65 protein-coding genes and 1 riboswitch are annotated in these 84,832 nt (G+C 73.5%); of the genes, 34 read left to right on the forward strand and 31 right to left on the reverse strand.

All coding sequences use genetic code 11. From position 1 onward, the window contains the following. Positions 1 to 194 precede the first annotated feature (194 nt). Positions 195 to 854, reverse strand: a complete 660-nt coding sequence (gene nucS, locus ACIQVD_RS07170) for an endonuclease NucS (protein WP_100836332.1) — start codon at positions 852 to 854, stop codon at positions 195 to 197. Between the two features lie 552 nt (positions 855 to 1,406). Between nucS and ACIQVD_RS07175 the strand changes: the two genes are divergently transcribed. Next, positions 1,407 to 1,799: an SCO5389 family protein gene (locus tag ACIQVD_RS07175; protein ID WP_400681768.1), complete on the forward strand. Its 393-nt coding sequence runs from the start codon at positions 1,407 to 1,409 to the stop codon at positions 1,797 to 1,799. Between the two features lie 163 nt (positions 1,800 to 1,962). On the opposite strand, the gene ACIQVD_RS07180 is transcribed toward ACIQVD_RS07175, so the two are convergent. After that, positions 1,963 to 3,189 carry an LLM class flavin-dependent oxidoreductase gene (locus ACIQVD_RS07180; RefSeq protein ID WP_402286577.1) on the reverse strand — a complete coding sequence of 409 codons (1,227 nt, stop codon included), beginning with the start codon at positions 3,187 to 3,189 and terminating at the stop codon, positions 1,963 to 1,965. 306 nt (positions 3,190 to 3,495) lie between these two features. Here ACIQVD_RS07180 and ACIQVD_RS07185 point away from each other — a divergent pair, with 306 nt between their 5' ends. Then, complete coding sequence (locus tag ACIQVD_RS07185) at positions 3,496 to 3,807, forward strand: ATP/GTP-binding protein (protein ID WP_400681764.1); 312 nt, start codon at positions 3,496 to 3,498, stop codon at positions 3,805 to 3,807. A gap of 7 nt (positions 3,808 to 3,814) precedes the next feature. Here the strand turns inward: ACIQVD_RS07185 and ACIQVD_RS07190 are convergent, their stop codons facing one another. Further along, positions 3,815 to 4,582, reverse strand: coding sequence for an ABC transporter permease subunit (locus tag ACIQVD_RS07190; protein WP_400681761.1), 768 nt, complete (start codon positions 4,580 to 4,582; stop codon positions 3,815 to 3,817). Between the two features lies 1 nt (position 4,583). Continuing rightward, on the reverse strand, positions 4,584 to 5,594 hold the full coding sequence (locus tag ACIQVD_RS07195) for an ABC transporter ATP-binding protein (RefSeq protein WP_402286581.1): 1,011 nt from the start codon (positions 5,592 to 5,594) through the stop codon (positions 4,584 to 4,586). A 96-nt stretch (positions 5,595 to 5,690) separates the two neighbouring features. Between ACIQVD_RS07195 and ACIQVD_RS07200 the strand changes: the two genes are divergently transcribed. Continuing rightward, positions 5,691 to 6,482, forward strand: a complete 792-nt coding sequence (locus ACIQVD_RS07200; RefSeq protein WP_402286584.1) for an alpha/beta fold hydrolase — start codon at positions 5,691 to 5,693, stop codon at positions 6,480 to 6,482. A 102-nt stretch (positions 6,483 to 6,584) separates the two neighbouring features. Here ACIQVD_RS07200 and ACIQVD_RS07205 read toward each other — a convergent pair whose 3' ends face one another. The 3 genes from ACIQVD_RS07205 to mce all read right to left on the reverse strand — a co-directional run bounded on the left by ACIQVD_RS07205 (position 6,585) and on the right by mce (position 12,865). Further along, the gene (locus tag ACIQVD_RS07205) at positions 6,585 to 7,514 is read right to left on the reverse strand and encodes a cellulose-binding protein (protein ID WP_111554268.1); all 930 of its coding nucleotides are present in this window, start codon (positions 7,512 to 7,514) and stop codon (positions 6,585 to 6,587) included. 108 nt (positions 7,515 to 7,622) lie between these two features. Continuing rightward, the gene (locus tag ACIQVD_RS07210) at positions 7,623 to 12,092 is read right to left on the reverse strand and encodes a hypothetical protein (protein ID WP_402286588.1); all 4,470 of its coding nucleotides are present in this window, start codon (positions 12,090 to 12,092) and stop codon (positions 7,623 to 7,625) included. Positions 12,093 to 12,430: 338 nt separating this feature from the next. Continuing rightward, on the reverse strand, positions 12,431 to 12,865 hold the full coding sequence (gene mce, locus ACIQVD_RS07215; protein ID WP_400681754.1) for a methylmalonyl-CoA epimerase: 435 nt from the start codon (positions 12,863 to 12,865) through the stop codon (positions 12,431 to 12,433). Between the two features lie 244 nt (positions 12,866 to 13,109). Here mce and ACIQVD_RS07220 point away from each other — a divergent pair, with 244 nt between their 5' ends. After that, a complete protein-coding gene (locus tag ACIQVD_RS07220; RefSeq protein WP_400681753.1) occupies positions 13,110 to 14,300 on the forward strand; it encodes an acetyl-CoA C-acetyltransferase in 1,191 nt (396 codons plus the stop codon). Positions 14,301 to 14,394: 94 nt separating this feature from the next. Next, positions 14,395 to 15,348: a methylmalonyl Co-A mutase-associated GTPase MeaB gene (gene meaB / locus ACIQVD_RS07225; protein WP_400681751.1), complete on the forward strand. Its 954-nt coding sequence runs from the start codon at positions 14,395 to 14,397 to the stop codon at positions 15,346 to 15,348. A gap of 20 nt (positions 15,349 to 15,368) precedes the next feature. On the opposite strand, the gene ACIQVD_RS07230 is transcribed toward meaB, so the two are convergent. Further along, positions 15,369 to 15,887 carry a MarR family winged helix-turn-helix transcriptional regulator gene (locus ACIQVD_RS07230; RefSeq protein ID WP_199846981.1) on the reverse strand — a complete coding sequence of 173 codons (519 nt, stop codon included), beginning with the start codon at positions 15,885 to 15,887 and terminating at the stop codon, positions 15,369 to 15,371. Positions 15,888 to 16,077: 190 nt separating this feature from the next. On the opposite strand from ACIQVD_RS07230, the gene ACIQVD_RS07235 reads away from it, so the two are divergent. The 6 genes from ACIQVD_RS07235 to ACIQVD_RS07260 are packed head-to-tail and all read left to right on the forward strand — an operon-like array spanning position 16,078 to position 21,113. Next, complete coding sequence (locus ACIQVD_RS07235; protein ID WP_400681750.1) at positions 16,078 to 17,055, forward strand: MBL fold metallo-hydrolase; 978 nt, start codon at positions 16,078 to 16,080, stop codon at positions 17,053 to 17,055. 43 nt (positions 17,056 to 17,098) lie between these two features. Then, the gene (locus ACIQVD_RS07240) at positions 17,099 to 18,496 is read left to right on the forward strand and encodes an ATP-binding protein (RefSeq protein ID WP_400681749.1); all 1,398 of its coding nucleotides are present in this window, start codon (positions 17,099 to 17,101) and stop codon (positions 18,494 to 18,496) included. Continuing rightward, complete coding sequence (locus tag ACIQVD_RS07245; RefSeq protein ID WP_100836320.1) at positions 18,493 to 18,912, forward strand: roadblock/LC7 domain-containing protein; 420 nt, start codon at positions 18,493 to 18,495, stop codon at positions 18,910 to 18,912. The genes ACIQVD_RS07240 and ACIQVD_RS07245 overlap by 4 nt, the downstream gene beginning before the upstream one ends. Next, entirely contained in the window at positions 18,909 to 19,319 is a 411-nt protein-coding gene (locus ACIQVD_RS07250) for a DUF742 domain-containing protein (RefSeq protein ID WP_402286594.1), read from the forward strand. The genes ACIQVD_RS07245 and ACIQVD_RS07250 overlap by 4 nt, the downstream gene beginning before the upstream one ends. Continuing rightward, entirely contained in the window at positions 19,297 to 19,938 is a 642-nt protein-coding gene (locus ACIQVD_RS07255) for a GTP-binding protein (protein WP_402286596.1), read from the forward strand. Before ACIQVD_RS07250 ends, ACIQVD_RS07255 begins: the two co-directional genes overlap by 23 nt. Then, positions 19,935 to 21,113 carry a cytochrome P450 gene (locus ACIQVD_RS07260; protein ID WP_400681742.1) on the forward strand — a complete coding sequence of 393 codons (1,179 nt, stop codon included), beginning with the start codon at positions 19,935 to 19,937 and terminating at the stop codon, positions 21,111 to 21,113. Before ACIQVD_RS07255 ends, ACIQVD_RS07260 begins: the two co-directional genes overlap by 4 nt. Before the next feature lie 67 nt (positions 21,114 to 21,180). Here ACIQVD_RS07260 and ACIQVD_RS07265 read toward each other — a convergent pair whose 3' ends face one another. The 4 genes from ACIQVD_RS07265 to ACIQVD_RS07280 form a co-directional block, all read right to left on the reverse strand. Beyond that, positions 21,181 to 21,981: an AIM24 family protein gene (locus ACIQVD_RS07265; protein ID WP_400682641.1), complete on the reverse strand. Its 801-nt coding sequence runs from the start codon at positions 21,979 to 21,981 to the stop codon at positions 21,181 to 21,183. A 227-nt stretch (positions 21,982 to 22,208) separates the two neighbouring features. After that, entirely contained in the window at positions 22,209 to 22,859 is a 651-nt protein-coding gene (locus ACIQVD_RS07270) for an AIM24 family protein (protein ID WP_400681740.1), read from the reverse strand. Further along, positions 22,859 to 23,497 (reverse strand): AIM24 family protein, encoded by a 639-nt coding sequence (locus ACIQVD_RS07275; protein WP_400681739.1) that lies wholly within the window; start codon positions 23,495 to 23,497, stop codon positions 22,859 to 22,861. The genes ACIQVD_RS07270 and ACIQVD_RS07275 overlap by 1 nt, the downstream gene beginning before the upstream one ends. Before the next feature lie 135 nt (positions 23,498 to 23,632). Next, positions 23,633 to 24,406: a DUF2127 domain-containing protein gene (locus tag ACIQVD_RS07280; protein ID WP_400682638.1), complete on the reverse strand. Its 774-nt coding sequence runs from the start codon at positions 24,404 to 24,406 to the stop codon at positions 23,633 to 23,635. A 168-nt stretch (positions 24,407 to 24,574) separates the two neighbouring features. Between ACIQVD_RS07280 and ACIQVD_RS07285 the strand changes: the two genes are divergently transcribed. Continuing rightward, complete coding sequence (locus ACIQVD_RS07285; protein ID WP_400682636.1) at positions 24,575 to 24,904, forward strand: DUF3817 domain-containing protein; 330 nt, start codon at positions 24,575 to 24,577, stop codon at positions 24,902 to 24,904. 88 nt (positions 24,905 to 24,992) lie between these two features. Here the strand turns inward: ACIQVD_RS07285 and ACIQVD_RS07290 are convergent, their stop codons facing one another. Beyond that, positions 24,993 to 26,627 carry a M4 family metallopeptidase gene (locus tag ACIQVD_RS07290; protein ID WP_400681737.1) on the reverse strand — a complete coding sequence of 545 codons (1,635 nt, stop codon included), beginning with the start codon at positions 26,625 to 26,627 and terminating at the stop codon, positions 24,993 to 24,995. Between the two features lie 461 nt (positions 26,628 to 27,088). On the opposite strand from ACIQVD_RS07290, the gene ACIQVD_RS07295 reads away from it, so the two are divergent. The 4 genes from ACIQVD_RS07295 to ACIQVD_RS07310 all read left to right on the forward strand — a co-directional run bounded on the left by ACIQVD_RS07295 (position 27,089) and on the right by ACIQVD_RS07310 (position 30,848). After that, positions 27,089 to 27,628 carry a MarR family winged helix-turn-helix transcriptional regulator gene (locus ACIQVD_RS07295; protein ID WP_402286600.1) on the forward strand — a complete coding sequence of 180 codons (540 nt, stop codon included), beginning with the start codon at positions 27,089 to 27,091 and terminating at the stop codon, positions 27,626 to 27,628. A 20-nt stretch (positions 27,629 to 27,648) separates the two neighbouring features. Next, on the forward strand, positions 27,649 to 27,981 hold the full coding sequence (locus ACIQVD_RS07300; protein ID WP_100836311.1) for a DUF3817 domain-containing protein: 333 nt from the start codon (positions 27,649 to 27,651) through the stop codon (positions 27,979 to 27,981). 176 nt (positions 27,982 to 28,157) lie between these two features. Beyond that, complete coding sequence (locus ACIQVD_RS07305) at positions 28,158 to 29,858, forward strand: methylmalonyl-CoA mutase (RefSeq protein ID WP_100836310.1); 1,701 nt, start codon at positions 28,158 to 28,160, stop codon at positions 29,856 to 29,858. A 99-nt stretch (positions 29,859 to 29,957) separates the two neighbouring features. Further along, positions 29,958 to 30,848 (forward strand): sigma-70 family RNA polymerase sigma factor, encoded by an 891-nt coding sequence (locus tag ACIQVD_RS07310; RefSeq protein WP_402286603.1) that lies wholly within the window; start codon positions 29,958 to 29,960, stop codon positions 30,846 to 30,848. Positions 30,849 to 30,855: 7 nt separating this feature from the next. Here the strand turns inward: ACIQVD_RS07310 and ACIQVD_RS07315 are convergent, their stop codons facing one another. Next, positions 30,856 to 31,551, reverse strand: coding sequence for a TetR/AcrR family transcriptional regulator (locus tag ACIQVD_RS07315; RefSeq protein WP_199846979.1), 696 nt, complete (start codon positions 31,549 to 31,551; stop codon positions 30,856 to 30,858). 336 nt (positions 31,552 to 31,887) lie between these two features. On the opposite strand from ACIQVD_RS07315, the gene trxA reads away from it, so the two are divergent. The 4 genes from trxA (at position 31,888) to ACIQVD_RS07335 (ending at position 36,097) form a co-directional block, all read left to right on the forward strand. Beyond that, positions 31,888 to 32,868 carry a thioredoxin gene (gene trxA, locus ACIQVD_RS07320; protein ID WP_400681731.1) on the forward strand — a complete coding sequence of 327 codons (981 nt, stop codon included), beginning with the start codon at positions 31,888 to 31,890 and terminating at the stop codon, positions 32,866 to 32,868. Positions 32,869 to 33,493: 625 nt separating this feature from the next. Continuing rightward, positions 33,494 to 34,141: a DUF6230 family protein gene (locus ACIQVD_RS07325; RefSeq protein WP_100836306.1), complete on the forward strand. Its 648-nt coding sequence runs from the start codon at positions 33,494 to 33,496 to the stop codon at positions 34,139 to 34,141. Between the two features lie 142 nt (positions 34,142 to 34,283). After that, entirely contained in the window at positions 34,284 to 34,859 is a 576-nt protein-coding gene (locus ACIQVD_RS07330) for a DUF6114 domain-containing protein (RefSeq protein ID WP_402286606.1), read from the forward strand. Next, complete coding sequence (locus ACIQVD_RS07335; RefSeq protein ID WP_402286609.1) at positions 34,856 to 36,097, forward strand: hypothetical protein; 1,242 nt, start codon at positions 34,856 to 34,858, stop codon at positions 36,095 to 36,097. Before ACIQVD_RS07330 ends, ACIQVD_RS07335 begins: the two co-directional genes overlap by 4 nt. A 74-nt stretch (positions 36,098 to 36,171) precedes the next feature. Here the strand turns inward: ACIQVD_RS07335 and pyk are convergent, their stop codons facing one another. The 7 genes from pyk to ACIQVD_RS07370 all read right to left on the reverse strand — a co-directional run bounded on the left by pyk (position 36,172) and on the right by ACIQVD_RS07370 (position 49,296). Next, the gene (pyk, locus tag ACIQVD_RS07340; protein WP_100836303.1) at positions 36,172 to 37,602 is read right to left on the reverse strand and encodes a pyruvate kinase; all 1,431 of its coding nucleotides are present in this window, start codon (positions 37,600 to 37,602) and stop codon (positions 36,172 to 36,174) included. 112 nt (positions 37,603 to 37,714) lie between these two features. Then, a complete protein-coding gene (locus ACIQVD_RS07345) occupies positions 37,715 to 38,920 on the reverse strand; it encodes an acetate kinase (RefSeq protein ID WP_400681724.1) in 1,206 nt (401 codons plus the stop codon). After that, the gene (pta, locus tag ACIQVD_RS07350; RefSeq protein ID WP_400682633.1) at positions 38,917 to 41,127 is read right to left on the reverse strand and encodes a phosphate acetyltransferase; all 2,211 of its coding nucleotides are present in this window, start codon (positions 41,125 to 41,127) and stop codon (positions 38,917 to 38,919) included. The genes ACIQVD_RS07345 and pta overlap by 4 nt, the downstream gene beginning before the upstream one ends. A 132-nt stretch (positions 41,128 to 41,259) precedes the next feature. Beyond that, entirely contained in the window at positions 41,260 to 43,701 is a 2,442-nt protein-coding gene (gene glgB / locus ACIQVD_RS07355; protein WP_400681722.1) for a 1,4-alpha-glucan branching protein GlgB, read from the reverse strand. Positions 43,702 to 43,865: 164 nt separating this feature from the next. Continuing rightward, positions 43,866 to 45,299: a maltokinase gene (locus ACIQVD_RS07360; RefSeq protein ID WP_400682631.1), complete on the reverse strand. Its 1,434-nt coding sequence runs from the start codon at positions 45,297 to 45,299 to the stop codon at positions 43,866 to 43,868. Between the two features lie 326 nt (positions 45,300 to 45,625). Next, positions 45,626 to 47,344 (reverse strand): maltose alpha-D-glucosyltransferase, encoded by a 1,719-nt coding sequence (gene treS / locus ACIQVD_RS07365; RefSeq protein ID WP_400681721.1) that lies wholly within the window; start codon positions 47,342 to 47,344, stop codon positions 45,626 to 45,628. Next, complete coding sequence (locus ACIQVD_RS07370; protein WP_400682629.1) at positions 47,341 to 49,296, reverse strand: alpha-1,4-glucan--maltose-1-phosphate maltosyltransferase; 1,956 nt, start codon at positions 49,294 to 49,296, stop codon at positions 47,341 to 47,343. Before ACIQVD_RS07370 ends, treS begins: the two co-directional genes overlap by 4 nt. 1,053 nt (positions 49,297 to 50,349) lie before the next feature. Here ACIQVD_RS07370 and glgP point away from each other — a divergent pair. Further along, entirely contained in the window at positions 50,350 to 53,034 is a 2,685-nt protein-coding gene (gene glgP, locus ACIQVD_RS07375) for an alpha-glucan family phosphorylase (protein WP_400681719.1), read from the forward strand. Between the two features lie 72 nt (positions 53,035 to 53,106). Here glgP and ACIQVD_RS07380 read toward each other — a convergent pair whose 3' ends face one another. The 3 genes from ACIQVD_RS07380 to ACIQVD_RS07390 form a co-directional block, all read right to left on the reverse strand. Beyond that, complete coding sequence (locus ACIQVD_RS07380) at positions 53,107 to 54,873, reverse strand: ABC transporter ATP-binding protein (protein ID WP_402286613.1); 1,767 nt, start codon at positions 54,871 to 54,873, stop codon at positions 53,107 to 53,109. After that, positions 54,870 to 56,657, reverse strand: a complete 1,788-nt coding sequence (locus tag ACIQVD_RS07385) for an ABC transporter transmembrane domain-containing protein (protein WP_402286615.1) — start codon at positions 56,655 to 56,657, stop codon at positions 54,870 to 54,872. Before ACIQVD_RS07385 ends, ACIQVD_RS07380 begins: the two co-directional genes overlap by 4 nt. A gap of 157 nt (positions 56,658 to 56,814) precedes the next feature. Next, complete coding sequence (locus ACIQVD_RS07390; RefSeq protein ID WP_402286618.1) at positions 56,815 to 58,764, reverse strand: discoidin domain-containing protein; 1,950 nt, start codon at positions 58,762 to 58,764, stop codon at positions 56,815 to 56,817. Between the two features lie 225 nt (positions 58,765 to 58,989). Between ACIQVD_RS07390 and ACIQVD_RS07395 the strand changes: the two genes are divergently transcribed. Both ACIQVD_RS07395 and ACIQVD_RS07400 read left to right on the forward strand, forming a co-directional pair. Beyond that, positions 58,990 to 59,454 (forward strand): hypothetical protein, encoded by a 465-nt coding sequence (locus tag ACIQVD_RS07395; protein WP_400681710.1) that lies wholly within the window; start codon positions 58,990 to 58,992, stop codon positions 59,452 to 59,454. 50 nt (positions 59,455 to 59,504) lie between these two features. Continuing rightward, a complete protein-coding gene (locus ACIQVD_RS07400) occupies positions 59,505 to 60,263 on the forward strand; it encodes a hypothetical protein (protein ID WP_400681708.1) in 759 nt (252 codons plus the stop codon). Positions 60,264 to 60,299: 36 nt separating this feature from the next. Here the strand turns inward: ACIQVD_RS07400 and ACIQVD_RS07405 are convergent, their stop codons facing one another. From ACIQVD_RS07405 to glgX, 3 genes are all read right to left on the reverse strand, one after another. Beyond that, a complete protein-coding gene (locus ACIQVD_RS07405) occupies positions 60,300 to 62,132 on the reverse strand; it encodes an ABC transporter ATP-binding protein (RefSeq protein WP_402286620.1) in 1,833 nt (610 codons plus the stop codon). Next, a complete protein-coding gene (locus tag ACIQVD_RS07410; RefSeq protein WP_400681703.1) occupies positions 62,129 to 63,973 on the reverse strand; it encodes an ABC transporter ATP-binding protein in 1,845 nt (614 codons plus the stop codon). The genes ACIQVD_RS07405 and ACIQVD_RS07410 overlap by 4 nt, the downstream gene beginning before the upstream one ends. 91 nt (positions 63,974 to 64,064) lie before the next feature. Next, positions 64,065 to 66,266, reverse strand: a complete 2,202-nt coding sequence (gene glgX, locus ACIQVD_RS07415; RefSeq protein WP_402286623.1) for a glycogen debranching protein GlgX — start codon at positions 66,264 to 66,266, stop codon at positions 64,065 to 64,067. A 245-nt stretch (positions 66,267 to 66,511) separates the two neighbouring features. Between glgX and ACIQVD_RS07420 the strand changes: the two genes are divergently transcribed. The 4 genes from ACIQVD_RS07420 to ACIQVD_RS07435 all read left to right on the forward strand — a co-directional run bounded on the left by ACIQVD_RS07420 (position 66,512) and on the right by ACIQVD_RS07435 (position 71,220). Beyond that, positions 66,512 to 67,726, forward strand: coding sequence for an Ig-like domain-containing protein (locus tag ACIQVD_RS07420; RefSeq protein ID WP_402286625.1), 1,215 nt, complete (start codon positions 66,512 to 66,514; stop codon positions 67,724 to 67,726). 193 nt (positions 67,727 to 67,919) lie between these two features. Continuing rightward, on the forward strand, positions 67,920 to 69,146 hold the full coding sequence (locus tag ACIQVD_RS07425; protein WP_402286628.1) for an Ig-like domain-containing protein: 1,227 nt from the start codon (positions 67,920 to 67,922) through the stop codon (positions 69,144 to 69,146). Positions 69,147 to 69,353: 207 nt separating this feature from the next. Beyond that, on the forward strand, positions 69,354 to 70,547 hold the full coding sequence (locus ACIQVD_RS07430; protein WP_400681695.1) for an Ig-like domain-containing protein: 1,194 nt from the start codon (positions 69,354 to 69,356) through the stop codon (positions 70,545 to 70,547). Positions 70,548 to 70,689: 142 nt separating this feature from the next. Further along, positions 70,690 to 71,220 (forward strand): ATP-binding protein, encoded by a 531-nt coding sequence (locus ACIQVD_RS07435; RefSeq protein ID WP_400681693.1) that lies wholly within the window; start codon positions 70,690 to 70,692, stop codon positions 71,218 to 71,220. Positions 71,221 to 71,439: 219 nt separating this feature from the next. Here ACIQVD_RS07435 and ACIQVD_RS07440 read toward each other — a convergent pair whose 3' ends face one another. The 4 genes from ACIQVD_RS07440 to gcvT all read right to left on the reverse strand — a co-directional run bounded on the left by ACIQVD_RS07440 (position 71,440) and on the right by gcvT (position 75,865). After that, positions 71,440 to 72,825, reverse strand: a complete 1,386-nt coding sequence (locus ACIQVD_RS07440) for an L-serine ammonia-lyase (RefSeq protein ID WP_100836286.1) — start codon at positions 72,823 to 72,825, stop codon at positions 71,440 to 71,442. A gap of 159 nt (positions 72,826 to 72,984) precedes the next feature. Then, positions 72,985 to 74,253 (reverse strand): serine hydroxymethyltransferase, encoded by a 1,269-nt coding sequence (gene glyA / locus ACIQVD_RS07445; RefSeq protein ID WP_400681691.1) that lies wholly within the window; start codon positions 74,251 to 74,253, stop codon positions 72,985 to 72,987. A 16-nt stretch (positions 74,254 to 74,269) separates the two neighbouring features. Continuing rightward, positions 74,270 to 74,644, reverse strand: a complete 375-nt coding sequence (gene gcvH / locus ACIQVD_RS07450) for a glycine cleavage system protein GcvH (RefSeq protein WP_100836284.1) — start codon at positions 74,642 to 74,644, stop codon at positions 74,270 to 74,272. Between the two features lie 102 nt (positions 74,645 to 74,746). Next, a complete protein-coding gene (gene gcvT / locus ACIQVD_RS07455; RefSeq protein WP_402286632.1) occupies positions 74,747 to 75,865 on the reverse strand; it encodes a glycine cleavage system aminomethyltransferase GcvT in 1,119 nt (372 codons plus the stop codon). A gap of 151 nt (positions 75,866 to 76,016) precedes the next feature. Then, positions 76,017 to 76,122, reverse strand: a riboswitch (glycine riboswitch). Positions 76,123 to 76,343: 221 nt separating this feature from the next. Between gcvT and ACIQVD_RS07460 the strand changes: the two genes are divergently transcribed. The 7 genes from ACIQVD_RS07460 to ACIQVD_RS07490 all read left to right on the forward strand — a co-directional run bounded on the left by ACIQVD_RS07460 (position 76,344) and on the right by ACIQVD_RS07490 (position 84,675). Then, positions 76,344 to 77,111, forward strand: coding sequence for an enhanced serine sensitivity protein SseB (locus tag ACIQVD_RS07460; RefSeq protein ID WP_402286634.1), 768 nt, complete (start codon positions 76,344 to 76,346; stop codon positions 77,109 to 77,111). 116 nt (positions 77,112 to 77,227) lie between these two features. Beyond that, the gene (locus ACIQVD_RS07465) at positions 77,228 to 78,052 is read left to right on the forward strand and encodes an enhanced serine sensitivity protein SseB C-terminal domain-containing protein (protein ID WP_402286637.1); all 825 of its coding nucleotides are present in this window, start codon (positions 77,228 to 77,230) and stop codon (positions 78,050 to 78,052) included. Between the two features lie 588 nt (positions 78,053 to 78,640). Then, complete coding sequence (locus ACIQVD_RS07470) at positions 78,641 to 79,639, forward strand: ABC transporter permease (protein ID WP_402286640.1); 999 nt, start codon at positions 78,641 to 78,643, stop codon at positions 79,637 to 79,639. Positions 79,640 to 79,667: 28 nt separating this feature from the next. Beyond that, a complete protein-coding gene (locus ACIQVD_RS07475) occupies positions 79,668 to 81,437 on the forward strand; it encodes an ABC transporter substrate-binding protein (protein ID WP_402286643.1) in 1,770 nt (589 codons plus the stop codon). Between the two features lie 118 nt (positions 81,438 to 81,555). Then, entirely contained in the window at positions 81,556 to 82,554 is a 999-nt protein-coding gene (locus ACIQVD_RS07480) for an ABC transporter permease (RefSeq protein WP_402286645.1), read from the forward strand. Next, the gene (locus ACIQVD_RS07485; protein ID WP_100836277.1) at positions 82,551 to 83,597 is read left to right on the forward strand and encodes an ABC transporter ATP-binding protein; all 1,047 of its coding nucleotides are present in this window, start codon (positions 82,551 to 82,553) and stop codon (positions 83,595 to 83,597) included. Before ACIQVD_RS07480 ends, ACIQVD_RS07485 begins: the two co-directional genes overlap by 4 nt. A 28-nt stretch (positions 83,598 to 83,625) precedes the next feature. Further along, positions 83,626 to 84,675, forward strand: coding sequence for an ABC transporter ATP-binding protein (locus ACIQVD_RS07490; protein ID WP_400681675.1), 1,050 nt, complete (start codon positions 83,626 to 83,628; stop codon positions 84,673 to 84,675). Positions 84,676 to 84,832 lie beyond the last annotated feature (157 nt).

Raw genomic sequence — 84,832 nt, forward strand, 5'->3', positions numbered from 1 at the left:
GCGGCGCAGCAGGCGGCGGGCCAGGCCCAGCGGGGCGCCGCGTTCGCACAGCCGGGCCTCGGCGGCGTCCAGGCCCCCGGCGGCGTGCGCCTCCCGCAGCGGGGCCGCCCAGCCCGCCGGCGCCCGGCCTCGGCCGGGTCCGGCGTCAGGTGCGTCTCGTACGGGGCGGACCGCCCCGGAGCCCCGGGGGAGGGCTAGAAGAGCTTGAGCTTGTCGTCGTCGATGCCGCGCAGCTCGTCGTAGTCGAGGACGACGCAGCCGATGCCCCGGTCGGTGGCCAGCACCCGGGCCTGCGGCTTGATCTCCTGGGCGGCGAAGACGCCCTTGACCGGGGCCAGCAGCGGGTCGCGGTTGAGGAGTTCGAGGTAGCGGGTGAGCTGCTCGACGCCGTCGATCTCGCCGCGGCGCTTGATCTCGATGGCGACGGTGGCGCCGTCGGAGTCGCGGCAGAGGAGGTCGACCGGGCCGATCGGGGTCGGGTACTCGCGGCGGATCAGCTGCCAGCCGGAGCCGAGCACCTCCATCCGGTCGGCGAGCAGCTCCTGGAGGTGGGCCTCCACGCCGTCCTTGATCAGGCCGGGGTCGACGCCGAGTTCGTGCGAGGAGTCGTGGTGGACGTCCTCCAGCGTGATGATCAGCTTCTCGCCGGCCTTGTTGGTGACCGTCCACACGCCGTCGCCCTCCTTGAGGGAGCACGGCGGCGACATCCAGTTCAGCGGCTTGTAGGCCCGGTCGTCGGCGTGGATGCTGACGCTCCCGTCGGCCTTCACGATCACCAGGCGCACGGCGGAGGGCAGATGTGCAGCGAGGCGGCCCGCGTAGTCCACGGTGCATTTGGCGATGACAAGACGCATGGGGACAAGCCTAAGGCCCGCCGGGAGTGCCCCGGTCCGTGTTCGATTCCGGAGGGCGGGCCACCGGTGGCCGGGCCGGTGGGGCCGAGGCGGCGCAATCCCGAGACAGCCGGTCCGGGCGGGCCGGGCCCGGGAGCCGTTTGAAGCGAGTGCGCGCACGGCGGGTGTCGGCCGGGCGGGAGCGGCGAAACATGGTGACCGCACGAGTACGTGCGGTGAGGGGCCGCAGCTCGGCGCGCTGGGTTGGGACACGGCTGATTCCGGCCAATCTCGCCCCGGGAGGGGCGTTCCGGGCGGCAATCCGCCGATTCACCAACCCGGGTGAGGGGGGTCCTGCCAGGCTGGTCTGACCCCCCAGGACCGAACCCCGACGCGCGGCGTCCACCGGGCTGTCGCACCGTCGACGCTCGAACGGCGCGCGCGGTCCACCGCACGTCCGTCCCACCGTTCCCCGGCGCCGCACATCCGGTGCCACCCCTACCGCACCACCCTCAGCACACCGGCACCACCGCCCCGGCGACCACGTCGGAGCGGACCGCGAGAGGAGAACCCATGTCGCTCGACGTCTCACCGGCCCTGCTGGAGAAGGCCGAACGAGGCGAGGTCGACGAGCGGGAGTTCGTCGACTGTGTCCGCACCTCGCTGCCCTACGCCTGGGACATGATCAGCTCACTGGTCGCCCAACTCAAGGTCGACGGGACCGACTTCGCCGACAACGAGGTCCCCCCGCCGAGCGAGCAGGAGCGCGGGCAGCTGCTCCGCGCGCTGGCCAGCGACGCGATCCGGGGCGCCCTGCAGCGGCACTTCGGCGTCCAGTTGGCGTTCCAGAACTGTCACCGCGTCGCGGTCTTCGCCCCCGGCCCCGACACCGAGACGCGGCTGGCCCGCTTCACCTCGGTCCGGGCCCAGCTGCTCAACCAGTCGCCGGAGCTGCGCGACTGCTGACCCGACGTCAGCTCCCGGCGCCGCACATGCGCTGACGGCCCGTCAGCGCCCCTGTGCCGCCGCCGCACGCGGGCCCCCCGGTCAGGACACCCGGGGCGGCCCGCGGGCGCGCGACGGGCCGTCAGCGCGCCCGCACCGGCCCCCCGCGCGCCCGCGCGGGCGCTCAGGACAGCTGCGGCAGCACCTCCGCGCCCAGCCGGGCCAGGTTGTGCAGCGTCGCCGCGGTGTCGCCCGAGCCCTCCGCGAGCAGCGCGAAGCGCCGGATGCCGGTGCGCTCCGCGGTGGCCAGCAGCCGGTCCGCGCACTGCCGGGGGGTGCCGACCGCGTGCAGGTCGCAGAGCAGCTCGGTGTACGCCCGCGGGTCGCGCATCGAGCGCTCCCGGCCGTCCACCGTGCGGTGCGCGCCCAGGCCGTGCGCGAAGAAGTCCGGCATCGCCCGCAGCAGGCTGGCCCGGGCCGCCCCCGCCCGGTCGTCGACCTGCGCCACGCCCGCCGCCACGTGCTCCCGCTCCACCCGGGCCAGCTGCTCCTCGCCGCGCCCCGCCGCCCGCCAGGCCGCCCGGTACGCGGCCACCATCTCCCGCTTGTCCTCGTCGCCCGAGTGCATGCCCAGCAGCATCGGCAGGCCCCGCTCGGCGGCCGTCCGGACCCCGCCCGGCGAGGTGCAGGCCACCACCACCGGCGGGCCCGACCGCCCCGGCCCCGCCTCGTCCTGGCGCTGGCGCGGGATCACCGCGCCCTCCAGGCCCAGCCAGCCCGCCAGGTCCGCCCGCCGGGCCGGCTCGGCGGCCCGCGGCACCACCGCCACCTCCGGGAACGCGAACTGCGGCCCCGCCGCGCCCACCCGGGCCCCGCGCAGCCAGCGCAGCAGCAGGTCCAGCCGCTCCGGGAAGCCCCGCTCGTACGCCTCCAGGCCGCTGCCGAACACCGCCAGGTCGATCCACGGCCCGCCGCGCCCCACCCCCAGGGTGAACCGGCCGCCCGAGGTCAGGTGCAGCAGCGCCGCCTGCTCGCCCAGCGCCACCGGGTGACGGGTGCTCAGCACGCTCACCGCCGTCCCCACCCCGATCCGCCGGGTGCGGCCCAGCAGCAGCGCGGCCAGCGTCGCCGCGTCCGGGCAGACCCCGTACGGCACGAAGTGGTGCTCGGCCAGCCAGACCGCGTCCAGGCCGGCCCGCTCGGCGGCCAGCGCGGCCGAGACGGTCCGCTCCAGCGCCTCGCCGTGGCCCTGGCCCGGGAACTGCGCGGACAGCAGGAAGGCGCCGACCCGGAGCGCGTCCGTGCCGGCGCCCGGCGACTGCTCGGGGGCGGGCCGCTCGGCCGGCAGCACGCCGCCCGCCGCCCGCGGGGCGGCGGAACGGGCCTCGGGCCGGGCGGTGGTCTTCGTCATCGGGTGCCTCCTCGGTGCCGCGCAGGGTCTGCGGGCCCCGCCGTGTCACCACGTGAGTAACCCATGTCATGTGCCAATGGCACGCCGAACCCCCGATTTGCTCGAGGAAAGGGTGGATTACCCCGGAAACCCCGGCACCCGCCCCCCGCTCCGTGCTATTGGGGCGGACGGGACCGGCGGGACGCCCGGGAACCCCGGGGCGCCACCGGGTACAACGCGGCGCGCGACCCTCCGGTCACCGGCTGGGAACGGCCCCCGGGCGGCCCTTACCCTGGAGGCACAGCGCGCCGATGGAGAGGTAGTCACGTGTCACCCCGCCGCAACCGGATCGAGAAGCCCGACGACCGCGGCAGCGCCGCACCGACGGGCGGTTCGCTGCGCCGGGTGGAGGCGTACCGGGGCGAGGACTGGGTGGTGCAGACCGTGGCCGGCACCGCCGGCCGGTACTACCGCTGTCCCGGCTGCGACCAGGAGATCCCGCCCGGCGTCGGCCACGTGGTGGCCTGGCCCGACCACGGCGGCGTGGACGACCGGCGGCACTGGCACCGGGCCTGCTGGGGAGCGCGGGAGCGCCGCGGCTCCAACGTCCTGCGGGGCCGCGGCGCTCCGAAGTACTGACGGCGGGTCAGGCGTCGCGCCGCTTCAGCACCAGGTAGCCGCAGAGCAGCGCGGCGGCCGTCCACAGCGCGCAGATCAGCAGGCCGGTCCACGGGCCGTACGGCTGGCTGGCGGGCTGGTAGACCTGGAGCGACCGGGAGCCGGCCCAGTCCGGGAAGTAGTGGGCGACGTTCTTCACCTTCGGCACCACCGAGAGGATCGGGGAGAGCAGGAAGAAGAACGGCACCAGGATGCCCAGCGCCAGGGTCTGGTTGCGCAGCAGCACCGTCACGCCGGCCGAGAACAGGCAGAGCAGGGTCAGGTAGAGGGCGGCGCTGAACACCGCCCGCAGCACGCCCGGCTCGCCCAGCGTGGTGCGGTGCTCGCCCAGCATCGCCTGGCCGGCGAAGAAGGTGACGAACGCCGTCACCAGCGAGACCGCCAGGGCCAGCGCGCCGACCACCGCCGCCTTGGCGGCCAGCAGGGTGCCGCGCTGCGGGACGGCGGCCAGCGAGACCCGGATCATGCCGCTGCTGTACTCGTTGCCGACCGCGAGCACGCCGAACACCACGATCGCCAGCTCGCCGAGCATGATCCCGGCGAAGGCCGTCCCGGTGGCGTCGAACGGGGTGGTGGAGTCCTCGGTGACGTCGGCGAAGTTGTTCTTGGTCACCAGCGACAGCAGGGCGCCGACGACCAGGGTGACCAGGAAGGCCGCGGCGAGCGTCCAGACGGTGGAGCGGACGCTGCGGATCTTGGTCCACTCGGACTGCGCGACGGCGGGGAACGCGGCCATCTCAGCTCTCCTTCCCGGACGGGCGGTCGTTCCAGCCCGCGCCCCAGACCGGGGCGGAGGCGGGGGCGGGGGCGCCGGGGGTGCCGGGTGCGGCGGGGGCGCCGGGGTGCCCGCCGGTGCGGTACTCCACCGACTCGGCGGTCATCTGCATGAACGCCTCCTCCAGCGAGGCCTGCTGCGGGCTCAGTTCGTGCAGGGTGACGCCGTGCGCGGCGGCCAGCTCGCCGAGGGCCGCCGGGTCGCCGTCGACGACCTCCCAGGAGCCGTCCGGGCCGGGCTCGGCGGCCAGGCCGGCGCCGTGCAGGACGTCCAGCAGCCGCTCCGGCTGCGGGGAGCGCAGGCGGACCGCGGAGCGGGAGTTGCGCTTGATGAACTCGGCCATCGGCAGGTCGGCGAGCAGCCGGCCGCGGCCGATCACCACCAGGTGGTCGGCGGTCAGCGCCATCTCGCTCATCAGGTGCGAGGAGACGAACACCGTGCGGCCCTCGGAGGCCAGGCGCTTCATCAGGTTCCGGATCCACAGGATGCCCTCGGGGTCGAGGCCGTTCACCGGCTCGTCGAACATCAGGGTCTGCGGGTCGGCCAGCAGGGCGGAGGCGATGCCCAGCCGCTGGCCCATGCCGAGCGAGAAGCCGCGGGCGCGCTTCTTCGCCACCGCGCTCAGGCCGACCAGGTCGAGCACCTCGTCGACCCGGGCGCGCGGCACCCGGTTGGACTGGGCCAGCCAGAGCAGGTGGTCGTAGGCGGTGCGGCCGGGGTGCACGGCCTTCGCCTCCAGCAGGGCGCCGATCTGCCGCAGCGGGTCCTGGATCTCGGCGTAGCGCTTGCCGTCGATGGTGACCTCGCCGCCGGTCGGGTGGTCGAGGTCGAGGATCATGCGCATGGTGGTGGACTTCCCGGCGCCGTTCGGGCCGAGGAAGCCGGTCACCACGCCCTCCGGGATCCGGAAGCTCAGATCGTCCACGGCCAACTTGTCACCATAACGCTTCGTCAGGTGATGCAACTCGATCATGTGCCTCTCCTTGGTCTGCGGCCAGGTTATGGCAAAAAGCGGATCAACCGGACAACCTGCGTCCGGCGCGTGCCCCCCGGGCCCTACGGTGGAACCATGACCTCGCCCAGCGCGCCGGCCGTCCGCGAGAACGGCACCGGTACCCCGCTCGTCCTGCTGCACGCCTTCCCGCTCTCCGCGCGGATGTGGGAGGTCCAACTGGAGCGCGTACCCGGTCCGGCCGGGGACGACGCCCGGGTCGTCGCACCGGATCAGCGCGGCTTCGGCACCGCCCCGCTCGGCGAGGGACCGCCGTCGCTGGACACCGCCGCCGACGACCTCGCCGACCTGCTGGACGCGCTCGGCGTCGAACAGGCCGTCCTGGGCGGCCTGTCGATGGGCGGCTACGTGGCGATGGCCTTCGCCCGCCGCCACCCCGAGCGGCTGGCCGGACTCGTCCTCGCCGACACCAAGGCCACCACCGACACCGACGCCGCCCGCGCCAACCGGGAGCGGATCGCCGCCGCCGTCCTCGAACGCGGCAGCGTCGACCTGCTGATCGAGGAGCGGACGGCGGAGAACCTGCTCGCCCCCGGCACCGACCCCGAACTCATCGACGCGGTGCGCCGGATGATCGCCGAGGCCAGCCCGGCCGCGGTCGCCTGGGCGCAGCGCGCGATGGCCGCCCGCCCCGACTCGCTGGACGAACTGGCCGCCCTGGAGGTGCCCGCCGCGGTCATCGTCGGCGAGCTCGACACCGTCACCCCGCTCAGCGAGGCCCGGATGATGGCCGAGGCCCTCTCCGACGCCGAGCTGACCGTCATCCCCGCGGTCGGCCACCTCTCCTCGCTGGAGGCCCCCGAGACCTTCAACGCCGCCGTCCGGGCCCTGCTCAAGCGCGTCAAGTAGCCGCCGGCCCGCCGGGAACGCCGGAGGGGCCCGGAGCGAGAGCTCCGGGCCCCTCCGGGCACTTCAGGACTTCAGCGGTGTCCCGACACGGGCGACGGGGCGTCAGCGCGACTGCTGCGCCGGCACGCCCATCGAGTCGTCGTTCGGCAGCGAGGCCGCGGCGACCGCGGCGCCCGTCAGCGTGGCCAGCATCTCGCGGACGTTGGTCAGCTGGGCGTTGATCGAGTCGCGGCGGTTGGTGAGCGCCGCCAGCTCGCGCTCCGACTCGCTGCGGACCCGGTCGGCCTTCGCGTTGGCGTCGGCCACGATGTCCTCGGCCTGCCGCTGCGCGGTCTCGATGGTCTGCCGGGAACGGCGCTCCGCGTCGGTGCGCAGCTTCTCCGCCTCCAGGCGGAGCTGCTCGGCGCGGTGCTCGATCTCGGCCAGCCGCTTCTCCGCCTTGGCCTGACGGGCCGCCAGGTCGCGCTCCGACTGCTCCCGGCGCTTGGCCAGGTTGGTCTCGAACTCCAGGGCGGCCTGGGCGGCCTTGGTGCGGGTCTCCTCGAAGAGGGCGTCCGCCTCCTCGCGCTTGTTCTGCGCGTCCTTGTTGGCCTCGGCCCGCAGCTGCGCCGCGTCCGACTTGGCCTTGTCGACGATCCGCAGACCCTCGTCCTCCGCCTTGGCCTTGCGGTCCTTGGCGTAGTTCTCGGCCTCGGTGCGGACCTGCTGCGCGGCGGCCTCGGCCAGCTCGCGGTGCTGCTCGGCGGCGCGGTGCGCCTCGTCGCGCAGGTCCTTGGCCTCCTCCTCGGCGAGGCGGAGGATCTTCTCGACGCGGGCACCGAGACCGGCGTACGAGGGCTCCGCGTCGGTGACCGCGGCCTGGGCCGTCTGGGTCTCCAGGTGGAGTTCCTCGATGCGCTTCTCCAGCGCGCTGATCCGGGAGAGCGCGCTGTCTCGGTCGGCCACCAGCTTGGCGATCCGCTCGTCGACCTGGGCGCGCTCGTACCCACGGCGTACCAGGTCGAAGCCGTGCGGGGAGTGACTGTCGCTCATGGGATTTCTGGGCTTCCTGTCGTCAAACCGCTGAGATGGTTGAGGGAATCCTGACACGGTACCGGAGTGTCAACGGCGAAACGCCGTCGGTTCGCGGACAATGTCCGCTCAATCGGGTGGCGCGCCCCCGGAGCGATTGCCCGACGACCGCGGAGAGCCCACTCCGGCACCTGCCTTGGGCCCTCCGTCCTTCTTGCTTCCCCCGTTGCCGTGCACCGCCGGAGCGGGCGCCTCGAACGCCTCCAACGCCGACAGCACGTCCTGGACCCGAGAGATCTCGGTGTTGATGTCCTTGCGCCGACGGACCAGTTCGTCCAACTCCCGCTGGCCCTCGTCGGTCACGCGCTTGGCCTCGGACTTCGCCTCGGCGAGCATCCGCTCCGCCTCCTCGGCCGCCAGCCGCACCTGCTCCTCGGCGTCCGAACCGGCCCGGCGGACGCGCTTCTCGGCCTCCTCGTCGGCGCGCTTGAGCCGCGACGCGGCCTCGTCGGCCGCCGCCTCCAGCTGCTCCTCCGACTCCATCTCGGCGGCCTTGAGCTTCGCCTCCGCCTTGATGATCAGCGCCTCGGCGCGGGTGGTGGAGTCCGCCAGCTTGTTCTCGGCCTCCTTGAGCAGCGTCTCCGCCTTGCGCACCGCGGAGATCCGCACCCGGCCCGCCTCCGCGGACGCCTCCGAGGTCAGCTCGGACGCCCGCGCCTCGGCCGCCGCGATCAGCTCCGCCGCCCGCTCCTCGGCCTCCGCGACCTGCGCCTGCGCCTGCTCCTCGGCCTCGGTCAGCTGCTCCTGGGCCGCCGTCACCAGCGCGTCCACCCGCTCGCCGGCCGACTTCATCGCCTGCGCGTTCTCCTTGCGGGCCCGCTCGTGCAGCGCCTCGATCTCAGCGTCGGTGCGCTCGCGCAGCTCCTCGGCCCGCTCGCGGATCGCCGTGGAGTCCCGCCGGGCCTCCGACAGCAGCGCGTCCGCGTCCGAACGGGCCTTCTCCACCCGGGCCTTGCCCTGCGCCTCGGCCTCGGCGCGCAGCCGCTCCGCCTCCTGGCGGGCCGCCGACACCATCGCGTCGGACTGCTCCTCGGCCGCCGCGGCCACCGCCAGCGCCTCCGCCTGAGCCTGCTCGCCGAGCTGCTCGGCGTCCGCGAACGCCCTCTCCAGCACCGACTTCGCCTGCTCGCGGGTCGCCCTGTCGTACGACTCGGCGGCCTCCCGGGTCTCCCGGTCGAAGGACTCGGCCCGGCGGCGGATGTCCGCGTCGAACTCCTCCGCCAGCGTCCGGGTCGCCAGCGCGTACTCCTCGGCGTCCGACCGCAGCGCGGCCGACCGCTCCTCGGCGTCCGCCAGCGCGGACGCCGCGAGCTCCTCCGCCTCGGCCAGCACCCGCTGCGCGGCGGCCTCCGCCTCGGCGCGCTGCTGCTGCACGAACTCGGCCACCGCGGCCCGCAGTTCGGCGCTCTCGCGCTCGGCGGCGGCCCGCAGCTCGCGGTCGTACGCCTCGGCGGCCGCCCGCAGTTCGGCGCTCTCGCGCTCCGCGGCGGCCCGCAGCTCGGCGATCTGCCCGGTGGCCTTCTCGTGCATGCCCGCCACCGACTGGCGGACCTCGGCGGCCTCCTGCTCGGCCGCCGCGACCAGCTCGGCGGCCCGCGCCTCGCCGTTCGCCCGCAGCTGCTCGGCGGCGTGCTCGGCCCGCTCGCGCAGCTCCGCGGTCTCCCGCTCGGCGGTGGCCCGCAGTTCGCGGTCGTACGCCTCCGCGCTCTCGCGCAGCTCGGCGCTCTCCCGCTCGGCGGCGGCCCGCAGTTCGGCGCTCTCGCGCTCCGCGACGGCGCGCAGCTCCGCGGTCTCCCGGTCGGCGGCGGCCCGCAGCTCGCGGTCGTACGCCTCGGCGGCCTCGCGCTGCTCGGTGGTCTCGCGGTCGGCGGCGGCGCGCAGTTCGGCGGTCTCCTGCTCGGCGACGGCCCGCAGTTCGCGGTCGTACGCCTCGGCGCTCTCGCGCAGCTCGGTGGTCTCCTGCTCGGCGACCGCCCGCAGTTCGGTGGTCTCCTGTTCCGCGGCGGCCCGCAGCTCGCGGTCGTACGCGTCGGCCTCCTCGCGCAGCCGGGCCGCCTCGGCCCGGTCGGCGGCGGCCTCGGTGTCCAGCGCCGCGGCGTCCGTGCGGGCGGCGGCCAGGGCCTGTTCGGCCTCGGCGCGCAGCCGCCGGGCGTCCTGCTCGGCGTCGGCGCGGGCCCGGGCGGCGTCGGTGGCGGCGCTCTCGCGCAGCGCCGCGGCCTCGGTGCGGGCGGCCTCGCGGACCTGCTCGGCCTCGCCGTCGGCGGCCTCCCGGATGGCGGTGGCCTCGGCCAGCTTCCCGGCGGTCAGCGCCTGGTCGCGCTCCAGGTCGGCACGGGCGGCCTCGCGGGCGGCGGCGGCCTCCTCGCGCAGGGCCAGGGCGTCGGCCTCGGCCCGTTCGGCGACCGCGCGGGCCGCCTGCTCGGCCTCGGCGCGCGCGGCCCGGCCGGCCTCCTCGGCCTCGGCGCGGTGGCGCTCGGCCCACTGGGCGGTGTCGGCACGCAGTGCCTCGGCGGCGGCGTCGGCCTCGGCGCGGACGGTGTCGGCCGCGGCGGCGGCCCGCTCGCGCAGTTCGGCGCCGTCCCGTTCGGCGGCGGCCCGGGTCTCCTCGGCGACGGCCTCGGCCGCGGCCAGCTTCTCGGCGCGGGCCCGCTCGGCGGCGGCGGTGATCTTCTCGCCCTCGGCGCGGGCCCGGGCCAGGGTCTGCTCGGCCCGGCCCTGGACGGCGGCGGCCTGCTCGCGGGCCTCGGCGCGCAGCCGCTCGACCTCCTCGCCGGCGCCGGAGCGCAGCGCGTCCGCGTCGGACTTGGCGCTGGTCAGCAGCTCCTCGGCCTGCTTGGCGGACTCCTCGATCTGCACCGCGGCCTGTCGGCGGGCCTCGGCCCGGACCCGTTCGGCCTCGGCCTCGGCGGCGGAGCGCTGCTCCTCGGCCTGTTCGCGGGCCAGGGCGGCCTCGGCCTGCATCCGCTCCAGCTGCTCGCGGATCGAGGCGGCGTCCTCCATGGCGGCGTTCTGGGCCTGCTCGACGGCCTCGCGGGCCTGCTCCAGCAGGGTGCCGGCCTCGGACTTGGCGTGCTCAACCAGCCGGTCGGCCTCGGCGGCGGCCTCGCCGCGGGTGGCCTCGGCGTCGGTGCTCGCCCGGGCGAGCACCTCCTCGGCCTGCTTGGCGGCGCGGGCCAGCCGCAGCGCCGCGTCCTTGGCGCCCTCGGCGCGGCCGGCGTCCTCGGCCTCGGCGCGGATCCGTTCGGCCTCGGCGGCGGCCTGCTCGCGCAGGCGGGCGGCCTCGGCCTCGGCGGCGGCCCGGCGTTCGGCGATCTCCGCCTCGGCCTCGGCGCGCAGCTGGGTGGCGACCGACTCGGCGGCGCCGCGCAGGCGCTCGCTCTCCTCGCGGGCCGCGGCCTTGGCGGCGTCCGCCTCGGCCTGCACGGTGGCGGCGGCGGAGCGGATCAGGTCGGCCTCGCGGGTGGCGGCGGCCACCATCTTGGCGATCTCGGCGCGGGCGGTGGCGGAGCGCTGCTCGCTGGCGGCGGCGCCGTCGGCGACCTTGCGCTCGGCCTCGCTGGTGGCCTCGGCCTGCAGGCGCCGGGCGGCGGCGGTGGCCTCCTCGCGCATCCGGGCGGCCTCGGCGCGGGCCCGCTCGGTCTCGGCCACGGCCTCGGCGCGCAGCCGCTCTATCTCGGCCTGGGCGCTGGCCAGGGCGGCCTCGGCGCGCTCCTGGTCGGCGAGGGCCTGCCGCTTGAGGGCGGTGATCTCGGCCTCGGCGGCGGCGAGCTTCTGCTGGGCGGCGGCGTGCGCGCCGGCCAGCTCCTGCTGGGCGGCGGTGAGGGCGGCGGCGCGGTGCTCCTCGGCCTGGGCGCCGGTCTGCTGGGCCTGCTCGGAGGCGGCGCGCAGCAGGCGTTCGGCGTCGGTCTGGGCGCGCAGCAGGGCGGCCTCGGCCTGGGCCTGGGCCTCGCCGCGGGCGGCGTCGACGTCGGCGGCGGTCTGGGCGCGGGCCTGGTCGGCGAGGGCGGCGGCCTCGGCGCGGACGGCGGCCATCATCCGGTCGGCCTCGGCGCGGGCCTCCTGGAGCAGGCGCTGGGCCTCCTGCTCGGTGCCGGCGCGGGTCTGCTCCGCCCAGTTGACGTTCTCGTTGACGTGGCGCTCGGCGGCGGCCCGGAACTCGGCGAGCTCCTCCTCCAGCCGGCGGCGCCGGGCGTTGAACTCGGCCTCCAGCTGGGCGGTGCGCTCGGCGGCCTCGGCCATCATCCGCTGGGTGGCGGCCTGGGACTCGCGCAGCTGGCGCTCGGCGTCCGCGCGCAGCGCCTCGGCCTGCATCTCGGCGTTGCGCAGGACCTGCTCGGCCTGGCCGGAGACGGAGTCGAAGGCGCGCGGCTGGGCGAGCTGCCGACGGGCCTCGTGCAGCTTGGCCCGGAGCACCTCCACCTGGTAGGCGAGGTCGTCGGCGTGCTCGATGGTCTTGTCCCGCTCCTTGCGGGCCTTCTCCAGCTCGGCCTCGAACTTGGAGAGGTGATCCTCAACCTCGTAGCGGTCGTAGCCCCGCACTCCGCGGTCCCATCCATCTCCTGGTCGCGTCCTCGACCGGGCCGTTCCGCTCCGTGGTCCACGGGCGGATCGGTTGGTCCTTGCAATCGCTCCACCGTCCGGGTGGACTCCTGAGCGACATGGTGCCTCTGGAGAATGGTGACAGATCCGAACGGCGACCGTCCGGCCGTGCCCGCGTCGTGGACTCCCCTGCGGTGCGCGGACCGGTGGTACCAGCGCACCTGGGCATTGTAGTGGGAGCCGCTCCCGGGGGAATGGGGGCGAGGTCCTTTTCGGAAGTTACCGGCCGGTTCGTTACCGGCCGGCCCGCCCCCGGACCCGCTCCGCACCGGAACCGGTCAGTGCGCGGAGGGGTCCGCCGCGGTGACCAGCTCGGTCAGCACGCCGCCGCAGTCCTTGGGGTGCAGGAAGGTGATCCGCGAGCCCATCGACCCGCGCCGCGGCTCGTCGTACAGCACCCGCACGCCCTTGCCGGCGACCGCCGCCGCGTCCGCGTCCACGTCGGCCGTCCCGAAGGCGATGTGGTGCACGCCCTCGCCGTTCTTGGCCAGCCACTTGGCGACCGTCGAGTCCTCCCGGGTCGGCTCCAGCAGCTGCAGGTAGGAGGCCCCGCCGTCCCCGGTGTCGTTGATCTTCAGCATGGCCTCGCGGACGCCCTGCTCCTCGTTGACCTCGGTGTGGAACACCTCGAAGCCGTACGTCGAGCGGTAGAACTCGACCGTCCGGTCCAGGTCGAAGCAGGCGATGCCGATGTGGTCGATGCGGGTCAGCACGGTGTCCTCCGGAAAGGGGTGGGACGGCGAGGGATGGCACCCAGTGCAGCGCATCCCGCCGACCGGGCGCCAGCGGGCCGCGCTGCGAGCCTGCTCACACGTTCCTGCGCGGTTCCGGCACGGTGTTCACTGGAGGGTGCCAGTAGCGCTGATCACATCACCGCGGCGGTGACGCAGAGGTGACCGATCAGTACATTGACGGCATCCCCGTACCCTCTGGTCCGACGCGCGAAGGGGCTCGTCCATGACTACTTCTGTGATCGTCGCAGGTGCCCGTACCCCGATGGGCCGGCTGCTCGGCTCGCTCAAGGGCTTCTCCGGCGCCGAGTTGGGCGGCTTCGCGATCAAGGCGGCGCTGGAGCGGGCCGGGATCACCGGCGAGCAGGTGCAGTACGTGATCATGGGCCAGGTGCTCCAGGCCGGTGCGGGCCAGATCCCGGCCCGGCAGGCGGCGGTCAAGGCCGGCATCCCGATGAACGTCCCCGCCCTGACGATCAACAAGGTCTGCCTCTCCGGGCTGGACGCGATCGCGCTGGCCGACCAGCTGATCCGGGCCGGCGAGTTCGACGTGGTGGTGGCCGGCGGCCAGGAGTCCATGACCAACGCCCCGCACCTGCTGCCCAAGTCCCGCGAGGGCTTCAAGTACGGCGCGATCGAGATGCTCGACGCGATGGCGCACGACGGCCTCACCGACGCCTACGAGAACATCCCGATGGGCGAGTCCACCGAGAAGCACAACACCCGGCTCGGCATCGCCCGCGACGTGCAGGACGCCATCGCCGCCGCCTCCCACCAGCGCGCCGCCAAGGCCCAGGCCGACGGCGTCTTCGAGGCCGAGATCGTGCCGGTGGAGATCCCGCAGCGCAAGGGCGACCCGGTGCTGTTCAGCCAGGACGAGGGCATCCGCGCCGACACCACCGTCGAGGGCCTGGCCCGGCTGCGCCCGGCCTTCAGCAAGGACGGCACCATCACCGCCGGCACCTCCTCGCAGATCTCCGACGGCGCCGCCGCGGTGGTGGTGATGAGCCGGGCCAAGGCCGAGGAGCTGGGCCTGAGCTGGATCGCCGAGATCGGCGCGCACGGCAACGTCGCGGGCCCGGACAACTCGCTCCAGTCCCAGCCGTCCAACGCGATCAAGCACGCCCTCGCCAAGGAGGGGCTGGCGGTCGGCGACCTCGACCTGATCGAGATCAACGAAGCCTTTGCGGCCGTCGCCCACCAGTCGACGAAGGACCTGGGCGTCAGCGACGAGATCGTCAACGTCAACGGCGGCGCGATCGCGCTCGGCCACCCGATCGGCATGTCCGGCGCCCGCGTGGTGCTGCACCTGGCGCTGGAGCTCCAGCGCCGCGGCGGCGGGGTCGGCGCGGCCGCGCTGTGCGGCGGCGGCGGCCAGGGCGACGCGCTGATCGTCAAGGTCCCGGCGCAGGGCTGACCCAGGACCCCAGGACCCCTCAGGACCCCCGCCAAGGCCGTGTCACCCGGCCCTGGCGGGGCGTCCGTCTTTCTGCTGCGAGGAGCAAAACCCGATGGCCGATGTGGCGACGCTGGTCGAGCAGGCCCGGCAGGGCCGTCCCCGGGCGGTGGCCCGGCTGATCACCCTGGTGGAGAACGCCGCGCCCGAACTGCGCGAGGTGATGGCGGCCCTCGCCCCCTACAGCGGACGGGCCTACACGGTGGGCCTGACCGGCTCGCCCGGGGTGGGCAAGTCCACCTCCACCTCGGCGCTGGTGAGCGCCTACCGCAAGCTCGGCAGACGGGTCGGGGTGCTGGCCGTCGACCCGTCCTCGCCGTTCTCCGGCGGGGCGCTGCTCGGCGACCGGGTGCGGATGCAGGAGCACGCCACCGACCCGGAGGTGTTCATCCGCTCGATGGCCACTCGCGGCCACCTCGGCGGCCTGGCCTGGGCCGCCCCGCAGGCGCTGCGGGTGCTGGACGGGGCGGGCTGCGACGTGATCCTGGTGGAGACCGTCGGCGTCGGCCAGTCCGAGGTGGAGATCGCCGCGCAGGCCGACACCTCGGTCGTGCTGCTGGCCCCCGGCATGGGCGACGGCATCCAGGCCGCGAAGGCGGGCATCCTGGAGATCGGCGACGTGTTCGTGGTCAACAAGGCCGACCGGGACGGCGCGGACGCCACCGCCCGGGAGCTCAACCACATGCTCGGCCTGGGGGAGTCCCGGCAGGCCGGCGACTGGCGCCCGCCGATCGTGAAGACCGTCGCGGCCCGCGGCGAGGGACTGGACGAACTCGTCGAAGCCCTGGAGAAGCACCGCGGCTGGCTGGCCGAGACCGGCGAACTGGACGCCCGCCGCCGCCGCCGGGCCGCCCAGGAGGTCGAGGCCATCACCCTCGCCGCCCTGCGCGCCCGGATCGGCGACCTGCGCGGCGACCGGCACCTCGACGCCCTGGCCGGGCAGGTCGCCGCGGGCGAGCTCGACCCGTACGCGGCGGCCGACCGGCTGGTGGCCGAACTGACCGGCTAGCGGGGGTCTGAAGACAGGCCCTAGCCCCGGCCGCGGAGCCCGCGCAGGTGCTCGGCGATCGGGGCCAGGGCCGCGTACAGCGCGTCCAGCTGCTCGTCGGTGAGCCGGTCGATGAAGTGCGCGCGGACGCTGCGGACGTGGTCCGGGGCGACCTTGCGCAGCGTCTCCCAGCCGTGCCCGGTCAGGTGCGCGTACAGGCCGCGGCGGTCGCCCGGGCACTCCTGGCGCAGCACCAGCCCGGCCGCCTCCATCCGGGTGATCTGGTGCGAGAGCCGGCTCTTGGACTGCAGGGTGGCGGTGGCCAGGTCGGTCATCCGCATCCGGCGGTCCGGGGACTCGGAGAGCACCACCAGGATCTCGTAGTCGTTGATGGCGAGGTTGTGGGTCTGCAGCTCCCGGCTCAGCTGGTGGTCGAGGAGCTTGCCGACCTCCAGGTGGGCGCGCCACAGCCGCTGCTCGCGCGCGTCGAGCCACGGGGTGTCCGCCTCCCCGCCCCGGGAGGGGGGGACCGCGGGCGCTTCGGTCACGGAGTCGTCCATGCGACCGAGTATAGCCGAAGTTGTTCAATGTTGTACGAATTCACATCCCGGGCCCCGGTCCCGGCCCGGCCGCCGGACCGACCGCTCCGTCCACGGACAACCGCTGCCCCGCCTGGCCGAGTTGAGTCGGACACGGCCAATTCCGGGACCGGAGTCAAACGGTGACACAGAGTTGGGCATAATCGCGCCCATGACGACGCCGAGCGCGCACTTCCATTCGATAGCCGACGGTATATACGCATGGCAGCCGCGGCAACGTGGTTGGGGCCTGGCCAACTGCGGCCTGGTCACCGCCGGCGGCTCCGCGCTGTGGATCGACACCCCGTACGACCGCACACTGGCCGGCGAGTTCCTGGCGCGCACCCGCGCCGTCCTCGCCCCCGGCACCGAGGTCGGGCGGATCGTGGTCACCCACGCCAACGGCGACCACCTGTGGGGCGCCGGCGTCCTCCCCGGGGCCGAGGTCATCACCACCCGCGAGGCGCTGCACCACATCGCCTACGAGCCGACCCCCGAGCAGCAGCACGCCCTGCTGCAGAACCTCGACCCGGGCGACGACACCGGCTCCTACCTGCACGAGCACTTCGGCTGCTTCGACTGGGCCGACACCCCGCCGGTCGTCCCCGACACCGTCTTCACCGGCGAGCTCGAACTGCGCGTCGGCGACATCCCGGTGCAGGTCAGCAGCCTCCCGCCGGCCCACACCAGCGGCGACCTGATCGTCCACCTGCCCACCCGCTCCACCGTCTTCACCGGCGACATCGTCTTCGGCTCCACCGCCGACCGGCCCGGCGACCACCCCGTGCACTGGGCCGGCCCGCTCGGCAACGTCATCGACGCCGTCGAGCGGCTGCTCGACACCGGCGCCGAGACGGTCGTCCCCGGCCACGGCCCGCTGCTCACCCGCGCCGACCTGCGCGCCCACGCCGGCTACCTGCGCTACGTCCGCGACCGGGCGCACGCCCTGCACGCCGCCGGCCTCCCGGCCGCCGAGGCCGCGCAGGCCGTCATCGACGAGGCCCGCTACCCCGAACTCGGCCTCCCCGAGCGGCTGCTGGTCACCATCGGCACCGAGTACCGGCACCTCGACGGCTCCCCCGAGCCCGCCATGCTGGAGGTCGTCGGCCGGATGGCCGGCCTGGCCCGGCAGCGCGCCCGCACCGCCTGAACCAGCGTCCCCCGCCCCAGCGACGACTCCCCCCGAGGACCCCATGGTCGAGATCGTGCTCGCCCTGCTGGCCGGTGCCGCCCTGACCGCAGGACCCCTGCTCTGGTCGGCCCGGCGCGCCGCCCGCACCGCCCGGGCCGCCGCCCGGCGCGCCACCGAGGCCGAGAACCGCGCCCAGGGCGCCGAAGTCCGGGCCCGGACCGCCGAGGAACGCGTCCGCACCGGCGAGGGGCGCACCCGCACGGCCGAGGGCCGGGCCCACGCCGCCGAGGCCCGGCAGACCCTCGCCGAGGCCCGACTGGCCACCGCCGTCCGCGAGTTCGCCCACCTCGCGCACGAACGGCTGCCCGCCGCCGCCACCGCGCTCACCCACCCCCGCACGCCCGTCCCCGGCCCGCTCGACACCGGCGCCGGCCAGGAGGAGCTGCACCGCGCCCTGGACGCCGTCCTGAACGCCGCCGTCCGGGCCGCCCTCGCCGAACGCGAACGCACCGACGCCGCCGCCCGGGCCGCGCTGCGCGGCGCCGCCTCCAAGATCCAGGCGCTGCTGATCCAGGTCCGCTCGCTGCTGGAGGAGATCCAGCTCTCCGTCGACGACCCCCGGCTGCTCGCCCTCGACTTCCGCAACGAACTCACCCTGCGCCGGGTGCAGTCCCTCGCCGTGCTCTCCGGCGCCTGGCCCGGCATGACCCGCGAGGACTCCCCGCTCGCCGAACTCTGCGTCGGCGCGCAGTCCCGGGTGGCCGGCTACGCCCGGATCGAGATCACCAACCACCTGCGCGAGCCCCGGCTCGCGGTGGCCGCCCGGGCCGCCGAACCCGTCGCCATCGCGCTCGCCGAGATCCTCGGCAACGCCACCGCCTACTCGCACCCCGAGACCAGGGTCGTGGTCTCCGTCGAACAGGGCAGCTCCGGCGCCCTGGTGGTGGTCGACGACATGGGCGTCGGCATGGAGCCCGACCAGCTCGAACGGGCCGGCGAACTGCTCGACGGCCAGGCCGAGGTGCTGCTCACCGAACTCGGCGACCCGCCGCAGGCCGGCTTCGCGGTGATCGGCCTGCTCTGCCGCCAGTTCGGCTTCGGCTGCCGGGTCGAGCCCTCCCCGTACGGCGGGGTCCGGGCCATCCTGCGGCTGCCCGCCGACCTGCTCACCCTGACCGACCCGACCGCCCCGCTCTCCGCCCTGGCCCCCCGGCCGATCACCCAGAGCGCCCCGGTGTTCGACGCGGGCGACGCGCTGCCGACCCGCAAGCGCCGCGCCCCCCGCGTGCCGCAGCAGGACGCCCCGTCCCCCCTCCCCGCCCCGGCGGGCACCACGCCCGACCGGGCCCGCAGCGCCTGGTCGGCGCTCCAGTCCGGCACCGCCGCCGGCCGCAGCGCCGCCGACCGCACCGCCCGCCCCGAAGGACCCGCCGCACCCGAAGGAGTCGAAACCCCGTGACCACCCCGCTCCGCCGCCACACCGAGGACCTCTCCTGGGTCCTCATCCCGCTGCTCGACCTGCCCGGCGTGCAGAACGCCGTCATCGCCACCGGCGACGGCCTGGTCACCGGCCACTCCGCCGACCTCGGCCGGGACGGCGCCGACCGGGTCGCCGCGATGACCGCCTCGCTGCACGCCGCCGCCCGGGCCTTCACCACCGCCTTCACCGGCGCCGAGAACGTCCGGCTCAACCAGACCGTGGTCGAGTCCGAGCACGGCTACGCCGTGGTCACTCCGGCCGGCGAGAACTCCTCGCTGGCCGTCTTCGCCCTCCCCGGCGCCGACCTCGGCACCATCGCCTACCAGATGCAGGTCCAGGTCGCCGCGCTCGCCCGGGCGCTGGCCAGCCCCGCCCGGGAGGCGAGCCACACATGAGCGAGCCCCGCCCCCAGGACCCGGACCCGCAGCGCCCGGACCCGCAGCGCCCGGACCCGCGGCGCCCCCGCCGCCGGCTCGTCCCGGCCTACCTCGCCACCCACGGCCGCGACGCCGCCGGCGGCGCCCTCCGCCTGGACCGGCTCAGCGTGCTGCACGCCGCCGCCGACCTCCCGGCCGGACTCGGCGGCGAACACCGCCAGTTATGGGAACTCGTCCGCCCCGGCGCGCTGACCCTCGCCGAGGCCGCCGCCCACCTCCGGCTCCCCGTCAGCGCGACCGTCTTCATCGCGGCCGACCTGGCCGAACGCGGCGCCCTGGCGGTCCGCGCGCCGATCCCCTCCGCCCAGCCGGTCAACCGGGACCTCGCCGAAAGGCTCCTCAGTGGACTTCGCGCCCTCAAGTAGCACCGCCACCGCCCCCGGTGACGGACCCCCCGGGGCCCCGGCCTACCTGCCCCCCACCGACCCGATCCTGATGAAGCTCATGGTCACCGGGCCGTTCGGGGTCGGCAAGACCACCTTCGTGCGCACCCTGTCGGAGATCCCGACCCTGCACACCGAGGAGACCATGACCGCGGCCGGCATCCCGGTCGACGACACCAGCCGCACCCCCGGCAAGACCGCCACCACCGTCGCCGTCGACTTCGGCCGGCTCACCCTGTCGGCCGGCGAGTTCGTCCTCTACCTGTTCGGCACCCCCGGCCAGCGCCGCTTCCTCCCGCTCTGGGAGGACCTCGCCCGCGGCGCGCTCGGTGCGCTCGTCCTGGTCGACACCCGCCGCCTCGCCGACGCCTTCGACGCCATGGACCTGATCGAGGAGGCCGGCCTGCCCTACGCCGTCGCGGTCAACCGCTTCCCCGACACCCCGCCGATCGCCCTCGACGCCGTCCGCGCCGCCCTCGACCTCGACCCCGCCACCCCGCTGGTCGAGTGCGACGCCCGCGCCCGCGAGGGCTGCGTCGACGCGCTGATCTCCCTCACCGAGCACGTCCTGGACCGCCTCCCCCAGGAGACCGCCCCATGACCCCCCGCACCGCCCTCTACGGGGCGCAGTTCGCCGCCGACCCGCACGCCCACTACGCCCGGCTGCGCGACCGCGGACCGCTCGCCCCGGTCGAACTCGCCCCCGGCGTCGACGCCTGGCTGGTCACCGACTACCACGTCGCCCTGGAGGTGCTGCGCGACACCGACACCTGGACCCGCGACCCGCGCCGCTGGCAGGCCACCCAGCCCGCCGACTCCCCGCTGCTCCCGCTGTTCGGCTGGCGCCCCACCGCGCTGTTCTCCGACGGCCCCGCGCACGCCCGCTACCGCCAGGTCATCACCGACAGCGTCGGCATCCTCGAACCCCACCTGCTGCAGCGCGACACCACCGCCGTCGCCGAACAGCTCATCGCCGAGTTCGCCGGCGCCGGCAAGGCCGACCTGCTCGCCCAGTACGCCTACCGGCTCCCGCTGCTCATCCTCACCTCCTGGTACGGCGTCCCCGACCCGGACATCGACCGGATCAGCACCGCGATGAACCGCTCCTTCGAGACCTCCACCGGCGCCGCCGCCGCGTACGCCGACCTGGTCGCCGTCATCACCGAACAGGTCGCCGACCGCCGCGCCGCCCCCCGGCACGACCTGATCTCCGCCTTCCTCGGCCACCCCGCGCGGCTCGCCGACGACGAGGTCGTCCGGCACATCACGCTCACCCTGATGGCCGGCCACGAACCCACCGCCAACCTGATCGCCAACGCGCTGCTGCGGATGCTCTCCGACGACCGCTACGCCGGCTCCCTGCACAGCGGCGCGATGACCGCGCACGACGCGGTCAACGAGGTGCTCTGGAACGACCCCCCGCTGTCCAACTTCTCCCCGCACTACCCCCGGCACGAGATCGTCTTCCACGGCACCGCGCTCACCCCCGAGCAGCCCGTCCTGGTCTCCTACGCCTCCGCCAACGCCCAGGCCGTGCTCACCCCCGCCGAGAGCGAGTCCCTCGGCGGCTCCTACGCCCACCTCGCCTGGGGCGCCGGCCCGCACCGCTGCCCGGCCCGCCAGCCCGCCGTCCTGATGGCCGTCACCGCCGTCGAGTACCTGATCAGCCGCCTCACCGACCTGCGGCTCGCCGTCCCCACCGCGGACGTCCTCTGGCGCCCGGGTCCGATCCACCGCGCGCTCGTCTCGCTCCCCGTGGAGTTCACGCCGCTGTAGGCCGCGGCACCGGGGCGGGGGGACCCGCTGCGCGCAGTCCCCCCGCCCCCGGTACCGCCTTTCGGTCCTACAGGCCGAACCGCCGCCCCAGGTCGCCCAGGTTGCCTAGCCCCGGGATGTTCGGGGCCTGCTGGTGTCCGCCGGCCTGCTGCGGGACGCCGCTGCCCGGGATGCCCGGCTCCGCGCCGACCACGCCGACCGAGCGCTCGGCCATCAGCGTCTCGGAGGACTGCATCAGCACCTGCCCGGCCCCGATGAACTCGAACTGGTGCTCCTCGCCGCTCGCGCCGCCGATCCCGGTCAGGTGCCGCAGGCCGCCGAGGACGCCGTGCAGGTAGCCGTGGTCGTAGTGGTGGCAGGGCGCGGGGCAGTCCGCCCAGCCGACCAGGGCCTGCGGGTCGACCCGGATCGGGGGCTCGACGAAGTGCACCGGCCCGTTGGACGCGGCGACGAACTTGCCGGTGCCGATCAGGGTCAGGAACCCGGGGATGATCGACTGCTTGAGCCGCAGCGTGGGCTCGAAGGCGAGCAGGTTGCCCGAGCGCACGGTCAGGTTGCCGTCCTCCAGGTCGTACGAGTTGAGGTCGTACGACCGGTCGGCGAGCAGCAGCTTGCCGCGCCCCTCGGCGACCACCCAGTCGGCGGCGTGCAACGGGGAGTTGAAGTTCTGCTCCAGGACGCGGTCGAGCGCGCCGCGGCCGATCCCGGAGAAGCGCATCTCGCCGTAGTAGGCGATCATCTTGCCCTTCTGCAGGTAGTACGCGCCGTTCAGGTCGACCGAGAAGCAGTAGGGGTTGACGTTGTCGTTCGCGGGCAGCGTGCCCGGGTCCCAGACCTGCGGGCCCTCGCCGCCGGGCGGCTGGAACACCGGCGCGCCGAACTGCCCGGCCGGACCGGCCTGGTAGGGCGGCGGGGGGACGGGCAGGCCCGCCTGGGTGGCCTGGTGGGACTGGTCGTACTGCTGCTGGGAGTACCCGGGCGGGGGCCCCTGCGGCGGGTACGGCGGGGGCTGCTGCCCGTACGGCTGCTGGCCGTAGGGCGGGGGCTGCTGTCCGTACGGCTGCTGGCCGTAGGGCTGCTGCGGGGGGTAGGACATCAGAGCTTCACCTCGCTGGCCTGCACGTACACCGTGCCCTGCCCGGACAGTTCGAGCTGGAACGCCTCGCCGGAGCCGCGTCCGACCATGTCGCGCCAGCCGAGGGCGCTGGAGAGCTTGTTGGTGACCTCGCCGCGGTGCGCGACGTAGGCCTGCGGGTCGACGTGGACGGGCTGGCCGGGGAGGATCGGGAGTTCGATCACCCCGCCGTGGGCCATCACCGCGACCGCGCCCTTGCCGGTGAGCTTGGTGGTGAACAGGCCCTGGCCGGTCACCTGGCCGCGGACCACGCCCATCAGGCCGCCCTGCTGGCCCATGAACATGGTGGACTGCTGGAGGCTGCCCTCGAAGGCCAGCAACCGGTCGGCCTCCACGTACAGGGTGTCGCCGACCAGGTCGACCACGTGCACGTGGTGGCCGCCGTGGCCGAACATCACGGTGCCGTGGCCCTCGACGGTCATCAGCGGGGTGTCCTCGTTGGCGACCCGGCGGCCGATCATCGACATCACGCCGCCCTGGCCGCCCATCAGGTTGGGCTGGAAGGAGACCTCGCCGGTGTAGCCGAGCATCGCGCCGCGCTGGGACAGGATCCGCTGCCCGGGCACCACCTGGGCGGAGATCATCTTGCCGTTGATCCGGGTGAAGGCCATCAGACCTCGCCTCCCAGCGTCATGCGCTCGGAGGGCTGGACGTAGACCAGGCCCTCGCCGGTGAACTCGACCTGCATCGCCTCGCCGCCGCCCTCGCCGATCAGGGTGGACCAGCCCGCCCCGGACTTGAGCGACCGCTGGAGGTTGCCGGTGTGCGCGATGTACGCGCCCGGGTCCACCCGCAGCGGCAGGCCCTGGCCGACCCGGAGGATCACCGCCGGGCCGTCCGAGGTGACCGCCGCCCAGCCCTGGCCCTCGACCTTGGTGGTGAACAGGCCGTTGCCGCTGGCCATGCCGTTCAGCCCGGTGAAGGAGGTGCCGGTGCGCAGCGTCGCCTCGGTGCAGAGCAGGTTGTCGGATTCGACGAACAGCGTCTCGCCGTTCAGCCGGACCAGGTTGATCTCGGTGGCCCGGTCGGCGAAGTAGCAGGTGCCCTGCCCCTTCACCTCCATGACCTCCATGCGCTCGCCGGTGAGCCGGCGGGTGACCATGCCGCGCAGGCCGTCGCCGCCGCCGGAGAGCTTCTTGAAGCCCATCTGCCCGGTGTAGGCGACCATCGAGCCGTTGCGTGCCTTGACGGTGTCCCCGGCGAGATCGACGGCGAGGACCCTGGACCCCTGGAGTCGGAACTGTGCCACGTCCGGGAATCTAGCGCGCCCCTCCCCGGGAGGGGAGGGGAACCGGCCGTGCTGGTACCCGTTCGGTACGGAATCCGGACATCGGACGCCCCATCAGCCGGACATAACGGGCGAAACCCCCCGGGCGGGCGGGGGTCAGACCTGCTGCGGCAGCGCCCCCGCCGAGACCTCCACCTCCAGCAGCGAGGCCGAGTGCCGCTCGGCCTCGAACGCGGCCCGGCCGCCGCGCAGGCCGAACAGGCGCTTGGAGAGCATGATCCAGAGCACCGCGGCGACGTTCAGCAGCAGGGTGCAGACCTTCAGCACGCTGACGTGCTCGCTGAGCTCGTAGCCCTCCAGCGGCAGGAAGGCGGCGGTGGCCACCACCGTCAGGTACTCGGCCCAGCGGTGGCCCCACCACAGGCCGAACGCCTCGACGATCTCGATCAGCGCGTACGCCACCAGCGCGGCGGCCACGTAGACCAGGGTGGAGTGCCGGTAGTCGAAGGTCTTGCGGATGGTGTCGACGATCGGCGAGTGCTCCAGGTCCCAGTGGAAGTGCTCGGTGACCGGATTGAGGACCGACAGGTTCTCGTCGAAGATCCGGCGCACCGCGTCCTGGCTGTTGGAGAACTTCCACACCCCCCAGGCGACGACCACGATCAGCAGACCGCGCAGCAGCCGCTCGACGGCCAGGAAGCGCAGGATGAACAGGTCGCGCAGGGCCTTGCCGCGCGGCACCAGCGGCGCGTCCTCGGCCGGGCCGGAGCCGTGCGGGTCGCCGAGCGCGAAGTCGCCGCAGCGCAGGCAGCGCCAGGCGGTGCCGACCGCGGTGGCGGTGCGCAGCCGCTCGCGCAGCTCGGGCTCGTCCGGCGCGTAGGTGACGTGGCCGCGCGTGGCGCAGGTGTGGCGGTCCCAGTCCCGTTTCAGCATGGCGTGTTCCCCCCGTGGGTCCGCGCGGCCCGACGGTCGGGGCGCGCGCAGCACAGCAGGATAGGGGGTCCGCCGTCGGCGCCGGTGTCGGGTCGGTGATAATGGGCCCGGCTTGTGCATCCGTTCACAAAGCCAGCCGTCCGCCGTGCCGTGCCCCCGTGAGGAATCCCCGTGAAGAGCGTCGCCGCCGTCCACCGCCTGCGCCTGGTCTCCGGCCCCGAGGGCCTGTCGTTCCTGCTGCTGCTGGTCTGCTCGGTGCTCAAGCGCACCACCAGCTTCAACGCCGTCCCGGTGATGGGCATGGTGCACGGCGTGCTGTTCGTCCTCTACCTGGTGTTCCTGGTGCAGGCGCACCAGGCCCGCCGCTGGGAGCCGAAGCGCACCCTGCTGCTGTTCGTGCTCTCGGTGCTGCCCACCGGCGGCTTCTTCGCCGAGCGGACGCTGGCCCGGGAGGAGCGCGGCGAGCTCGACGGCGCCGCCCCGGCGACCGCCTGACCCGACCGCCCCGGAACGTGGTGCGCGGCGGCCGGGCCTCTTCGTGGGAGGCCGGGCCGCCGCGGGCTCTGCTGCTACCGGGCCGGCGTCAGTTGACGTTCACCGCGGTCCACGCGGCCGCGACCGCGTTGTACTGGGTCGAGCCGGAGCCGTACAGGTCCTTCGCCGCGTTCAGGGTCGCCGTGCGGGCGGCCTTGTAGTTCGTGGTGGAGGTCATGTAGACGGTCAGCGCCCGGTACCAGATCTGCGCGGCCTTGTCCCGGCCGATGCCGGTGACCGTCGAGCCGTTGTAGGTGGGCGAGTTGTAGCTCACCCCGTTGACGGTCTTCGCGCCGCTGCCCTCGGACAGCAGGTAGAAGAAGTGGTTGGCGACGCCCGAGGAGTAGTGGACGTCCTTGTTGCCGACGGTGGAGGACCAGTAGTCGGCGGACGCGCCGTCCTTGGAGGGCTTGTCCATGTAGCGCAGCGGCGTGCCGTTGCCGTTGATGTTGATCAGCTCGCCGATCAGGTAGTCCGGGTTGTCCTTCGACAGGTTGGCGTAGAACTCGACCAGGGTGCCGAAGATGTCGCTGGTGGCCTCGTTCAGGCCGCCGGACTCGCCCGAGTAGTTCAGGCCCGCGGTGTTGGAGGTCACACCGTGGCTCATCTCGTGGCCGGAGACGTCGAGTTCGGTCAGCGGGTGGGTGTTGCCCGAGCCGTCGCCGTACGTCATGCAGAAGCAGCTGTCGTCCCAGAACGCGTTGACGTAGTTGCTGCCGTAGTGGACCCGGCTGTACGCGCCGACGCCGTCGTTGCGGATGCCGCTGCGGCCGAAGGTGTTCTTGTAGAAGTCCCAGGTGACGGCCGCGCCGTACTGGGCGTCCACGGCCGCGGACTCGCCGTTGGAGGCGGCGCCGCTGCCCCAGGTGTTGCTGGTCTTGGAGTAGACGGTGCCCTTGCCGGAGGTCTTGCCGGCCAGGGTGGTGGTGTACTGGCCGCCGCGGGTGGCGTCCTTCAGCGTGTAGGTGCTGCCGGACAGCGTGGTGGTCAGCGAGACGTTGCCGACGAAGACGCCGTTGCCGGTGCCGGTCGCGTTGGAGGTCTGCACCTGCTCGTGGCTGGAGAGCAGCGCGCCGCTGTCCGCGTCGGTGACCAGCACCTGGTGGCTCGGGGTGCCGTCCGCCCGGACGCCCTCCACGGTGGTGCGGTAGGCCAGCCGCGGGGCGCCGTCGGCGGCCCAGACCACCAGCTGGGCGTCGCCGCTCGCGCCGGAGACCGAGGTGAGGGCGGCCTCGTCGGCGTCCGCGGTGATGCCGACGGTGGCCTGCACCGCGCCGGTCGCCTTGGCGGCGGCCTGGCCGGCCGACAGCTTCGGGCTCAGCGAGGCGGGGGCCAGGCTGCCGGAGACGGCCTTGTCGGTGGACTTCACCTTGCCGTTGGCGGCCTGGTGCACGACCAGGTCGCCGCCGAGCACCGGCAGGCCGTTGTAGGTGCGCTCGTAACGGAAGTGACGGGTGCCATCGGCGTCGACGACGGCGTCCTTGACGACCAGCTTCTCCTGGGCGCCCAGGCCCAGGGCCTTGGCGGCGGCGGGCGCCTGTGCGGCGGCCAGCGCGAGCTGGTCGCCGTGGCCCAGGGCGGCGGGATTGGGGGCGGCGTACGCCATTCCGGCGCTCACCTGGATCGCACCGGCCAGCAGGGCCGAGGCAGAGAGAACGGCGCCGACAGCAAGCTTTCGCTTCACGTACGGGTTCCTTCCGGATCAACCGCGTGTGCGCGGTCACACCTCGTCCCGGGGCACCGGGGTCAGTGCCTGCTGGGGCGGAACGGGTGCTGACGTGCAGCTCCGTGCGGTCAGGCGACATCCGCCGGTGGGGTGGGCCGGCGGTGTCGAACGGGGCTGGCCAGAAGCATGACGACGCGGTGGCGGCCGGGAACAGCCGTTCGGCAACTATTGGCAAACTCTCGCCAGCGCCCGGGGAAAGAACAGCTCAGGACATCGGATGTTTCACTGCGAACCGTGCCGCGTGGGCTGCGCGGAGGCCCAACTCCGGTGCAATCACTGAATATTGCCGGAATATGCACGGTAAAAGGCCGTCGGCCGGCCGCCCTCGTCTGTTTGGCGTGATCCCGCCAAGTGGGGCGGCTTGTCCACCATCGTGGACACCTGCTACCCCCGCCCGGCCCCGCGGGTACGGTGGGGGCGTGCCCAAGCCCCTCGCCCTCGACTTCGACCCGATCGCCCGCGCCGACGAGCTCTGGACCCGCCGCTGGGGCAAGGTGCCGTCCATGGCGGCGATCACCTCGGTGATGCGCGCCCACCAGATCCTGCTCGGCCGGGTCGACGCCGTGGTCAAGCCCTACGGCCTCACCTTCGCCCGCTACGAGGCCCTGGTGCTGCTCACCTTCAGCCGCTCCGGCGAGCTCCCGCTCTCCAAGATCGGCGAGCGCCTGATGGTCCACCCCACCAGCGTCACCAACACCGTCGACCGCCTGGAGCGGGCCGGCCTGGTCACCCGCCGCCCCAACCCGCTCGACGGCCGCGGCGTCCTCGCCGCCATCACCGACCGCGGCCGCCGGGTCGTCGAGGAGGCCACCCGCGAACTCGTCGCCGTCGAGTTCGGCCTGGACGGCTACGACGCCGACGCCTGCCGCGAGGTGTTCGACCTGCTGCGCCCGCTGCGGATCGCCGCCGGCGACTTCGAGGCCCCGGCCGAGGAGGGGCCCGACCGGGACGGCGCGTAGGGGCGGTTACCCTCGACTGCATGAAGCAGAGTGTGCTGACCCGCTACCGCGCCATGGCCTACGTCACCGGTGTGCTCCTGATCCTGCTCACCCTCGGGGTGATCGCCAAGTACGTCCTCGACATCTCGGGCGCGTCCGGCTTCACCACCGCGGTCGGCATCGCGCACGGCTGGCTCTACGTGGTCTACCTGGCGTTCGCCTTCGACCTGGGCACCAAGGCCAAGTGGCCGATGGGCAAGCTGCTCTGGACCCTGCTGGCCGGCACCGTCCCCACCGCCGTGTTCTTCGTCGAGCGCCGGGTCGTCCGCGAGGTCGCGCCGCTGGTCGCCGCACCGGAGCCGGTCGCCGCCTGACCGCGCCCGCACCAGCGCTCTGCCGGGGCGCCCCTTCCGCCGGAAGGGGCGCCCCTCCGCGTGTCCGGGGCCGGCCGTCGACAGGTACTAGGACGTCCGAGTAAATTACTAGGACATCCAAGCAGTTCTTCCGCCGCCCCCACCGGAGCGGCCGCACGGAGCGGGAGTCGGAGCCGATGGACGCCGAGCAGATCGAGGCCGGACGGCAGCGCTGGCAGCAGCGGTACGACAGGGCGCGCAAGCGCGACGCGGACTTCACCACGCTGAGCGGCGAGGAGGTCGCCCCGGTCTACGGCCCGCCGCCCGGCCAGGAGGTCGAGGGCTTCGAGCGGATCGGCTGGCCCGGCGAGTACCCCTACACCCGCGGCCTGCACCCCACCGGCTACCGCGGCCGGGCCTGGACCATCCGCCAGTTCGCCGGCTTCGGCAACGCCGAGCAGACCAACGAGCGCTACCGGATGATCCTCGACTCCGGCGGCGGCGGCCTCTCCGTCGCCTTCGACATGCCGACCCTGATGGGCTACGACTCCGACGACGCCCGCTCGCTCGGCGAGGTCGGCCACTGCGGCGTCGCCATCGACTCCGCCGCCGACATGGAGGTGCTGTTCCGCGGCATCCCGCTCGGCGAGGTCACCACCTCGATGACCATCAGCGGCCCCGCCGTCCCGGTCTTCTGCATGTACCTGGTCGCCGCCGAGCGCCAGGGCGTCGACCCCGCCGTCCTCAACGGCACCCTGCAGACCGACATCTTCAAGGAGTACATCGCGCAGAAGGAGTGGCTCTTCGCCCCCGAGCCCCACCTGCGCCTGATCGGCGACCTGATGGAGCACTGCGCGGCCGGCATCCCCGCCTACAAGCCGCTCTCCGTCTCCGGCTACCACATCCGCGAGGCCGGGGCCACGGCCGCCCAGGAGCTCGCCTACACCCTCGCCGACGGCCTCGCCTACGTCGAGCTCGGCCTCTCCCGCGGCCTCGACGTGGACGTCTTCGCCCCCGGCCTGTCCTTCTTCTTCGACGCCCACCTCGACTTCTTCGAGGAGATCGCCAAGTTCCGCGCCGCCCGCCGGATCTGGGCCCGCTGGATGCGCGACCACTTCGGCGCGAAGACCGACAAGGCGCAGTGGCTGCGCTTCCACACCCAGACCGCCGGCGTCTCGCTCACCGCCCAGCAGCCCTACAACAACGTGGTCCGCACCGCCGTCGAGGCGCTCTCCGCCGTCCTCGGCGGCACCAACTCGCTGCACACCAACGCCCTCGACGAGACGCTCGCCCTCCCCAGCGAGCAGGCCGCCGAGATCGCCCTGCGCACCCAGCAGGTGATCATGGAGGAGACCGGCGTCACCAACGTCGCCGACCCGCTCGGCGGCTCCTGGTACGTCGAGGCGCTCACCGACCGGATCGAGCGGCAGGCCGAGGCGATCTTCCAGCAGATCCTGGACAAGGGCGGCCTCGGCAGGGAGGGCGCCGAGCACCCGATCGGCCCGATGACCTCCGGCATCCTGCGCGGCATCGAGGAGGGCTGGTTCACCGGCGAGATCGCCGAGGCCGCCTTCCGCTACCAGCAGGGCGTCGAGAAGGGCGACAAGCGGGTGGTCGGCGTCAACTGCCACCCCCGCAGCGTCACCCCCGAGCTGGAGATCCTCCGGGTCAGCCACGAGGTCGAACGCGAGCAGGTCCGCGCCCTGCGCGAGCGCAAGGCGCGGCGCGACGAGGACGCCGTCCGGGCCGGCCTCGACGCGATGCTCGCCGCCGCCCGCTCCGGCGCCAACATGATCGAGCCGATGCTCCGGGCCGTCCGCGCCGAGGCCACCCTCGGTGAGATCTGCCACGCCCTGCGCGAGGAGTGGGGCACCTACCAGGAGAACGCCAGCTTCTAGCCGGCGGCGGGCCGATGGACTGACCGGCCGATCAACCGACCGCCCCGGGCCGCCGTCCGTCCGCCCCCCTATCCTGGCCCGGGGAAAGGGGAGTGACGGATGACCGGGGGAGCGCGGCTCGCCGAGCGGTTCGAGGAGCACCGGCCCAGGCTGCGGGCGGTGGCGTACCGGATGCTCGGGTCACTGGGCGAGGCCGACGACGTGGTGCAGGAGACCTGGCTGCGGCTGGACCGGCACGCCGAGGAGGTGGAGAACCTGGGCGGCTGGCTGACCACCGTCGCCTCCCGGGTCTGCCTGAACGAGCTGCGCGGCCGGGAGCGGCGGCGCGAGGAGGAGCTGGACACCTCGGTGCCGGACCCGGTGCTGGCCGCGCCGGAGCGGGACGACCCGGAGGCGGTCGCGCTGCTGGGCGACCGGGTGGGGATCGCGCTCCAGGTGGTGCTGGGCACGCTCGGCCCGGCCGAGCGGCTCGGGTTCGTGCTGCACGACCTGTTCGCGGTGCCGTTCGAGGAGATCGCGCCGCTGCTGGACAAGTCCCCGGCGGCGGTGCGGCAGGCGGTCGCCCGGGCCCGCCGGCGGGTGCGCGAGGGCGCCCCGGAGCCGGACCGCGACCCGGCGGCCCAGCGGGCCGCGGTGGAGGCGTTCCGGGCGGCGTCCCGGGACGGCGACTTCGAGGCCCTGGTGGCGGTGCTGGCCCCGGACGCGGTGCTGCGGGCGGACGGCGGCACCGCGATGGCGGCGCTCAGCAAGGTGCTCCGCGGCAGCCGGGCGATCGCCTCCTCGGCGCAGGGCTTCCGGCACCTGCTGCCGTTCGGCCGCCCGGTGCTGGTGAACGGCGCCTACGGGGTGCTGACGGTGGTGGACGGCGCGCCGGTCTCGGTGATGGCGTTCACCGTGGTGGACGGCCTGGTCGCGCGGATCGACGTGCTGGCCGACCCGGAGCGGCTGGCGGCGCTGGACCTGACCGGCCTGGACGGCCTCGACGACTGAGCGCGGATCAGCGCAGCAGCCCCGGGAAGGGGCCCAGCAGCAGGGTGGTGAAGCGGCGGATCCAGTCCGGGGTGACGGGTTCGCCGCTCACCAGCAGCCGGTGCTCGACGGTGCCGGCGATGGTGTCGAAGATGATGTCGATCTCCTCGTCGGCGGCGGCCCGGTCCCGGTCCGGGTCCATCTCGCCGCGGGCCTGGGCGTTGGCCCGGCCGAGTTCGACCAGGACCTTCTGCGGCTGGACGATCCGCTCCCGGATCCGCCGGCGCAGCTGCGGGTCGCGGGTGCCCTCGGCGAACAGGGCGAGCAGCGCGGCCTGGGTCTCGGGCAGGCTGAGCAGTTCGGCGAAGCGGGCGACCACGGCCTCGATGTCGGCCTGGAGGCTGCCGCGGTCGGCGCACTCCAGCTGGTCGAAGAGGCTGGCGATGGCGTCGACGACGAGTTCGCTCTTGGACGGCCAGCGCCGGTAGAGGGTGGTCTTGGCGACGCCGGCCCGCAGGGCGACGTCGCCCATGGTGAGCCCGCCCCAGCCGAGTTCGGCGAGCGCCTCGCGGGTGGCGTCGAGGATGGCCTGGTCGGCGGCGGCGCTGCGGGGGCGGCCCTTGCCGCGGGCGGGCGGGGCGCCGGGCGGGGCGTCCTCGACGGGTGCGGCGTCCTGGGCGGGCGGGTCCTGGTGCTCGGCGGGCTGCCGGGTGGTGGGGGCCACCGCGCCTCCTGGCTTGTTTACTCAGAAGTAACTTGTTGCTCCCACGGTAGCGACATGCCGCGTCGACCGGCACCCGCCCCGGACCGGAAAGTGGGACAGCTCACGCTCCGGGAGGGGGCGGGGGGCTTGCGGGGGGAGCCCGGGGGGCAGATACGCTACGACCAGTAGCGAAAGAGCGACGACCATCGCGCCCCGCCCCGGGATCGGGCGGGCGCCCGACGCGAGTGGGGACCCGCGTCGAACGGTCCGGGCCCCGCCGGGGAGGCGGGCGGCCCGCTCCGGTTTTTTCCGGGTGGATGGCACCCGGCACCGGCTCCGACGGGGGAGGATAGAGCCATGCAGTCACGGAATTCGCGTCTCAACAGCTCCGCCCTCCGCGGTGCGGTGGACCTCGCCGCGGTGAAGGCGGCCGGAGAGGCCGCCCAGAAGGCGGAGCAGACCCGGGCCGAGCGGGCCCGGCAGGCGGCGGCGGGCGACGGCCCGGCGCTCGCGGACTACCCCCTGGTCCTGGACGTCACCGAGGAGACCTTCGAGTCCGAGGTGGTCCAGCGCTCGGCCGAGGTCCCGGTGGTGGTGGACTTCTGGGCCGAGTGGTGCGGCCCGTGCAAGCAGCTCAGCCCGGTGCTGGAGCGCCTCGCCGAGGAGTACGCCGGCCGGATCGTGCTCGCCAAGATCGACGTGGACGCCAACCCGGAGATCGCCCAGCAGTTCGGGATCCAGGGCATCCCGGCCGTGATGGCGGTGGTGGCGGGCCAGCTGGTGCCGCTGTTCCAGGGCGCCGAGAACGAGGCGAACGTCCGCAAGATCCTGGACCAGCTGATCGCGGTGGCCGAGCAGCGCTTCGGCATCGTCGGCGGGGCCGCCGGCGGCGGCGAGGGCGCGGCGGCCGAGCCCCGGGTGCCGGCCGACCCGGCGCTGGAGGCCGCGCACGACGCGCTGGACCGGGGCGACCTGGCCGGCGCGGTGCGGGCGTACCAGAACGTGCTGAGCGACCGCCCCGGGCACGTCGAGGCCAAGCTGGGCCTGGCCCAGGCCCAGCTGCTGCAGCGGGTGGAGCAGCTCGACCCGCAGCAGGTGCGCGCCGACGCGGCGGCCGACCCGAAGGACGTGCCGGCCCAGCTGCGGGCCGCCGACCTGGACCTGGTCGGCGGGCACGTGGAGGACGCCTTCGGACGCCTGGTCGACACCGTCGCCCGGACGTTCGGCGAGGACCGGGACGCGGCGCGGCTGCGGCTGCTGGAGCTGTTCGAGGTGATCGGTTCGGAGGACCCGCGCACCGTGGCGGCCCGCCAGGCGCTGGCCCGGGTGCTGTTCTGACGCGCCGTCCGGGCGGCCCGTCCGGGCGCTGACCGGGCGGTCCGGGCAGGCACCCGGGGGCGTCCCGGCGGCACCGGGTGACACCTCGGGTGACCTGCGGTGTCGTCGGCGATTTGACGACTTTCGGGTGGAGTCCGGCCAGGTTTACCAAATCTTGATAACACCCCGCCGCGGTCACGACTCGTGACCGCGGCGGGGTGTTTCGGCAGTGTTTCGGCGGTTTGACATCGGACGCACACGCGATTTCGGTCACACTCCGTTGCGGAGCCTTCGATTCCATGATCGACCCCGTTCACTGTTGGATTACCCGTCAGTAACGGACCTCTTGTGCTCCGCCCCGGTTTGGACAACGATCGGCGACGCCCGGTCCCTCGGCGACGAGGGGTCCCCACCGGGTGAGGGCAGGGGGGTAACCGCGGATCCCACGCAGCGGTTCCTGGCCTCGAAACGGCCGCGCGGCCCGCGCGGCCGCCTGGTTGTCGCTCGGGGGTGATCGCCGGCGCCGTCCCCACGGCAGCAGGCGCTCTCCGCTACCGAGGACGTAGCTCTCTCCCATCCCGGGCCGGACCACGTGCGGGACGCACCGGAACGACCGGAGATGTACGTCCTAGAAGGAGGACCACGCATGTCCCAGTCCTACGGCAAGACCCGCTGGAAGCGCTTCGCCCTGGTGATGGTGCCCAGCATCGCGGCCACCGCCGCGATCGGCGTCTCGCTGGCCAACTCCGCCCTCGCGGCCTCGTTCTCGGTCTCCGGCCAGCAGTTCAAGGTCACCGTCGACGACCTCCAGGGCGAGGGCTTCTCCCAGTTCGGCGGCGTGGACGTCGAGAAGAACGGCACCCCGCACCCGGTCGCGGTCTCGGCCTTCGACCACGCGACGCTGAAGAACCTGTGCCAGTCGGTCGTCACCGACCTCGGCCCGCTCGGCAAGTGGACCCTGGTCCTCAACGCCGGCCAGAGCGACGACAAGGCGAAGCAGGTCGACGCCCAGCAGCTGCTGATCGACCTCAACCAGCTGAACGCGGACGCCGAGTTCAAGAACATCAACATCGGCCAGGACGCCGGCACCCTCAAGGGCTCCGCCGTCAAGAAGCTCCAGGACGACGGCGGCACCCTGCCGACCGGCGCCCAGGGCTTCGCCCAGGCCGCCGACTCCGCGCACCTGCAGCACGTCCAGCAGACCGCGTGGGCCACCTCGGCCGGCACCTTCACGCTCAACGGCCTGAAGCTGAACATCAACAAGGGCTCCGGCGCGGGCGTCGAGTGCTACTAGTCCGCACCTGAGGGCCCGCCGGCCGGGCCCGACGGCGGACCACCGGTGCGAGGGGGCGGCCGCGCCGCCCCCTCGCACCGCACCCCGGCGCACCCGGGACCACCCGTCTCCCCCCTCGGACCCACCATCGAGGAGTCGCACCATGTCCAGCGCAACCGTCGAGGCCTGGCCCGAGAACCCGGTCGGCCCGGTCGGCCGCACCCGGCGGGGGTTCCGCACGTGGCGGCGCACCCGGCCGTTCTGGGGCGGGCTGCTCGCGATGATCGCCGGCGTGCCGATCCTGTACTTCCCCTACGCCCACCTCAGCCTGGGCGGTCTGACGGTGGCGATGGCCACCACCGCCGGCGCCGGCTCGATGATCATCGGCCTGCTCATGATCTCGCTCGGGCTGACCGCCTGGTTCCAGCCCCTGGTGCGGATCTTCTGCGGGGTGGCGACCACCATCCTGGCGCTGATCTCCGTCCCGGTCTCCAACCTCGGCGGCTTCGGCATGGGCCTGGTGCCCGGCCTGATCGCCGGCGGCCTGCTGGTGTCCTGGGCGCCGCTGCCGGAGCCGGCCGCCGAGCCGGTCGCCGACCCGGCCACCGAGTCCGCCGCCGAGTTCGCCGCCGCGCCGCAGCCGGCCCCCGCCGCGCAGCTGCCCGCCCAGGCCGCCGCCGAGCGGCCGCTGGAGCACGGGGCCGTCCCGCAGGCACCCGTCGGAGAGGAGCAGCGGTGACCGGACCCGAGAAGCCGACCGTCCCCGGCCCGCGGCACGCGGTGCCCCGGGAGGGGGTCCGCTCCCGGCTGCGCGGACGGGCGCTGGCGATCGCCGCCGTGCCGACCGCGCTGCTGGTCGGCGCCGCCTACGCGCCGACGCTGGCCGCCGCCGACCCGCAGCAGAGCGGCGCCTGCGCCCCGGACACGGTGCTGAAGGAGACGCCCGTCCCGAAGAGCGAGATCAAGGTGCTGCCGGACTCCTCGGTGAGCCGGGCCGCGGCCGTCGGGCAGGCCCCGGCGGGCAGCGCCGCCGCGGTGCCGGCGGTCTTCACCGGCCCGGCCGGCCCCGCGACGGCGCAGTCCGCCGTGTACACCGTGCCGAAGGCGGGCGCCGCCCCCGGCGGGGTCCAGCAGGCCGGGGTGATCGACGACTGGTGGAACAACCTGATCCACCCGGGCGCGAGCGCCTCCCCGTCCCCGACGCCCTCGCCGACCGCGCGGCCCACCACCGCCGCGCCGACCACCCCCGCGGCCACCCCGGCCCCGTCCGGCGCCCCCCGCGCCGCCGGGACGCCCGCCGCCCCGCCCGCGCCCTCCGCTCCGGCCGCGAGCGGCTCCACCGCCCCGAAGCCCACCGCCTCCGGCGGCGCCGCGCCCAAGGGCAGCGCCACGCCCTCGCCGTCGCCGTCCGCCTCGGCCTCCGCCTCCGCGGACCCGAACTGCCTGGTCAGCACCAAGGGCCTGGCCGCGAAGGCGGCCCCCTCCGGCCACGTGGTGCCGGACCAGAACTGGGTGCTGCACTCGACCCGGCTGGCGCTGCACGGCTCGGTGTTCAACGGCGTCTACGACGTCACCACGGAGAGCGGCACCAAGCGGGTGCTGAAGTTCACCACGGCCAGCGTCGACATCGAGAACCTCGACATGTCGACCATCCAGATCCCCGGCCTGACCTTCCACGTGAAGAGCCGCGAGGGGTCGACCTCGACCATGCGCAACGGGCCGATCACCATGTACGTGGAGAGCCTGTCGGGCAACCTGGCGGCGGTCTACGGCCTGCCGATCCCGATCGACCTGGGCCAGATCACGCTCACCCCGGACACCCTGCCGAAGTGGCTGTGGGACCTGCTGGGCGCGGTGCCGATCCCGCTGGACCTGACGCTGACCAACGCCAAGGCGGTGCAGGCGGGCCAGTTCGGCGGCGACCTGACCATCCCCGGCATGCGGCTGTTCAACGACAAGGAGCCGTACGACGGCTGACCGGCCGCCACGGAACGCCGCAGGGGCGGGACCCGGTCCTCGGGTCCCGCCCCTGCGGCGTTCGTGCGGGGTGCTCAGCTCTCCGAGCGGGCGCCCAGGTGGTGCACCTGGACCATGTTGGTGGTGCCCGGGATGCCGACCGGCACGCCGGCCGTGACGATCACGGTGTCGCCCTCGGCGAGGCGGTTCATCTTGAGCAGCTCGCGGTCGACCTGCTCGACCATCTCGTCGGTGGTGGCCACCTGCTCCGAGACGTACGCCTCGACGCCCCAGCTCAGCGAGAGCTGGTTGCGGGTGGCGACGTCCGGGGTGAAGGCGATCACCGGGATCGGCGAGCGGTAGCGGGAGAGCCGGCGCGCGGTGTCACCGGACTTGGTGAACGCGACCAGCGCCTTGCCGTCCAGGAAGTCGCCCAGCTCGCACGCGGCGCGGGCGACCGAGCCGCCCTGGGTGCGCGGCTTGCGGCCCGGGTTGAGCGGCTGGAGGCCCTGCGAGAGCAGCTCCTCCTCGGCCTTCTCGGCGATCCTGCTCATGGTCTTGACGGTCTCGACCGGGTACTTGCCGACGCTCGACTCGGCGGACAGCATGACCGCGTCCGCCCCGTCCAGGATGGCGTTGGCGACGTCGGAGACCTCGGCGCGGGTCGGGCGCGAGGCGTGGATCATCGACTCCATCATCTGGGTGGCGACGATGACCGGCTTGGCGTTGCGGCGGGCGAGGGTGACCAGCCGCTTCTGGACCAGCGGCACCTTCTCCAGCGGGTACTCGACGGCGAGGTCGCCGCGAGCCACCATGATCGCGTCGAAGGCGAGGACGATCTCCTCCATGGCCTCGACGGCCTGCGGCTTCTCGATCTTGGCGATGACGGGCACACGAATGCCGACCTCGTCCATGACCTTGTGCACGTCGTCGATGTCCCCGGCGTTGCGGACGAACGACAGCGCGACCATGTCGACGCCCAGCTGGAGGGCGAAGCGCAGGTCGTCCTTGTCCTTCTCGGACAGCGCGGGGACGTTGACCGCCGCGCCGGGCAGGTTGATGCCCTTGTTGTTGGAGAGCACGCCGCCCTCGACCACCACGGTCTTCACCCGCGGGCCGTCGACGCTGACGACCTCCAGGGCGATGACGCCGTCGTTGATCAGGATCGGGTCGCCGGGCTTCACGTCGCCGGGCAGGCCCTTGTAGGTGGTGCCGCAGATGTGCTGGTCACCGGGGACGTCCTCGGTGGTGATGGTGAACGTGTCGCCGTTGTCAACGGTCACCGGGCCGTTGGCGAAGGTCGCCAGACGGATCTTGGGGCCCTGCAGGTCGGCCAGCACGCCGATGGTGCGGCCGGTGTCCTCCGAGACCTGGCGGACGCGGCGGTACCGGTCCTCGTGCTCGGCGTGGGAGCCGTGGCTCATGTTGAGGCGGGCGACGTTCATGCCCGCTTCGACGATGGCCTTCAGCTGTTCGTAGGAGTCCGTCGCGGGACCCAGGGTGCAGACAATTTTCGCTCGGCGCATATCCGTCAGTCTATCCGTTCGTGTTATCGGTACATTCAGCTCGTACCGTCAGATATCGCCAACGAACATTCCGAGGGGTGGGATACTGACGGGTAGTCATCCCGCGCGGGGCCTACACCTCGTGGACCAGCGCGAACGCCTGCTGGGCGATCTCCAGCTCCTCGTCGGTCGGCACCACGGCGACGGTGACCCGCGAGTAGGACGGCGAGACCGTCCGCGCCTCCCGCGAGCGCACCGCGTTCAGCTCCGGGTCGACCGAAATGCCCAGCTCCTCCAGGTTGGCACAGACCGCGGCCCGCACCTCGACGGAGTTCTCCCCGACACCCGCGGTGAACGCCACCGCGTCCACCCGCCCCAGCACCGCGTAGTAGCCGCCCAGGTAGCGCCGGATCCGGTGCACGTACGAGTCGAACGCCAGCTTGGCGTCCTCCTCGCCCTCCTGGGCCCGGCGCACCACCTCGCGCATGTCGTTGTCCCCGCACAGGCCCAGCAGACCGCTGCGCCGGTTCAGCAGGTCGTCGATCCCGTCGATGCTCATCCCGCCCACCCGGTGCAGGTGGAACACCAGGCCCGGGTCCACGTCGCCGGAGCGGGTGCCCATCACCAGGCCCTCCAGCGGGGTCAGGCCCATTGAGGTCTCCACGCACACCCCGCCCGCCACCGCCGAGGCCGAGGCGCCGTTGCCCAGGTGCAGCACGATCACGTTCAGCTCCGCCGGGTCCCGGCCGAGCAGCCGGGCGGTGGCCCGGGAGACGTACCGGTGCGAGGTGCCGTGGAAGCCGTAGCGGCGCACCCGGTGCGCGTCGGCGGTGGCCCGGTCGATCGCGTAGCGGGCCGCGTGCTCGGGCAGCGTGGCGTGGAACGCGGTGTCGAACACCGCGACCTGCGGCAGGTCCGGGCGCAGCGCCCGGGCCACCTCGATGCCGGTGATGTTCGCCGGGTTGTGCAGCGGCGCGACCGGGATCAGCCGGCGGATCTCGGCCAGCACCGCGTCGGTGACCAGGGTCGGCCGGGTGAAGCGCAGCCCGCCGTGCACCACCCGGTGGCCGATCGCCGCCAGCTCCGGCGAGTCCAGGCCCATCAGGTCCGCGGCCAGCTCCCCGGCCACCGCCTCCAGCGCCACGTCGTGCCCGGCGAAGCGCCGCAGCGTCTCGCGCGGCTCCCCGGTCAGCGGCAGGTGCAGCAGCCGGCCGCCCTCCTCGCCGATCCGCTCCACCAGGCCGGAGGCCAGCTTCGAGCCGTCCAGCATGTCGATCAGCTGGTACTTCACCGAGGACGACCCGGCGTTCAGCACCAGGACACGGGTACCGGCGGTCACTGCGGGCCTCCTGCGACGGGGTTCTCGACGGCGGCGGGGGCTGCGGCCCCTGCGGAAGCGGGAGCGGGAGCGGGGGCGGCGGCCTCGGCGGCGGCCTCGGCCGCGGTCTGGGACTGGATCGCGGTGATCGCCACCGTGTTGACGATGTCCTCCACCAGCGCGCCCCGGGACAGGTCGTTCACCGGCTTGTTCAGGCCCTGGAGCACCGGGCCGACCGCGATCGCCCCGGCCGAGCGCTGCACCGCCTTGTAGGTGTTGTTGCCGGTGTTCAGGTCCGGGAAGATCAGCACGGTGGCCCGCCCGGCCACCGCCGAGCCCGGCAGCTTGGTCGCCGCGACGTGCGCGTCCACCGCCGCGTCGTACTGGATCGGGCCCTCCACCAGCAGGTCCGGGCGCTGCTCGCGGACCAGCTCGGTGGCCCTGCGGACCTTGTCCACGTCCGCGCCGGAGCCCGAGGTGCCGGTCGAGTACGACAGCATCGCCACCCGCGGCTCCACCCCGAACTGGGCGGCGGTCTCCGCCGACTGGATCGCGATGTCGGCCAGCTGCCGGGCGTCCGGGTCCGGGTTGACCGCGCAGTCGCCGTACACCAGCACCTTGTCGGCCAGGCACATGAAGAACACCGAGGAGACGATCGCCGCGCCCGGCGAGGTCTTGATCACCTCGAAGGCCGGCCGGATGGTCGCCGCGGTCGAGTGCACCGCGCCGGAGACCATGCCGTCCGCGATGCCCTCCTGCACCATCAGGGTGCCGAAGTACGAGACGTCGGCGACCACGTCCAGCGCCCGCTCCACCGTCATGCCCTTGTGCGCCCGGGCCTTCGCGTACAGCTCGGCGAACTGCTGGCGCAGCGGACTGGCCGCCGGGTCGACGATCCGGGCCTGCGCGCCCGCGTCGCCGGCCTGCGGGAACTCGATGCCCAGCGCGGCCAGTCGGCGGTGCACCGCGTCCGGGTCGCCGAGCAGGGTCAGGTCGCAGATGTTGCGGCGCAGCAGCACCTCGGCGGCGCGCAGCACCCGGTCCTCGGTGCCCTCCGGCAGCACGATGTGCCGGCGGTCCGCGCGGGCCCGCTCCAGCAGCGCGTGCTCGAACATCATCGGGGTCACCCGCTCGGACCGGCTCAGCTCGATCCGGCTGGTCAACTCGACGGTGTCCACGTGCAGTTCGAACAGGCCGAGGGCGATCTCGGCCTTCCGCGGGCTGTTCGGCCCGATCCGGCCCTCCAGGTGGGTGAGCGCCGCCGCGGTCAGCCAGGAGCCCTCCGACACCTCCGCGACCGGGGTGCCCGGGGCCAGCCGGGAGGCCAGCGCCATCACGTTCGGGCCCGGGTGCTGGCCGAGCGTCAGCAGCACGCCCGCGATCGGCGGCGAGCCCGCCGCGTGCGCCGCCAGCGACCCGATCACCAGGTCCGCCCGGTCGCCCGGGGTCACCACCAGCGCGCCCTCGGTCAGCGCGTCCAGGAAGGTCGGCAGCATCGCCCCGCCGAACACGAAGTTCCGCACGTCCCGGGAGAGCCCCGCCGCGTCGCCCAGCAGCACCGTCGCGCCGGTCGCCTCCACCAGCTGCGCCACCGTCGGCGCGGCCAGCGCCGGCTCCTCCGGGATCACGTACACCGGCACCGGCAGCTTCTCGGTCAGCGTCCGCTGCACCTGCTGCTTGGCCCCCGGCCGGACCCGGTTGGCCACCATCGCCAGGATCGAGCACCCCAGGTCCCGGTAGGCCCGGTGCGCGTTGCGCACCTCCGCGACCACCGCCTGCGGGTCCTCGTGCCGGCCGCCGACCACCGGCAGCACGCCCGCCCCGAACTCGTTCGCCAGCCGGGCGTTGAACGCCAGCTCGTCCGGGATGTTGGTCTCCGAGAAGTCGGTGCCCAGCACCAGCACCGCCTGGCAGCGCCGCTCCAGCTGGTGGAACCGGTCCACCAGCGCCGAGACCAGCTCGTCCTGCCCGCGGGCCGCCTGCAGCGCCGCCGCCTCGTCGTAGGTCAGCCCGTACAGCTCGGCGACCGGCAGGTCCAGCCGGTACCTGCCGCGCAGCAGCTCCACCACGTGGTCGCTGCCCGCCTCGCCGCCGTCGGGGGCGTGCACCAGCGGCCGGAACACCCCCACCCGGTCCACCTGGCGGGTGAGCAGTTCCATGACCCCGAGCTCCACGGCCTGCCGGCCGTCCCCCCGGTCGATCCCGGTCACGTACACGCTGCGCGCCACGGTGGAGCTCTCCGTCCGGTCGTCCCAGGCTGCGGTCGTACCGACCATACCGTCGTACCACACGGGGGACTTGCTGCGGCACCGCCGCTACCGCCGCACGGGTCGGGTGCCGCGCGGCGGTAGCGGAGCGGTTCAGCGGGCCGGGCGGAGCCAGACGGTGGCCAGCGGCGGCAGGACCAGCTCGGCCGAGCGCGGCTGGGCGTTCCACGGCTCGGACTCGGACTTCACCGGGCCGGAGTTGGCCACCCCGCTGCCGCCGTACTCCTCGGCGTCGGTGTTGAGCGCCTCCTCCCAGACCTGCTCGGCCCCCTCCAGCCGGGGCAGGCCGACCCGGAAGCCGTGCCGGACCACCGGGGAGAAGTTGCAGACCGCCACCAGCGGGCTGCCGTCGGCGGCGAACCGGACGAAGGACAGCACGTTGTCCTCGGCCGCGCCGCCGTCCAGCCAGGCGAACCCGGCCGGGACGGTGTCCTGCTCGTACAGCGCCGGGGTCTCCCGGTAGACGTGGTTGAGCGCGCCGACCAGGCGCTGCACGCCGCGGTGGTCGGCGTGCGCCGGCCAGCCCTCGTCCAGCACCCACCACTGCGGGCCGTGCTCGTGGTCCCACTCCGCGCCCTGGGCGAACTCCTGCCCCATGAACAGCAGTTGCTTGCCCGGGTGGGCCCACATGAAGCCCAGGTAGGCCCGGTGGTTGGCGCGCTGCTGCCACCAGTCGCCGGGCATCTTGGCGACCAGCGCCTGCTTGCCGTGCACCACCTCGTCGTGCGAGATCGGCAGGATGTAGTTCTCCGAGTAGGCGTACACCATCGAGAAGGTCATCTCGTTGTGGTGGTACTTGCGGTGCACCGGCTCCTTGGCGATGTACACCAGCGAGTCGTGCATCCAGCCCATGTTCCACTTCAGGCCGAAGCCCAGCCCGCCGCTGTCGGTCGGCCGGGTCACCCCCTCCCAGGCGGTGGACTCCTCGGCGACCGTCAGCACGCCCGGGCAGCGCCGGTAGACGGTGGCGTTCATCTCCTGCAGGAAGGAGGCCGCGTCCAGGTTCTCCCGGCCGCCGTACTGGTTGGGCGTCCAGGCGCCGCCCTCCCGGGAGTAGTCCAGGTAGAGCATCGAGGCCACCGCGTCCACCCGCAGGCCGTCGACGTGGAACTCCTCGCACCAGTACACCGCGTTGGCGACCAGGAAGTTGCGCACCTCGGTGCGGCCGTAGTCGAACTCCAGCGTCCCCCAGTCCGGGTGCTCGGCGCGCAGCGGGTCGGCCGGCTCGTACAGCGGCTCGCCGTCGAACCGGGCCAGCGCGAAGCCGTCCTTGGGGAAGTGCGCGGGCACCCAGTCGACCAGCACGCCGATGCCGTGCCGGTGCAGGGTGTCGACCAGGTGCCGGAAGTCGTCCGGGGTGCCGAGCCGGGCGGTCGGGGCGTAGAAGCCGGAGACCTGGTAGCCCCAGGAGCCGCCGAACGGGTGCTCCATCACCGGCATGAACTCGACGTGGGTGAAGCCGAGTTCGTTCAGGTAGCCGGGCAGCACCTCGGCGATCTCCCGGTAGGACGTCAGCTCCGGCCGCCAGGACGCCAGGTGCAGCTCGTAGACGGACATCGGGGCGCGGTGGTGCACGGTGCGGGCGCGCCGCGCCATCCAGTCGGCGTCCTGCCACTCGTGCCGGGAGACGGTCACCACCGAGGCGGTCTCCGGCGGGCACTGGGTGGCCCGGGCCAGCGGGTCGGCCTTCTCCAGCCGGTGCCCCTGCCGGGTGAGGATCTGGTACTTGTAGCGCTCGCCCTCGCCGACCCCCGGCAGGAACACCTCCCACACGCCCGAGGAGCCCAGCGAGCGCATCGGGTGCGCGGTGCCGTCCCAGTGGTTGAACGAGCCGATCACCCGCACCCCGACCGCGTTCGGCGCCCAGACCGCGAACGCCGTGCCGGCCACCCCGTCGACCGTGCGCAGGTGCGAGCCCAGCGCCTGCCACAGCTGCTCGTGCCGGCCCTCCCGGATCAGGTGCAGGTCCAGCTCGCCCAGCGTCGGGGCGAACCGGTAGCCGTCCTCCTGGGCCAGCGGCTCGCCGCCCGGGTACGTCACCCGCAGGGTGTAGCGCGGGAAGCTCTGCCCGGTCAGCAGGCCGGTGAACAGGCCGCCCTGCTGGTGGGTCAGCTCCGCCGGACCCAGCTCGGTCTCCACCACCACCCGCTCCGCGAACGGCCGCAGCACTCGGATCGCGGTGCCCGTCGGCAGCTCGTGCGCGCCCAGCAGCGCGTGCGGGTCGTGGTGCGCGCCGGAGACCAGCCGCTCCACCTCGGCCGGCGGCAGCGGGGCCTCCGGCAGCCGCAGCGCGCCCCCGGCGGCCGGCGGCCGGGCCGCGGCCGGGGCGGAGTCCGCCGCACCCGCCCGCCCGGCCGGCTTCGCCGCGCTGGACTTCGCCGGGGCCGCGGCCGGGGTCTTCGCGGCGGGGGTCTTCGCGGCGGGCTTCGCAGCGGGCCGCCCGGCGGTGGCCTTGCTGCGCGGACCGCTGCGGAACGTGGCCGGGACGGCCGGGGGGCGGTCGGCGGACGGGTCGAGCGGACCGAGCGGGGTCACGGCGGAATCCTCCAGGATCGGGGTGCCTTGCGCGGGGGGACGCGGGGAGCTGTCGGGGAGGGGCGGGTGGCGCGGGTGGCGCGGGTCGTACGGGTGGTGCCGGTCGCACGGGTGGCGCGCGGGCGCGCGGCGGCCCGGCCGCCGGGCGGGCGGCCGGGCCCGGGTCAGACGGAGTCCGCCAGGCGGTTGATCGCGGCCAGCGGGATGGGCAGCCAGCTCGGCCGGTGCCGGGCCTCGTACACCACCTCGTAGACCGCCTTGTCGATCTCCAGCGCCCGCATCAGCTCCGGGGTGCCGGCCGGGTCGGCGCCGCCGCCCGCGGTGTAGCCCGCGCAGTACGCGGCCCGGTTGCGGGCGGCCCAGGCCGAGGCGAGCAGGGCCAGCTCCGGGTCCTGGCCGGGGGCGCCGGCCAGCAGGTGGGCGGCCGCGTAGTCGAAGGAGCGGAGCATCGCGGCGACGTCCCGCAGCGCGGGCTGCGGGAGGCGGCGCTCGGCCAGCGGCTTGGCCGGCTCGCCCTCGAAGTCCAGCAGCACCCAGCCCTGCGGGGTGCGCATCGCCTGGCCCAGGTGCAGGTCGCCGTGGATCCGCTGGACCAGCAGGCCGTCCAGGTGGGCCTCGGTGAGCTGCTGGAACGCGGCGCGCAGCGCGGGGCGGTAGCGCATCAGGCCGGGCACGGCGGTGACCGCGGAGTCCAGCCGGGCAGCCATCGCGTCGGCCAGCTCGGCGATCTTCGTCCGGTCCAGCCGGGCGGTCGGCATGCTGCGGGCCAGCACCCGGTGCACCTCGGCGGTGGCCCGGCCCAGCCGGTGCGCCTCGATCGCGAAGTTGCCCGGCGAGGGGTCGCCCTTGAGCCGGGCGACCTGGTCGAGGGCCAGCTCCCAGCCGTCCTCGGCGTCCTCCAGGTAGCGCTGCAGCAGGCCCAGGGTGGCGGGCTCGGAGCGCTCCAGCCGGCACTCGAACCAGGCGGCGACCCGCGGGATGCGGGTCGAGCCGGCCCGGGACAGCGCCAGCGAGAGTTCCAGGTCGGGGTTGGTGCCCGGACTGATCCGGCGGAACAGCTTGAGGATGAACGCGGTGTCGTAGATCACCGAGGAGTTGGACTGCTCGGCGGTGGACGCCCGCCCCGGCAGGTTGCCCGGCAGGCCCGGGCCGGGGGTGCGGCGGAACGACAGCGAGCCGAACCGGTCGCCGGTCGCCAGGTGCTCCAGCAGCCGGCCGGTCAGCTCCGGGTCGTGCACCGCGTCGTAGAGCGTCGCCCCGTCGTAGGTGCCGCCCGTCAGCCGGCCCAGCACCGCCATCGGGCCGACCGAGGCGGGCTGCTCCGAGCGGATGCCCAGCAGCAGCTGGTAGACGTCCTCCGGGCCGGCGGAGGCGCCGCCGTACTCGACCCGCAGCAGCAGGTGCAGCAGGGCCGGGTCGCCGACCTGGAGCGGGGTGCCGACCACCGGGGTGAGCGCGGCGATCGGCCGGCCCTTGCCAGCGTACCAGCGCTGGGTGGGCAGCCACTCGGCGATCAGCGGCATGGTTGCCTGGACCAGTTCGCCGACTCCGGCGGCGGTTCTCCGGACCCCCGGTGTGCGCGTTCCCACCGGCCCCATGGCGGCGTCGGAGGGCTCACGGTGCACGTGGGCTTGAGAACGGGAGGGTTCGGACATGACTCCCTTTCCCCGGAAGCGGGCGGCTGCCCGACGAATCGTGGCCGGGCCCAGCAGTCTTCCGGATTTCGGCGGCGCGGCGGCGACGGCACGCGAGCAGCGGCTCGGTGTCACGCCTTCGTGTGGGTGGCCGTTGGGCTGTTCTCCGTACGCGGTGGTGCGAAGACCCCCGGGGGCGCGCGAGGATTCCCGCGCGCCCGCGGAGGGTGACGTCCCGTTCGGGGCCTGAGGGATCGTTACTTCGTGGACGTGCTGCGGCGTTCCGGCCGCTACCGGGACCCGGACGGCTTCGTCCGGTCCTGGCGCAGCTGGAACCAGTAGAACCCGTGGCCGGCCAGCGTCAGCAGGTACGGCCACTCGCCGATGGTGGGGAAGCGCACGCCGCCGATCAGCTCGACCGGGTACCGCCCCCCGTACTGCCGCAGGTCCAGTTCGGTCGGCTGCGCGAACCGCGAGAAGTTGTTCACGCACATGACCAGGTCGCCCTCGTACTCGCGCACGAAGGCCAGCACCGCGGGATTGCTGGAGGGCAGCTCGGTGTAGCTGCCGAGGCCGAACGCGGGGTTGAGCTTGCGGATCTCGATCATGCGACGCGTCCAGTGCAGCAGCGAACTCGAACTGCTCTGCTGCGCCTCGACGTTGGTCACCTGAAAGCCGTACACCGGGTCCATGATGGGCGGCAGACTGAGCCTGCCCGGGTCCGCCGAGGAGAAACCCGCGTTCCGGTCCGGCGTCCACTGCATCGGGGTGCGGACGCCGTCCCGGTCGCCCAGCCAGATGTTGTCGCCCATGCCGATCTCGTCGCCGTAGTACAGCACCGGGGAGCCCGGCAGCGAGAGCAGCAGCGCGGTGAACAGCTCGACCTGGTTGCGGTCGTTCTCCAGCAGCGGGGAGAGCCGGCGGCGGATGCCCACGTTGGCCCGCATCCGCGGGTCCTTCGCGTACTCCGCGTACATGTAGTCGCGCTCCTCGTCGGTGACCATCTCCAGGGTCAGCTCGTCGTGGTTGCGCAGGAAGATGCCCCACTGGCAGCCCGAGGGGATCTCCGGGGTCTTCGCCAGGATCTCGGAGACCGGGTAGCGGGACTCCCGGCGGACCGCCATGAAGATCCGCGGCATCACCGGGAAGTGGAACGCCATGTGGCACTCGTCGCCGCCGGAGCCGAAGTCGCCGAAGTAGTCGACCACGTCCTCCGGCCACTGGTTGGCCTCCGCCAGCAGCACGGTGTCCGGGTAGTTGGCGTCGATCTCCTTGCGGACCCGCTTGAGGAAGTCGTGGGTCTCCGGCAGGTTCTCGCAGTTGGTGCCCTCCCGGGCGTAGAGGTACGGCACCGCGTCCAGCCGGAAGCCGTCGATGCCGAGGTCGAGCCAGAACTTCAGCGCCGCCATCACCTCCTCCTGCACCCGCGGGTTGTCGTAGTTCAGGTCCGGCTGGTGGCTGAAGAAGCGGTGCCAGTAGTACTGCTTGCGGATCGGGTCGAAGGTCCAGTTCGAGGACTCGGTGTCGACGAAGATGATCCGCGCGTCCGGGTACTGCTTGTCGTCGTCGGCCCACATGTAGAAGTCGCCGTACGGGCCGTCCGGGTCGCTGCGGGACGCCTGGAACCACGCGTGCTGGTCGCTGGTGTGGTTGACCACGAAGTCGATGATCACCCGCATGCCGCGCAGGTGCGCCGCGTCCACGAACTCCACGAAGTCGGCCAGGTTGCCGAACTCGGGGAGCACCGACTGGTAGTCCGAGACGTCGTAACCGCCGTCCCGCAGGGGGGAGTTCATGAACGGGGGCAGCCAGAGGCAGTCCACCCCCAGCCACTGGAGGTAGTCGAGCCGCGAGGTGAGTCCCTTGAGGTCGCCGACGCCGTCGCCGTTGCTGTCCTGGAACGAACGCACCAGCACTTCGTAGAAGACCGCGCGTTTGAACCACTCGGGGTCGCGGTCCCGGGCGGGGGTGTCGGCGAAGGTGTCGGGGACGGGCTCGTTGACTGTCACTGCGGGTTCCTCCGAACCGTGAGGAGGTGGGCCGGCCCGGAAGAGGGGTCGAGCCGGACGTAGTTGTGACGGCCCCAGGCGTAGGTGGCGCCGGTCAGCTCGTCGTGCACCGTCAGCGGCCCCGGCGCGTCGAGCGTCACCGTGGCCTCCTGGACGTGGTGCGGGTCCAGGTTGACCACGCAGATCACCCGGTCCTCCAGCCCGTCCTCGGTGACGGCGGTCTTGGAGAACGCGATGATCCGCTCGTTGTCCACGGGGTGGAAGCGCAGGTCCCGCAGCTGCTGGAGCGCGGGGTGGCGGCGGCGCAGCCGGTTCAGGGCGGTCAGCAGCGGCGCCAGCGAGTCCTGCCGGGACCAGTCGCGCGGGCGCAGCTCGTACTTCTCCGAGTGCAGGTACTCCTCCGAGCCGGGCGCCGCCGCCTCGTTCTCGAACAGCTCGAAGCCCGCGTACACCCCGAAGGATGGGGAGAGCGCCGCCGCCAGCACCGCGCGCACCGCGAACGCGGCCGGGCCGCCGTGCTGGAGGTACTCGGGCAGGATGTCCGGGGTGTTGGCGAAGAAGTTCGGCCGCATGTACGCGGCGGCCTCGCCGGTCAGCTCGGTCAGGTACTCGGTCAGCTCGGCCTTGGTGTTGCGCCAGGTGAAGTACGTGTAGGACTGGTGGAAGCCGATCTTGCCCAGGGTGTGCATCATCGCCGGGCGGGTGAACGCCTCGGCCAGGAACAGCACGTCCGGGTCGGTGCGGGCGATGTCCGCGAGCACCTTCTCCCAGAAGTTCACCGGCTTGGTGTGCGGGTTGTCGACCCGGAAGATCCGCACCCCGCGGGCCATCCAGAACCGCAGGACCCGCACCGTCTCGCGGACGATCCCGTCGAAGTCCTGGTCGAAGTTGACCGGATAGATGTCCTGGTACTTCTTCGGCGGGTTCTCCGCGTACGCGATGGTGCCGTCCGCGCGGTGGCTGAACCACTCCGGGTGCTTGTGCACCCACGGGTGGTCCGGCGAGCACTGCAGCGCGAAGTCCAGCGCCACCTCCAGGCCCAGCGCGCCCGCCTCCGCCACGAAGTGGTCGAAGTCCTCCAGGGTGCCCAGGTCCGGGTGGACCGCGTCGTGCCCGCCCTCCGGCGAGCCGATCGCCCACGGCGAGCCGACGTCCCGCGGACCGGCCGTCAGCGCGTTGTCCGGGCCCTTGCGGTGGGCCCGGCCGATCGGGTGGACCGGCGGCAGGTACACCACGTCGAAGCCCATCGCGGCCACCGCGGGCAGCCGCTCGGCGGCCGTCCGGAAGGTGCCCGACACCGGCGGCTCGACGCCCGAGGGGTCGACCACCGCGCCCTCCGAGCGCGGGAAGAACTCGTACCAGGAGCCGAACAGCGCCCGCTTGCGGTCCACCTGGAGCGGCTGCGAGCGAGTGGCCGAAACCAGCTCCCGCAGCGGGTACCGGTCCAGCAGCGCCGTCACCTCCGGGCCGAGCGCCGCCGCGTAGCGGCTCAGCGGCGGCAGGCCGGTGTCGCGCAGCGCGTCCACCGCCGCCAGCACCTGGGCCCGGCCGTCCTTCTTCGGCACCCCGGCGGCGGCCCGCTCCAGCAGCTGCGCGCCCTCCTCCAGCACCAGCGCGGTGTCGATCCCGGCCGGGAGCTTCACCGCCGCGTGCTTCTTCCAGGTCGCCACCGGGTCGGACCACGCCTCCACCAGGTACGACCAGCGGCCCGGCACGGTCGGCGTGACGTACGCGCCCCAGCGGTCGCTGCCCTCGGACAGCTCGCGCATCGGCGTCCACGGGCCCGAGCGGCCGCGCGGGTCGCGCAGCACCACGTTGGCGCCGACCGCGTCGTGGCCCTCGCGGAACACCGTGGCGGAGACCAGGAAGCGCTCCCCCTCCACGGCCTTGGCCGGACGCCGGCCGGCGTCGACGAGCGGGGTCACGTCAAGCACGGGGATGCGGCCGATCACGGTGTCGCTCTCTGTCGTCTTGCGGGCGGGACGGGCGGCGGCGCGCTTGGCGGCCGGCCGTGCGGCGGTCTCGGTGGAGGTCCCGGTGGAGGTGCCGGCGGCCTCGCCAGCGGACCTGGCGGCGGTCTTGGCCGCGGACTTCCGGGCGGGTCTCGCCGGCGGCTCGGCGGCCGTCTCGGCCGCCGTTCCGGCTGCGTCGGTGGTGGCGCCGGTGGTGGTGGACCTGACGGTGGTGGTCCGTTTCGCCGCGGCCTTGCGGGGGGTGCCCGCGGCCCGCTTCACGCCCGGTTCGGCGGCCTTCCGGCGGGCCGCGCCGATGCGCGGGGCCGGTACCGGGGGCTCCCCGGCCGACGGGGTGTCGGGTGTGTGGTCCGTCGGCACCGTGGACTGGTCCCGCGTGTCGCCGTGCATGCCAATGCTCCTGCCCGAGATCGGCGGCAGCTCCCGGGGCAGCGGCGCCGAGGGAGTACCGGGAGGACTGCTTGGGTGAGGAAGGACGTGCGGTCGCAGCCTGCCCGTGCGGACGGACCCGGCAACCCCGCCCACCGGTCGCGGTCACGCGGCGGCGCGCAGGAACCGGACACGCGCGTCCCGGCGCGCGCCGTTCGATGCACGCCCCCCACGTGACCCAACCCACCGGAAAACGACCGGGCAGGGAACAAGGACACGCGGAGACGCCGCGACTGGGGCCGAACGGGCGAAGGAAAGTGAGGGTTCGTCGAACAGGGCATGCAGCAGCCGAGGCAGCAGGGGGCGACCACCCGATCGCGCACCAGCGGCACTCACGACCTTGTTGCATCCTCGCACCACGGGCAAGGGCTGCGCGTGGGTCGGCGCGCTCTTTAAGCCGCTATGTCGCACTGCGGAAGACTCCCGCAACACCTCCGTTCCCAGAAGTTCACACCTGACGGCGCTTCTTTTCCCAGCGTGCGCCCCCCGCGCGCCGGGTTTTGCCACCACGCGCCCGGAACGATCTCAACACTGCTCCGAACGGGTGCGGCGTCCGCCAGTTGACGCCCCCTCAGGCGCCCGAGCGGGACTACGCTCCTTGCCGTGAAGGCAATCCGCAGGTTCACCGTCCGCACCGTCCTGCCCGAACAACTGCAGCCACTGCACGAGCTCGCGCTGAACCTCCGCTGGTCCTGGCACCCCGAGACGAGGGAGCTGTTCCGCTCCGTCGACCCGGACGTCTGGGCCGCCGTCGGCGAGGACCCGGTCCGACTGCTCGGCGAAGTCCCCGCGGCCAGGCTCGCCGCGCTGGCCGGCGACCGGCGCTTCCTGCGCCGCCTCGGCGACCTGTCCGACGAACTGCGCGACTACCTCACCGGCCCGCGTTGGTACCAGAGCGCGACCGACCCCGTCGACCCCGAGGGCGGCCTGCCCGCCGCCGTCGCCTACTTCTCGCCCGAGTACGGCATCGCCGCCGCCCTCCCGCAGTACTCCGGCGGGCTCGGCATCCTGGCCGGCGACCACCTCAAGGCCGCCTCCGACCTCGGCGTCCCGATCATCGGCGTCGGCCTGTTCTACCGGCACGGCTACTTCCGGCAGTCCCTCGACCGGGACGGCTGGCAGCAGGAGCGCTACCCCCTGCTCGACCCCGACGCGCTCGCCGTCGCCCTGCTCCGCGAACCCGACGGCACCCCCTGCCGGATCGACCTCGCCCTCCCCGGCGGCCGCACCCTGGCCGCCCAGGTCTGGCGGGCCCAGGTCGGCCGCGTCCCGCTGCTGCTGCTCGACTCCGACGTCGAGGCCAACAGCCCCGCCGAACGCGACGTCACCGACCGGCTCTACGGCGGCGGCAGCGAGCACCGGCTGCTGCAGGAAATACTGCTGGGCATCGGCGGCGTCCGCGCCGTCCGCACCTACTGCCGGCTCACCGGCCACCCCGAGCCCGAGGTCTTCCACACCAACGAGGGCCACGCCGGCTTCCTCGGCCTGGAGCGGATCGGCGAACTCGTCACCGCCCACCCCGGACTCGGCTTCGCCGACGCCCTGGAGGCCGTCCGGGCCGGGACGGTGTTCACCACCCACACGCCCGTCCCGGCCGGCATCGACCGCTTCGACCGCGACCTGGTCGCCCGGCACTTCGGCGGCGACGCCGCCCTGCCCGGCGTCCCCGTCGACCAGGTGCTCGCCCTCGGCGCGGAGAGCTGGAGCGACGGCGACCCCAAGCTGTTCAACATGGCCGCGATGGGCCTGCGGCTGGCCCAGCGCGCCAACGGCGTCTCCACCCTGCACGGCGCCGTCAGCCGGGAGATGTTCCGCGGCCTGTGGCCCGGCTTCGACACGCCCGAGGTCCCGATCACCTCGATCACCAACGGCGTGCACGCCCCCACCTGGATCGACCCCGCCGTCGTCCGGCTCGGCGCCACCGAGCTCGGCCAGGAGCGCGCCGAGCACGCGATGGCCGTCGGCACCGCCGAGCAGTGGACCGGCCTGGAGCGGATCGGCAACGCCGAGGTCTGGGCGCTGCGCCGCTCGCTGCGCGCCCAGCTGGTCGACGAGGCCCGCCGCCGGCTGCGCGCCTCCTGGAAGCAGCGCGGCGCCGGCGAGGCCGAACTGGGCTGGACCGGCGCCGTCCTCGACCCCGACGTGCTGACCATCGGCTTCGCCCGCCGGGTCCCCTCGTACAAGCGCCTGACCCTGATGCTGCGCGACCCGGCCCGGCTGCGCGCCCTGCTGCTCGACCCCGAGCGGCCGGTGCAGATCGTCATCGCCGGCAAGGCGCACCCCGCCGACGACGGCGGCAAGCGGCTCATCCAGAAGCTGGTCGCCTTCGCCGACGACCCCGCGGTGCGGCACCGGATCGTCTTCCTGCCCGACTACGACATGGCGATGGCCAAGACGCTCTACCCCGGCTGCGACGTCTGGCTGAACAACCCGCTGCGCCCGCTGGAGGCCTGCGGCACCTCCGGGATGAAGGCCGCGCTGAACGGCTGCCTCAACCTGTCCATCCTCGACGGGTGGTGGGACGAGTGGTACGACGGCCAGAACGGCTGGGCCATCCCCACCGCCGACGGCGGCACCGGGGAGGGCGTGGTCGACCCGGAGAGCAGGGAGGCCGAGCGCCGCGACGACATCGAGGCCGCCGCGCTCTACGACCTGATCGAGCACCAGGTCGCCGCCCGGTTCTACGACCGCGGCGCGGACGGGCTCCCGCACCGGTGGATCTCCATGGTCCGGCACACCCTGGTCACCCTCGGCCCGAAGGTGCTGGCCGGCCGGATGGTGCGCGAGTACGTCGAGCGGCTGTACGCCCCGGCCGCCGCGGCGAAGCGGCGGCTCGCGGGCGAGGACGGCGACTACGCCGCCGCGAAGGCCCTGGCGGGCTGGAAGGCGGGCGTCCGGGAGGCGTGGCCGGCCGTCCGGGTCGAGCACGTCGAGGCGGACGGGGCGGGCGAGGCGCAGGAGCTCGGCGCGACGCTGGCCCTGCGGGTCCAGGTCAACCTCGGGCGGCTGCGGCCCGAGGACGTCGAGGTGCAGGTGGTCTCCGGGCGGGTCGACGAGAGCGACCGGATCTCCGAGGCCACCACGCTCGCGCTCAAGCCCGCGGGCGGCGGCACCGACCTGGACGGCCGGATCCGCTACGAGGGCCACCTCGAACTCGCCCGCACCGGCCCGTTCGGCTACACCGTCCGGGTGCTGCCCACCCACCCCCGCCTCGCCTCGGTCGCCGAGCTCGGGCTGCTGGCGGTGCCGGTGGAGACCGGCGGGATGGACGCGGGGGTGCTGCGCTAGGACGTCCCCGCGGGCGTTCCCGGGGATCGGGTCCGGGGCCCGGGGAGCGGTCGGCCGCCGCGTCGTGCGGGGTCAGCCGCTCCCCGGGCCCCGGCCCCCGTCCGGGCCCTGCCAGGTGTGCCAGAGGGCGGCGTAGCGGCCCCGGGCGGCGAGCAGGTCCTCGTGCGGGCCCAGGTCGGTGAGGCGGCCGTGGGTGAGGACGGCCACCCGGTCGGCGTCGTGCGCGGTGTGCAGCCGGTGGGCGATGGCGATGACGGTGCGGCCGGTCAGGGTGGCGGCCAGCGCCCGCTCGGTGTGGCGGGCGGTGGCGGGGTCGAGCAGGGCGGTGGCCTCGTCGAGGACCAGGGTGTGCGGGTCGGCGAGGATGACCCGGGCCAGCGCGACCTGCTGGGCCCGGGCGCCGTCGAGGCGGGTCGCGGCCGGGCCGAGCTCGGAGTCCAGGCCCGCCGGGAGGTCGTGCTGCCAGCCGACCGCGTCCAGCGCGGCGGCCAGGGCGGCGTCGTCGGCCCCCGGGGCGGCGATCCGCAGGTTGTCGCGGAGGGTGCCGAGGAAGACGTGGTGCTCCTGGGTGACCAGGACGACCTGGCGGCGCAGCCGGTCGGGGGAGAGGTCGGCCAGCGGGACGCCGCCGACCGTGACGCTCCCGGCCCGGGGGCGGTCGACGCCCGCGAGGAGGCGGCCGAGGGTGGACTTGCCGGAGCCGGAGGGGCCGACCACGGCCAGCCGCTCGCCCGGGGTCAGCTCCAGGTCGAGGCCGTGCAGGACGTCGGGCCCGTCCGGGTAGGCGTGGTGGACGCCGCGGACCTCGATCCGGTCGTCGGCCGGTTCGACGCCCCCGGCGCGGGCCTGGGCGGGGACGGTGGCGGGGGCGGCGGCCAGGCCCTCGACCCGGGCGTACGCGGCGGTGCTGCTCTGCAGGGACTCCAGCAGGATGACGACGTTGTCCAGCGGGTCGACCAGGCGCTGCAGGTACAGCGCGGTGGAGACGGCCGCGCCGAGGGTGACGGTGTGGTGGGCGACCAGGACGGCGCCGAGCGGGAGGACCAGGACGGTCGGGACGGTGTAGGAGAGGTTGATGGCGGCGAAGAAGCGCAGCCGCAGGTCCAGGGTGCGCATCCGGGTCCGGTACGCGGCGGCGACGGCCGCGCGCCCGGCGGCCAGCCGCTGCCGGCGCAGGCCGAGGGCGTCGACGGTGCGGGCGCCGTTCGCGGTGGCGGAGAGGGTCTCGGCGAGGCCGGCGTTCGCGGCCCGGTCGGCGAGGTAGGCGGGGCGGGAGCGGCGCAGGTACCAGCGCGCGCCGAGGGCGATGCCCAGGATGCCGATCAGTCCGCAACCGCCCAGCAGCGGGCTGACGGTGAGGATCGCGCCGAGGATGAACAGGATCTGCGCGCCGGCCACGAACAGCTCGGGCGCGGCGTCCCGGAGCGTCTCGCCGACGGCGGTGGAGTCGGCGGTGCCGCGGGCGGTGAGGTCGCCGGTGCCGGCCCGTTCGGCGGTGGCGGCGGGCAGCGCGAGGACCCGGTCGAGCAGCTGTTCGCGGACCTTGGCGGCGGAGCGCTCGCCGAACCGGTGCGCCTGGTAGCGGGCCTGGCGGCCGGTCAGGATCTGGACGACGGCGCAGCCGAGCAGCAGCAGGCCGAGCCGGTCGACGTCCGCGGTGGTGGCGCCGGCGGCGACCAGGTCGATGATCCGGCCGAGCAGCCAGGGCCCGGCCAGGCCGAGCAGGGCGGCCGCCGCGTTGAGGGCCAGCACGGCGGCGAAGGCCCGGCCGTCGGCCCGGACCAGGGCGACGGCGGCCCGCCGGACCTGGCGGGGGGTGGCGATCGGCAGGGTGCTCAACTGCCCTCCTGAACCAGGGTGGTGGGGCTTCCGGCGTGGGGCCCGGCTTCGTCGGGTTCGGTGCCGTTGGGCCCGGCTTCGTCGGGTTCGGTGTCGCGGGTGACCAGGGCGCGGTAGCCGGGTCGGGTGCGCAGCAGCTCGCGGTGGGTGCCGGTGGCGGCGACCTTGCCGTCGACCAGGTAGTGGACGGTGTCGGCCCGGTCGAGCAGCAGCGGGGAGGTGCTGGTGAGCAGGGTGGTGCGGCCGGTCCGGGCGGCGTACAGGCCGGCGGCCATCGCGGCCTCGGTGTGGGCGTCGACCGCGGAGGTGGGCTCGACGGCCAGCAGGACCTCCGGGTCGGCGGTCAACGCCCGTGCCAGGCGCAGCCGTTGGCGCTGACCGCCGGAGAGGTCGCGGCCGTCGGGGGCGATCGGGGCGGCCAGGCCGCCGGGCAGGGCGTCGTGCACGTCGCGGGCGGCGGCGGCGTCGATCGCGGCCAGCAGGACCGCGTCGTCGGCCCCGGTGCGGCCGCGGACGGTCTCGCGCAGGGTGCCCGCGAACAGGGCGGCCTCGTTCTCGGCGAGGATGATCCCGTCCCGGACGGCGGACAGCGGCAGGTCGGCGAGCGGGGTGCCGCCCCACTCGGCGCCGGTGGCCGTGTCCAGCCGGGCGAGGCGTTCGGCGACGGCGGCGGTGTCGGCGGGGCGGGCGGAGGCGAGCACGGTGAGCTCGCCGGGGGCGGCCCGGACGCCGGACTCGGGGTCGGTCAGCGCGGCGGGCCCGGCGGGGGCCGCCGCGGTGCCGCGGTCGGGCGCGGGGGCGAGCCGGAGGAAGGCGACCACCCGGCGGGCGGAGACCAGGGCGCGGCCGATGTCCTGGCTGCTCTCCAGCAGGAAGTAGACCGGGGCGACCAGCACGGCCGCGTACCCGAAGACCGCGGCGAGCTGACCGGGCGTCAACCGGCCCTCGACGGCGAGGCGGGCACCGAGCCAGGTGACGGCGGCCAGCAGCAGGACGGGCAGGCCGGAGCCGAGGGCCTGGATCCAGCTGGTGACGGCGCCGACCCGGTAGCCCTCGGCGCGCAGCCGCCCGGAGTCCGCCCGGTAGCGGGCCGCGAACACCTCCTTGCCGCCGAGGCCGTTCAGCACCCGCAGCCCGCCGGCCAGGTCCTCGAAACGGGCGGTGAGCCGTCCCTGCCGGTCGCGGTACTCGCCCTCCACCCGCTGCTGGCGGGCGAGCAGCGGGCGCAGGGCCAGACCGAGCAGCGGCAGGCCGAGCAGCACCACCAGGGCCAGCAGCGGGGAGAGGGCGAGCAGGATCGCGGCGACCGTCAGGTAGCAGACCACCGCGCCGACGCCGGGCCCGACGAAGGTCAGCGCCAGGGACATCCGGACCACGTCGGAGATCCCGATGGTGACCACCTCGCCCGCGGACACCTGCCGGGGCAGCGCCGCGCCCAGCCGGGTGCTGTGCCGCAGCACCACGCCGACGGTGCGGAAGGTGGCGTCGGCGCGGACCAGCGTCATGGTGCGGTGCCGGTACCAGGCGAGCGCGGCGCTGAGCAGGCCGAAGCCGAGCATCGCGCCGGCCCAGCCGAGGACGGTGCCGGTCCGGCCGGTGCGCAGCCCGTCGTCCACGGCCCGGGAGAGCAGGTAGGGCTGGACGGTGAGCCCGAGCATCCAGGCGGTGCCGAAGAAGGTGCCCGCCAGCGAACGGCCGAGCTGGCTGACGGCCAGCCAGCACAGGAAGCGCAACGGACCGCGGGTGTCTGGCTCGCCGGGCTCCCCGGCCGTCGGATCGTTCACGGAGCGAGGCTAACGGCCCCGCCGGGCCGGGGTCGATCGGATTCGCCCCCGGCCGGACGCCTCCGGAAGGCCCTTGCGCGGACGGCCGCCCCTCCGTTAGCGTCACTGTGACGCTAAGGCGGAGGGGCGGCGGCTCGCCGGGTGGGGGCGCTTCGGGTTACGCGGCGAAGACCTGGAGTTCGGCGACCTGGCCGGCCGGCCAGCCGGTGTTGGCGGTGAACACCAGGCGTACCTGACGGGCGCTCACCCCGGAGGGGAGGGTGAGGGTCGCGCTGTTGCCGCTCGCCGGGTCGAACACGTACCCGGCGGGCGCCAGCAGGCGGGAGAAGGTCACTCCGTCGGTGCTGCCCTGCACCTCCACGGTCTGGGTGCGGGTGGCCCAGGCGGCGGCCGGGGGCACCGAGAGGACGATCCGGCGGACCGGGAGGGTCGAGCCCAGGTCGGTCTGCAGCCACTGCGGGAAGGAGTTGTTGGGGCTCTCCCAGTAGCTGTTCGGGTCGCCGTCCACCGTGTTGCCCGAGCCGTAGTTCTGGGTGTGGCCGCTCTCCGCGGTCGGCCGGTGCAGCGCCAGGTTGCCGGTGGGGACGGTGGCGGGGGAGGTGGTCGCCGAGACCTGGCCGGAGGCGGGGGAGGTGTTGCCCGCCGCGTCCAGCGCCAGCACGTCGAAGGTGTACGCGGTGGCGGCGGACAGGCCGGTGACGGTGAACGAGGTCGCGGCGGTGGTGGCCCGGACCGCGCCGCCGACCCGGACCCGGTAGCCGGTGACGCCCACGTTGTCGGTCGAGGCGTTCCAGGCCAGCGAGACCGTGGTGTCGCTCTGCCCGGTCACCCGCAGCCCGCCCGGCGCGGTCGGCGCCGAGGTGTCCGGCTGGGACGGGAACGGCTGGGTCGGCCGGGCCGCCGTCACGGCCAGCTGCCCCTTGAGCATCCGGCCGCCGTCGCCGGTCAGCCGCAGGTAGTAGTCCGAGGAGCAGGCCGTACCGTCCTCGTCCAGCGCCAGGAACCCCGCCCCGGCCGGCACCCACGCCTGCGACTCGGCGGTCTTGGCGATCTGGTTGCCCTCGTTGTACTCGTCGAACATCGAGATGTACGCGGACGCCACCCCCGCCCGGGCCATGTTGTAGAACTGCCGCCACATGAAGTCGCCGTGCGCCCGCTGCCGGTCGCCCACCCCGCCCGGCAGCACGCACGGCTGGTAGTCGATGCCGTGCGCGTTGCACTCCGCGAGGTCCGGGACGGTCGCCACGTTGTAGAAGTTGTCGGCGTCCGCGGCGCTGCCGATCCGGCCGACCAGCCACGGCGAGAGCATGTCGAAGGAGTGGTAGACCTCCGAGAAGCCCGCCCGGGAGTCCCGGTCGCCGGTGCGCCACCAGGTCGGCACCCCGCCGATCACGTAACAGCCCTGCGCCTTGAACCAGTTGAGCACGTCCAGGCACTGCGCCGGGGTGAACGGGCGCTGGTTGTCGTTGAACCCGAAGCCCCAGATGCACACCACCGGCTTCCCGTTCTGCCGGGCGTACGCGGGCGAGGCGGTGTGGGCGCGCATCTTGTTCGTCCAGTCGGCCTTGATGTCCGACTGCATGGTCGTCCAGTCCGAGACGTCGTACATGACGTAGAACTTCACGCCCTGCGACTCCGCGGCGCTGCGCACCTTCCCCGCCATCGCGTCCCGGGTCGGGCCCTCGCCGCCGGTCGGGTTGAAGCGCTGCAGGGCGGCGGTGTCGATGCCGTACTGCTTCATCCAGCGGAAGTGCACGTCGACCGTGGACTGGTCGTAGGAGGAGAACAGCGAGGCCGGCTGGCCGTTGTTCAGGTTCGGGAAGGCCGTGGCGTACGTCTTCGGGTACTCGCGGACGTCCGGCCAGGCGACGATCGAGCTGTTCGAGGGCGAGGGGGAGGTGCCCCAGTTCCGGGCCCAGTGCCACCAGCCGTTGATCGGGGCGCCGTCGCCCGGGCAGGCGAACCAGCCCTGGTAGCCGACCGTCACCTTCCCGACCACGTCGCCCGCCGGACTGGCCGCCCGCGCGGCGCCCTCGCCCAGGCCCACCGCCCCGAGCACGCCCGCTGCCGCCGCAGCCTGCAGGAACGTCCGTCGCGATACCACCATGCCGTTGCCTCCGCCCGGTTGACCGACACCTTGTCAGGTCCTCGACCTGCCGTCGGGATAGTAGTGAGGGCGACATCTGACGGCAATAGACGTGACACATGACGTAAATAATCGACAGTTTGATCGCAAGATCCCGCTCGCTAACGATCCGGTCGCGGCACGTGTGCGGCTCGGGGAATGTCGGTACGGTCTGACCCGACATCAGCTCGGTGTGAGGGGGGTCTCATGTTGCCGGGAACGGAACTGGTGGCGGGCTATCTGTTCGCCTGGTTGGTGCGGCGGGCCAAGGACGTGGCCGGACGCGCCGAAACCGAGGTCGACCACGCGTTGGACCAGGTGCAGGAGTCGCTGCACGACGCCGTCGCCCGCAAACTCGGCCCCGCGCCGGCCCTGGAGGCGATCCGGGCCGAAGCCGCCGGAGGCCGCCCCGCGCCCTCCGAACTGGTCGGGCAGGCGCTCACCGGTAGCCTGGCGCTCGCCGCCGCGCAGGACAGGGACTTCGAGCAGCAGCTGGGCCGGGCGCTGGCGCGGATCGCCGAGCTCGAAAGCGGCCGGGGCGCGCCGCCCCCGCGGGCGGGCAGCACGTTCAACCTCGACGGTGCCGTCTTCCACGGGCCCACGCAGATGGGCGACCACAACCACCAGCACAACACCGTCCACCAGGTCGCCCGACCCGAGACGAAGCCGTGAAGGGCGAGCCGCCACCGCCCCCGGCGGGTACGCACTACAACATCCACGGGTTGAAACCCGGCCCTGCCCAGGTGGGGGACAACAACGTCCAGGAGAACAGACTCTTCTACATCTTCCGGCAGCAGAGCCAGGTCCTGCTGCTGGTCGCGGTGTTCGGCGGGATCGCGCTGGTGCTCTACCTGTGGTCCAGCATCGGGCGCACCGGCGAGGAGCGGGCGTCACCGGCCGCGACCGTCACCGTCACCGCACCCGGCGCCGCCGCCGCGGCGGCCAGCCCCGTCGCACCCGCGCAGCCTTCCGCGGGTGGCCAGGACGGTGGCCGGACCGGGAGCGGTCAGGACGGCAGCGGCGGTTCCGGCTGGAAGCTCAAGTACGGCGACAAGTCGGTCAGCATGGCGGAACCGAGCATGGCGGGGCTCCCGGCAGGGGAGGCGCAGCAGTGCGCCCAGTCCTACCTGGACTTCGAACCCGTGCTGCACGCCTCGCAGTTGAAGACGGCCCAGGACGCCGAGGCCACGCACGACCTGACGGTGGTGAACGCCTGCTTCACCCTCGTCCCCACGCCGGTGGTCGGGGCCGAGGGCGCGGGATGGGGCAGCTCGGAGGGCAGCCGGCCCGCGCCGGAGAAGTGCTACGAGGAGGCCATGGGCAACAACATGTCCGGCACCGTCCCGGTGGCTCGGATCGAACCGGGCACGGGCTACTGCCTGGTGACGGCGGACCAGGCCCTGGTCTGGTTCAAGGTCACCGGGAAGACCGGTCCCCACCAGCTGGGGCTCGACCTCACCGTCACGCTCTGGTCCCGCTAGCGCCCCGCCGGGGCGCGGCGGGGCGGAGTCCGGCGGTCAGACCAGGCTGTCCTTCCAGGTCTGGTGGAGGGTGGCGAAGCGCCCCTCGCCGGCGATCAGGGCGGCGGGGGTGCCGTCCTCGACGACGCGGCCCTGGTCCATCACCAGGACGCGGTCGGCGATCTCGACGGTGGAGAGGCGGTGGGCGATGATCACGGCGGTGCGGCCGGCCAGGACGGTGCGCATGGCGTGCTGGACGGCCTGTTCGCCGGGGACGTCCAGCGAGGAGGTGGCCTCGTCGAGGATGAGGACGGCGGGGTCGGCGAGCAGGGCGCGGGCGAAGGCCACGAGTTGGCGCTGGCCGGCCGAGATCCGGCCGCCGCGCTTGCGGACGTCGGTGTCGTAGCCGTCGGGCAGGGCGGCGATGAACGGGTGGGCGCCGATCGCGCGGGCCGCGGCCTCGACCTCGGCGCGGGTCGCGTCGGGCTTGCCGACGGCGATGTTCTCGGCGACCGTCCCGGAGAACAGGAAGGACTCCTGGGTGACCATCACGACGTCGGCGCGCAGCGCGGCGGTGGAGAGCTCGCGCAGGTCGACGCCGTCGAGGGTGATCCGGCCGACGGTGGGGTCGTAGAACCGGGCCAGCAGCTTGGCCAGGGTGGACTTGCCCGCGCCGGTGGCGCCGACCACGGCGGTGGTCCGCCCGGCGGGCAGCACCAGGTCGAACGGGGCGAGCACCTGCTTGCCGTTGGCGTACGCGAAGGAGGTGGCCCGGAAGGCGACCTCGCGGCCCTTGCCGCGCGCGGCGGGCAGGGTGGCGGGCGCGGCGGGCTCGGGGACGGACGGCTCGTGGGCGAGCAGGCCGGCCATCTTCTCCAGCGCGGCGGCCGCGGACTGGTAGCTGTTGAGGAACATCGCCAGCTGGTCGATCGGGTCGTAGAGCCGCCGCAGGTAGAGCACGAAGGCGGTCAGGACGCCGAGTTCGAGGCTGCCGTCGGTGACCAGGAAGGCCCCGAGGACGACCACGCCGGTGATCCAGACGTTGGCCGTCAGCCGGGACAGGAAGACGTACCGGGCCATCTCCAGCAGGCCGTCCGCGGTGGCGGTGGCGGACTGCCGGTTGACGGTGCCGAACGCCTTGTCGTTGGCGGCCTCGCGGCGGAACGCCTGCACCGGGCGGATGCCGTTCATGGTCTCGGTGAAGCGGACGATCAGCCCGGCGGAGACGGTGCGGGAGCGCCGGTAGACCTGCCGGGAGCGGTGCCGGAAGGACCGGATGACCAGGGACATCGGCAGGAAGGAGGCCAGCGCGGCCAGGCCGAGGCGCCAGTCGACGACCACCAGGACGACCGTGATGTAGCCGACCGACAGGCAGACCATCAGCAGTTCCTGGAGGCCCTCGGAGAGCAGCTCGCGCAGGGTGTCCACGTCGCTGGTGGCGCGGGAGATGATCCGGCCGGAGGTGTAGCGCTCGTGGAAGTCGAGGCTGAGCCGCTGGGCGTGCCGGAAGATCCGGCCGCGCAGGTCCAGCAGGATGTCCTGGTTGATCCGGGCGGCGACCCGGATGAACGCCCGCTGGAGCAGGGTGGCGGCCAGCGCGCAGCCCAGGTAGGAGAGGGTGACGGCGATCAGCGGGCCGGCGTCGTGGCCGCGCAGGGCGGGGATGCCGCGGTCGATGGCGTAGGCGACCAGCAGCGGGCCGGACTGCAGCGCGGCCTGCTGGAGCAGCACGGCCAGCACGGCGACGGTGATCCGGCGGCGGTGCGGGGACAGCAGCGAGCCGAGCAGGGCGCGCGGGGCGCCGGGCGGGACGGGGATGTCCTGGTCGTCGGTGGCCGGGGGGAGGAGCTCGTCCTCCTCGGCGACGGGTGCGGCGACGGCGGTGGTCATCGGGCCAGCGCCCCTTCCAGCTCGGACTCGCCGGACATCAGGGCCCGGTAGGCGGGACAGGAGCGCAGCAGCTCCTGGTGGGTGCCGACGGCGGCGATCCGGCCGTCGGCGAGCAGCGCGACCCGGTCGGCGAGCAGCACCGTGGACGGGCGGTGCGCGACGACCAGGGCGGTGGTGCCGGCCAGCACCCGGCGCAGGGCGCGCTCGACCAGCGCCTCGGTGTGCACGTCGAGCGCGGAGAGCGGGTCGTCCAGGACCAGGAAGCGCGGTGCGCCGACCACGGCGCGGGCCAGCGCCAGGCGCTGGCGCTGGCCGCCGGACAGGCTCAGGCCCTGCTCGCCGACCTCGGTGTCCAGGCCCTCCGGGAGCCGGTCGACGAAGCCGGCCTGCGCGGTGGCCAGGGCGGCGGCGACCTGCTCGGGGGTGGCGTCCGGGGCGCCCATCAGGACGTTCTCCCGGACGGTGGCGGAGAACAGGGTGGGTTCCTCGAAGGCGACGGCGAGGGCGCGGCGCAGCTCGGCGCGCGGTACGTCCCGGAGGTCGGTGCCGTCCAGGGTGATCGAGCCGGCGGTGGGCTCGTACAGCCGGGGGAGCAGCGCGGTGAGGGTGGTCTTGCCGCTGCCGGTGGCGCCGACCAGGGCGAGCGTCTCGCCGGGGCGGACGTGCAGGTCGACGCCGGCCAGCAGGTCGGGGGAGCCGGCGGGCGCGTCGGGGTAGCGGAAGCGGACGCCGGTGAAGCGGATGCCGCGGTCGTCGGACGGCGCCAGGCCGGACGGCGGGTCGGCCGGCTCCGGCTCGTCCATCACCTCGAAGTAGCGGTTGGCGGCGCTGGCGGCCTCGGCGGCGAAGCCGAGCAGCCAGCCGAGCGACTCGACCGGCCAGCGCAGGGCCAGCGCGGTGGACAGGAAGGCGACCAGGGTGCCGACCGAGAGCCGGTCGTGCGCGACCAGGACGGCGCCGGCGGCCAGGGCGCCGCCGAGGGCGAGCTCGGGCAGGCCGACGATGACCGCCCACAGGTTGCCGAGCAGGCCGGCCTTGCGCAGCTCGGTCTCGCGCAGGGCGGCGCTGTGCCGGCGGAACTCCTCGGCCATGGTGCGGTGCCGGCCGAAGGCCTTGAGGACGCGGATGCCGAGCACCGACTCCTCGACCACGGTGGCCAGGTCCCCGTTCTGGTCCTGGGCGAGCCGGGAGGCGGCCGAGTACCCGGCCTCGAAGCGGCGGGTGAAGTACAGCAGCGGGATCGCCGGGAGCACGGTGATCAGGGCGAGCCGCCAGTCGAGGGCGAACATCAGGGCGGTACCGGTCAGGAAGACCGTGGAGTTGACGACCAGGAAGACCAGCGGGAAGGCCAGGAACAGCCGCAGCACGAACAGGTCCGAGGTGGCCCGGGAGAGCAACTGCCCCGAGGGCCAGCGGTCGTGGAAGGAGATCGGCAGCCGCTGGAGCTTGGCGAACAGCTCGCCGCGCAGCCTGGTCTCGACCCTGGCCAGCGGGCGGGCCACGATCACCCGGCGGACGCCGAACAGCACGGCCTCGGCCACGCCGAGCAGCAGCAGCAGGCCGGCCAGCGGCCACAGGGCGGACAGCTCCCGGTGGGCGACCGGGCCGTCGACGATCCGGCGCAGCACGACCGGGACGGCCAGCACGCTGAGCGAGGCGAGCCCGGCGGCGGCCATCGAGCCGAAGATCCGCCAGCGGGCCTCGCGCGCGTAGGGCCACAGGCGCAGCAGCGAGCGCACCGCGGACCGGGGTGCCGGTACGGGTGAACCGTGGGCGCCGCCTGTTGACGGTGCGTTCGAATCCGCGGGGGTGGGCGGAGCGGGGTTCTGGTTCTCGGCCATCGCCGAGAGGGTAGGCCGTCCCGCCGACATTTCTCATCCGGTTTTTGCCCCTGTCGGCGAGAACCGGCCGGGCCGCGGGGGCCCCGCGCGGTCAGCCGGCCGTCAGCAGCACCGCCGAACGGCCCGTCAGCAGCACCTCCGCCACCGGCACGGCGTCCGGCGGCCCGGTCAGCGCGGTGTCCAGCAGCGGGACGTGCGGGGCGGGCAGCGTGAAGCGCCGCGGCTCGGGGGCGGCGTTCAGCAGCAGCAGGAAGTCGGCGTCCCGCACCTCCCGGCCCCGCTGGTCGCGCTCGGAGATCGCGCTGCCGGACAGCCGCATCGCCAGCGCCTGCCCCGGCGAGAACCAGTCCGCGTCGGTCATCTCGGTGCCCGCCGGGGTCAGCCAGGTGAGGTCCCGCTGCCCGTCCGGCCCGGCCGGGCGGCCGGAGAAGAACGCCCGCTGCCGCAGCACCGGGTGCGCCCGGCGCAGGTGCACCAGCCTGGCGGTCAGCTCGGCCAGCGAGCGCCAGTCCGGGTCGTCCAGCAGCGACCAGTCCACCCAGCCGGTCTCGTTGTCCTGGCAGTACGCGTTGTTGTTGCCGCCCTGGGTGCGGCCCATCTCGTCGCCCGCGGTGATCATCGGCACCCCGCTGGAGAGCAGCAGCGTGGTCAGCAGGTTGCGCAGCTGGCGCACCCGCAGCGAGCGGACCGCCGGGTCGTCGCTCTCGCCCTCCGCGCCGTGGTTCCAGGACCGGTTGTCGTCGGTGCCGTCCCGGTCGTCCTCGCCGTTGGCCCCGTTGTGCTTGCGGTCGTAGCTGACCAGGTCGCGCAGGGTGAAGCCGTCGTGCGCGGTGACGAAGTTGACCGAGGCGTACGGGCGGCGGCCGCCGCGCTGGTACAGGTCGGAGGAGCCGGAGAGCCGGGTGGCCAGCTCCCGGACGTCCGGCCGGGCGCCGCGCCAGAAGTCCCGGACGGTGTCCCGGTAGTGGTCGTTCCACTCGCCCCACAGCGGCGGGAAGCCGCCCACCTGGTAGCCGCCCGGGCCGACGTCCCACGGCTCGGCGATCAGCTTCACCCGGCTGAGCAGCGGGTCCTGGGAGACCGCGGCGAGGAACGGGTGCTCCATCTCCACGCCGTCCGCGCCGCGGGCCAGCGCCGCCGCCAGGTCGAACCGGAAGCCGTCCACGCCCATCTCGGCGACCCAGTACCGCAGCGAGTCGGTGATCAGCCGGATCACCTGCGGGCGGCGGGTGTCCAGCGTGTTGCCGCAGCCGGTGTAGTCCGCGTAGCCGCGGCGGGAGCGGTCCGGCCGGTAGTAGCCGGTGTTGTCGATGCCCCGGAAGGAGAGCGTCGGGCCCATCACGCCCTGCTCGGCGGTGTGGTTGTAGACCACGTCGAGGATCACCTCGATGCCCGCGGCGTGCAGCGCCCGCACCATCCGCTTGAACTCGCCGACCTGCTGGCCCCGGCTGCCGCTCGCCGCGTAGCCCGCGTGCGGGGCGAAGTAGCCGAGCGTGTTGTAGCCCCAGTAGTTGACCAGCCCGCGGGCCTGCAGGTGGTCCTCGCTGACGTGGTGGTGCACCGGCAGCAGCTCCACCGCCGTCACCCCCAGCCCGGTCAGGTGCGCGACCGCCGCCGGGTGCGCCAGCCCCGCGTAGGTGCCGCGCAGCTCGGGCGGCACCTCCGGGTGGCGCATGGTGAAGCCGCGCACGTGCAGCTCGTACAGCACCGTCTCGGCCCAGGGCGTCTTCGGCCGCTGGTCGTCGTACCAGTCGTCGGCGTCGTCGACCACCACGGCCTTGGGCACGTACGGCGCGGAGTCCCGGTCGTCCCGGACGGTGTCCGCCACGTCCCGCTCGGGCCAGTTGCGGACGGCCGCGCAGGTCGCGTCGTGGGCCGTGTAGGCGCCGTCGATCGCCCGGGCGTACGGGTCGAGCAGCAGCTTGGCGGGATTGTGCCGGGCACCGGTCCACGGGTCCCACCGGCCGTGCACCCGGAAGCCGTAGCGGGTGCCGGGCAGCACGCCCGGCAGGTAGCCGTGCCAGGTCTGGTACGTCTGCTCGGTCAGCCGGTGCCGGCTCTCCCGGCCGCGCTCGTCGAACAGGCACAGGTCGACCGCCTCGGCCTGCGGGGCCCAGAGCGCGAAGTTGGTGCCCCGGCCGCCCTCCGGGTCGGTGCGGAACCGGGCGCCCAGCGGCTGCCAGCTGCCCGGCCACGGCGGCGCGGCGTCCGGCCGGGGAGCCGCGCCGTTCCACCGGGCGGCCGACCGCGCCTGACGGGCCGTGCCCGCACCCAGCTCCTGCCACGCCGTCATGGCGACCCTCCCAGCCATCCGGGGGCCCGTCCCCGTTCTTCCGGTTGTTCCCTGTCCGACGGCCCTCGTCACCCCGGGTCGAGCGGCGTGACGCACCGTGATCGATCATGTGCCCAGCGGAGCCGGGTGCGGAAACCATCCGGTCGTGTCCGCGCGGCGGAATCGATCATCGGGCCCGGTATCGGGTGGTATCGGGTGGTGTCGGACGAATGTCGGACGAGTGTCGGACGAATGCGGAGGACGGCATGCGCGCCGCGGTACGGCTCTGGACACGGCGGGCGGCGGCGCTCGCCCTGGTGCTGCTGACCGGCTGCTCCGGCGGTGGCGGCGACGGCGGCGGCGACCGGCCGTCGGGCGGCGCGGCCGCCCCGCCGCCGGTCTCCCGGGCCCGGCTCGCGGTGCAGCCCGCCGACGGCGCGCGGGACGTCCCGGCCGACGGCCCGGTGCGGGTCGAGGTCGACGGCGGCCGGCTGCTGACCGTCCGGCTCGCCGACGACCGCGGCGCCGCCGTCCCCGGCACCCTCACCGCCGACGGCACCCGCTGGACGGCCGACCGCCGGCTGGCCACCGCCACCGGGTACGCCCTGGACGCGGTCGCCGAGGACGCGGACGGCCTGCGCGCCGCCGGGCACGCGGCCTTCGCCACCGCCGCCCCCGCGCACACCTTCGTCGGCTCCTTCACCCCCGAGGACGGCTCCACCGTCGGCGTCGGGATGCCGGTCTCGCTGCGCTTCTCGCACCCGATCGCGGACCGCGCCGCGGTGGAGCGGGCCGTCGCGGTGGTCTCCGACCCGCCGCTGGAGATCGCCCCGCACTGGTTCGGCGACCGGCGGCTGGACTTCCGCCCCGCCGCGTACTGGCCGGCCGGCACCCGGGTCACCCTGCTGCTGCGGCTCAGGGACGTCGAGGGCGCGCCCGGCTACCTCGGCACCCAGGACGAGGACGTGCACTTCACCGTCGGCCGCGCGCTGGTGGCCGTCGTCGACCTGGACGCGCACACCATGACGGTCCGCCGGGACGGCGAGGTGCTGCGGGTGCTGCCGGTCAGCGGCGGCAGCCCCGAGCACCCCACCTACCTGGGCACCATGGTGGTCTCCGAACGCCACGAGGCGATCAGGATGGACTCGCGGACCGTCGGCCTCGGCGACGCGTACGACATCGCGGACGTCCCGCACGCGCTGCGGCTGACCGCCTCCGGCACCTTCGTGCACGGCAACTACTGGAGCGACCCGGCGGTCTTCGGCGCCGCCAACACCAGCCACGGCTGCATCGGCCTGCCCGACGCCAGGGGCGGCTCCGCCGACTCCCCGGCCGGCTGGCTCTACGCGCACACCCGCACCGGCGACGTGGTGGAAGTGCGCGGCTCCCGCGGCGAGCGGGTCGCCCCCGACAACGGCCTCTCCGACTGGAACCTGGACTGGCGGCAGTGGACGGCGGGCAGCGCGCCGGGAGTTCACTGAACGAGCACCCGGCTCCCGCCGAAGATTCACCCGGCCGGGCCGGTTATCCTGGCCGCGCGCGACCGGAGTCGAACAGCGCGGCCACCGGATCGCGGTCGGCCCGGTGCAACCGATCCCGGGCACGAGCACGTGTACGCGATGGGAACACCGGGAGGGGAGCAGCGCAGTGGAGACGGTTCACAGGACCTGGGCCGTGGCGGGACGCGGACGCCGGGCCGGGCGGGCGGCGGCGGCCCTGCTGGTAGGCGGCGTACTGCTGCTCGGCACGGCCTGCAACGGCGACGGCGGCGGCGGGTCGACGGACGCCAAGGGCACGGCGGGCGGCGGGAGTTCGTCCTCCTCCACGTCCGACCCCACCCCGAAGGTCTCGACCGCGCAGCTGACCGTCACCCCGGCCAACGGGGCCACCGACGTGCAGCCGAAGGACGGCCTCCAGGTGGCGGTGGCGAGCGGGAAGCTCACCACCGTCGAGGTCACCGACAAGAACGGCAAGGCGGTGGACGGCAAGATCTCCGACGACGGCCTGAGCTGGAAGCCCGCCGGCCAGCTGGCCGTCGGCACCACCTACACGGTCACCGCGCAGGCGGTGGACGCGGCCGGGCTGGTGGCCGCCTCGACCACCAGCTTCACCACGCTGACCCCGGCGAAGACCGCCTCGACCAACGACAACATCGCCGACAACGGCACCTACGGCGTCGGCATGATCGTCTCGGTCAGCTTCGGCAAGCCGATCAAGAACAAGGACGCGGTGCTGGCGGGCGTCACCGTCACCGGCTCCGACGGCACGGTGGCCAAGGGCCACTGGTTCACCAACCAGCGGCTGGACTTCCGGCCGGAGGAGTTCTGGAAGCCGGGCACCAAGGTGACGGTCAAGTACCGGCTGAAGAACGTCGAGGTGGCGCCCGGCGTGTACGGCGACATCGACAAGGACGAGCCGTTCACCATCGGCCGCTACCAGGTCTCCACGGTGGACGCGGCGGCCCACACCATGACGGTGGACCACGGCGGCGGCAAGACCGAGAGCATCCCGATCACGGCCGGCAACGACCAGAACGCGTCCTGGAACGGCACCATGGTGATCTCCTCCAAGGAGAAGGTCACCCGGATGAACTCGGCGACCGTCTCCAACGTCAAGGGCGACGAGTACGACGTCCCGGACGTGCCGCACGCGATGCGCCTGACCAACACCGGCACCTACGTGCACGGCAACTACTGGAGCACCGCCTTCGGCAAGTCCAACGCCAGCCACGGCTGCGTCGGCATGGCCGACGTCAAGGGCGGCGGCGACAGCACGGCGGCGGGCAAGTTCTTCAACTCCTCGATCATCGGGGACGTGGTGCGGATCAAGAACTCCAAGGGCCAGACCGTCTCCGGCGACAACGGCTGGAGCGGCTGGACCGTCCCGTGGAGCAAGTGGTAGGCCTCGGCCCGCACGCCCGCACGCCCGCACGCCCGCACGCCCGCACGCCCGCACGGCCCGGTGGTCACCCGACCGCCGGGCCGTGGTCCGTTCGTGACCGTACCGGGACACTCGGATCGCAACGTTTCCGCTCCCCGACCCGTCATATCAAGCGAAAGTCCTGTCAGCGGACAGGCGGGCGACCGGGGAGAGCGGAACGTGAAGGCGATGCGCGGGGCATATGTGGCGGGGGCGCTCGCGGGCGCCCTGGTGCTGATGACCACGGCCGGCTGCAGCTCCGGCCCGGCGAAGCCGGACGGCCCCAAGGGCACGGCCGGCGCCACGGCCGGCGAGAGCAAGCCGCCGGTGTCGGCCGCCACCATCGCCATCACGCCCGCCGACGGCGCCACCGGGGTGAAGCCGACCGGCGAGGTCAAGGTGACGGCCGCGGCCGGCAAGCTCACCTCGGTCAAGGTCACCGGCCCGGACGGCGTCGAGGTGCCCGGCCAAATCGCCGCCGACGGCAGCTGGGCCCCCACCGGCAGCCTCCTGGTGGCCACCGCCTACACCGTGGACGCGCTCGCCGAGGACGACAAGGGCGTGGTCGCCAACGCGCGCTCCGGCTTCACCACCCTCACCCCCGACAAGGAGGCCGGCACCAGCGACAACATCGCGGACGACGGCACCTACGGCGTCGGCATGATCGTCTCGGTGCGGTTCAAGCGGTCCGTGGTGAACAAGGACGCGGTCAAGGCCGGCATCACCTTCGAGACCTCCGACGGCACCGAGGTCCGCGGCCACTGGGTCAACGACAAGCGGATCGACTTCCGGCCGGAGAACTACTGGAACGCCAACACCAAGGTCACCATCCACTACAAGCTCAAGAACGTGGAGACCGCGCCCGGCGTGTACGGCGACGTGGACAAGGACGAGCCGTTCACCATCGGCCGCTCGCAGGTCTCCACCGTGGACGTCAACACCCACCGGATGTCGGTGGTCCGGGACGGCCAGCAGACCGACACCGTCGAGTTCACGGCCGGCAAGCCCGGCTACGACACCTGGAACGGCGTCATGGTGGTCGAGGCGATGGAGGGCACCACCCGGATGACCTCCAACGGCGTCACCAAGGAGGGCTCCGGCGACGAGTACGACCTGGTGGTTCCGCACGCCATGCGGTTGACGGACTCCGGCACCTACGTGCACGGCAACTCGTGGAGCGCGGGAGTGATCGGCCGCTCCAACGGCAGCCACGGCTGCATCGGCGTCACCGACACCGCCAAGGGCGGCGACGGCACCCCGGCGGGCAAGCTCTACAACTCCAGCATGGTCGGGGACGTGTTCAAGGTGGTCAACTCCAAGGGCGCGACCGTCTCGATCGACAACGGCCTGGGCGGGTGGAACACCCCCTGGGCGCAGTGGTGACGCCCGGGCGTCCGTTCGGTTGCTGACGGCATATGCCAAATGAATAGTGATCGTTTGCTCATTGTCCGTACGCGCCCGCTCGCGTTCCGCAATGATGGGGTGCATGGCGGCATGGGGCGAAGCGGACCGGTCATCACTTCCAGTGGCCGGCAGGCGTGGTGACGATCCGTCAGCGATCGGCGCCGGCGTGGTGCTGGCCGACCTGGAGCGGCTGACGCCGGAGGAGATGGAGCACCTCTTCTTCGGCGTCCTCAGCGATCCCGACGCCGCGGAGGAGGTGCGGCTGCCCTCCCGCCCGGAGTCGGCCAAGGTGGCCCGCCGGCTGGTCCTCTCGGTCTTACGGACGTGGAAACTCCACCAGCTGCTGGAGGCCGGGGAGTTGCTCACGGGCGAACTGGTGGCCAACGCCGTCCGGCACGCGGGCGGCCGGATGATCGGACTCAAGGTGACCCGCCGCCCCGGCTGGCTGCGGGTCGAGGTCCGGGACTCCTCGCGCGCCCTGCCCTGCCTGATCCGGGCCCCCGAGGTCGGCTACCAGAACGGCCACGGCCTGCGGCTGGTGGAGTCGCTCGCCGACCGCTGGGGCGCCGACCTGCTGCCGCGCGGCAAGGGCGTCTGGTTCGAGATCAGGATCCGCGAGCGGGCCGCCGCCATCGCCGCCGCCGCGCTCTGAGCCCGCCCCGTCGTCCGCCTGGCATGTGAAGGTGAAGTGAACCACACGCCTTGGTTTCGATTTTGTCCACCGGTTCATAGCATGCGATAGTCATGCAAGTCGGGCAGCACAACCCGACGCCTACCCTCCGTCGGCACGCACCCCCTTGGCCGCCGGAGGACGCACAGGGGCCCCGGACCGCGCACCACCGCGGACAGGGGCCCCGTACCGTTTCCGGGGTCAGCACTCGATGACGTTGACGGCGAGGCCGCCGCGGCTGGTCTCCTTGTACTTCACCTTCATGTCGGCACCGGTCTCCTTCATGGTCTTGATCGCCTTGTCGAGGGAGACGTGGTGGCGCCCGTCGCCGCGCAGGGCCATCCGGGCGGCGGTGACGGCCTTGACCGAGGCCATGCCGTTCCGTTCGATGCAGGGGATCTGGACCAGGCCGCCGACCGGGTCGCAGGTGAGGCCGAGGTTGTGCTCGATGCCGATCTCGGCGGCGTTCTCGACCTGCTCGGGGGTGCCGCCGAGGACCTCGGCGAGGCCGCCCGCGGCCATCGAGCAGGCGGAGCCGACCTCGCCCTGGCAGCCGACCTCGGCGCCGGAGATGGAGGCGTTCTCCTTGAAGAGCATGCCGATCGCGCCCGCGGCGAGCAGGAAGCGGACGATGCCGTCCTGCTCCTCTCCTTCGGAGTACGCGCCCGGGACGATGAAGTTCAGGTAGTAGTGCAGGACGGCCGGGATGATCCCGGCGGCGCCATTGGTGGGGGCGGTGACCACCCGGCGGCCGGAGGCGTTCTCCTCGTTGACGGCCATCGCGTAGAGGGTGACCCACTCCATCGCGTTGCCCGGGTTGACGCCCTCGGCGCGCAGCGCGCGGGCGGCGGAGGCGGCCCGGCGGCGGACCTTGAGGCCGCCGGGGAGGATGCCCTCGCGGGACATGCCGGCCGCGACGCACTCCTTCATGACGGCCCAGATCTCCAGCAGCCCGGCCCGGATCTCGGCCTCGGTGCGCCACGCCTTCTCGTTCTCCAGCATCAGGCCGGAGATGGACAGGCCGGTCTCCCTGGTCAGCCGCAGCAGCTCCTCGCCGGTGCGGAAGGGGTACCGCAGTGCGGTGTCGTCGGGCTTGATCCGGGCCTCGCCGAGGGCGTCCTCGTCGACCACGAAGCCGCCGCCGACCGAGTAGTAGGTCTTCTCCAGCAGCGTCTCGCCGGAGGCGTCGTACGCCCACAGGGCCATGCCGTTGGCGTGGTACGGGAGTGCCTTGCGGCGGTGCAGGACCAGGTCGTGGTCCGGGTCGAACGGGATCTCGTGCCGGCCGAGCAGGCTGAGCCGCTTCTCGGCGCGGATCCGCTCGACGTCCAGGTCGGCGCGGTCGACGTCGACCGTGCGGGGCGAGTGGTTCTCCAGCCCGAGCAGGACGGCCTTGGGGGTGCCGTGGCCGTGCCCGGTGGCGCCGAGCGAGCCGTACAGCTCGGCGCGGACGGTGGCGACCCGCTCCAGCAGGCCCTCGGAGCCGAGCCGGCGGGCGAACATCCGGGCCGCGCGCATCGGGCCCACGGTGTGCGAGGAGGAGGGGCCGATGCCGATGGAGAAGAGGTCGAAGACGCTGATGGCCACGGGGTGACGTCCTTGTCCGGTCTCGTGGTGGTGTGCCGGTTCCCGCCCGGTGGGGCGGGGCGCGGCATGGAACGGGGCACCGCGCGCACCTCTCCAGTGTGCGTGGTGCCCCGGGAAGCCCGGGCGGGCCGCCGGTCGGGCGGCCCGCCGAGCGGGGTCCTACAGCTCCGGGTAGAGCGGGTGGGCGGCCGCGAGCGCGGTCACCCGGGCCTTGAGCGCCTCGGCCTTGGCCTCGTCGAAGCCCGGCTTGAGCGCCTCGGCGATGACGTCGGCGACCTCGCGGAAGTCCTCGGCGCCGAAGCCGCGGGTGGCCAGCGCCGGGGTGCCGATCCGCAGGCCGGAGGTGACCATCGGCGGGCGCGGGTCGTTCGGGACGGCGTTGCGGTTGACCGTGATGCCGACCTCGTGCAGGCGGTCCTCGGCGTCCTGGCCGTTGAGCTCGCTGTTGCGCAGGTCGACCAGGACCAGGTGCACGTCGGTGCCGCCGGAGAGGACGGAGACGCCGGAGGCGGTCACGTCGTCCTGGAGCAGGCGCTCGGCGAGGATCTTCGCGCCCTCCAGGGTGCGGCGCTGGCGCTCCTTGAACTCCTCGGAGGCCGCGACCTTGAACGCGACGGCCTTGGCGGCGATCACGTGCTCCAGCGGGCCGCCCTGCTGGCCGGGGAAGACCGCGGAGTTGATCTTCTTGGCCCACTCGGCCTTGGAGAGGATGACGCCGCCGCGCGGGCCGCCCAGGGTCTTGTGGGTGGTGGTGGTGACCACGTCCGCGTACGGCACCGGCGAGGGGTGCAGCCCGGCGGCGACCAGGCCGGCGAAGTGCGCCATGTCGACCATCAGCAGGGCGCCGACCTCGTCCGCGACCCGGCGGAACTCGGCGAAGTCCAGCTGGCGGGGGTAGGCGGACCAGCCGGCGATGATCAGCTTGGGCCGGTGCTCCTTGGCGAGGCGCTCGACCTCGGCCATGTCGACCTGGCCGGACTTCTCGTCCACGTGGTAGGCCACCACGTTGTACAGCTTGCCGGAGAAGTTGATCTTCATGCCGTGGGTCAGGTGGCCGCCGTGGGCCAGGTTCAGGCCCAGGATGGTGTCGCCCGGCTGGATCAGCGCGAACATCGCCGCGGCGTTCGCCTGCGCGCCGGAGTGCGGCTGCACGTTGGCGTGCTCGGCGCCGAACAGCTCCTTGATCCGGTCGATGGCGATCTGCTCGACCACGTCGACGTGCTCGCAGCCGCCGTAGTAGCGGCGGCCGGGGTAGCCCTCGGCGTACTTGTTGGTGAGCACCGAGCCCTGGGCCTCCATGACCGCCACCGGGGCGAAGTTCTCGGAGGCGATCATTTCCAGGGTGGTCTGCTGGCGGTGCAGCTCGGCGTCGACCGCGGCGGCGATCTCCGGGTCGAGCGCGTGCAGGGACTGGTTGAGAACCGTCATCAGGGGGGTCTCCCGGTCAGGCGCCGGTGAAGGCGGTGTAGCCGTCGGCGTCGAGCAGCTCGTCGGTCGCCTCGACCCGGACCTTGAACAGCCAACCGCCCTCGAAGGGCTCCGAGTTGACCAGGGCCGGCTCGTCGATGACGGCCTGGTTGACCTCGGTGACCTCGCCGGTGGCGGGGGAGTAGAGGTCGCTGACCGACTTGGTGGATTCGAGCTCGCCACAGGTCTCACCCGCGGTGACGGTGTCACCCACTGCGGGGAGCTGGACGTACACGATGTCGCCGAGGGCGTCGGCCGCGTGCGCGGTGATGCCGACCGTCGACACCCCGTCCACGGCGGCGGTCAGCCACTCGTGCTCCTTGGTGTACTGCAGGTGCGTGGGGTTGCTCATGGCGTCATTCTCCAGGATCGCGGGAGGGGCGGGCGCGGCCGTCCGCTGGGCGGACGAACCGGAAAAGGACTGGCTCGGGAGGGGAACGGGGAGAGGCCGGGGTCAGCGGGCGCGCTGGTAGAACGGCAGCGCGACCACCCGGACCGGCTCGGCCTTGCCGCGGACGTCCACCGCGACGGTGCCGCCCGGCTCGGCGTGCGCGGCGTCCACGTACGCGATGGCGATCGGCTTGCCCAGGGTCGGGGACGGCGCGCCGGAGGTGATCCGGCCGATCACGGCGCCCTCGGCGTCCACCACCGCGTACTCGGCGCGCGGGACGCGCCGGCCCTCGGAGACCAGGCCGACCAGCTTGCGCGGCGGGTTGGACCCGGCCGCGGCGGCGGCCTCCTCCAGCGCCTTGCGGCCGACGAACTGCCCGTCGTTGGTGGTCTTGTCGAAGCGCACCACCCGGCCCAGGCCGGCGTCGAACGGGGTCAGCCCGGTGGACAGCTCGTGCCCGTACAGCGGCATGCCGGCCTCCAGGCGCAGCGTGTCGCGGCAGGACAGGCCGCACGGGACCAGGCCCTCGGCGGTGCCCGCCTCGGTCAGCGCGGTCCACAGGTGCGCGGCGTCGGCCGGGGCGCAGAACACCTCGAAGCCGTCCTCGCCGGTGTAGCCGGTGCGGGCCAGCCAGACCTGGCGGCCGGCCACGGTGGCGGGCAGCAGGGCGTAGTACTTCAGGCCGGGCAGGTCGGCTTCGGTCAGCTTGGCCAGGATGCCGTTCGCCTCCGGACCCTGGACGGCGAGCAGCGCGTAGGCGTCCCGGTCGTCGCGGACGACGGCGTCGAAGCCGGCCGCGCGCTCGGTCAGCGCGTCCAGCACCACCTGGGCGTTGGAGGCGTTGGCCACCACCAGGTACTCGTGCTCGGCGGTGCGGTAGACGATCAGGTCGTCCAGGATGCCGCCGTCCTCGCGGCAGATCATGGTGTAGCGGGCGCGCAGCACGCCGAGCGCGGAGATGAAGCCGACCAGGGCGTGGTCGAGCAGCTCGCCGGCCTGCGGGCCGGAGACGGTGATCTCGCCCATGTGCGAGAGGTCGAACAGGCCCGCCTTCGTGCGGACCGCGAGGTGCTCCTCGCGCTCGCTGCCGTAGCGCAGCGGCATGTCCCAGCCCGCGAAGTCGGTCATGGTGGCGCCGAGCGAGCGGTGCAGCGCGTCGAGCGCGGTCAGGCGGAGGGACACGACAGGACTCCCGGGATCTGGAAACGGGCAGGCTGGGGCGAATCTCCCCCATCTGTCGTCGAACCTGAGAGCTTCGCCGCCTCCTGAACAGGATGGCGGCTTGCACCGTGGGTGGGCGCACGGCGCGGCCGTGTCCACTTTCCAGATCTGCCTCGCCCGGGCGGTAGGGGGGCCTGAGAGATTCCGGGGAGGACTTGCTCCTTCGGCGCCGGTCGCGGCCTGTTGCCAGGCCGTTCCGGCTCTCCCGCGCGGGTTCGAGCGGCCGGTGTGAAGTTGTGGGCGGGCCCATCATGGCATGCCGGGGGCGGGTCGCGGGAGAGGGGGCCGCACCGGGCCGGAGCGGGCCGCGGCGGACGGGGCCGCACCGGGCCGCGGCGGACGGGGCCGCACCGGGCCGCGGCGGACGGGGCCGCACCGGGCCGCCGCACCGGGGCCGCGCGCCGCTAACCTGATCGCAACCGCGGATGTGGAGGGCGAGATGGGGTTCCCGCTGGACGGGGTGCTGGAGGGCGGGCCCTGGCCGGCCAACGAGCTGGAGCAGGTGCTGACGGCCGCGCTCGGCGACCCCGGGGCGACGCCCCGGGTGATCGAGGTGCTGGCCCGCAGCCAGGTGTGGATCCCGCTGCCGTCCGGCACCTCCCCGGACGCCGAGGCGCTGGACCTGCCGACGCTGGAGCTGGCCGGGGCGCCGTACGTCCCGGTGTACTCCTCGCAGGAGCAGTACCTCCAGCACTGCCCGGGCATCCCGTTCGCGATCGCCCCGATGTGGGAGTTCGCCCGCGGGCTGCCGCTGGGCATCGGCGTCGCGGTCAACCCGGAGGCGCCGGTGGGCATCCCGGTGCCGCCGGAGGGCGTCGGCGAGCTGCGGCGCGGGCCGCGCGGCGAGCAGTGGGAGGCGCAGGGGGTGACCGAGGGTGCCCGGGTGGCCCTCAAGGAGCCCGAGCCGCACCAGGAGCCGTTCGCCTTCCTGGCCGCCGCGACCGGCGAACTCGTCGCGCTGCCCGGCGTCCTGACGGCGCGTCGGGCGCTGGCCCGGGTGGAGGGCGAGCCGACCCTGCTGTACGTCGGCGTGCAGCTGGACCCGGCGGCCCCCGCCGACCCGGCCGAGGTGAACACCGCGCTGGGCCGGGCGCTCGGAACCGCCCCGCCCGGCTGGGGCGTCCACCTGGTGCTGCTCGACCTGGTCGCCGATCCGGTGGTGGACTGGATGCTGGGGCGGGTACAGCCCTTCTACGTGCGGCCGTGACGGCGGCCCCGGTCCGCCGCGCGGGGCACGGCGGCATGACGGCTGTCGGGTGCGCCCCATAGGGTTGCCCGGAACACCGGAGCACGGCGGAACGGACGAAGAGAGTAGGCGGCGACGTGACGGGAGCAGCCGGCGACCCGGGGGCGGTCGAACGCGCCCTCGCAGCAGTCGCGCCGGAGCGCTGGGAGGCGTACGAGGGGCTGCTGCGGGCCCTGGCCGGCGGGCAGGTCTGGATGCTGCTCTGGCACGGCAGCCCCGGCAGTCCGGACGCCCAGTACGGGAACATGGACGTCGGCGGCCACGGCTACGCGCCCTGCGCGACCTCCCCCGGGCAGCTCGCGGCCAGCGGCTGGACGCGCGCCCACGAGGTGGTCTCCGGGCTGGAGATCGCCGCCGCGCTGTACCGCTCGCGCTGGGGCCTGTGGCTCGACCCGCACCGCCCCGGCGGCGGCGTCGGCGTGCCCTGGGCCGACCTGCGGCGGATCGCGCTCGGCCTGGACCGGCTGCCGGCCGGGCCGCTGCGGATCTCCGAACCCCCGGTGCAGGGCTCGCCGTTCTTCACCGTGCTGGAGCGGCAGGCGGGCGAGGTGCGGCCGCTGCGCTCGCTGCGCCGGGCCTGGGTGCAGCCGGTGCTGGGCGAGGGCTACCTGGCGATCGGGCTGGACCTGTACGACACCTCGCCGCCGTCCGTGGAGGCGGCCCGGGCGCTGGTGCAGCGGGCGGCCGCGCAGGCGCCGGAGGGGCCCGGGGTGTCCACCGTGATGATGGCCGACGAGTTCGACCCGGTGGCGATGTGGATGTGGGCCAACTCCCGCCCGTTCTTCGACCGGCAGGGCGCCCCGCAGGCCGGGCCGACCGGCTTCGGTTACGCAGCGCAACCGCCGGCCGGGCCGGCCCAGGGCTGGCCGCAGGCTCCCTGGCCGGGCCATCCGGGCCGTTGAACCTACCCTGACGCCCCGTCGGAAAACCCTCGCCTCGACCTTTTGCCCGGTCGGCGGGGGTTTTTTACCGCCCCATGATCTACGCGCGCCACCCCGCGTGCCACCTGGCGTTTTCCCGCCACTGGCGGGGTGTCGTCAGTGTGCCCCTTGACGGACGCGTAACAGCTGTGTGAAGAGCGATATGCGTCGACAACGGAATTGCATGCCAACAGATCACAGTTAGGCATCCTTCGGCATGGGGGTCTTCCGCCGGGCACTTCCCATGACAGAGAGTGCTGCGCAATGCGGAGCGCGACTCGAACCCCACGAAGGTGAACGCGTCCCCGCCAGCGCATGAACCGCACGACGCGTTTCTCCGTGCGGCAGCACCGTGCACGTCGGAGGCCTCCTGACCCGGAGCGCCCCAGCTCGGCGCACCTCCGGCCGGAGGCGGCCGAGGGATGCCCGCACCACCAGCAACGCCCTGCTTGCTCAACGCACTTCTGCACCGCCGCATCGGCGCCCGGCACCACCGAAACCGCTCTGCACTTCCGCACCGCACGCGACTCCGTGGGCCGGCCACCGTCGGCGAGGGGAACGAACTGACTCATGACCACACCCACCGAGACCCCTGGTTCGGCGGCCGACGCACAGCCTGACGGCTCGTCAACCACCGAGCCGCCCAAGAAGATCGAGGGCCGATCACCCGGTCGCATCGCCTGGGAGCGCCTCAAGCGCGACAAGGTCGCCCTGGCCGGCGGCGCCGTGGTGATCCTGCTGATCCTCGCGGCCCTCCTGGCGCCGGTGCTCACCGCGCTGTTCGGGCACCCGGTCGACGAGCCGCACGCGGACCAGATCAACCCCGACCTGGGCCTGCCCAAGGGCGCCTTCGGCGGCATCAGCGGCGACTACCTGCTCGGTGTCGACCCGACCTTCGGCCGTGACGTGTTCTCCCGGATCCTCTACGGCGCCCGGATCTCGCTGCTGGTCGCGCTCGGCGCGGCGGCGGTGGCGATCGTCATCGGCGTGGTGCTGGGCATCATGGCCGGCTACTTCGGCGGCTGGGTCGACTCGGTCATCAGCCGGGTGATGGACGTCCTGCTGGCCTTCCCGCAGCTGCTGTTCAGCATCGCGCTGGTCTCGGTGATCCCCAACTCGGTGCTCGGACTGGGCGACACGACGGTGCGCGTCCTGGTGCTGATGACGGTGATCGGCTTCTTCGGCTGGCCGTACATCGGACGCATCGTCCGGGGCCAGGCGATGTCGCTGCGCGAACGCGAGTTCGTCGACGCCGCCCGCAGCCTCGGCGCCGGCCGCGCGCACATCCTGTTCCGCGAACTGCTGCCCAACCTGGTGGCGCCGATCCTGGTCTACACGACCCTGATCATCCCCACCAACATCCTGAACGAGGCGGCGCTCAGCTTCCTCGGGGCCGGCGTCCGGCCGCCCACCCCGTCCTGGGGCCAGATGCTCTCGGACGCGGTCGGGATCTACCAGGCGGATCCCACCTACATGGTGATCCCCGGTCTCGCCATCTTCATCACCGTGCTCGCCTTCAACCTCTTCGGTGACGGCCTGCGTGACGCTCTCGACCCCAAGGGCAACTGAGCCCGCAACTCTGGAGGATCTCCAACCCATGAAGCGAAACAGGACGCTCGCGGCCGCTGCCCTGGTGGCCGCCCTGGCCCTCACCACCGCGGCCTGCGGCGGCAGCAAGGGCGGCTCGGGCGGCGACAACGCGAGCAAGGGCGGTTCGGCGGGGTTCAACGCGGCGGCCGAGAAGGTGGTGAACCCGTCCGACAAGAAGGGCGGCACCCTCAACCTGTGGACCACCACCGACGTGGACTCGCTCGACCCCGGTCGCGCGTACTACGCCTCGGTGTGGAACTACGAGCGCTTCTACACCCGCACCCTGCTGGCCTTCGACGGCAAGCCGGGCAAGGACGGCCTGAACCTCGTCCCCGACCTGGCCACCGCCAAGCCGGAGATCTCCGCCGACGGCAAGACCTACACCTTCAAGCTGAAGTCCGGCCTGAAGTTCGAGGACGGCTCGGTCATCACCTCGAAGGACGTCAAGTACGGCATCGAGCGCATCTTCGCGCAGGACGTCGTCTCCGGCGGCCCGACCTACCTGATCAACGAGCTGGACCAGGGCCAGGGCTACAAGGGCCCCTACACCGACGCCGACCCGAACAAGCTCGGCCTCAAGACGGTGGAGACCCCGGACGACACCACCATCGTCTTCCACCTGGCCAAGCCGAACTCGGACTTCCCGTACCTGCTGGCCATGGGCTCCGCCGCCCCGGTCCCGCAGAAGCTGGACACCGGCTCCAAGTACGGCGACAAGCCGGTCTCCTCCGGCCCGTACAAGTTCAAGTCGGTCGAGCCGGGCAAGGGCTACGAGCTGGTCCGCAACGAGAACTGGGACGCCTCCACCGACCCGTTCCGCAAGGCGCTGCCGGACGTCGTCAAGCTGACCGTCACCACCAACGCCGACGACATGGACGCCCGCCTGCTGGCGAACACCGCCGACCTCGACTGGGCCCAGACCGGCCTGTCGCAGGCCGCCCAGGTCAAGGTGCTCCAGGACTCGGCCCTCAAGGCCAACACCGACGACCCGTACAACGGCTTCATCCGGTACGTCACGATGGCCCCGTCGGTCGCCCCGTTCGACAACATCCACTGCCGCAACGCGGTGCTGTACGCGGCCGACACCACCGCCCTGCAGACCGCCCGCGGCGGCTCGGTGGCCGGCTCGCTGTTCGGCTCGATGCTGCCCCCGAACATCCTCGGCTCCGACGACTACGACCCGTTCGGCCTGACCAAGGGCAAGCCGAACCTGGACAAGGCCAAGGAGGAGCTGGCGGCCTGCGGCCAGCCCAACGGCTTCAAGACCACCATCGCGGTGCGCGGCAACAAGCCGAAGGAGGTCAACTCCGCGGTGGCGCTGCAGACCGCCCTCAAGGCCGCCAACATCGACGTCACCGTCGACCAGTACGACGGCAAGCTGATCTCCTCGGTGATCGGCGCGCCCGACGTGGTCAAGTCCAAGGGCTACGGCCTGATCGTGATGGGCTGGGGCGCCGACTACCCGACCGGCTCCGGCTACCTGCAGCCGCTGGTCGACGGCCGCTTCATCGCCAGCAACGGCAACAACAACTACGCCGAGATCAACGACCCGGAGATCAACGGCTGGTTCGACCAGGCCGCGCAGGAGACCGACCCGGCCAAGGCCGCCGAGCTGTACAAGAAGATCAACCACAAGGTGGTCGACGGTGCCTACTACCTGCCGATCGTGGCGGACAAGGCCCTGAACTGGCGCAACCCGCGCCTGACCAACGTCTACATCACCGACGCCTACGGCGAGGTCGACTTCCAGGCGCTCGGCGTCTCCGACGGCAAGTGACCTGACCTTCTCCTGAGTTCTCACCGCTAGTCCGAAGGGCAGGTGAAGGCCCTGCCGGGGCCGGCCGGGAGCTCCCCCACCGGGGAGACCCGGCCGGCCCGCGGCAGGGCCGACCGCAGTGCTCGTGTATCTCGTCAGGCGACTGCTCAACGTCGCCTTCATGCTGTTGGTGGTCGCCGCGGTGACCTTCGGCATCTTCTTCATGGTGCCGAAGCTCACCGGGACCGACCCCGCGATGCTCTACGTGGGCAAGATCGCGGACAAGGCGGCGGTCGAGGGCATCCGCCACAAGATGGGCCTCGACAAGTCGATCATCGAACAGTTCTGGCTCTTCCTGCGCGGGGTGTTCGCCGGCCGCGACTTCAACGCCGGCACCGACCTGACCCACTGCGCTGCCCCCTGCCTGGGCTACTCGTTCAAGACCGAGCAGGAGGTCTGGCCGCTCCTGCTCAACCGGGTCGGCGTCGACATCTCGCTCGCGGTCGGGGCCTCCGTGCTCTGGCTGGTGTTCGGCACCGCCACCGGCATCATCTCCGCGCTGCGCCGCGGCACCGCGCTGGACCGCGTCACCATGACCGTCGCGCTGGCCGGCGTCTCGCTGCCGATGTACTTCACCGGCCTGGTCGCGCTCGCGGTGTTCGTCAACCAGCTCGGCTGGTTCCCCAACAACTACACCGACTTCGCGGACGACCCGGTCTCCTGGTTCCAGGGGCTGGTGCTGCCCTGGGTGACCCTGGCGTTCCTGTTCGCCGCGACCTACGCCCGGCTCAGCCGGGCCACCCTGCTGGACGTGCTCGGCGAGGACTACATCCGCACCGCGCGGGCCAAGGGCCTGCGGGAGCCGGTGGTCATCGGCAAGCACGCCATGCGCTCCACGCTGACCCCGATCCTGACCATCTTCGGCATGGACCTCGGCGGCCTGCTCGGCGGCGCGGTGCTCACCGAGAAGACCTTCAACCTGCGCGGGCTCGGCTACGAGGCGGTCACCTCGATCCAGTCCAGCGACCTCCCGGTGATCATGGGCGTGACCCTGTTCGCCGCGTTCTTCATCATCATGGCCAACCTCGTGGTTGACCTGCTGTACGCCGTCGTCGATCCCCGGGTGAGGCTGACATGAGCAACACCGACAAGCCTTTCCTGTCCGTCCGCGACCTGAAAGTGCACTTCCCCACCGACGACGGACTGGTCAAGTCCGTCAACGGGCTCAGCTTCGACCTGGAGCGCGGCAAGACGCTCGGCATCGTCGGCGAGTCCGGCTCCGGGAAGTCCGTCACCTCGCTGTCGATCATGGGCCTGCACCGCACCGGCACCAAGCGCGGCGCCCCGCGGATCACCGGCGAGATCTGGCTCGACGGCGAGGAGCTGGTCGCGGCCGGCCCCGAGCGGGTGCGCAAGCTGCGCGGCCAGAAGATGGCGATGATCTTCCAGGACCCGCTGACCGCGATGCACCCCTACTACACGGTCGGCGCCCAGATCGTCGAGGGCTACCGGGCCCACCACCCCGGCGCCTCCAAGAAGGAGGCCCGCACCCGGGCGGTCGAGATGCTCGACCGGGTCGGCATCCCGCAGCCCGACAAGCGGGTCGACAACTACCCGCACGAGTTCTCCGGCGGCATGCGCCAGCGCGCCATGATCGCGATGGCGCTGGTCAACGACCCCTCGCTGCTGATCGCCGACGAGCCGACCACCGCCCTCGACGTCACCGTCCAGGCGCAGATCCTCGACCTGATCCGCGACCTGCAGAAGGAGTTCGGCTCGGCGGTCGTCATCATCACCCACGACCTGGGCGTGGTCGCCGAACTCGCCGACGACATCCTGGTCATGTACGGCGGCAAGCCCGTCGAGCGCGGCCCCGCCGCCACCATCTTCGAATCCCCCGAGCACCCCTACACCTGGGGCCTGCTCGGCTCGATGCCCCGCCTCGACCGGGAGCTCCAGGACCGGCTGATCCCGGTCAAGGGCACCCCGCCGAGCCTGATCAACGTGCCGTCCGGCTGCGCGTTCCACCCGCGCTGCCCGTACGCCGAGCTCACCGGCGGCCGCTCGTTCACCGAGGTGCCCGTGCTCGCCGAGGCCGCGCCCCGGCACCACGCCGCCTGCCACCTGCCGATCGCCGAACGCCACCGGATCTTCACCGAAGAGATCGCGCCCCGGCTGTGAGCACGTACCACCCATTTGGAGAGCAGCGATGACGGACAGTCAGACGGCGGTGCCGCAGCTCGCGAAGGTGCCCGCCCAGGCGCCCGGGCCCGACCGCGAACCCCTGCTGAGGGTCACCGGACTGACCCGGCACTTCCCGGTCACCAAGGGCCTGCTGAAGCGCCAGGTCGGCGCGGTGCGGGCGGTCGACGGCATCGACTTCGCGGTCAACGCGGGCGAGACGCTCGGCGTGGTCGGCGAGTCCGGCTGCGGCAAGTCCACCATGGGACGCCTGGTCACCCGGCTCGACGAACCCACCGGCGGGAAGATCGAGTTCGAGGGCGCCGACATCACCCACCTGGGCGTCGCGGCGATGCGGCCGTACCGGCGCGACATCCAGATGATCTTCCAGGACCCGTACTCCTCGCTGAACCCCCGGCACACCATCGGCACCATCGTCGGCGCGCCCTTCCACCTCCAGAAGGTCAAGACCGAACACGGCGTCAAGCGGGCCGTCCAGGACCTGCTGGAGCTCTGCGGCCTCAGCCCCGAGCACTACAACCGCTACCCGCACGAGTTCTCCGGCGGCCAGCGCCAGCGCATCGGCATCGCCCGCGCCCTGGCCCTGCGCCCGAAGATGATCGTGGCCGACGAGCCGGTCTCCGCGCTGGACGTCTCGATCCAGGCCCAGGTGGTCAACCTGCTGGACGACCTCCAGAAGGAGCTCGGCCTCACCTACCTGATCATCGCGCACGACCTCTCGGTGGTGCGGCACGTCTCCGACCGGGTCGCCGTGATGTACCTCGGCAAGGTGGTGGAGATCGCCGACCGGGACGCCCTGTACTCCCGGCCGATGCACCCCTACACCAACGCCCTGATGTCCGCGGTGCCGGTGCCCGACCCGCGCCGCAAGGAGCGCCGCGAGCGCATCCTGCTCACCGGCGACGTCCCCTCCCCGCTCAACCCGCCCTCCGGCTGCCGCTTCCGCACCCGCTGCTGGAAGGCCCAGGACGTCTGCGCGAGCGAGGAACCGCCGCTGGCCACGGTGGCGACCGGGCACCAGGTGGCCTGCCACTTCCCGGAGAACGCGGCCGAGTAGCGCCGCGCGACACCCTCCGGACCACGGGGTCCGCCCCGGGGGGGGCCCCCCCCCCCCCCGGGGGGCCCCCCCGGCCGGCCCCGGCCCCCCCGGGGGGGGGGGGGCGGGGGGGGGGCCGGGGGGGGGCGGGGGGGGGGGGGCCCGGCGGCGGGGGTCG

The sequence above is a fragment of the Kitasatospora sp. NPDC090308 genome (assembly GCF_044769485.1).
GTDB classification, from domain to species: domain Bacteria; phylum Actinomycetota; class Actinomycetes; order Streptomycetales; family Streptomycetaceae; genus Kitasatospora; species Kitasatospora fiedleri.

What these genes read in the sequence shown, in the direction of transcription:
- nucS (WP_100836332.1), bottom strand. Translation starts at nt 854, where the DNA reads ATGCGTCTTGTCATCGCCAAATGCACCGTGGACTACGCGGGCCGCCTC.
- ACIQVD_RS07175 (WP_400681768.1), top strand. Translation starts at nt 1,407, where the DNA reads ATGTCGCTCGACGTCTCACCGGCCCTGCTGGAGAAGGCCGAACGAGGC.
- ACIQVD_RS07180 (WP_402286577.1), bottom strand. Translation starts at nt 3,189, where the DNA reads ATGACGAAGACCACCGCCCGGCCCGAGGCCCGTTCCGCCGCCCCGCGG.
- ACIQVD_RS07190 (WP_400681761.1), bottom strand. Translation starts at nt 4,582, where the DNA reads ATGGCCGCGTTCCCCGCCGTCGCGCAGTCCGAGTGGACCAAGATCCGC.
- ACIQVD_RS07195 (WP_402286581.1), bottom strand. Translation starts at nt 5,594, where the DNA reads ATGATCGAGTTGCATCACCTGACGAAGCGTTATGGTGACAAGTTGGCC.
- ACIQVD_RS07200 (WP_402286584.1), top strand. Translation starts at nt 5,691, where the DNA reads ATGACCTCGCCCAGCGCGCCGGCCGTCCGCGAGAACGGCACCGGTACC.
- ACIQVD_RS07205 (WP_111554268.1), bottom strand. Translation starts at nt 7,514, where the DNA reads ATGAGCGACAGTCACTCCCCGCACGGCTTCGACCTGGTACGCCGTGGG.
- ACIQVD_RS07220 (WP_400681753.1), top strand. Translation starts at nt 13,110, where the DNA reads ATGACTACTTCTGTGATCGTCGCAGGTGCCCGTACCCCGATGGGCCGG.
- meaB (WP_400681751.1), top strand. Translation starts at nt 14,395, where the DNA reads ATGGCCGATGTGGCGACGCTGGTCGAGCAGGCCCGGCAGGGCCGTCCC.
- ACIQVD_RS07230 (WP_199846981.1), bottom strand. Translation starts at nt 15,887, where the DNA reads ATGGACGACTCCGTGACCGAAGCGCCCGCGGTCCCCCCCTCCCGGGGC.
- ACIQVD_RS07235 (WP_400681750.1), top strand. Translation starts at nt 16,078, where the DNA reads ATGACGACGCCGAGCGCGCACTTCCATTCGATAGCCGACGGTATATAC.
- ACIQVD_RS07240 (WP_400681749.1), top strand. Translation starts at nt 17,099, where the DNA reads ATGGTCGAGATCGTGCTCGCCCTGCTGGCCGGTGCCGCCCTGACCGCA.
- ACIQVD_RS07250 (WP_402286594.1), top strand. Translation starts at nt 18,909, where the DNA reads ATGAGCGAGCCCCGCCCCCAGGACCCGGACCCGCAGCGCCCGGACCCG.
- ACIQVD_RS07260 (WP_400681742.1), top strand. Translation starts at nt 19,935, where the DNA reads ATGACCCCCCGCACCGCCCTCTACGGGGCGCAGTTCGCCGCCGACCCG.
- ACIQVD_RS07270 (WP_400681740.1), bottom strand. Translation starts at nt 22,859, where the DNA reads ATGGCCTTCACCCGGATCAACGGCAAGATGATCTCCGCCCAGGTGGTG.
- ACIQVD_RS07300 (WP_100836311.1), top strand. Translation starts at nt 27,649, where the DNA reads ATGAAGCAGAGTGTGCTGACCCGCTACCGCGCCATGGCCTACGTCACC.
- ACIQVD_RS07305 (WP_100836310.1), top strand. Translation starts at nt 28,158, where the DNA reads ATGGACGCCGAGCAGATCGAGGCCGGACGGCAGCGCTGGCAGCAGCGG.
- ACIQVD_RS07310 (WP_402286603.1), top strand. Translation starts at nt 29,958, where the DNA reads ATGACCGGGGGAGCGCGGCTCGCCGAGCGGTTCGAGGAGCACCGGCCC.
- trxA (WP_400681731.1), top strand. Translation starts at nt 31,888, where the DNA reads ATGCAGTCACGGAATTCGCGTCTCAACAGCTCCGCCCTCCGCGGTGCG.
- ACIQVD_RS07325 (WP_100836306.1), top strand. Translation starts at nt 33,494, where the DNA reads ATGTCCCAGTCCTACGGCAAGACCCGCTGGAAGCGCTTCGCCCTGGTG.
- ACIQVD_RS07330 (WP_402286606.1), top strand. Translation starts at nt 34,284, where the DNA reads ATGTCCAGCGCAACCGTCGAGGCCTGGCCCGAGAACCCGGTCGGCCCG.
- pyk (WP_100836303.1), bottom strand. Translation starts at nt 37,602, where the DNA reads ATGCGCCGAGCGAAAATTGTCTGCACCCTGGGTCCCGCGACGGACTCC.
- ACIQVD_RS07360 (WP_400682631.1), bottom strand. Translation starts at nt 45,299, where the DNA reads ATGGGGCCGGTGGGAACGCGCACACCGGGGGTCCGGAGAACCGCCGCC.
- ACIQVD_RS07390 (WP_402286618.1), bottom strand. Translation starts at nt 58,764, where the DNA reads ATGGTGGTATCGCGACGGACGTTCCTGCAGGCTGCGGCGGCAGCGGGC.
- ACIQVD_RS07395 (WP_400681710.1), top strand. Translation starts at nt 58,990, where the DNA reads ATGTTGCCGGGAACGGAACTGGTGGCGGGCTATCTGTTCGCCTGGTTG.
- ACIQVD_RS07405 (WP_402286620.1), bottom strand. Translation starts at nt 62,132, where the DNA reads ATGACCACCGCCGTCGCCGCACCCGTCGCCGAGGAGGACGAGCTCCTC.
- ACIQVD_RS07410 (WP_400681703.1), bottom strand. Translation starts at nt 63,973, where the DNA reads ATGGCCGAGAACCAGAACCCCGCTCCGCCCACCCCCGCGGATTCGAAC.
- glgX (WP_402286623.1), bottom strand. Translation starts at nt 66,266, where the DNA reads ATGACGGCGTGGCAGGAGCTGGGTGCGGGCACGGCCCGTCAGGCGCGG.
- ACIQVD_RS07420 (WP_402286625.1), top strand. Translation starts at nt 66,512, where the DNA reads ATGCGCGCCGCGGTACGGCTCTGGACACGGCGGGCGGCGGCGCTCGCC.
- ACIQVD_RS07430 (WP_400681695.1), top strand. Translation starts at nt 69,354, where the DNA reads ATGCGCGGGGCATATGTGGCGGGGGCGCTCGCGGGCGCCCTGGTGCTG.
- glyA (WP_400681691.1), bottom strand. Translation starts at nt 74,253, where the DNA reads ATGACGGTTCTCAACCAGTCCCTGCACGCGCTCGACCCGGAGATCGCC.
- gcvH (WP_100836284.1), bottom strand. Translation starts at nt 74,644, where the DNA reads ATGAGCAACCCCACGCACCTGCAGTACACCAAGGAGCACGAGTGGCTG.
- ACIQVD_RS07460 (WP_402286634.1), top strand. Translation starts at nt 76,344, where the DNA reads ATGGGGTTCCCGCTGGACGGGGTGCTGGAGGGCGGGCCCTGGCCGGCC.
- ACIQVD_RS07470 (WP_402286640.1), top strand. Translation starts at nt 78,641, where the DNA reads ATGACCACACCCACCGAGACCCCTGGTTCGGCGGCCGACGCACAGCCT.
- ACIQVD_RS07475 (WP_402286643.1), top strand. Translation starts at nt 79,668, where the DNA reads ATGAAGCGAAACAGGACGCTCGCGGCCGCTGCCCTGGTGGCCGCCCTG.
- ACIQVD_RS07485 (WP_100836277.1), top strand. Translation starts at nt 82,551, where the DNA reads ATGAGCAACACCGACAAGCCTTTCCTGTCCGTCCGCGACCTGAAAGTG.
- ACIQVD_RS07490 (WP_400681675.1), top strand. Translation starts at nt 83,626, where the DNA reads ATGACGGACAGTCAGACGGCGGTGCCGCAGCTCGCGAAGGTGCCCGCC.